The 115,343-nt window shown below is 72.5% G+C and carries 94 protein-coding genes (2 of these 94 only partly in view); 39 read left to right on the top strand and 55 right to left on the bottom strand.

Annotation, left to right across the window (positions count from 1 at the left end; genetic code table 11):
- Positions 1 to 83: the end of a S8 family peptidase gene (locus ACGFI9_RS03830; protein ID WP_393174551.1), read on the top strand. The gene continues 976 nt to the left of window position 1, outside the view; the window shows 83 of its 1,059 coding nt (coding positions 977–1,059); its start codon lies off the left edge, out of view; its stop codon occupies positions 81 to 83.
- A 113-nt stretch (positions 84 to 196) separates the two neighbouring features.
- On the opposite strand, the gene ACGFI9_RS03825 is transcribed toward ACGFI9_RS03830, so the two are convergent.
- Positions 197 to 1,291, bottom strand: coding sequence for a hypothetical protein (locus tag ACGFI9_RS03825; RefSeq protein WP_393174549.1), 1,095 nt, complete (start codon positions 1,289 to 1,291; stop codon positions 197 to 199).
- 179 nt (positions 1,292 to 1,470) lie between these two features.
- Positions 1,471 to 1,794 carry a hypothetical protein gene (locus ACGFI9_RS03820; RefSeq protein WP_393174547.1) on the bottom strand — a complete coding sequence of 108 codons (324 nt, stop codon included), beginning with the start codon at positions 1,792 to 1,794 and terminating at the stop codon, positions 1,471 to 1,473.
- A 282-nt stretch (positions 1,795 to 2,076) separates the two neighbouring features.
- Here ACGFI9_RS03820 and ACGFI9_RS03815 point away from each other — a divergent pair, with 282 nt between their 5' ends.
- Positions 2,077 to 2,397, top strand: a complete 321-nt coding sequence (locus ACGFI9_RS03815; RefSeq protein ID WP_393174545.1) for an STAS domain-containing protein — start codon at positions 2,077 to 2,079, stop codon at positions 2,395 to 2,397.
- Positions 2,398 to 2,530: 133 nt separating this feature from the next.
- Here the strand turns inward: ACGFI9_RS03815 and ACGFI9_RS03810 are convergent, their stop codons facing one another.
- On the bottom strand, positions 2,531 to 2,989 hold the full coding sequence (locus ACGFI9_RS03810; protein ID WP_393174543.1) for a hypothetical protein: 459 nt from the start codon (positions 2,987 to 2,989) through the stop codon (positions 2,531 to 2,533).
- Between the two features lie 376 nt (positions 2,990 to 3,365).
- Between ACGFI9_RS03810 and ACGFI9_RS03805 the strand changes: the two genes are divergently transcribed.
- Positions 3,366 to 3,812 carry an ATP-binding protein gene (locus ACGFI9_RS03805; protein ID WP_393174541.1) on the top strand — a complete coding sequence of 149 codons (447 nt, stop codon included), beginning with the start codon at positions 3,366 to 3,368 and terminating at the stop codon, positions 3,810 to 3,812.
- Positions 3,813 to 3,933: 121 nt separating this feature from the next.
- Here the strand turns inward: ACGFI9_RS03805 and ACGFI9_RS03800 are convergent, their stop codons facing one another.
- Positions 3,934 to 4,200, bottom strand: a complete 267-nt coding sequence (locus tag ACGFI9_RS03800) for a helix-turn-helix domain-containing protein (RefSeq protein ID WP_393174539.1) — start codon at positions 4,198 to 4,200, stop codon at positions 3,934 to 3,936.
- Between the two features lie 90 nt (positions 4,201 to 4,290).
- On the opposite strand from ACGFI9_RS03800, the gene map reads away from it, so the two are divergent.
- Positions 4,291 to 5,109: a type I methionyl aminopeptidase gene (gene map / locus ACGFI9_RS03795; protein WP_393174537.1), complete on the top strand. Its 819-nt coding sequence runs from the start codon at positions 4,291 to 4,293 to the stop codon at positions 5,107 to 5,109.
- Between the two features lie 186 nt (positions 5,110 to 5,295).
- Here map and ACGFI9_RS03790 read toward each other — a convergent pair whose 3' ends face one another.
- The 9 genes from ACGFI9_RS03790 to ACGFI9_RS03750 all read right to left on the bottom strand — a co-directional run bounded on the left by ACGFI9_RS03790 (position 5,296) and on the right by ACGFI9_RS03750 (position 11,791).
- Complete coding sequence (locus tag ACGFI9_RS03790; protein ID WP_393174535.1) at positions 5,296 to 5,616, bottom strand: STAS domain-containing protein; 321 nt, start codon at positions 5,614 to 5,616, stop codon at positions 5,296 to 5,298.
- 157 nt (positions 5,617 to 5,773) lie between these two features.
- Complete coding sequence (locus ACGFI9_RS03785) at positions 5,774 to 6,424, bottom strand: hypothetical protein (protein ID WP_393174533.1); 651 nt, start codon at positions 6,422 to 6,424, stop codon at positions 5,774 to 5,776.
- A 322-nt stretch (positions 6,425 to 6,746) separates the two neighbouring features.
- Positions 6,747 to 7,331: a hypothetical protein gene (locus tag ACGFI9_RS03780; protein ID WP_393174531.1), complete on the bottom strand. Its 585-nt coding sequence runs from the start codon at positions 7,329 to 7,331 to the stop codon at positions 6,747 to 6,749.
- A 591-nt stretch (positions 7,332 to 7,922) separates the two neighbouring features.
- The gene (locus ACGFI9_RS03775) at positions 7,923 to 8,120 is read right to left on the bottom strand and encodes a hypothetical protein (RefSeq protein ID WP_393174529.1); all 198 of its coding nucleotides are present in this window, start codon (positions 8,118 to 8,120) and stop codon (positions 7,923 to 7,925) included.
- Between the two features lie 114 nt (positions 8,121 to 8,234).
- A complete protein-coding gene (locus tag ACGFI9_RS03770; protein ID WP_393174527.1) occupies positions 8,235 to 8,921 on the bottom strand; it encodes a class I SAM-dependent methyltransferase in 687 nt (228 codons plus the stop codon).
- A 127-nt stretch (positions 8,922 to 9,048) separates the two neighbouring features.
- Complete coding sequence (locus ACGFI9_RS03765; protein ID WP_393174525.1) at positions 9,049 to 9,918, bottom strand: aldo/keto reductase family oxidoreductase; 870 nt, start codon at positions 9,916 to 9,918, stop codon at positions 9,049 to 9,051.
- A 71-nt stretch (positions 9,919 to 9,989) separates the two neighbouring features.
- A complete protein-coding gene (locus ACGFI9_RS03760; protein WP_393174523.1) occupies positions 9,990 to 10,283 on the bottom strand; it encodes a hypothetical protein in 294 nt (97 codons plus the stop codon).
- A 40-nt stretch (positions 10,284 to 10,323) separates the two neighbouring features.
- Positions 10,324 to 10,704 carry an MmcQ/YjbR family DNA-binding protein gene (locus ACGFI9_RS03755; protein WP_393175229.1) on the bottom strand — a complete coding sequence of 127 codons (381 nt, stop codon included), beginning with the start codon at positions 10,702 to 10,704 and terminating at the stop codon, positions 10,324 to 10,326.
- Between the two features lie 142 nt (positions 10,705 to 10,846).
- Positions 10,847 to 11,791 (bottom strand): FAD-dependent oxidoreductase, encoded by a 945-nt coding sequence (locus ACGFI9_RS03750; RefSeq protein ID WP_393174521.1) that lies wholly within the window; start codon positions 11,789 to 11,791, stop codon positions 10,847 to 10,849.
- A gap of 141 nt (positions 11,792 to 11,932) precedes the next feature.
- Between ACGFI9_RS03750 and ACGFI9_RS03745 the strand changes: the two genes are divergently transcribed.
- The 3 genes from ACGFI9_RS03745 (at position 11,933) to ACGFI9_RS03735 (ending at position 16,987) form a co-directional block, all read left to right on the top strand.
- Positions 11,933 to 12,871: an ABC transporter ATP-binding protein gene (locus tag ACGFI9_RS03745; RefSeq protein ID WP_393174519.1), complete on the top strand. Its 939-nt coding sequence runs from the start codon at positions 11,933 to 11,935 to the stop codon at positions 12,869 to 12,871.
- A complete protein-coding gene (locus ACGFI9_RS03740) occupies positions 12,868 to 14,223 on the top strand; it encodes an ABC transporter permease (RefSeq protein ID WP_393174517.1) in 1,356 nt (451 codons plus the stop codon). The genes ACGFI9_RS03745 and ACGFI9_RS03740 overlap by 4 nt, the downstream gene beginning before the upstream one ends.
- Before the next feature lie 88 nt (positions 14,224 to 14,311).
- On the top strand, positions 14,312 to 16,987 hold the full coding sequence (locus ACGFI9_RS03735; RefSeq protein WP_393174515.1) for a bifunctional YncE family protein/alkaline phosphatase family protein: 2,676 nt from the start codon (positions 14,312 to 14,314) through the stop codon (positions 16,985 to 16,987).
- Between the two features lie 132 nt (positions 16,988 to 17,119).
- Here the strand turns inward: ACGFI9_RS03735 and ACGFI9_RS03730 are convergent, their stop codons facing one another.
- Positions 17,120 to 17,821: a TetR/AcrR family transcriptional regulator gene (locus ACGFI9_RS03730; RefSeq protein WP_393174513.1), complete on the bottom strand. Its 702-nt coding sequence runs from the start codon at positions 17,819 to 17,821 to the stop codon at positions 17,120 to 17,122.
- 181 nt (positions 17,822 to 18,002) lie between these two features.
- On the opposite strand from ACGFI9_RS03730, the gene ACGFI9_RS03725 reads away from it, so the two are divergent.
- Both ACGFI9_RS03725 and ACGFI9_RS03720 read left to right on the top strand, forming a co-directional pair.
- On the top strand, positions 18,003 to 18,656 hold the full coding sequence (locus ACGFI9_RS03725; RefSeq protein ID WP_393175227.1) for a DUF2306 domain-containing protein: 654 nt from the start codon (positions 18,003 to 18,005) through the stop codon (positions 18,654 to 18,656).
- Between the two features lie 112 nt (positions 18,657 to 18,768).
- On the top strand, positions 18,769 to 19,794 hold the full coding sequence (locus tag ACGFI9_RS03720) for a DUF4331 family protein (protein ID WP_393174511.1): 1,026 nt from the start codon (positions 18,769 to 18,771) through the stop codon (positions 19,792 to 19,794).
- Between the two features lie 160 nt (positions 19,795 to 19,954).
- On the opposite strand, the gene tuf is transcribed toward ACGFI9_RS03720, so the two are convergent.
- The 3 genes from tuf to ACGFI9_RS03705 form a co-directional block, all read right to left on the bottom strand.
- On the bottom strand, positions 19,955 to 21,142 hold the full coding sequence (gene tuf / locus ACGFI9_RS03715) for an elongation factor Tu (RefSeq protein WP_393174509.1): 1,188 nt from the start codon (positions 21,140 to 21,142) through the stop codon (positions 19,955 to 19,957).
- A 306-nt stretch (positions 21,143 to 21,448) separates the two neighbouring features.
- Positions 21,449 to 22,219 (bottom strand): dimethylargininase, encoded by a 771-nt coding sequence (gene ddaH, locus ACGFI9_RS03710; RefSeq protein ID WP_393174508.1) that lies wholly within the window; start codon positions 22,217 to 22,219, stop codon positions 21,449 to 21,451.
- Between the two features lie 126 nt (positions 22,220 to 22,345).
- Positions 22,346 to 23,206 carry a TIGR03619 family F420-dependent LLM class oxidoreductase gene (locus tag ACGFI9_RS03705; RefSeq protein ID WP_393174506.1) on the bottom strand — a complete coding sequence of 287 codons (861 nt, stop codon included), beginning with the start codon at positions 23,204 to 23,206 and terminating at the stop codon, positions 22,346 to 22,348.
- A gap of 263 nt (positions 23,207 to 23,469) precedes the next feature.
- On the opposite strand from ACGFI9_RS03705, the gene ACGFI9_RS03700 reads away from it, so the two are divergent.
- Positions 23,470 to 24,657 (top strand): low temperature requirement protein A, encoded by a 1,188-nt coding sequence (locus ACGFI9_RS03700; RefSeq protein WP_393174504.1) that lies wholly within the window; start codon positions 23,470 to 23,472, stop codon positions 24,655 to 24,657.
- A gap of 193 nt (positions 24,658 to 24,850) precedes the next feature.
- Here ACGFI9_RS03700 and ACGFI9_RS03695 read toward each other — a convergent pair whose 3' ends face one another.
- Positions 24,851 to 25,906 (bottom strand): CapA family protein, encoded by a 1,056-nt coding sequence (locus tag ACGFI9_RS03695; protein WP_393174502.1) that lies wholly within the window; start codon positions 25,904 to 25,906, stop codon positions 24,851 to 24,853.
- Between the two features lie 215 nt (positions 25,907 to 26,121).
- Complete coding sequence (locus tag ACGFI9_RS03690) at positions 26,122 to 26,739, bottom strand: hypothetical protein (RefSeq protein ID WP_393174500.1); 618 nt, start codon at positions 26,737 to 26,739, stop codon at positions 26,122 to 26,124.
- A gap of 245 nt (positions 26,740 to 26,984) precedes the next feature.
- Between ACGFI9_RS03690 and ACGFI9_RS03685 the strand changes: the two genes are divergently transcribed.
- From ACGFI9_RS03685 to ACGFI9_RS03665, 5 genes are all read left to right on the top strand, one after another.
- A complete protein-coding gene (locus ACGFI9_RS03685; RefSeq protein ID WP_393174498.1) occupies positions 26,985 to 28,610 on the top strand; it encodes an FAD-dependent monooxygenase in 1,626 nt (541 codons plus the stop codon).
- Positions 28,611 to 28,654: 44 nt separating this feature from the next.
- Complete coding sequence (locus ACGFI9_RS03680) at positions 28,655 to 29,461, top strand: alpha/beta fold hydrolase (RefSeq protein WP_393174496.1); 807 nt, start codon at positions 28,655 to 28,657, stop codon at positions 29,459 to 29,461.
- Between the two features lie 173 nt (positions 29,462 to 29,634).
- Entirely contained in the window at positions 29,635 to 31,014 is a 1,380-nt protein-coding gene (locus tag ACGFI9_RS03675; protein ID WP_393174494.1) for an FAD-dependent oxidoreductase, read from the top strand.
- Positions 31,015 to 31,111: 97 nt separating this feature from the next.
- Positions 31,112 to 32,488, top strand: coding sequence for a transaminase (locus ACGFI9_RS03670; protein ID WP_393174492.1), 1,377 nt, complete (start codon positions 31,112 to 31,114; stop codon positions 32,486 to 32,488).
- A 222-nt stretch (positions 32,489 to 32,710) separates the two neighbouring features.
- On the top strand, positions 32,711 to 33,124 hold the full coding sequence (locus tag ACGFI9_RS03665; RefSeq protein WP_393174490.1) for a hypothetical protein: 414 nt from the start codon (positions 32,711 to 32,713) through the stop codon (positions 33,122 to 33,124).
- Between the two features lie 69 nt (positions 33,125 to 33,193).
- Here the strand turns inward: ACGFI9_RS03665 and ACGFI9_RS03660 are convergent, their stop codons facing one another.
- Positions 33,194 to 34,141 (bottom strand): DMT family transporter, encoded by a 948-nt coding sequence (locus tag ACGFI9_RS03660; protein ID WP_393174488.1) that lies wholly within the window; start codon positions 34,139 to 34,141, stop codon positions 33,194 to 33,196.
- 106 nt (positions 34,142 to 34,247) lie between these two features.
- On the opposite strand from ACGFI9_RS03660, the gene ACGFI9_RS03655 reads away from it, so the two are divergent.
- Complete coding sequence (locus ACGFI9_RS03655) at positions 34,248 to 35,147, top strand: LysR family transcriptional regulator (RefSeq protein WP_393174486.1); 900 nt, start codon at positions 34,248 to 34,250, stop codon at positions 35,145 to 35,147.
- Positions 35,148 to 35,372: 225 nt separating this feature from the next.
- On the opposite strand, the gene ACGFI9_RS03650 is transcribed toward ACGFI9_RS03655, so the two are convergent.
- A complete protein-coding gene (locus ACGFI9_RS03650; protein ID WP_393174484.1) occupies positions 35,373 to 36,278 on the bottom strand; it encodes a hypothetical protein in 906 nt (301 codons plus the stop codon).
- A 265-nt stretch (positions 36,279 to 36,543) separates the two neighbouring features.
- Here ACGFI9_RS03650 and ACGFI9_RS03645 point away from each other — a divergent pair, with 265 nt between their 5' ends.
- On the top strand, positions 36,544 to 37,260 hold the full coding sequence (locus ACGFI9_RS03645; RefSeq protein ID WP_393174482.1) for a hypothetical protein: 717 nt from the start codon (positions 36,544 to 36,546) through the stop codon (positions 37,258 to 37,260).
- A gap of 475 nt (positions 37,261 to 37,735) precedes the next feature.
- Here ACGFI9_RS03645 and ACGFI9_RS03640 read toward each other — a convergent pair whose 3' ends face one another.
- Both ACGFI9_RS03640 and ACGFI9_RS03635 read right to left on the bottom strand, forming a co-directional pair.
- Positions 37,736 to 38,650: an IS5 family transposase gene (locus tag ACGFI9_RS03640; RefSeq protein WP_393174480.1), complete on the bottom strand. Its 915-nt coding sequence runs from the start codon at positions 38,648 to 38,650 to the stop codon at positions 37,736 to 37,738.
- A gap of 286 nt (positions 38,651 to 38,936) precedes the next feature.
- Positions 38,937 to 39,404, bottom strand: a complete 468-nt coding sequence (locus tag ACGFI9_RS03635; protein ID WP_393174478.1) for a tyrosine-type recombinase/integrase — start codon at positions 39,402 to 39,404, stop codon at positions 38,937 to 38,939.
- A 151-nt stretch (positions 39,405 to 39,555) separates the two neighbouring features.
- On the opposite strand from ACGFI9_RS03635, the gene ACGFI9_RS03630 reads away from it, so the two are divergent.
- From ACGFI9_RS03630 to ACGFI9_RS03605, 6 genes are all read left to right on the top strand, one after another.
- Positions 39,556 to 40,224 (top strand): HAD family hydrolase, encoded by a 669-nt coding sequence (locus ACGFI9_RS03630; protein WP_313718972.1) that lies wholly within the window; start codon positions 39,556 to 39,558, stop codon positions 40,222 to 40,224.
- A 35-nt stretch (positions 40,225 to 40,259) separates the two neighbouring features.
- The gene (locus ACGFI9_RS03625; RefSeq protein ID WP_387121109.1) at positions 40,260 to 40,514 is read left to right on the top strand and encodes a VOC family protein; all 255 of its coding nucleotides are present in this window, start codon (positions 40,260 to 40,262) and stop codon (positions 40,512 to 40,514) included.
- Positions 40,515 to 41,012: 498 nt separating this feature from the next.
- The gene (locus ACGFI9_RS03620) at positions 41,013 to 42,224 is read left to right on the top strand and encodes a helix-turn-helix domain-containing protein (RefSeq protein ID WP_393174476.1); all 1,212 of its coding nucleotides are present in this window, start codon (positions 41,013 to 41,015) and stop codon (positions 42,222 to 42,224) included.
- A gap of 332 nt (positions 42,225 to 42,556) precedes the next feature.
- On the top strand, positions 42,557 to 42,736 hold the full coding sequence (locus ACGFI9_RS03615) for a hypothetical protein (RefSeq protein WP_393174474.1): 180 nt from the start codon (positions 42,557 to 42,559) through the stop codon (positions 42,734 to 42,736).
- Positions 42,733 to 43,041, top strand: a complete 309-nt coding sequence (locus ACGFI9_RS03610; RefSeq protein ID WP_393174472.1) for a hypothetical protein — start codon at positions 42,733 to 42,735, stop codon at positions 43,039 to 43,041. Before ACGFI9_RS03615 ends, ACGFI9_RS03610 begins: the two co-directional genes overlap by 4 nt.
- Before the next feature lie 134 nt (positions 43,042 to 43,175).
- Complete coding sequence (locus tag ACGFI9_RS03605) at positions 43,176 to 43,505, top strand: alpha/beta fold hydrolase (RefSeq protein WP_393174470.1); 330 nt, start codon at positions 43,176 to 43,178, stop codon at positions 43,503 to 43,505.
- Between the two features lie 104 nt (positions 43,506 to 43,609).
- Here the strand turns inward: ACGFI9_RS03605 and ACGFI9_RS03600 are convergent, their stop codons facing one another.
- On the bottom strand, positions 43,610 to 44,551 hold the full coding sequence (locus ACGFI9_RS03600) for an NAD-dependent epimerase/dehydratase family protein (RefSeq protein WP_393174468.1): 942 nt from the start codon (positions 44,549 to 44,551) through the stop codon (positions 43,610 to 43,612).
- An 88-nt stretch (positions 44,552 to 44,639) separates the two neighbouring features.
- On the opposite strand from ACGFI9_RS03600, the gene ACGFI9_RS03595 reads away from it, so the two are divergent.
- On the top strand, positions 44,640 to 45,050 hold the full coding sequence (locus tag ACGFI9_RS03595; RefSeq protein ID WP_393174466.1) for a MarR family winged helix-turn-helix transcriptional regulator: 411 nt from the start codon (positions 44,640 to 44,642) through the stop codon (positions 45,048 to 45,050).
- A gap of 35 nt (positions 45,051 to 45,085) precedes the next feature.
- Here the strand turns inward: ACGFI9_RS03595 and ACGFI9_RS03590 are convergent, their stop codons facing one another.
- The gene (locus ACGFI9_RS03590) at positions 45,086 to 45,499 is read right to left on the bottom strand and encodes a RidA family protein (protein ID WP_393174464.1); all 414 of its coding nucleotides are present in this window, start codon (positions 45,497 to 45,499) and stop codon (positions 45,086 to 45,088) included.
- Between the two features lie 408 nt (positions 45,500 to 45,907).
- Here ACGFI9_RS03590 and ACGFI9_RS03585 point away from each other — a divergent pair, with 408 nt between their 5' ends.
- Entirely contained in the window at positions 45,908 to 47,293 is a 1,386-nt protein-coding gene (locus tag ACGFI9_RS03585; protein WP_393174462.1) for an FAD-dependent oxidoreductase, read from the top strand.
- A 113-nt stretch (positions 47,294 to 47,406) separates the two neighbouring features.
- Here the strand turns inward: ACGFI9_RS03585 and ACGFI9_RS03580 are convergent, their stop codons facing one another.
- Genes ACGFI9_RS03580 through ACGFI9_RS03550 form a run of 7 tightly spaced genes read right to left on the bottom strand, consistent with a single transcriptional unit; the run spans position 47,407 to position 56,151 of the window.
- Positions 47,407 to 48,936: an FGGY-family carbohydrate kinase gene (locus ACGFI9_RS03580; RefSeq protein WP_393174460.1), complete on the bottom strand. Its 1,530-nt coding sequence runs from the start codon at positions 48,934 to 48,936 to the stop codon at positions 47,407 to 47,409.
- Positions 48,933 to 50,594, bottom strand: coding sequence for a glycerol-3-phosphate dehydrogenase/oxidase (locus tag ACGFI9_RS03575; RefSeq protein ID WP_393174458.1), 1,662 nt, complete (start codon positions 50,592 to 50,594; stop codon positions 48,933 to 48,935). Before ACGFI9_RS03575 ends, ACGFI9_RS03580 begins: the two co-directional genes overlap by 4 nt.
- A gap of 60 nt (positions 50,595 to 50,654) precedes the next feature.
- The gene (gene lsrF / locus ACGFI9_RS03570; protein ID WP_393174456.1) at positions 50,655 to 51,539 is read right to left on the bottom strand and encodes a 3-hydroxy-5-phosphonooxypentane-2,4-dione thiolase; all 885 of its coding nucleotides are present in this window, start codon (positions 51,537 to 51,539) and stop codon (positions 50,655 to 50,657) included.
- Positions 51,532 to 52,551: an ABC transporter permease gene (locus tag ACGFI9_RS03565; RefSeq protein ID WP_393174454.1), complete on the bottom strand. Its 1,020-nt coding sequence runs from the start codon at positions 52,549 to 52,551 to the stop codon at positions 51,532 to 51,534. The genes lsrF and ACGFI9_RS03565 overlap by 8 nt, the downstream gene beginning before the upstream one ends.
- Positions 52,548 to 53,507, bottom strand: coding sequence for an ABC transporter permease (locus tag ACGFI9_RS03560; protein WP_393174452.1), 960 nt, complete (start codon positions 53,505 to 53,507; stop codon positions 52,548 to 52,550). The genes ACGFI9_RS03565 and ACGFI9_RS03560 overlap by 4 nt, the downstream gene beginning before the upstream one ends.
- Positions 53,504 to 55,024 carry a sugar ABC transporter ATP-binding protein gene (locus tag ACGFI9_RS03555; protein WP_393174450.1) on the bottom strand — a complete coding sequence of 507 codons (1,521 nt, stop codon included), beginning with the start codon at positions 55,022 to 55,024 and terminating at the stop codon, positions 53,504 to 53,506. Before ACGFI9_RS03555 ends, ACGFI9_RS03560 begins: the two co-directional genes overlap by 4 nt.
- A 26-nt stretch (positions 55,025 to 55,050) precedes the next feature.
- On the bottom strand, positions 55,051 to 56,151 hold the full coding sequence (locus ACGFI9_RS03550) for an ABC transporter substrate-binding protein (RefSeq protein ID WP_393174448.1): 1,101 nt from the start codon (positions 56,149 to 56,151) through the stop codon (positions 55,051 to 55,053).
- A gap of 271 nt (positions 56,152 to 56,422) precedes the next feature.
- Between ACGFI9_RS03550 and ACGFI9_RS03545 the strand changes: the two genes are divergently transcribed.
- Complete coding sequence (locus ACGFI9_RS03545) at positions 56,423 to 57,166, top strand: GntR family transcriptional regulator (RefSeq protein WP_393174446.1); 744 nt, start codon at positions 56,423 to 56,425, stop codon at positions 57,164 to 57,166.
- A 48-nt stretch (positions 57,167 to 57,214) separates the two neighbouring features.
- Here the strand turns inward: ACGFI9_RS03545 and ACGFI9_RS03540 are convergent, their stop codons facing one another.
- From ACGFI9_RS03540 to ACGFI9_RS03525, 4 genes are all read right to left on the bottom strand, one after another.
- Positions 57,215 to 57,838, bottom strand: a complete 624-nt coding sequence (locus tag ACGFI9_RS03540) for a hypothetical protein (protein WP_393175225.1) — start codon at positions 57,836 to 57,838, stop codon at positions 57,215 to 57,217.
- 124 nt (positions 57,839 to 57,962) lie between these two features.
- Positions 57,963 to 58,505, bottom strand: a complete 543-nt coding sequence (locus ACGFI9_RS03535; RefSeq protein ID WP_393174444.1) for a DUF5565 family protein — start codon at positions 58,503 to 58,505, stop codon at positions 57,963 to 57,965.
- Between the two features lie 93 nt (positions 58,506 to 58,598).
- Positions 58,599 to 59,588 (bottom strand): SDR family oxidoreductase, encoded by a 990-nt coding sequence (locus ACGFI9_RS03530; protein ID WP_393174442.1) that lies wholly within the window; start codon positions 59,586 to 59,588, stop codon positions 58,599 to 58,601.
- A gap of 80 nt (positions 59,589 to 59,668) precedes the next feature.
- Complete coding sequence (locus tag ACGFI9_RS03525) at positions 59,669 to 60,628, bottom strand: helix-turn-helix transcriptional regulator (protein ID WP_393174440.1); 960 nt, start codon at positions 60,626 to 60,628, stop codon at positions 59,669 to 59,671.
- A gap of 167 nt (positions 60,629 to 60,795) precedes the next feature.
- On the opposite strand from ACGFI9_RS03525, the gene ACGFI9_RS03520 reads away from it, so the two are divergent.
- Complete coding sequence (locus ACGFI9_RS03520; RefSeq protein ID WP_393174438.1) at positions 60,796 to 61,233, top strand: VOC family protein; 438 nt, start codon at positions 60,796 to 60,798, stop codon at positions 61,231 to 61,233.
- A 50-nt stretch (positions 61,234 to 61,283) separates the two neighbouring features.
- Here ACGFI9_RS03520 and ACGFI9_RS03515 read toward each other — a convergent pair whose 3' ends face one another.
- A complete protein-coding gene (locus tag ACGFI9_RS03515; protein ID WP_393174436.1) occupies positions 61,284 to 61,832 on the bottom strand; it encodes a YciI family protein in 549 nt (182 codons plus the stop codon).
- An 84-nt stretch (positions 61,833 to 61,916) separates the two neighbouring features.
- On the opposite strand from ACGFI9_RS03515, the gene ACGFI9_RS03510 reads away from it, so the two are divergent.
- Complete coding sequence (locus ACGFI9_RS03510) at positions 61,917 to 62,129, top strand: hypothetical protein (protein WP_393174434.1); 213 nt, start codon at positions 61,917 to 61,919, stop codon at positions 62,127 to 62,129.
- A 21-nt stretch (positions 62,130 to 62,150) separates the two neighbouring features.
- Here the strand turns inward: ACGFI9_RS03510 and ACGFI9_RS03505 are convergent, their stop codons facing one another.
- The 3 genes from ACGFI9_RS03505 to ACGFI9_RS03495 form a co-directional block, all read right to left on the bottom strand.
- Positions 62,151 to 62,573 (bottom strand): hypothetical protein, encoded by a 423-nt coding sequence (locus ACGFI9_RS03505; protein ID WP_393174432.1) that lies wholly within the window; start codon positions 62,571 to 62,573, stop codon positions 62,151 to 62,153.
- Positions 62,574 to 62,650: 77 nt separating this feature from the next.
- Positions 62,651 to 63,937, bottom strand: a complete 1,287-nt coding sequence (locus ACGFI9_RS03500; RefSeq protein ID WP_393174430.1) for a D-alanyl-D-alanine carboxypeptidase family protein — start codon at positions 63,935 to 63,937, stop codon at positions 62,651 to 62,653.
- Positions 63,938 to 64,154: 217 nt separating this feature from the next.
- Positions 64,155 to 64,739 (bottom strand): dihydrofolate reductase family protein, encoded by a 585-nt coding sequence (locus ACGFI9_RS03495; RefSeq protein ID WP_393174428.1) that lies wholly within the window; start codon positions 64,737 to 64,739, stop codon positions 64,155 to 64,157.
- 95 nt (positions 64,740 to 64,834) lie between these two features.
- On the opposite strand from ACGFI9_RS03495, the gene ACGFI9_RS03490 reads away from it, so the two are divergent.
- Positions 64,835 to 65,317, top strand: coding sequence for a winged helix-turn-helix transcriptional regulator (locus ACGFI9_RS03490; RefSeq protein ID WP_393174426.1), 483 nt, complete (start codon positions 64,835 to 64,837; stop codon positions 65,315 to 65,317).
- 93 nt (positions 65,318 to 65,410) lie between these two features.
- Here the strand turns inward: ACGFI9_RS03490 and katG are convergent, their stop codons facing one another.
- Positions 65,411 to 67,645 carry a catalase/peroxidase HPI gene (katG, locus tag ACGFI9_RS03485; RefSeq protein ID WP_393175223.1) on the bottom strand — a complete coding sequence of 745 codons (2,235 nt, stop codon included), beginning with the start codon at positions 67,643 to 67,645 and terminating at the stop codon, positions 65,411 to 65,413.
- Positions 67,642 to 68,049, bottom strand: coding sequence for a Fur family transcriptional regulator (locus ACGFI9_RS03480; protein WP_393175221.1), 408 nt, complete (start codon positions 68,047 to 68,049; stop codon positions 67,642 to 67,644). The genes katG and ACGFI9_RS03480 overlap by 4 nt, the downstream gene beginning before the upstream one ends.
- A gap of 192 nt (positions 68,050 to 68,241) precedes the next feature.
- On the opposite strand from ACGFI9_RS03480, the gene ACGFI9_RS03475 reads away from it, so the two are divergent.
- Both ACGFI9_RS03475 and ACGFI9_RS03470 read left to right on the top strand, forming a co-directional pair.
- Entirely contained in the window at positions 68,242 to 70,227 is a 1,986-nt protein-coding gene (locus tag ACGFI9_RS03475; protein ID WP_393174424.1) for a potassium transporter Kup, read from the top strand.
- 224 nt (positions 70,228 to 70,451) lie between these two features.
- Entirely contained in the window at positions 70,452 to 72,530 is a 2,079-nt protein-coding gene (locus ACGFI9_RS03470; RefSeq protein ID WP_393174422.1) for an NACHT domain-containing protein, read from the top strand.
- 14 nt (positions 72,531 to 72,544) lie between these two features.
- Here ACGFI9_RS03470 and ACGFI9_RS03465 read toward each other — a convergent pair whose 3' ends face one another.
- From ACGFI9_RS03465 to ACGFI9_RS03450, 4 genes are all read right to left on the bottom strand, one after another.
- Complete coding sequence (locus tag ACGFI9_RS03465; protein WP_393174420.1) at positions 72,545 to 73,285, bottom strand: hypothetical protein; 741 nt, start codon at positions 73,283 to 73,285, stop codon at positions 72,545 to 72,547.
- Between the two features lie 155 nt (positions 73,286 to 73,440).
- Positions 73,441 to 74,454, bottom strand: coding sequence for a class 1 isoprenoid biosynthesis enzyme (locus ACGFI9_RS03460; protein WP_393174418.1), 1,014 nt, complete (start codon positions 74,452 to 74,454; stop codon positions 73,441 to 73,443).
- Between the two features lie 240 nt (positions 74,455 to 74,694).
- Positions 74,695 to 75,723, bottom strand: coding sequence for a glycosyltransferase family 2 protein (locus ACGFI9_RS03455; protein ID WP_393174416.1), 1,029 nt, complete (start codon positions 75,721 to 75,723; stop codon positions 74,695 to 74,697).
- Between the two features lie 60 nt (positions 75,724 to 75,783).
- Entirely contained in the window at positions 75,784 to 77,568 is a 1,785-nt protein-coding gene (locus ACGFI9_RS03450; RefSeq protein WP_393174414.1) for a hypothetical protein, read from the bottom strand.
- Between the two features lie 225 nt (positions 77,569 to 77,793).
- On the opposite strand from ACGFI9_RS03450, the gene ACGFI9_RS03445 reads away from it, so the two are divergent.
- The gene (locus tag ACGFI9_RS03445; protein ID WP_393174412.1) at positions 77,794 to 78,828 is read left to right on the top strand and encodes a cyclase family protein; all 1,035 of its coding nucleotides are present in this window, start codon (positions 77,794 to 77,796) and stop codon (positions 78,826 to 78,828) included.
- A 152-nt stretch (positions 78,829 to 78,980) separates the two neighbouring features.
- On the opposite strand, the gene ACGFI9_RS03440 is transcribed toward ACGFI9_RS03445, so the two are convergent.
- From ACGFI9_RS03440 to ACGFI9_RS03415, 6 genes are read right to left on the bottom strand one after another with little or no spacing between them, the layout of a single operon-like run.
- Entirely contained in the window at positions 78,981 to 80,159 is a 1,179-nt protein-coding gene (locus tag ACGFI9_RS03440) for a trans-sulfuration enzyme family protein (protein WP_393174410.1), read from the bottom strand.
- Positions 80,156 to 85,453 (bottom strand): amino acid adenylation domain-containing protein, encoded by a 5,298-nt coding sequence (locus ACGFI9_RS03435; protein ID WP_393174408.1) that lies wholly within the window; start codon positions 85,451 to 85,453, stop codon positions 80,156 to 80,158. Before ACGFI9_RS03435 ends, ACGFI9_RS03440 begins: the two co-directional genes overlap by 4 nt.
- Positions 85,450 to 86,529 carry a TauD/TfdA family dioxygenase gene (locus ACGFI9_RS03430; RefSeq protein WP_393174406.1) on the bottom strand — a complete coding sequence of 360 codons (1,080 nt, stop codon included), beginning with the start codon at positions 86,527 to 86,529 and terminating at the stop codon, positions 85,450 to 85,452. The genes ACGFI9_RS03435 and ACGFI9_RS03430 overlap by 4 nt, the downstream gene beginning before the upstream one ends.
- Positions 86,526 to 87,587 (bottom strand): TauD/TfdA family dioxygenase, encoded by a 1,062-nt coding sequence (locus ACGFI9_RS03425; protein WP_393174404.1) that lies wholly within the window; start codon positions 87,585 to 87,587, stop codon positions 86,526 to 86,528. Before ACGFI9_RS03425 ends, ACGFI9_RS03430 begins: the two co-directional genes overlap by 4 nt.
- Positions 87,580 to 90,720, bottom strand: coding sequence for an amino acid adenylation domain-containing protein (locus tag ACGFI9_RS03420; RefSeq protein WP_393174402.1), 3,141 nt, complete (start codon positions 90,718 to 90,720; stop codon positions 87,580 to 87,582). The genes ACGFI9_RS03425 and ACGFI9_RS03420 overlap by 8 nt, the downstream gene beginning before the upstream one ends.
- Positions 90,717 to 102,695: an amino acid adenylation domain-containing protein gene (locus ACGFI9_RS03415; protein ID WP_393174400.1), complete on the bottom strand. Its 11,979-nt coding sequence runs from the start codon at positions 102,693 to 102,695 to the stop codon at positions 90,717 to 90,719. The genes ACGFI9_RS03420 and ACGFI9_RS03415 overlap by 4 nt, the downstream gene beginning before the upstream one ends.
- Before the next feature lie 517 nt (positions 102,696 to 103,212).
- Here ACGFI9_RS03415 and ACGFI9_RS03410 point away from each other — a divergent pair.
- Positions 103,213 to 104,853, top strand: coding sequence for a family 10 glycosylhydrolase (locus ACGFI9_RS03410; protein ID WP_393174398.1), 1,641 nt, complete (start codon positions 103,213 to 103,215; stop codon positions 104,851 to 104,853).
- A 14-nt stretch (positions 104,854 to 104,867) separates the two neighbouring features.
- On the opposite strand, the gene glpK (ACGFI9_RS03405) is transcribed toward ACGFI9_RS03410, so the two are convergent.
- Together glpK (ACGFI9_RS03405) and ACGFI9_RS03400 are read right to left on the bottom strand one after the other, a co-directional pair.
- A complete protein-coding gene (gene glpK / locus ACGFI9_RS03405) occupies positions 104,868 to 106,391 on the bottom strand; it encodes a glycerol kinase GlpK (RefSeq protein WP_393174396.1) in 1,524 nt (507 codons plus the stop codon).
- A 46-nt stretch (positions 106,392 to 106,437) separates the two neighbouring features.
- Positions 106,438 to 107,205 (bottom strand): IclR family transcriptional regulator, encoded by a 768-nt coding sequence (locus ACGFI9_RS03400; protein WP_393174394.1) that lies wholly within the window; start codon positions 107,203 to 107,205, stop codon positions 106,438 to 106,440.
- A gap of 245 nt (positions 107,206 to 107,450) precedes the next feature.
- Here ACGFI9_RS03400 and ACGFI9_RS03395 point away from each other — a divergent pair, with 245 nt between their 5' ends.
- The 6 genes from ACGFI9_RS03395 to ACGFI9_RS03370 all read left to right on the top strand — a co-directional run bounded on the left by ACGFI9_RS03395 (position 107,451) and on the right by ACGFI9_RS03370 (position 115,202).
- The gene (locus tag ACGFI9_RS03395; protein WP_393174392.1) at positions 107,451 to 108,284 is read left to right on the top strand and encodes an MIP/aquaporin family protein; all 834 of its coding nucleotides are present in this window, start codon (positions 107,451 to 107,453) and stop codon (positions 108,282 to 108,284) included.
- A gap of 53 nt (positions 108,285 to 108,337) precedes the next feature.
- Positions 108,338 to 109,855, top strand: coding sequence for a glycerol kinase GlpK (glpK, locus tag ACGFI9_RS03390; RefSeq protein WP_393174390.1), 1,518 nt, complete (start codon positions 108,338 to 108,340; stop codon positions 109,853 to 109,855).
- Positions 109,856 to 109,943: 88 nt separating this feature from the next.
- Positions 109,944 to 111,668 carry an FAD-dependent oxidoreductase gene (locus ACGFI9_RS03385; protein ID WP_393174388.1) on the top strand — a complete coding sequence of 575 codons (1,725 nt, stop codon included), beginning with the start codon at positions 109,944 to 109,946 and terminating at the stop codon, positions 111,666 to 111,668.
- 98 nt (positions 111,669 to 111,766) lie between these two features.
- On the top strand, positions 111,767 to 112,291 hold the full coding sequence (locus ACGFI9_RS03380; protein WP_393174386.1) for a PadR family transcriptional regulator: 525 nt from the start codon (positions 111,767 to 111,769) through the stop codon (positions 112,289 to 112,291).
- Positions 112,288 to 112,959: an ABC transporter ATP-binding protein gene (locus ACGFI9_RS03375; protein WP_393174384.1), complete on the top strand. Its 672-nt coding sequence runs from the start codon at positions 112,288 to 112,290 to the stop codon at positions 112,957 to 112,959. The genes ACGFI9_RS03380 and ACGFI9_RS03375 overlap by 4 nt, the downstream gene beginning before the upstream one ends.
- Positions 112,956 to 115,202: an FtsX-like permease family protein gene (locus tag ACGFI9_RS03370; RefSeq protein ID WP_393174382.1), complete on the top strand. Its 2,247-nt coding sequence runs from the start codon at positions 112,956 to 112,958 to the stop codon at positions 115,200 to 115,202. Before ACGFI9_RS03375 ends, ACGFI9_RS03370 begins: the two co-directional genes overlap by 4 nt.
- 40 nt (positions 115,203 to 115,242) lie before the next feature.
- On the opposite strand, the gene ACGFI9_RS03365 is transcribed toward ACGFI9_RS03370, so the two are convergent.
- Positions 115,243 to 115,343: the end of an alpha/beta fold hydrolase gene (locus ACGFI9_RS03365; RefSeq protein ID WP_393174380.1), read on the bottom strand. 772 nt of this gene lie beyond the right edge of the window; 101 of the gene's 873 nt are visible here — the last part of the coding sequence; its start codon lies off the right edge, out of view — the gene reads right to left on this strand; the stop codon is at positions 115,243 to 115,245.

The following is a 115,343-nucleotide window of genomic DNA, read 5'->3' as shown; positions in this document are numbered from 1 at the left end:
CCGGCCTGCGCGGTGTCTACTCACCGCTGTACGGCTGGGGCATCGTCGACGCCCAGGCCGCCGTCGCCGCCCCCCGCGCCTGACCCGAACGGACCGCCGGTCCGCGACGACGTCCGAAGCCCCAGCTCAGGAACATCACCCTGAGCTGGGGCTTCGCGCTGTAGCGAGACGGCCGCCGCGCCGCCCGGTCGGGTGATCAGCGGTAGCACCGCCAGGCGTACGGATCGTCCGGGGTGGCGGTCCGCGCGTAGGCGCCCGAACCGTACGTGTCGCGGCAGGCGACGGTCATGTCGACGATGGACGCGGAGAGCAGGCTCGTGCACTGCCAACGGCCGTCGTTGCGGGGATCTGCCGAGCCACCGGTGTGCCGATCGCAGTACCGCTGGACCATGTTCGTCACCCCGCGGCTGGTCGACGGGCCGAGCAGCGCCGGGCTCGGGCTCGGCGTCGGCGTCGGCGTGGCCTTCTTGGTGGTCGGGGTCGGGGTCGGCGTGGCGGAAGGCGTGACCGACGGGCTTGCGCTGGGCGTGGCGGACGGTGTGACCGACGGGGTGGCGCTGGGCGTGGTGGACGGTGCCGCGGAAGCGGGCGGCGCCGAGGGCGCCTCCGGGAGGATGACCGGCTCCCCGGACGGGTCCGGCGGAGCGGTTGCCGCCGACACCGGCAGCCCGGCCGCCGGGGGCCGGCCCGACCACCAGCCGACCGCCAGCGCGCACAGCAGCGCCCCCAGCGCCAGCCCGCCCGCCGCGATCAGCCAGCGCCGCCGTCCGTCGGGCGGCCGTGGGTGGGCATCCCGCTCCCGGGTGTGCCTCCGCCGGGGCCGCCCGGGTGCGTCGGGCGCCGGACGGCGGTACTCGTCGCGGCCGGCGTGCGGGTAGTGCCCATCGTGGGCGTGCGCCGCCTCCGGCTGGGCGTACGGTTCCCGCGGCGCGGCGTACGCGTCCTCGTGCTGACCGTCGCGCTCGTCGTGGGCCGGCTCGGGATGGGCCGCCGAGTTCCACTGCCCGTACGCCCCGTCGTGCTGCCCGTACTCGTCGGCGTACCGCTGATGCCGGGGCCTCGCCCGCCGCCCTTCGTGCTCCTGGTAGGTGTGCGAGGGCTGGTACGACGCCTCGTACGGGTCCGACACGTCGTCGCGCCACTGCGGTGTGGCAGGCTCGGGCCGCTCACCGGGGCTGTCACCTGTTGCCAGCCGCGACCGCCGGGCGATCCAACTGTCCAGGCCGTGCGCCACGTCGTCGTGATCCTGGGCAGCCCCATCGGCGGAGCGAGCGGTCGATCTCTCGGCCACGGTCGCCGGCCTCCTCCGAGCGCACAGGTGCGGACAGCTAGCTGACCTTACTCACCATCGGCCAAATGTCCACTCGGCCATCCCGCGAACAGACGGCAGACCTGCCCTGCTGGAGGCGGGTGCCCGGCGGGGTCCGCTCGAAGATGCTGAAGACCCACCGCTGAGGGCGGTACGGGTGGTCAGAGCGCGAATCCCTGGACGGGATGTCGTGATCCGTCGGGCAGGATGATCTCCGCGGAGTTCGCAGCCCAGCCCACGGCGGCGGTCCAGGCTTGTCGCGCCGGGCCGTGGCCGCGGAGGTTGACCTGGGCGCCGTCACCGAACACGACCGTTCGCTCGAATGGGCGGCGGTGCGCCTGCTCACGCTGTCGTACTTCGATCTGCCAATCGGTGCAGTCGGCGTCGCTGTCATCGACGATCAGATGACGCACGCCGGTGACGTCGCTGGCGAAGTGATACGTCGGCAGGGGTGAGGACGAGTCCACTCGCTGAGTTTCGCGCATGCCCATGACTCCCGTGCCGCCGTGTCCCCACCGGTCCGAGCGCCGGGGCTCACCAGGCCCTTGACGGCCAGGCATGACGGCCGGGCGGGACCACGGAGGGGTGGGGGCCCGTGGTCCCGCCCGGCGCGGAATGGCCGCGGCACGTGCGACCACCCACGTGATGGGCGTCAGCGGGTGCTCCGCCGTTACGCCACTGGCGACGCCCCTTGGCTGTTGCGGTTCGGGACAGCGCGCAGATGAACATCAGTAGACGTGCCCAACAGAAGTGCGAGCGGAGGCGCGGTGAGTACTGGGACGAGTTGGCAGCACGACGTCGTCACGGAGGGCGGGTCGACGTGCATCCTGCTGTCCGGAGAGCTTGACCTGGAAGCTGTCGAGCAACTCCGTGACCTGCTCAGGACGTCGACCCAGGCCAGTACGGAGGTGCTGGCCGACCTCGCGGCGGTCAGCTTCATCGACTCGACCGTGATCGGCCTGTTCATCGAAACCCGCCACGCCACGGCGACGAGTGGCCGTAGCTTCGCAATCCAGAACCCGAGCCCACCGGTGCGCAGGGTCTTCGACGTGATGGGCATTTTCGAGTTCCTGGCTGAACGCGGCTGACCGCCACGCCGATCGGATCCCTGCGGAGTGGTCGAAGCGGTGCGCGGCGCCCATGCCTGGTCTGCGGCATCTCCCGCGCCAGGCTGGCCAGGGGAGGCGCCTGCGCGCCGGTGACGTCGGCGCTGTCGTGCCCCTAGACCACCAGGCGAGGAGACAGCGTACGGACGGTTGGCCCGTCCGGGTCGCTGTAGTCGACGACGAGGTCCGCGTCCCCGTCGTGGCGGCCGTCTCCTATGGACGCGCGGGAGGGAGCGCCAGGTTCGCTGTCCTCCGTGGTGCGGATGCTGATGCGGTAGACCTCGCTGTCGTTCGTCGCCTCCGCGCCGTCGACGATCATCACGAAAGCGTCGGTGCTGTGGCGGGTTGCGGTGGGGTCGCCGGGCGTGGGGACACTCGGCGTGGGTGCCAGGCAACGGCAGGCCCTGCCGCGGGCGTGTAGCGCCCGGGTGAGCTGCCCGGCGAAGGTCAGACGCGAGGCGGAGCAGGTCACCGAGACCTGTAGCCCTTTGCCGATTGCCGCGGAGACGATGCCGTCAGCAACCGCTGCCAGCACCTCCCGCTCGCGTGCCGATGACGAAAGGCCGGCGGTCATGACATCCTCCAATCCCCACTGACCGTCTCAACCCGTGAGGGCGTTGAGTTGGCAACGTGCGTCCCTGGTGTTGCGGTCCTGGCAGCCGAAGGCGGTCGCGAACGAGCGGAGAGGCTGTCGCTTCCGCCCAGGCATCGAAGGTCCAGCTTGAACCCTCCAGCCTGATCAAGCGCTGAGCTGCTGATCAGCGTCACATCAATGGACATCGCTGTGATGGCGCGCGTGGATGTCCCGGCCCAGCCGCATGGCGATGCCGCTCGCCCCGCGCCGTGGGCCAACCGCGGCAGGGATAGGGGTATCACAGTTTCCAGTTTGCGGCCGCTGGGTAAGGTCACCTCGCTAGCGGGGGATTCGCGTGAAGAACGGTCCATGGGTCATGAGTGAGCTGACGGCACACCTCGATGTGCCTCTCGGCGTCCACGCCCCGGGCGCTGCGCGCCGCGCCATCACCGCCGTACTGGAAGGGTGGGGCTTCCGCGACCAGGACTGGCTCGACGCGGCGGCGGTCATCGCCAGCGAGTTGGTCAGCAACGCCGTGCGGCACGGCGGCGGCTGCATCGAGTTCACCGCCAGGTGCCACGAGAGGCGGGTGGTGCTGTCCGTGGCCGACGGGTCATCGGTCGTGCCGCGCCGCCGGGATCCCGACTCGGCAGGGGGACGCGGCATCGCCGTGATCGAGGCGCTGTCCGACCGATGGGGGGTGCATGATCATGAAGGTGGAAAGAGGGTGTGGGTCGAGCTGCCACCCTGTCTTCCCGTGACCACCGGGCAGTTCGGCAGCGCCAGGGAGCCAGTCCTGAACGATCCGGCCCCTTGGGCCTAGTGCTCGGGCAGGAGATCCGACGTTGCGGGCGTCGGTGGACGAAGGGTCGTTCCGAGCCACGAAGACCAGTCTCGGTCTCGGCCAGCACGGATCTCTACCGGAGTGCCGAGGCGGCTGGTCTCTAGGACGCCTGGCGGACGGGCATGTCGGCCAGCCAGACGTCGGCCAGGTCGCCGAGGGGGACGTCGAGAGCCTGGCTGAGGCAGACCACAGTGCCGAACGCCGGTGCGGGAAGGCGACCCGCCTCGATCTTGCGCAGCGTCTCGGGGGAGATGCCGGCTGCCACGGCCACCTCGACGAGGCTGCGGCCGGCCCGCGCGGCCCGGAGGGCGGCTCCGAGGCGCTGGCCCGCGGCGATCTGTTCGGCGGTGAGTGGTTGGCGAACCATGCGAGCAGGATATCCCTCCGGAGTGCCCCCGACCGGGCGTGGTATAAAAATACTGGTATAAAAATACCGCATCCGGAGAGGGAGGCTGTCGTGATCGAGCTCAAGTCCGCCGAGGAGATCGGCCGGATGGCGGTGGCCGGCCAGTTCGTCGGCGAGCTGCTCGCCGAGCTGAGCGGTGTCGCCGCGGTCGGCGTCAACCTGATGGACCTCGAGCACCACGCCCGCCGCCGGATCAAGGAACGCGGCGCCGAATCCTGCTACTGGGACTACGCTCCTTCGTTCGGCCGCGGCCCGTTCCGCAACGTGCTGTGTCTGTCGGTCAACGACGCGGTGCTGCACGGCCTGCCGCACGACTATGTTCTGCGGGACGGTGACCTGCTCAGCATCGACATGGCGGCCGGCATCGACGGCTGGGTCGCCGACTCGGCCCTCTCCGTCATCGTCGGCACCCCCGACCCGGCCGACCTGAAGCTGATCGAGGCCACCGAGGTCGCGCTGGAGGCCGGCATCACCGCCGCCCAGCCCGGTGGCCGCCTCGGCGACATCTCCGCCGCGATCGGCGAGGTCGCCCACTCCTACGGCTACGGCGTCAACGCCGAGTTCGGCGGCCACGGCATCGGCCGCACCATGCACGAGGCCCCGCACGTCTCCAACAACGGCCGCGCCCGCCGCGGCATGAAGCTCGACCCCGGCCTCACCATCGCCATCGAGCCCTGGTTCTGCCGCTCCACCGACAAGATCACGTTCGACAACGACGGCTGGACGATCCGCTCCGCCGACGGCTCCCGCACCGCCCACTCCGAACACACAGTCGCCATCACGGCTTCCGGCCCCCAGGTCCTGACCCGCCGCCCCACTCACGGCGCCACCTCGGCCGACGCCACCAAAAAGCCCGCCACAGCCTCCTGACCCACGGCCCGCCTCGGGGCGTGACTCAGGGGCCGCCATCTCGGCCTCGGGGACGTCATTATGCGGCGCTATCGTCCGAAGCCTCGGCCTTTTCCGCCCGGGAATTCTCGACCTCTGCTTCGCCGTTCTTGAAGCGCCGGCAACGGTTTGCGGCGACCGATTGTCGGTCGAAGAATGTGGTAGTTGCTACTGGGATCCGGTAAGTATTTCGTAGATACCGGCTACCCGGAGTTGTCGCTGAACGAACTCGCTGAGTTCCCGCACCACCAACGCGGTGCCGTGTCGCTGGGCGGCCCGATGAGCGGCAAGAAGGGTGGTCAAGCCGGTCGAGTCGAGGAAGGTCACGTGCAGCATGTCCACCACCAACTTCGGCGGACGCCGGCGGCTGACCTCTTCCTCGACGGCGGCCAGCAGTTCGCCGGAGGTGGAGACGTCAATTTCCCCACGGACATGAAGCAGTGTCGTGCCGTCCACTGCTGATGATGTACTGATCGTGAGGTTACCCACGAGTCCGGTGTTCTTTCATGCTTGGGCGCCCCTCCCGTTGAGCATTCCGTAGCACCATAAGCGTTCGCCGACATTCAGAAAGACGCAGGGGGCTGAGCGAAGATCTCGCCATCGATGCCCGCCGGCTCGGGCCGCTCACCGCGTCGATGGATCGCTGCTAGGCCGATGCGGCCCAGTTCGGACAGGTGGCTGGGCTGATCGGCCTGCGGCCGAGCCGGCCTCGTCCCGGACTGCGCCACATCGGGTAGGCCTTGCTGCCGTCCGGGAGACCGAATGGTTCGTGCAGGACGTAGCCCTGCCGGGCGTACAGATCCCGCTCGGCGATCGTTGTCGCCTCCGCGTAGGCGGGAAGCCGGGCGTGCCCCATTCGAGCGTTGCTGGTGGCGAGCAGGGCCGTGGCACGCCTGAGGCGGTGGGGTGCCGCCGCGACGGCGAAGAACGCCAGGTGATTGTGGGGGCCCTCGGGTCGGTGACGCCGCAGGACATCGTCGAGATGGAGGAAACGGTCGACGTACTCGGCGCACGCGACGGCGAGTTTCTCGCCGTACCAGGTCGGCGGCGGGACGAGGCCGTACCGGTGCAGCCACACGGCGGCGGCAGAACGATCGTGGAGCAGATAGGCCTCGCCGCGCAGGAGGGCGTGTTCCGTCCAGACCTCGATGACGTCGCTGAGCACGTCGCGTCGGCGGTGTTCGTCGGGTACGAGCCAGGCGCCGACGGGGCCGGCGGCGAAGGGACCGACGACGAGATCGACGATGTCGGGGATGTCGTGCCAACTGGCGCGCCAGACGGGCAGGGTGCGATTCACGTGGTTCTCCTGAGGCAGGCGTGGTGTTCGGGTCCGGTGCCGGACGTGATGCGATCAGGGCGATCGGCCCGGCGGTTGGCGTGGTCCGCCCTGCGGCGGAACCCATTCCGCGGTGCCCGTGGCCGACGGGCGGTGGGGAAGCAGCCGGCGTCAGGCGTGGCCATGGTGGCGGGTGCCCGACGTCAGGCGCGCGCAGTGGCAACGGCGAGGCCCGTGACGTGACGTGGTCAGGACGGCCGCGATCAAGGTGGTGACGAGGGCTGCGGACCTGCCGCGGTAGGCATGACCCACCCGCTGTCCCGCCTGCTCGTCGGCGCGCCGGTCAGGCGGGTCTGGTGTCCGGTTGGCGCGATACGCCAACCAGGGTGCCGCACTCGCGAGCGCGGTGGCCGACAAGCCGCAGGTCCGGGGACCAGGAAGCGGACGAGGCGCCAGCGGCGATGCCGGCGCTGCCGCTCGCCGAGCCGCTGCCGGCCGTGCTGGTGGAGGCGGCAGGTGTGACGCTGGGGAACTGGCCGGGCTCCTGCTGCCGCGGCACCCTGATCCGCTCGCCGGTGCCGGCGGACGCGACATCGCCATGTGCCGTCCTGACCCGCGCCGTGGGCGACGCGGTCTTCGGATGGAGCGAGCCGGTCGGCGGCACCGGGCGGGCGATCGCGCCGGCCATGCCAGTCGTCGACGGGTCCGCGGCCGGTGCCGGCGTGACGACGGGATCATCGGGAGCCGCCGGAGGCGCGGTGGGTCCGCCGATGATCGGCTGGGTGAGGTCGAGCACCGGGGCCAGGAGGGGCGGCAGGACCTCGACGATTGGTTCGGTGACCGGCTGCAGGGCGCTGCCGACGGGCTTCACCAGCGTTGCGGAGGTGTCGACGACGTCCGCCGCCAGGCCCACGACCGCGCGGGTCACCGGCGTGATCGTCTCGACGGCCCTTCCCGCGCCCGGGTCTGCGGCTGGCGCGGTCGCCGCTCGGCGTTCTGGCGCCTTCGTCCTCGCCGGCCGCTCAGCCGAAGGCGCCCGTACCCGCAGCCGCACGCCCGCCCGGGGTCGGCTTCTGTCGACGACCGCGGCAGCACCGGTGGTGTCCGGTGCGCCCGGACCGAGCCAATCAGGTGGCGGGTAGGACGGGCAGATGAGGGAGTCGGCGAGCAGCGTCGTGTCAACCTGGAGGAGGTCGCCGACGAGGCAGGGCCGGGTTCGCTCGACAGCCTGAGCCGGATCGTCAGCGATGGCGTTGCACAGTCCCCATGCCGCGGTTACCCCTCCGAACAGCAGCGCCCCGCGCAGCGTCCACCGAGCCAGTCGGATTCGACACCGCGACAACCGGGCACCTCCGAAGGGAGCACTTTCTCCTTGCGCCAAGCTCTTCGATTGTGCAGGGTGCAACGGCTCCGACACGCTGCGGCATGCTCCGACACGCCGAAAGATTGACGATCCCCAAAGAAGCGGGACAACCAGGGGATATGCGGACGTTCAGCCTGCGTGAGCGGCCTTGACGGGTCATTCGCAGCGATCCTCCGACCCCCGGCCGTACGGCTCGCAGCAGTCCGGGCGGTGCCGGTACACGCGCAGGTCGCGCCCCTGCCGAAGACCGCGCTCGGAGGTGATCTCGTACAGGCACGCCTGCCACACGACGGTCTCCCCGCCGCCGGGCACCACCTGGCCGTCACCCGGCCCGCCGCGCAGCAGCACGTCCATTCCCTGACCGTACGTAATCGGCGACGACCGGACCCGGCGTACCGCTCGGGCCGCCGGCACGCAGGGCGAAGGTCAGCGCCGCGGGGCTTCGCCGGCGCCTCCCGGCGCTGCGGTCTACCGCGGGTGGGTACCCAGGCGGTTCGGCCGTCGGTCGGGCTGGGCGGAGCAGGCACGGACCGTGCGGAGCAGGAAGCCGGGCAGACGGAGCTCCCGGCCGCCCGTCTCCGCCGCCACGTCGATCTCGCTGACCTCCGCGTCGACCCACTCGGGTTCGGGGAAGCTCGCCCGCAGGAACTCCTCGGTCACGCCCCAGCTCTGGCCGGCCCTCAGCGAAACCGCCAGTACGAAGACGGTCGCGCCCGGCGCGGCGAGGCCCGGCAGCAGCGCGAGGTAGTCGGCCTCCTCGCCGGCGCCGCGCCGGCAGAGGCTGTGCAGCAGACCGGAGTCGAACACCGAGTCGAACGGCGCCGACGGCACCGACAGGTCCGTGGCGTCCTGCACCTCGAAGTGCACCGTCAGGCCCTCGTCGGCGGCCTTGGCGCGGGCCATGTCGATCGCCACCCGCGAGATGTCGATCGCCGTCACGTCGTAGCCGCGGCGGGCGAGGGCGAGCGCGAGGTCGCCGGTGCCGCAGCCGACGTCGAGCACCTTCGGGCCCTTCACCCCGTCGAGCACCTCCGCGAGAGCCGGCTGCGGACCACCGATGTCCCAGGGCGGCCCGCCGGAATCGGCGGTGTCGCGGTAGACCTCGTCGTAGTCGATGTCATAGGGCCCGTCGCCGTCGGCGTTGCGTGCGGTCACCGCCACACCCCCTGGACAGCCAGGTCGCCGGATCCGTACGACCGGCACGGTCACGCGGTCGGCAAGACGCGTGTCGGGGCCACCCTACGTCGCGGACGGTGGCGAGGTTCACCCACCTCGCCGGCGATCACGAGGCGATGCGGTTCAGTTCGGTCAGCGCGTCCTCGGGGAGCGGCAGCTCAGCGGCGGAGACGTTCTGGCGCAGATGGGTCACGGAGGAGGTGCCCGGGATGAGCAGGATGTTGGGGGAGCGCTGGAGCAGCCACGCCAGCGCGACAGCCATCGGTGTGGTGCCGAGGCGGGCAGCCACGGCGTTCAGTTCCTCGGACTGGAGTGGGGAGAAGCCGCCGAGCGGAAAGTACGGCACGTAGGCGATGCCCTGGGCGGCGAGGGAGTCGATCAGCGCGTCGTCGTCCCGGTTTGCGATGTTGTAGAAGTTCTGCACGCACACGATCGGCGCGATGGACTGTGCCTCGGCGATCTGCTCGGCGTTGACGGTGCTCAGACCGAGGTGCTTGATCAGTCCCTCCTGCTGCAGTTGCGCGAGCACGGTGAACGGTGCGGAGATCGGACCGGGGGTGGGCCGGTCGAACCCGCCGACGCGCAGGTTGACGATGTCGAGAGTGTCCACTCCGAGGTGGTCCAGGTTGTCGTGCACGGCCTGGCGCAGCTGGTCGGGAGCCAGCGCTGGCAGCCAGTTCCCCTCGGCGTCGCGCAGCGATCCGACCTTGGTCACCAGGTGCAGGTCCTCCGGATAGGGGTGCAGGGCCTCCCTGATGAGTTCGTTGACGATGACCGGCCCGTAGAAGTCGGCGGTGTCGATGTGGTTGACGCCCAGGCGCACGACCTCGCGCAGTACGGACACGGCAGCGTCGGGGTCGGCCGGTGGGCCGAACACGTGCGGGCCTGCCAACTGCATGGCGCCGTATCCCATGCGCGTGACCGTCAGATCCTCGGCCATGGTGAACGTCCCGCCGGGAACTCTGGTCGGTGTCACGACGATTCCTCTCGCTGTTGCCGCAGATTCCCCGTGCTTCCCGCCACAGCGGCCGCCAAACTGCCGGCCTCTCAGCCGAGACCGCGGTGGGCGGCCCACAGCACGGCGGCGCGGCTGGCGGCCTCACCGATCAGGGTCACCAGCTCGGGCCGGTCGGGGACCGGGAACGACACGTACGTGCCGCGGCCGCCGCGGGTCGGTCGGCCGTACGCCTTCGCCGCGAGGCGCCCGTCGGGGAGGAGCCGGACGTTGAGGGTGGTCAGCGTGAATTCCTCACCGCGTCGAGTGTCCGTCCAGCGGAGCCCTTCCGGGATCGTGACGTTGATCGCCAGGGCGCTCACCTCGAGGGCGGCATCGCTGCTCATGGCCGCATCTTCTCACCCGGGGCTCGGCTCGGCTCCGGGCTCACCGATCGGTGTCGTCGTCGCCGAGGTCACGGACGAGCGGGTCCGGGGCACGCATGCGCCACGCGTCGGTGACGAGCTCCGTGAGACGATCGACGCCCACCTCTGGCAACCGCAGCATGACCAGTGGCAACCCGTCGTACGCCGGCGTGGTGAAGAAGAGTTCGGGCTCGCCGAGCAGCAACGCCTGCTTCTCGGCCTCGTCGCCGACGTACAGCACGGCGATGTCCGTCCGGATTCGGCGTGGCTTCCCGGGTCTGCGCTCGGGATAGGACCAGACGAAACCCTTGTCGGCGACCCGGAAGTCGAAGCCGTCACTGTCGATCTCGACCACGTGTGGCAGCGCCAGCGCCAGCTGACGAACGTCGTCGGCGTCAGCCATCGAGATGGCCTCCGCACACCGCCCCGTCCATCCGGACAGCCTAACCACCGTGCCGCCGCACCGGCCCGCCGGATTCGACCGGTTCAAGTGGCCCGTCCGCCACTGGAACCGGCCGCCGGTCATGCGCCGATCACGCCGGCGGTCAGGACAGTCCGGACACGAGGTGGGCGACGTCCTCGGCGCAGCCGTAGGACAAGGTGACCCCGGCGCCACCATGGCCGTAGCAGTGCACGACCGGACCGCGGTCGGTGAACTCGGTTTCCAGCCGTACGGTCGGGCGCGCCGGACGTAGGCCCACGCGCTGGCGGAGGATGCGGGCCTGGTCGAGCGCGGGGACGAGGCGGCTGCACCGGTCCAGGATGGCCTCGGTCGTTGCCGGCCTGACGTTCACATCCTCGTCGCCCTCCTCGGCGGTGCCACCGAGCAGCACCGTGTCGCTCCGGGGTACGACGTAGACCAGTCGTTCGGGATCGGTCTGGTCGAGGAGCCACTCGGTCAGGCCGAACTGCGCGACGACGATCACCTGTCCACGTACCGGCGTGAGGCTCGCGTCGTGGACCAACTCCCGGGATCCCAGCCCGGTGCAGTTCACCACGGCGTCCACGTCCTCGAACGCCTCGGCCAGATCCTCCAGGTGCCGGATCCGGACGACGACTCCCGCCGTTGCCAACCGGCCGAGCAACCAGGGCAGATGCGTCGCCATGTCCACCACCGGAACGCTCAGCTCGTAGCCGTCGACGTAGCCGGCCGGTAGTCGCCCGGCGGCAACCCGACCCAGCTCGGGAACCGCGTCCCGCCACCACGGGTCGGCGGTGTGCTGGCGGAACAGCTCCTGCCCGAGGCGCATCCGAACGCCGGCGGACGGATCGGCGGTCAGGCCGCGCAGCACCTGATAGGTGGTCGCGGACCATCGGGTCACGTCCGCCTCCGGGTACGCCCGGTAGGGATACCAGAGTGCGGCGGCGACGGACGACGTGGTCCCGGTTCCCACCTCCGCGGCGACGACGTCGACCTGATGACCGGCCTCCGCCAGGCGGAGTGCGCTCGTCAAGCCCACCACACCGGCACCGACGACCCTGACCCTCATGGCTGGAGATCACACCACATCGGGGTGTCGTCCCAGCTCTGCGGTGCCCGTCGTTTCCCGTTCCTGGAACGTTCAACCAGCTGTCACTGCCTGCGTCGGGTGCCGCTCCTAGGTTGCTTGCGGCTACGAAAGAAGGGGCTCATGGCTGCACTCCTCGCAATCCGGGCTCGCGGGATCACCAAATGTTTCGGCGATGTCGTGGCGCTCGACGGCATCGATCTGGATGTCGCGCAGGGACAGATCCACGGCCTGGTCGGGCCGAACGGCGCCGGCAAGACCACATTGCTCGGTCTCCTGCTGGGCCTGGCCGTCGCCGACGGCGGCCGCCTCGAGATCCTGGGTACGCCGGTCGGGCGGGCGCTCGCCGCGCCCGACGGTGTCGCCGGATTCGTGGACGGGCCCGGCCTCTATCCCTCGCTCACCGCCAGGCAGAACCTCACCGCGCTGGCCGCCCTTCGCGGCCAGGACGCGTGCACGGTGGGGATCGACGACGTGCTCGACCAGGTCGGGCTCACCGATGTCGCCGACGACCGGGCCGGCGGCTTCTCCCTCGGTATGCGCCAACGGCTCGGGCTCGCCGCCGCCCTGCTCACGAAGCCCCGGCTGCTCGTGCTCGACGAACCTGCCAACGGCCTCGACCCGGCCGGCAAGAACCACGTACACGATGTCCTCACCCGGCTCGCGGCGGACGGAACCAGTGTGGTGCTGTCGAGCCACCGGATGGACGACCTCGAGGCACTGTGCTCCGAGGTCACCATCGTCGCCACCGGACGGGTCGTCTTCTCCGGCCCGCTCAGCAAGCTGGCCGCCGAGAACCGCGAACTCGACTACCGGCTGGTCACCTCGGACCCGCGGGCCGCTCGCCGCCTGGCGGTCGACACCGCCGGGGTCCGCGTCGTCGACGACGCCGGGGTACGGCACGACGCCGAGGTGCTCGTGCGCGCACCGGTGCCCGCCCTCGACGAACTGGTCGTGCGACTCGTGCAAGCGGGCGTCGCGGTGCGCGAACTCGCGCCCGTGGTGTCGCCGCTCGAAGCCGCGTTCCTCGCCCTCACCGAGCAGCAGGAGGCCCGCCGATGACCGCGACACTCGTCGACGACCGAACTGTCGACGTCCGCCGCGTGCGGGTGACGCGCGGCTACCGCTTCGAACTCGTCAAGCTGGTCTCGCAGTGGCGGATCCGCCTGCTGGTCCTCGCCTGCTGGATCGCCCCGGGGCTCTTCGTCGCCGCAGTGAGCCAGCAGAGTTCGCTCCCCGTCGACACCCTGTTCGGCCGGTGGATGCACGCCACGGGATGGGCCGCACCGCTGGTGCTGCTCGGTTTCGCGGGCACCTGGGCGCTCCCGCTGCTGACCTCGCTGGTCGCCGGCGACGTTTTCGCCGCCGAGGACCGGCTCGGCACCTGGCGCCACCTGCTCGTGGTGGTCCGGTCGACGCGACGGATCTTCGCCGCGAAGGCACTGGCCAGCCTCACCGTCATCCTGCTGCTCGTGGCCGGGCTGGCCGGTTCCAGCACGGCCGGCGGGCTCATCACGGTCGGCAACCAGCCGCTGGTCGGTCTCGACGGTCACCTGCTGGCGCCGGCGGACGCCGCCGGGAAGGTCCTGCTCGCCTGGGTCTGCGTAATCGCCCCGACCCTGGCCCTCGCCGCGATCGGACTACTCGGGTCCGTCGCGCTGGGGCGGTCCCCGATGGGACTGCTGCTGCCCGCGCTCGTCGCGCTCGCGATGCAGCTCGCCCAGATGCTGCCGCTCCCCGTCGCCGTACGCCTGGCCCTGCCCGGCTACGCCTTCATCGCCTGGAACGGCCTGTTCACCAGCCCGGCGCAGCTCGGCCCGCTCCTGATCGGCATCGTGGTCAGCCTGGTGTGGACCGTGACCGCGACGGCGCTGGCCTACCGGCTCTTCCTGCGGCGCGACTTCACCAACCCGACCTACGACGGGTCCGGGCGCCGAGCGGTCACCGCCGGAGTCCTGCCCCTCGTCGGGCTGATCGTCGCGACGGTCGCGGTCGTCGCGGCGGCGACCCCGGCCACGGGGTCCGGGATCGAGCAGGACAAGGTGCAGCGCTCGGTCGCCACGGCATTCGCCCACCTCTACCGCATGCAGGCCAGGCAGCTCAACCGCCCCGACGTCACCGAAGCGCAGCTGAGAGCCACGGCGGCGTGCAGCAAGGGCGGCGGCAAGGTCACCGCGCAGGGGCCGGGCAACGACTGGCGTTGCGTCGTCTCCTGGCATCTCCCTGACGTCGAGGCCACGGGTGCGGCCATCTACCAGCTCGACGTCACCGCAGACGGGCGGTTCGTGGCCGACGGCGACGGACCGAAGGAAGTGAACGGCTACTTCCTGGTGCGGACCCCGACCGGGGACGCGCCGAACCCGCTCTGGCAGTTCGACGGGAACGTCGAACTGCCCTCCACCACGAAGGGATAGCTCAATGCAGGTAACACGCCGCCGTCGGCGTGTCGAGAAGGACCGGTTCGGTCTTCTCGGTCGACGCATCGGCCGCAGGATCCCCCTCGTGACGGCAGGCACCACCGCTGTCGTCGTCGTCGCCGGCACCGGCATCGGATTCGCCCAGACGCACCAGTTCGGCACCGACCAGGTCGGCCAGCTCACCGACAAGGGCCTGGTCGTCTCCGACGACCAGTACATCAGCCCCATCGGCGAGCGTCTCGTCATCAACAACGGCAAGATCATGTCGTCCTCCGTCAGCCCGGACGGCAGCCACCTCGCGGCTTCGGTCACCGACGGTGGGATGGCGCTCGCCATCGTGGACCTGAAGAACTGGAAGGTGCAGCAGCTCGTCGGCAACAACGCGGCGGCGAATCTGCGCATCAGCGGCAACGACGTGGGCCAGGAAGGCCCGACGTACTCGCCCGACGGTTCGCAGCTGTGGCTCGGTCAGGCCGACGGCTACCGAAGGTTCACCGTGAATGCGGACGGCTCCCTCGCCAACCCGACGTTCATCCGGATCCCGCAGGACGGGCCGAAGCGGGCGCTGGTGGGTGAGGCCGTGTTCTCGGCCGACGGTGCCACGGTGTACTCCGCGGTCAACGGTCAGAACCGGGTGGTCGCCATCGACGCGGCGACCGGGGCGATCCAGCAGAGCTGGGCCGTGGGCAACGCTCCACGTGACCTTCTCAAGGTGGGGACCAAGCTCTACGTCAGCAACGAGGGCGGGCGTCCGGCATTGCCCGGCGAGCCCACGATCAACTCGTACCACACCCAGGTGCTGGCCGACCAGGTGACCGCCGCAACCCTCAGCGGCACGGTCAGCGTCATCGACCTGGCGAACCCGGCCGCCGTCCCCTCGAGCATCGACGTCGGTCTGCACCCGACCGCGCTGTACGCCAGGAACGGGGCGCTGTTCGTCACCAACACCGCCAGCAACGACGTATCGGTCATCGACACCGCGAGCAACAAGGTCGTCCAGACCATCGCCACCCAGCCGTGGCCGGAGGCCTCGGTCGGCTACCAGCCCAACGCGGTGACCCTCACCGACGACGGTCACCTGCTGGTGACGCTCGGCCGCGCCAACGCGGTCGCCGTCTACCGGTACACGACCCCGCTGGAGCCGGTCAGCTACGTGGGCCTGCTCCCGACCGACTACTTCCCCGCGGAGATCACCGCCGTCGGCAACGACGTCCTGATCTCCAACACCCGTGGTATCGACGCACGCCGCCCCAACAACCCCGCCGGCCACGGCACCCACGACACCACGTCGAGCCTGCAGCGGTTCACGCTGCCGAGCGACGAGGTCGTCAAGTCCGAGACCGGCAGGGTCTTCAGCCAGAACGGCTGGCACGGCGGCTCGGTCACGCTGACCGAGCGCACGGGCGACGCGAAGCCGGTACCGGTCCCGCTTCGGCTCGGCGACCCCTCGACGATCAAGCACGTCTTCCTGATCGTCAAGGAGAACCGGACCTACGACCAGGTCTTCGGGGACATCCCGGAGGGCAACGGCGGCCCGTCGCTGGCGCAGTTCGGTGAGAACGTGACGCCGAACCAGCACGCGTTGGCGAAGCAGTTCGGGCTCTACGACAACACGTACGACATCGGCACGAACTCGGCCGAGGGCCACAACTGGCTGATGCAGGCCGACAACCCGGAGTACACCGAGTCCTCGGCCGGTGAGTACATCCGCAGCTACGACACGGAGGACGACGCACTCGGCCACCAGCGGACCGGCTTCCTCTGGACCGGTGCGCAGGCCGCCGGGAAGACGGTGCGGAACTTCGGCGAGTTCCACCAGTTCCTGTCCAAGCCGGCCGGCGCGAGCTGGCAGAACCTGTACTGCGACACCAGGAACATGGCGGCGACCGGGCAGGACACCGCCTACCGCATGGTCTCGTCATCACCGATCCCGTCGCTCAACAACGTGTCGGTGCCCGGCTACCCGAAGTACGACCTCGGCGTCCCGGACATCTACCGGTACGAGATCTGGAAGCGTGACTTCGAGGAGAACGGGCCGGCGAACCTGAACATGTTCTGGCTCTCCAGCGACCACACGGGTGGCCCGCCGAACGCGGCCGCTCAGGTCGCGGACAACGACCTCGCGGTCGGCAAGATCGTCGACACGATCTCGCACAGCCCGTACTGGAAGGACTCCGCGATCTTCGTGGTCGAGGACGACTCGCAGGCTGGCCTGGACCACGTCGACGGCCACCGTGCCCCGATCCAGATCATCAGCCCATGGGCCCGGCGCGGCGTCGTCGACAGCCACTACTACACGCAGATCACCATGATCCGGACCATCGAGCAGATCCTCGGGATCCACCCGATGAACCAGAAGGACAGCGCGGCCAGCCCGATGCGTGGGGCGTTCACCCAGAACGCCGACCTCACCCCGTTCACCGTGCTGCCCAACCGGACCTCGCTGACCGCGGGTCTGAAGACCCCGCCTGCCTGCGGCCTGGACACCCCCGCGCCGCAGAACCCGAACGCCGCGGCCGCGCCGTCGGCGACGGTGCCGGCGGACAAGCAGCCGGTGGCGGCGCAGTGGGACGAGTGGAAGTCGCACCAGCGGCTGACCGGGCCCGACGCCAAGCCCGACTTCGCGAACCCCGCGCAGATGAACCACTTCACCTGGTATCAGGCGCACGACTGGAAGAAGCCGTACCCGGGCGAGGACAAGATCTTCGCGCCGGAGGACGTGCCGGGCGCCTACCTCCCGTCGCCGGAGTCCGACGGCTGACCCGGCCTGATCGCGTCAAGGGGCTCCGGACCGGCATCACCGCCGGCCCGGAGCCCCTTCTGCTTTCTGTGTGCCAGGTCGCGTACGAGCAACTGTGACGAGCGCCCGCGCCCGCAAGCCTCTGCCGCCGCCTCAGGCCCGGTCGCGGGACGTCCACCCCTGCCGGTGGAGTCTCTCGAACCCGTCGAGCAGCAGGTCGAGCGCGAACTCGAACTCGGACTGGTCGTCGCAGCCATGGCCTACGACCGAGCCCTCGTCGTGACCGGCGGACATCGCGATCTCCGCGATGTGGGGGTACCTGCTGAGCAGTTCGCGGAACATGGCCGCCTCCATCTCCGGGTCCGCCGGCGGCGGTGAGGCGGAGAACAGTTCCTGGGTGAACCCCCACACCCGGCTGCCGAGCGCGTGCATGACGTGGTGGGTGAGGTCGACGGAGAAACCTCCGGCCCGGAACATGCCGGCGATCGAGTTCAGGTAGTCCAGGACGACCAGGGTGGGCCTCGGGCGGGACTCGATGACGCGCGATGCCCACGGGTGGCGAAGCAGGGCACGTCGAGCCGAGAGGATTCGCTGCCGGACCGCCGGCTTCCAGTCGGCGCCGCCGACCGGCGGATCGATCTCGCCGACGACTACATCGACCATGCCGTCGAGGAGTTCCTCCTTGTTGGCCACGTGCTTGTAGAGCGCCATCGGTACGACACCCAGCTCCTGGGCGAGGTTGCGCATGCTCACCGAGTCGACGCCGGCCTGGTCGGCGAGCGCGACGGCGGCCCGCAGCACCCGGTCCCGGTTGAGGGGGACCCGGCGCGCCGCGTCCACCTGCTGCTGGGCCATACCCGCCGCCTTTCCTGTGACTCGGTCGCCAAACCGTATCGCCTCTTGACGGTGTACGCCGTACACCCTACTGTCGACGTCAGGTGTACGGCGTACACCTCCGCGCCTCGTAACGTGGCCCGGCTGGACGGTTGATCAGAAGGGATGTCCCATGACCTCCTCGGTCAAGCGAGAGTGGCTGGTGCCCGCCGGGCTGATCATGCTCAGCGTCGTACCGGTGGTCGCCGGCGCCGCCCGGGCCGCCGAGCTCACCGGTGGTGCGACGGTCACCCCGGACAACGCCCGGTTCTTCGCCTCGCCCGCACCCGTGCTGGTGCACATCGTCGGCGCGAGCCTGTACTGCCTGCTCGGGGCGTTCCAGTTCGCCCCCGGCCTGCGCCGCCGCCGACCCGGCTGGCACCGCCTCGCCGGACGAGTGCTGATCCCCTGTGGCCTCGCCGCCGCCCTGTCGGGCCTGTGGATGACGTTGTTCTATCCCCGCCCTCCGAGCGACGACGTGCTGGTGACCCCGATCCGGCTCGTCTTCGGCTCGGCCATGGCCGGTTGCCTCGTCCTCGGCTTCGCCGCCATCCGGCGTCGGGACATCGCCCGCCACCGCGCCTGGATGGCCCGCGGTTACGCGATCGGTCTCGGGGCCGGCACCCAGGTCCTGACCCACCTGCCCTGGATCCTGCTGGCCGGCCAGCCGCGCGGGCTCACCCGGGTGCTGCTGATCCTCGCGGGCTGGGTGATCAACCTGGCCGTCACCGAGTGGACGCTGCGCAGGCGGCCGACGCCAACCCGGAGCGCCAAGCGCCGCGCCGACGCTCCCGCCGGCCTTCTTGCCGGCCAGTGAAGGCGATTCGCCGCATCCTGATCGTCGTATTGTCGCTGAACCAACCTCTCGTGCTGTTTTGTCCGTCTAGCCTTGGCCCGTCCTGCGTCAGCGCAACCTCGGGAGCCAGCCAATGTCGCATCATCTCGACACCCCGCTCGCCGCCCAGACCGGCCAGCTCTTCCTCGACGACCTGTACGTCTTCGACGGTGAACGCGGCACCGTGTTCGTCATGGACGTCAACAGCTCGGTCACGAAGGCGGACATCAAGCCCGGCTTCCACCACGAGGCCCGCTACGAGTTCAAAGTCCACCTCAATGGCTCGGAGATGGAGGAGCTGACCTACCGCGTCACCTTCGGCGAGTTCGACAGCCAGGGCGGGCAGGACCTTACCCTGCACGCGCTCACCGGCGCCGGCGCCCACGACGACGCGGCGAGCGGCAAGCTGCTCGCCCACGGGCGGACCGGCGAGGAGGTGACCGGCGAGCACGTCCGGATCTGGGCCGGACGGATCACCGACCCCTTCTACATCGACCTTGACCAACTCGCCACCGTCAATGACGCCTTCAAAAACGGCGCCAAGCTGGACCGCAACGCCTGGAAGCCGGCGAACGCGAAGAACAGCTTCGCCGGCACCACCGTCGACTCGATCGTCCTCGAGGTCTCCGGCGAGCCGATGTTGGGAAACGGCACCCGCATCGGTGTATGGGCCGCCACCAAACTCGCGACCGACGCTGGCGGATGGCGGCAGATCAACCGCGCCGGGCACCCGATGATGTGGCCCATCTTCTGGCCCACCGACACCGACTTCAGCCACCCGGCCAACACCCGGCACCCCTGTGAGGACCTGCGGGCCGGCGGCGAGGAGATCGCCACGGCGGTGGGCCGGGTGGTGGCCGCGAACGGCACCGCGTCGGACCCCCAGGCGTACGGCTGGAGCGTCGCCCGCGCGCTCTACCCGGACGTGCTGTCATACGAGGTCGGGAGCCCGGCGAACTACGGCTTCGCCGCCCGCAACGGGCGCACCATGGCCGACAACGCGCCCGAGGTGATGTTCTCCCTGGTGCTCAACACCGGCCTGACCTCCGGCCTCACCCCGGACACCACGAAGGACGCCCGCGCCGACTCCTTCCCGTACGTGGTGCCGGTCGGGCGGTGAGGACGGCCCGACGTGAAGGCGTGCGGGGCAACCCCGCCCAAGGTGATGCCCAGCCCGGTGGAAACGACGTTCCTCCAGGCCGCGGACGTGTCGTCCCACTGTGCGCCGGCAGGCCACACGGAAAGGGGCCCCTGTTGGCAAGGGGCCCCTTCCACGCTCGTCAGTCGAGCAGCTCGGTCACCGTGCCGGCGGCGACGGTACGGCCGCCCTCCCGGACCGCGAAGCCGAGCCCGACATCCATCGCCACCGGCTTGCCCAGCTCCACCGCCAGGTCGACGGTGTCGCCCGGCAGCACCATGGTCACGTCACCGAGGTCCACCGACCCGACCACGTCCGTCGTGCGGAAGTAGAACTGCGGCCGGTAGTTCGCGAAGAACGGCGTGTGCCGCCCGCCCTCGGCGGTGGTCAGCGCGTAGAGCCTGGCCCGGAACCGCCGGTGCGGCGTGACGCTGCCCGGCAGCGCCACTACCTGACCCCGCTGCACCTGGTCGCGCTTGACCCCGCGCAGCAGGACGGCGGCGTTGTCCCCGGCCTCGGCGGTCGCCAGCGACTTGCCGAACGTCTCCAGCCCCGTCGCCACCGTGGACAGCGTCGGGCCGAGGCCGACCACCTCCACCGGGTCGCCGACCCGCAGGGTGCCCCGCTCGATCGCGCCGGTCACCACGGTCCCCCTTCCGGAGATCGTCAGCACGTTCTCGACGGGCATCAGGAACGGCTCGCCGAGCTCGCGGGGCGGCACCGGGACGTACCGGTCGACGGCGTCGAGCAGCTCCACGATGGACGACACCCAGCGCGGGTCGCCCTCGAGGGCCCGCAGCGCCGACACCCGTACGACGGGCACCTCGTCGCCGGGGAACCCGTACTCGGACACGAGCTCCCGGACCTCGAGCTCGACCAGGTCGAGCAGCTCCGGGTCCTCGACCGCGTCGGCCTTGTTCATCGCCACCACCAGGTAGGGCACGCCGACCCGCCGAGCGAGCAGCACGTGCTCGCGGGTCTGCGGCATCGCCCCGTCGAGCGCGGAGACGACCAGGATCGCGCCGTCGACCTGCGCCGCCCCCGTGATCATGTTCTTCACGAAGTCGGCGTGGCCGGGCATGTCCACGTGGGCGTAGTGCCGGGTCGCGGTCTCGTACTCGACATGCGCGATGTTGATGGTGATGCCCCGCGCCACCTCCTCCGGCGCCCGGTCGATGCCGTCGAACGACACGAACCGGTTGACGGCGGGGTCCCGGTCGGCGAGGACCTTGGTGATGGCGGCCGTCAGGGTCGTCTTGCCGTGGTCGACGTGACCCATCGTGCCGATGTTGAGGTGCGGCTTCGTGCGCACGAACTGGCTCTTGGCCATGAGGGAAACTCCACAGTGGAGATGAGCTGGCGGACGACGAACGCGGGCGGGTGCCACACCGCAGGGACCGCGCCAGAACCGCACGTCACGGCGCGCCCGGAAGGGCAGCGCCGGAGGACCGGGCCACCCTCCTCCGTGGTTCTGCCGAGCGGGAGGAGGGTCAGCCTCGGGTATCTGCCAGCCACGCGCACACGTCGACGGCGCCCGGCAGGTGGAGACCTGCGGGCCGCGCGAAGCCGACGGTGCCGAACATGGCGATCACGCTAGCCTCGAACGTCTGATGGGGCGACCGATATTCCCGTCCGGTCAGACCTGAGGGACCAGCACGCTCAGGCAGGTGACGCAGCCTTCGAGCTTCTCGTACTCGCTGATGTCGACGACGACCGGCGTGAAGCCGAGGTCCGCCACGAGCGCCGCGGTGCGCGGCGCCGACGCGGCCAGCAGCACGAGGTCGTCACCGAGCGGTACGACGTGGCAGCCGGCCTCCTCGTCGACGGTGCGTACCGGGTGACGGAGGGCGGTCGCGTCGAGCAGGTCGGGCAGCGCGAGGAGGGTGCCGTCGGGCAGCGCGGTCACCGCCGACTTGAGGTGCAGCACCTCGCGCAGCGGGACCGGGATCACCGTGCGGCCGCGGGTGGCCAGGTGGGCGCGCAGCTGGGCCGCCCCCGCGGGGTTGGTGCGGCCGCCCAGGCCCACGTACACGGTGGTGCCGACCTGGAGCACGTCGCCGCCGTCCAGCGTCCCGGGAGCCTCGATGTGCACGACCTCCAGCCCGGCCTCGCGGACCGCCTTCTCCGTGCCGGGGGTCTCCGGGCGGCGCTGTGGCGCGCCCGGCCGCGTGACCACCGCCAGGTCCGTGCAGACCACCACGGTGTCCTCGACGAACACCGAGTCGGGGCAGTGATCGGCGGGAGATACCTCGCGCACCTGCCAGCCGGCGTCGACCAGCGCCGCCCGGTACGCCTCGTGCTGGCGCCGGGCCCGTGCGACGTCCACGTCGCTGCGCTCGATGTGGGTGACCAGCCCTTCGGCCAGCCGGCCGCTGGGGCGCCGGACCAGGGCGATGCCGCGCGTCATGCCACCAGTCTGCCCGCGCCGGTCAGCCGAGCTCAAGCAGGGCGGGCCGCAGCTCGCGTGGCGAAGTCGAGGCAGCGCAAGCCTCCCACCCGCAGGCCCTGCTCAGGTCGGTTCTCGGCCGATGAATCACGGCGTCACCAGCCCGAACCGCTCGGCGAAGGCGGACATCTGGTCGCGCTGCTCGGCGGGGTCGGTCGAGGTGGCGCTCACCACGACCCGGGTCACGCCCTCCGCGGCGAGCGCCTCGACCCGTTCTGCCGTCATCTCGATCGAACCCCATCTCGTGTACTCGAGCCGGCCCGGGTCGCGGCCGGCCGCACTGGCCGTCGAACGGGCCAGGTCGAGCTGGGCGGCGCGCTCCTGCGGGCTGAGCATGCCGCCGGGAAAGTAGCCGTCGCCGCGGCGCCCGGCCCGGCGCGCGGCGGCCCGGCTGGATCCGCCGACGTGGATCGGCAGCGTGGGCACGCCGTACGGCTTCGGGAAACTGCACAGGTCGTCGAAGTCGAAGAACTCGCCGTGGAAGCTCACCCCGTCCTCGCCGCCGGCCCAGAGCAGCCGCAGCACGTCGATCGCCTCGTCGGCGCGCCGGCCACGGGACGTGAAGTCGACGCCCACGGCCCGCGCCTCGCCGGGTAGGCTGCCCAACCCCACGGTGAGCAGCCGCATCCGCCCGCGGGACAGCACGTCGACGGTGGCGAGGCGCTTCGCGAGAACGACCGGGTGGTGGTACGGCAGCAGCAGCACGCCGGTGCCCAGCAGGATCCGGCTCGTGGACGCCGCGACGAAGCCCAGCGCGTCGAGGGGATCGACGTACGGCAGCGACGGCGGCAGCTCCATCGAACCGACCGCCGCACCGGGGTAGAGCACGACGTGCTCCGGCATGTACAGCGCCTCGAAGCCGCACGCCTCGGCGTGCTGCGCGTAAGCGACCATGCGGTCGGGCTCGACGCCGAACGAGGGGGTGCCGTAGCTGATCGCGAACCTCATGCCGTGCCTCCGTTCCGTGGCGGCACCGGCCTGGCCGCGCCGAGTCGGCCGTGCCCGACCTCCCGCGCGCCACGCTAAACGTTCTCACCGGCGTCAAGGCAACGTGGCACGGCGACCCCGCCCGCCGGCCACGGCCGGTGCACCGTGGTCAGCCATGGGCGAGCGCGTTCCCTTGCCGGTTCCTTCCGGCTGACGTCGGGCGGCGTGCCGGCGTGATATGACTGCTTCAGCCCTGGCACAAATCCGGCAGAACTGGCGAGGTTATGACGAGCAGCAGGGCGAGCGGACTGTTGCGCAGGCCGGGCGATCCCCGGGCGACCTACCTGGAACTGTTCTTCGATCTGGCCTTTGTCTTCGCACTCGCACAGCTGTCGTACGCCCTGCTCCAGGATCTCGCGTGGAGCGGCGCCTTCCAGGCGTTGGTGCTGTTGCTGGCCGTCTGGTGGGTGTGGTTCACCACGGCCTGGATAACCGAGTTGTTCGACCCGCAGCGGCCGGCGATCCAGGTGCTGGCCATCGCGATCATGATCGGCGCCCTGGTCATGGCGGTCGCGTTGCCCGATGCGTTCGGCGAGCAAGGTCTGATCTTCGCGGGCGCGTACGTTGCCGTCCACGTCGGCCGCGACCTCTTCCTGGTGATCGCTCTGCGGGGCCACGAGCTCCGCCGCAGCAGCCTGCGGGGGCTGTTCTGGTTCGGGGTGTCCGCGCTGCCGTGGATCGCGGGGGCGTTCGCCCACGGTACGGCGCGGGGGACGTTGTGGGCGGTGGCTGTGGTGCTCGACTACGCCGCATACGTGTTCCGTCACCCCACCCCGGGGATAGGCCGTACGCCCACGGCGCAGCTACCGAGCGTGGCCGAGCATCTGGCCGAACGGTATCGACAGTTCTTCATCATCGCGCTCGGCGAGTTGATCCTGGTGACCGGACTGACGCTCCGCGACACCGGTTTCGCGGCGCATCGCGCCGCGGCCTTCATCACGTCGATCGCCATCACCGTGCTGCTGTGGCGGATCTACATCTACCGCGCGGGCGAGTTGCTCTCGCCTGCCATCGCGGCGGCCGCAGACCGTGCCCGCCTGGCCCGATCCGTGTCGTACACCCACCTGGCCATGGTGGCCGGCATCGTGTTCACCGCCGTCGGCGCCGAGCTCGTCATCGCCCATCCACTCGGGCACGGCACGCCGGCCTGGGTCGCGGTCATGCTCGGCGGCCCCGCGCTGTTCCTCGCCGGGCGGGCCGCTTTCGAGTACACGGTCTTCGCCCACGTGTCCCCGGGACGGCCGATCGGGCTGCTCGCGTTGGCCGCCCTGGCCCCCGTGATGCGCCACGTGCCGCCGCTGCTGTCCGGCGTCGCCGCCGCGGCCGTACTCGCCGGCGTCGCCCTCTCCGACACGGCCCGCGCCCGGCGGCGCCCGGCTGAGCCGCCGTCGCCGCCGGGCGTACCAGGGTGACCGGCGACGGCCAGGCGTGTCCGGCCCGGTGTCGCGCGGAGAGGGCCAACGGGACCGGCGGCGTCCGCGGTCAGGCCCGACCGGGGCGGCGGAGCTCCCCACTCACCGCTCCGCCGGTGGGCGCCCCGTGTATCCGCAGTTCCACCACGTCATCGGGCATTCCTGGCCCGCTCACCCGACGACACCCGCGCGACTACGGGGCGGGACTCGCGGCGAGTTCGGTGCAGGCGCGCAGGCCCGCGTACTCCTGGCGGATCCGGGCCGCGTTCTCCCGGTCGGCGGGTTCGGGTCGACCGGTGCGTCGGGAGATCGTCGCGGGTACGAATTCCGTCTTCGAGATCGCCGGGCCGTGGAGGGTCACCCGCAGTATCCCGGTGTCGTTGCTGTAGGCGTCGTCACGCCACCACACGAAGTTGCCGAGCCCGTACTGGACGAAGGTCTTGCCGAGCCACCCGTCGCCGAGCAACAGGTGGGCGTGGGTGCCGACCACCATGGTCGCACCCGCCTCGGCCATCTCGGTCGCGAACGCGCGAGCCTCGGCAGGCGGACAGGCCTCGCCCTCCGTGCCCCAGTGCACGTAGACCACGACCACGTCGGCCTGGCGCCGGGCGTCGCGCACCGCGGCGACGGCCCGCGGCAGGTCCCGGGTCATCGCGATGCCGGCCTGGCTGTCGGTGGCCCTCCATTCCGACCACAGCTCGGCGACCTGGCTGAAGCCGAGGACGGCGATCCTGGTACGGCGGATCTCGGTGATCCACGGCCGGTACGCCGCCGCCGCGTCGGCGCCCGCCCCGACGGCCGGCACCCCGGCCGCCCTGGCCGCCGCCACGGTGTCGGCCAGCCCCGTCCGCCCGTAGTCCAGCGCGTGGTTGTTGGCGATCGACACGACGTCGACGCCGGCGGCCTTCACCGCGTCGTACGCCCGTGCCGGCGCCCGGAAATGGAACTCCTTCGGCTCGGGAGCCCCGCCGGTGGTGACCGCCGTTTCCAGGTTGACCATCGCCAGGTCCGCCGCCGACAGGGTCGACGAGATCGCCCCGAACGCGGTCGCCGGGTCGTCCAGCAGATCCGCCGTACGGCCGGCGAAGTGCACGTCGCCCGCGAAGGCCAAGGTGATCTCGGCGGGCGGCGAAGGGGACGCGGCAGGGGCGGAGCGGGTGGGCGCACCGGCAGGCGCCGTCCGGGCGGCATCGCACGCCGTGACGGTCAGGGTCGCCGCCAGCGCGACGAAGGATCGGGCCCATTTCACTCAGCGCAGCGTACGGAAGCCCGCCCGACCCCGGGCCTGGTTGGCCAGGATTGCCCTCGGCCGGGCCCGGGTGACGTCGGGGCGAGCCGCCCGGACGACAGCCGTGGCCGGCACCCGAACCCTCGGGCGCCGGCCAGCGGCGGATCCAGTCCTGGATGACGGCCGACCCGGCCCGGCCGGGGCGGCGCCCCGGCGGACGGATGAACCGGCTCAGGTCAGGTGACGAAGCGACGACGCCGTTGCGCGAGCAGCAGGACGAGGCCGACCACGGTGAGACTGCCGCCCAGCGCCGCGAGCTTGCCGAGCGTCGGACCGGAGATTGCCGCGCCGGTCACCGGCAGGCTCGGGCTTGGTGTCGCGCCCGCCGACGCCGGGCAGGTCTGCGCCAGATCGAATGTGCCGTCGGTGCCCGTGATCACCGCCGTGGCGTTGGTGAGGGCGAACGGATTCACCAGCTCACCGGTCGCGGTCAGGCCGGCCGGCGTCCTGATCCACGCCTTGTCGCCGACGATCGCGCGGTCAGCGGCGGGCGTCGTCGTGATGGTCTCCGTGACGGGGCCACCCTCCGTGGCGAACTCGATGGTCAGTGAGGTGAAGGTGCCCTGCTGCTGGGCAGCCGGCAGGGCGAACACCCAGACGTCCTCGGCCTGGAAGGGCCCGCCACCGAGGTTCGGGTCGCACACGTGGGTGCCGAACCCGGCCGCCGTCGTGCCGGTGTCCGCCGGATCGATGTTGATCGTCGCGTCGGCCCACGCCGGTGCGGCAGAACCCAGGCCGATCACGGTGGCCAGCATGGCGGCCCCCGCTAGGCGGGTGAATGATGGTTTGGTCAACTTGTCCCCCAAATGGTGCATTTCCTGTTAATAGCTTGCGAAGTGGGGCGCGACCCGGAGCCAGGTAACCACGGACGGTGGATGCCGATTGGCGGAATCGAGTTCTTCCGCCGGAGGCCGGCAGGCTGTGGTAGACGACCTGCGGGGAACGACCACGTCCATCTGACGGCTCGCGACTCCGAGGTCGGGGCACAATCGTGCTGCACGCCCCGTCGAGGTACGGCCGACGAGCCGGGGGAGTCCACATGGTCGATGAGCGCGACGCCGCCTTTGCCCGCCCGTACGGGCCGGAGGTCCTGGTGGTCGGCGCGGGGCCGACCGGGCTGGCGCTGGCCGGACAGCTGGCCGCCTTTGGGGTGCGGGTTCGCCTGATCGACCGTGCCGCGGACCGCGTCCACGAATCGCGAGCGCTGGGGATCCAGCCCCGCACGCTGGAGGTGCTCGCGGGCAGCGGCGTCACGGGCGAGATGGTGGCCGCCGGCAACCCCGCGCTGCGGCTGTGCCTGCACGCACGCGGCCGGGCACGCTCGCTGCGGCTGTTCGACCTCGGGCTGCCGGACACCGCGTACCCGTACCTGCTGCTCCTGTCGCAGGCGGAGACCGAGCGGATCCTGGGGGAGCACCTGGCGGCGGGAGGGCTCGGCGTGGAGCGCGGCGTCACGCTGATCGGGCTGGACCGGGCCGATGACCGGGCGGTGGCCACCCTGCGGCACGCCGACGGCCGCGAGGAGTCCGTGCCGGCCCGGTACGTGGTGGGCTGCGACGGCGCACACAGCACCGTCCGCCGCCTGACCGGCATCGAGTTCGAGGGCGCCGCCTACCCGCAGACCTTCGTCCTGGCCGACCTGGAGGCCGACGGCGTCGAGGGTGGGTCCGCGCACGTCTTTCTGTCCGGCCAGGGCATGCTGCTCTTCTTTCCCCTCGGTCACCCGGCCAGCTGGCGGCTGCTGGCGATGCGGCCGCCCGCCGACCGGACACCACCCGACGCGCCGGTCAGCCTCGCCGAGGTGCAGGCGCTGGCCGACGCCTACACCGGTGCGACGGTACGGCTGCACCGGCCGGTGTGGATGACCAACTTCCGGCTGCACCACCGCGCGGCCACCCGCTACCGTCGCGGCCCGGTCTTCCTGGCCGGCGACGCCGCGCACATCCACAGCCCGGCGGGCGGGCAGGGCATGAACACCGGCATCCAGGACGCGGTGAACCTCGGATGGAAGCTCGCCCACGTACTGCACGGCCACACCGACCCCGATCTGCTGGACACCTACGAGACGGAACGGGCACCGGTGGGCCGCATGGTGCTGCGCTTCACCGACCGCGCGTTCACCGTCGCCACCTCCACCAACCCGCTCGTGCGGTTCGCCCGGACCCGGATCGCCCCGGCGGTGCTGCCCTTCGTGCTGGCACCCAGGTTCGTCCGCTCCGCCGCCTTCCGGACCGTGGCGCAACTGGCCATCGCCTACCCGCACAGCCCGCTGTCCGTCCAGGGCCCCGACGCGCCACGCCGCGGGCCTCGGGCCGGCGACCGGCTTCCCGACGTACCCCTGCAGAGCGGCGGCGACGGGCCCACGCTGCACCGGCTCACGGCCGCGCCGGGCTGGCACCTGCTGCTGTGCGGGCCACCCGGCGACTGGCCGACCGCCGCCACCGCCGCCCTGGACCGGTATCCCGTGACGGTGCACCGTCTGGCCGACCCCGGGTCCTCGTCGGAGGTCTCCCGCGCCGCCGTCCCGGCGCTGCGTCGACTTGGCCTGGCCCGCGGCGCCAGCGGGCAGTATCTGATCCGTCCCGACGGTCACGTCGGCTACCGGGCCGGCGGCACCGACCTGCGCGGCCTGCTGGGCTACCTCGGCCGGTGGTTCGACGGGTAGCCGGGCCGCGGCCGGCCGCTTCCCGCCGGGATCCAACAGGTCGAGTGCTGCGGGACCGCGCGGAAGGCCGGGAGACTGCCATGAGCCCTGCACGACCGGATCCGCTCTACTTCAGCGAGCGGGGATCGGGACCTCCCCTCCTGCTGGTGCACGGGCTGATGGTCACCGGCGAGATGTTCGAGCCGGTGGTGGAACAGCTCGCCACCCGGCGTCGAGTCATCGTTCCGGACCTGCGTGGCCACGGGCGGAGCCGCCGGCTTCCCCCGCCGTACGCGGCGACGCAGCTCGCCGCCGACCTGTCCGGGCTGCTCGACCGTCTGGGCATCGACTCCACCGCCGTGCTCGGCTATTCGCAGGGGGGTGCGATCGCGCAACAGTTGGCGCTCGACTTCCCCGACCGATGCGACCGCCTCGTGCTCGCCTGCACCTTCGAGTTCAACATGGCGACCAGGCGGGAACGGGTTGAGGGCCACCTGCTGCCACTGGTGCTCCGGCTCCTCGGCATGCGGTTGACGGCGAAGTTGATCGTCTCGCGGGCGACGCCGCAGCTCGGCAGGGAACGCGCCGACTGGCTCGCCCGGCTCATGGCGGACCAGGACCGGACGATGATGGTGTCCGCCTGGAAGGAGACGATGGCGTTCGACAGCAGAAGCCGGCTGGCGCAGATCTCATGTCCGACGCTCGTCATCGCCGCGTCGGACGATCGAGCGGTCCCGATCCACCACGCGAAGATGCTCCATGACGGTATCGCTGGTTCCGAACTCGTCGTCATCGACGGCGCCGACCACGCGCTCATCTGGACGCACCCCGACGAGTTCGCGCGGGTGACCGACGGCTTCCTCGGGACCTGACCGGGCCGGGTCCGTAGCCCGACCGGCGCGCTGACGCCCGGTGCGCAGGATCGCGATGCCGTTGTCCGCTTATGCAACGATCGTCGGGTACCGATCGCCGCCCGCCGGGCCGCCGGCGCCGTGGCCGGCAGCATGCGGGACGGCACCTCGCCCCGTACCCCTTGGAGAGCGCGATGTCCCCTTCTCCGGCCCGGGTCTTCGCCGCGCTGAACGCGGTGCGACCCCCCGACGAGGCATCCCCGGTCATCGGCAGGGCCATCGTGATCGGCGGCAGTGTCGCCGGGTTGCTCGCCGCCCGGGTGTTGTCGGACCACGCGGCGAGCGTCGTCATCATCGATCGGGACGATGTGCAGGTGTCCGGCGAGCGCCCCGGCGTGCCGCAGGGAACGCAACTGCACGCCCTGCTGCCCGGCGGCCTCCTGCACCTCGAGCACCTGTTCCCGGGATTCCGCGAGCAGGCCCTGGCCCAGGGCGCGATCGAGGCGCCACCGGCGGCCCGGCGGACCTACCTCGACGGTCGCCTGAAGGTCGTCGTACCCGACGACGCGGACAGCCTGGCGGGCAGCCGGCCGCTGCTGGAGGGGTTGATCCGTCAGCGGGTGCTCCGACTGCCGAACGTCAAGACGGTCACCGCCCGCGCCACCGGCCTCGTGTTCGACGGCGCCGCGACCGTCGGGGTCCGCTGCGACGTCGGTGGGGTGCACGGCGTCGAGAGCGGTGATTTCGTGGTGGACGCCATGGGCCGGTCGAGCAGGCTGTCCGACTGGCTGGAGCGGGCCGGCTGGGACCGGCCCGTCATGCGGCGGATGACGGTGCACCTGAACTACGCGACGGCCCTGTTCCGGCGCCGTGAGACGAACCCGGAGTTCCCCGTCGTGATGGCGCTGCACACCCCGGCGGCCTCGTCGGACGTGGCCGGCGCCGCGTACTTCGCCGTCGAGGGTGGCCGGTGGATGGCCATGATGGCCGGCTACGGGGAGAACCGTCCGGGAAGCACCGCCGAGGACTTCGTCCGACGGCTGCGGGACCAGTTCCCGCCGGAGTTCGGCGAGGTGGCCGGGAACGAGATGCTCGGCGAGGTCCAGACCTACCGCCATGCCGACAGCCGGCGGCGGGACTTTCACGCGTTGCCGCGGTTTCCGGCCGGGCTCGTCAGCGTCGGCGACGCGGTGGCGTCGTTCAACCCGGTGTACGGGCAGGGGATGACGTCGGCCGCCCTGCACGCGGCCTGCCTGTCGATGTACCTGCGATCGAAGCCGGATCTCGGCGTGCCCGCCCGCCGGTTCTTCGCCCTGCAGAAGGTCGTGGTCGACGCCGCCTGGTCGACGTCGACCTCCGCCGACCTGGCCCTGCCACACGTCCCGGGTCCCTACCCGCGCGGGTACCGGTTCTCCAGCTGGGTCAGCAGGCAGATCGTCACCGCGACCGTCACGGACGTGACCATCGCGCGGCGGTTCAACGAGGTGGTGTCCATGCGCGCGCATCCGAGGTCGTTGGCCACACCCGGCGTGATACTCGGTGCCCTGCGCGCCAATCGTGCGGTCCGTCGGTGACGCGGCCGGATCTCGAGTCAGCTGGGAAGCGGGGGGGGGGTAGGAATCAGTCGCCCAGCCACTGGTTCAACGGAGATTCCGTTGGTACTGTCGCGCAATGCCTGCGGATTTCGAAGGTAGCGGGGTCGACCGGACCCGCCTTGCCGGGCTGCTCGAACGGGAGCGGGCCGAGTTCGTCGACCGGCACCCCCGGTCGGCCGCCGCGTACGCCCGCGCGAACCACCTGTTCGGCAAGGTGCCGATGACCTGGATGAACAAGAACGCGGCGGGCTTTCCGGTGTACGTGGACCGGGCCCGCGGGGCCAGGCTCACCGACATCGACGGCAACGAGTACCTCGACTTCTGCCTCGGCGACACCGGGGCGATGGCGGGACATTCCCCGGCTCCGGTCGTCGCCGCGGTCACCCGCCGACTGGCCGAACTCGGCGGAGCGAGCACGATGCTGCCCACCGAGGAGGCGGCCACGGTCGGGGCCGAGCTCAGCCGCCGCTTCGGCCTCCCCGCCTGGAGCTTCACGCTGACCGCCACCGACGCCAACCGGTGGGCGATCCGCCTGCTGCGCGCCGTCACCGGCCGCCCCCGCATCCTGGTCAACAGCTACTGCTACCACGGCTCGGTGGACGAATCCCTGATCGTGGTCGGTCCGGACGGCCGCCCGCGCAGCCGCGAGGGCAACGTCGGCGCCCCCTGCGACGTGACCACGACCAGCCGCGTCGCCGAGTTCAACGACCTCGAGGGCCTGGCCCGCGAACTCGCCCACGGCGACGTCGCCGCGGTGCTGATGGAGCCGGCGCTGACCAACATCGGCATCGTGCTGCCCGAACCCGGCTACCTCGACGGGGTCCGCGCGCTCACCCGACAGCACGGGACCTACCTCATCAACGACGAGACGCACACGTTCTCCGCCGGCCCGGGCGGTGCGACAGCCGCCTGGGGCCTGAGCCCGGACGTGGTCACGATCGGCAAGGCCATCGGCGGCGGCGTCCCGGTCGGTGCGTACGGCCTCTCCGCCGACCTCGCCGCCGCGCTGACCGGCCGGGCGGACCTCGACCTGGTCGACATGGGCGGTGTCGGCGGCACCCTCGCCGGCAACCCGGTGTCGATCGCGGCCACCCGAGCCACCCTGCAGGAGGTGCTCACCGACGACGCGTTCGCCGGCATGATCGACGTGGCCACCGTCTTCGCCGAGGGCATCCGCAAGATCATCGACGAACACGGACTGCCCTGGTCGGTGAGCCAGCTCGGCGCGCGGGTGGAGTACCGCTTCGCCGCGCCCGCTCCCCGCACCGGGACCGAGTCCGCCGGCTGCGCCGACCCCGACCTGGAGGACTACCTGCACGTCTACCTGATCAACCGGGGCGTCCTGATGACCCCGTTCCACAACATGGCGTTGATGTGCCCGCAGACCACCGTCGAGGACGTCGCCCGGCATCACGAGATCTTCGCCGACGCGCTCGGCGAGCTGCTGCGCTGAGCGGCTCGCCGGGACAGGGGCAGGGCCCGGTCCGCCTGGACCACCGCCCGGAGGAGTGGCAGGCGAGGACCCTCGGGCGTCCGTATCCTGGCCAGGACGCTGCGCTGGTTGCTGTCTCCGATGTGGAATCATGGCGCCGGACAGGCGCGTGATCTTCGCGCCGGAGCTTTGGAGGACTGTGTGCGCGTCCTAGCGCGACGACTGGCGATCTCGACTCTCTCGGTGACTGTTGCGGTGGCGACCTTCGGGTCGCCGGCCCGCGCCGCGACGAACCCGTTCACCGCAGCGCAAGCCTGCAACAACGACTTCGGCGGCTCGTGGGCCCAGGCCTCCGACGGCCACCGGTCGATCTACTCCGGTAGCACCAAGGTGGGCGATGTCTACCTGATGTACAACAGCGCGACCGGCTACAACTGCGTGGCCACCCTCAAGGCGGTGGCCATCGGATCGGAGACCGGGGTTGCCGCCAGCCTGCGGGTGGAGGGTGCTTCCTGGGTCACCGACTCCGGCAACTACAAGTACTACGCCGCGAAGCAGCGCTACGCGGCGGACACCTGTGTCATGTACGAGGGCGAGGTCCTGTACGGCACGATGTGGGCGGCCGCCGGCAGGTACACCTGGGGCAACTGCGGCTGAGGGCCCCGAGCTGGGGGTACGTGGCTCCAGCCGCGTACCCCCGGCCAACCCCTGACGGGGCTCCATTACCTATTGCCGTCTCGGAACCGGCACCCGGCGCGGTGACCCTGCCGAGCCGGTCGGGGTCGTTGAGGCGACCCGTTTCGGTTGCCGGCGCGTCATGCCGACGGCCACCAGCACGACCACCATGCCGGCAGCCATCCGCACCGTGACCTGCTCGCCGAGCACGACTGCGCCGAGCGCGACCGAGATCACCGGAAGCAGGTAGCCGACGGTGGCGGCGTTCGTCGCGCCCTCCTGAGTGATGATCCTGTAGGTGAGGTGGAAGGTGATCGCCGTGCAGCAGACCGCCAGGACGACGAGGGCGATGACCGAGGCCGACGACACACGCGGCAGGTGCAGGCCACCGACCGGGAGGAACAGCGCGCTCCACCCGGTGGCGGCGAGCAGTTGGGCGCTGGACAGCACGATCGTCGGGACGCCGCGTCCCGCCAACGTGCGCCCCATGTAGGCGAAGGCGACGGCGTAGCTCGCTGCCGCGCCGAGGATGGCCAGGGCGTCGCCGCCGAACGGGCCGGCGTCGCGCCACGGCGCGAAGATCGTCGCAACTCCGGCAAAGCCGAGCAGGAGCCCGCCGAGGCGAGCCGGACGTACACCACGGTCGGTGCCGATCGCGAGGCCGAGCAGCAGCGACCACAAGGGCGTCGTGGCATTCAACACCCCGGCCGTCCCCGAGTCGACGGTCCGTTGGCCGAGGCTGAACAGGGCGAACGGCAGGGCATTGCAGAAGAAGGCCGCCACCACCAGGTGCGTCCAGGTCTTCCGGTCGCGCGGCAGGCGGTTGCCGGACAACCGGAGCGCCAGCAGCAGCGCCGCGGCGCCCAGGCCGCACCGGGCGAAGGTGACCTGGGCGGGCGAGAACCCGTCCAGGGCCACGGCGATCCAGAGAAAGGTCGAGCCCCAGAGCAGGGCCAGAACGGCCATCCTGAGCAGGTTCCGCGAGGCGCTGCTGATCATCGGTCTCTCGTCCAAGCGTGTTGTCGACGTGGGGACAGCTCGAGCGTGCCCGGCCGCACCCGACAGGAAAAGCAAAAGGTTCGACACTACTGTTAAGCTGAGCTACATGCTCGACGTGCGGCGCCTCCAGGTCCTCCGCGCGGTGGTCACCAGTGGCTCGGTCACCGCGGCGGCAGCCCACCTGGGCTACACCCCGTCCGCCGTCAGCCAGCAGGTCGCGGCGCTGGAGCGGCAGGCGGGTGTCGCGCTGCTGGAGCGGATCGGCCGTGGCGTACGCCCCACCGCCGCAGGCCGGCTCCTGACCGAGCATGCCGACATCATCGGCCGGAACCTCGCCGAGGCCGAGGCGGCGCTGGCCGAACTACGCGCGGGGCGCACCGGACGGCTGAGCGTGCGGTACTTCGCCACCGCGGGCGCCGCCCTGATCCCCCCGGCGCTGGCCCGGTTTCGCCGCGAGCATCCCGACGTCCGCGTCGACCTCAAGCTGCTCGATCCCGACGATCCGCTGCCGGAGGTCGAGCAGGGGCGCGCGGACCTGGCCATCCTCGTCGGTCCGAGCCTGCCGGTCCGGGACGGCCTCCACCTCGTGCACCTGCTCGACGATCCCTATCTGGCCGTCCTGCCCGACCGTCACCCGCTCGCCGCGAAGACGGTCGTCGACCTGGCCGACCTCGCCGAGGAGCCCTGGGTCAGCAGCGAGCCGGCCGGGCCCTGCCTGCAGGCCGTCCTGACCGCCTGCGGGGCCGCCGGCTTCAGTCCGAGGATCGCGGTGGAGTCGGACGACTACCCGACCGCCCAGGGGTTCGTCGCTGCCGGGCTCGGCGTCAGCGTGATCCCGCGGATCGCGCTGGACAGCCCTCACCCCGAGGTGGCCGTACGCGAGATCCGCAACCCGCGGCCGGTCCGGCAGATCCACGCGGTGGTCCGGGAAACCGGGCTGGAGCAGCCGGCGCTGCGTGGCCTGCTAGCCGCGCTGCGGGACGCGGCGGATCGGCGGCGCGACTGACGGTCCCCGCGGGTCGGCTGATCCCGAAGCGCCGCCTCGGATGGGGAACCCACAGCAGGTGGGCCGCGCCTCGTCAGGGCGCGGTCGGTTCGGCGCCGAGCAGGACGGCAGCCCGCAGCGTACGCAGGTGCAGCGCCCCCCGGCCGCGACGTGTCGTCGCGACCAGCCCGGCCTGGCGCAGCTCAAGCGCCAGCCCCTTCCTGAACCGTGTGTCGCAGGGGCAAGTCAGCCGAGACCGAGCCGGTGCAGTGCGAGGGCCACGAACCCGCGCACCGATCGGTCCCAGCCGGGTACGTCGGCATCGAAGTCCGAGCTGCGGGCGTCGGTGAGGACGTCAAGGGCCAGGTCGGGTAGCTGGTCGCCGAGCCGGTACGCCAGTCCCACCGCCGCGGTGACCGGGACGATCCCAGCGTTCGCGGACAGCAGCCTGCGGAGGCAGGCGTCAATCCGCTCCGAGCCGACCGGGCAGTGGCCGAGGGTCAGGTTGGCGCTGGCCCGGGTGGCGGTGTGGGCCTTGTCGTGTGGGACCGCGATGAGCCCGGCCAGCGCCGCCTCATCCGGTGCGAACCAGGCGAGTAACTCGGCGGCGTATCCGGCCAGCTGCGGGTCGGGATCGGTGAGCCAGTGGACGTACCGGTCGGTGTGCCGGGCTCCGGCCTGGTAGGCGTCGGCCTCCCAGCGGACCGCCACGCTGTCGGCCAGCCCCGCTGCTTCCTCGTGCTCGGACAGGTCTTCGGCCTCCAGATGCCGCTCTACCAGCGCCGCCTGCTCGTCGGTGACCCCGTCGGCGGCGGCGAAGGTCCGCTGCGGGTCGAACGGCAGATCATCGTCGCGCCGGTCGCCGACCACGACCGAACGGAGCAGGTCTGCCACCGCTGCTCTATCCGGGGTGTCCGGGTCGTCAGCGAGCGCCACCAGGAACGGCACCACGTGACAGCTCGCCCGCCACCGCGTGCCCTGGTGGTAGACGTTGCCGAACAGCTCGGACAACGCCCGGCGCCGGACCGGCGCCTCTGCCGAGCGCAACGCCCGCAACTGGTCCTGTACGTCGACGGCCGGCCCATACGCGTGGTGCAACGACTCCCACGGGACCTGGTCGAGCCCAGCCAACGGGTCGGTCTGTCGATCCATGCGGCGGTTCTACCACCAGCAGCACAGAGCCCAGTCGTCGACATCAACCATGGCGGCCGAAGCCGGATGAGTGCGAACGGGTGTCGCCTCCGGCCCGTACCCGGTGACGTCAGCGGACAGCGCCAGCTTTGCAGGAAGCGCCTTACAAGCGAGTGGTCCCGGCCGCCGGCTGACCGTAGGAGGGGCCTACGCCGCCGCAGGTCACGCGATCGCCCGTCTAAGTTCCGCTTCAACATATGACGCCTCCTTCCCCTACGCTGCGCCGATGGGGATCTTCGATCCGGCCGCGGAATCCGAGGCGTTGGGTGACCGTGACGGATGTTGGACGTTTATCCGGAGGTTCGCCGCGGCTTGGCGTGAGCCTCTAGCACCAGGCGACGGGGAGAGACGCGCTGCCATCGCCGCTGTCGAACAACGGTTGCTCGTCCCGCTGCCGGCTGCGGTGCACGCGGCGTACGCGTTGTTCGGGCGGCGAGACGACCTGACCCGTAACGAACACGGGATGCGCCGGCTGGACCAGCTGGACTTCTGGAGTCCTTACGGCCCGCACATGCTCGTCTTTCGAGTGGCAGGGCAGGGCACTTTCCACTGGGGTATCCGCTTGGCGGACCTGCACCTGGACGATCCGCCGGTGATGGTGCGAACGGACGAGCAGGGATGGATCCGCTACCTCGACCGGTTCTCTCTCGCTGCCGTCGAGCTGGTGCTGTACGAGACAGTGGTCGGTAAGGGCATGTACTTGGCGATGGGCGACTACGACGATGCCCTCGCGGCGCGGCTCACCGGGCAGTACGCCGCGTTGGAGCTACCGCCTGTGCCAGTCGACGAAGACGACCCGGCGGGCAGGGTGCACTGGTACGGGGGCCCGGATGTGCTCGTTTCCCTGCAAGGCCATGCCGCCGTGTGGGTCTGCGGACGTACCGAGCAGGACCTTGCCGAAGCCATCAGGCCCATGCCCGGCCAGTGGTACCACTTCTTCTGAGGCCACCCACCCGGTGGGCCGTCAAGCGCTGACGAAGGATGACCGGCGACGACCGGCATTACCCGAAGAAACGCCAGGCCAGCCGCCATGTGACACCAGCTGGCCTGGTGGGCGACGGACGAGTCGAACTGTACGCCGGATTCTGCGAGCATCGGATCATGTCTCGGCCGCGCTGCGCGCTGATCGCCGGCACCCTGATGCTTGTCTCAGCTGCCGTGGTCGGGTGCTGTGCTCCCGCGCTCCTGGAGCCCCAACCACCGTGGGGTGACCCGGTCGCCGACCGGGCAGAGTGGGACCGGGCCCTGCCGTGGCTGCTCGCTGCTAGCGGCGGCTTCCTCTTGGTCGCGTTTCCTCTCCTGGCCTACGGGTTCGTTGGGTGGCGAATGGAACGGCGTGCCCGGGTCGCGGCGAGAGGAGGCTGTCGACAGCAACGCTCTCATTAGCAACGGACCCAGACGAGGGCAGCCGTCGACGGCTAGGCAGTGTCTCGAAGTGCGTGTAGCCATTCGTTGATGGCGGTGACGTGGATGGTGGCTTCGTAGCGGACGGCGAGCTTGTCGTACCTGGTGGCCATGCTGCGGTGGCGTTTGAGTCGGTTGATGCCGCACTCGACGGAGTGGCGCTGCCGGTAGACCTCGGGGTCGAAGGCAGGTGGCCGGCCGCCGGCGGAGCCCTTGGCCCGCCGGTGGGCGTCCTGGTCGACCTTGCTCGGGATGCAGGCCTGTATCCCGCGGCGGCGCAGGTAGGTCCGGTTGCCGCGGGAGGTGTAGGCACGATCAGCGATCACGCGGTCGGGTCGCACGCGGGGACGACCAACGCCGAGGCGGGGCACGCGGATACCGGCCAGCACGGCGGGGAACTGTGGGCTGTCACCGCGGTGCCCGGCGGTCAGCAGCATCGACAGCGGTTTGCCGCCCTGCTCGCAGGCCAGGTGCAGTTTTGTGGTCCACCCGCCACGGGAGCGGCCGAGAGCGTGGTCGGCTGGCTCGGTGTGAACTCCGCCGGGCGGCTCGAGCTGCTGCTGCGAACACCGACGTGCGCCCGCGGAATGCTGATGGGCTCGAGCGATGGTCGAATCGACGCTGACATCCCACGTGATCAACCCGGCCGCGTCCGCGCGGGCCTGCAACGTGGTGACGATCTGCTGCCAGACCCCGGCCCGCTGCCAACGCCGGAACAGCGCGTAGATCGCTTGCCAGGAGCCGTAACACGGCGGCACGTCCCGCCACGGCGCACCGACACGCACCCGCCACCGGATGCCGTCAATGAGCTGCCGCTTGCTCCATTGCGACGGTCGGCCCGGCCGCTTACCCGCAGGCAGCAGCGACTCCAACACCCTCCACTGGGCGTCGGTCAGGTCGTGCCGCCTCGTCACCGCTATGGTGGCCACGAGGTCTCCGGTATCCAGGTTCTTCTTGGTCGATGAACCCTCTACCGGAGACCTCGCTATCTATCGATCACCGACACGCCGCACCCGACTTCGAGACACTGCCTAGGCCCAGACAGCCGCCCGAGGTCGCGGATGTGGATGGACCCCGCCGGACGAGGCGCCCAGAACTTACAAGCGAGGGGTCGCAGGTTCGAAACCTGCCGCGCCCACCACACACCACCAGCGAAAACCGCCCCGAGAAGATCACTCCCCGGGGCGGTGACAGCAACGGTGACAGCAGTAGCGGCTACGAGAGCCGTCCGTCGAGCTTCCCGAGCGCCTGCCGCATGACATCAAGGTTGGCGTGCGAGTAGATCTTGAGAGTGATCTTCACATCGGCGTGCCGGGCGATGGCCTGAACGACGTGCGGCGGGACGCCCAGCTCCATGAGCAGGGACACGACCGTGTGCCGTAGATCGTGCAGCCGGACATCGGGACAGCCGGCCGCTTCCCGAAGGGCGGCGAAGTGCCGGTTCAGGTTGCGCGGCTCCATGGGGGTGCCGACCTCGGAGGGGAAGACCAGGCCGTGGTCCTGCCACACCTCCGCCAGCCGCTCACACTCCACGCGCTGCCGTTCTTGATGATCGAGCAGCACGAGCCAGGTCCAGTCGGGCAGCGGAAGGACGCTGTCTGACTCCTCAGTCTTGGTGTCTTGCAGGCGAAGCTTCCCGCCGGCCCGCTGCACGGTCTGACCGATGGCGGTGTGACGAACCAAGAATCGGTTTCCACCTAGGGACTGCCGGTATCCAGCGGCCCCGGTCGGGTGACCAAGGCCGGCCCGGAGGGCAACTCGACCTGTTCTGCGTCGAGCGCAGTCAGGAGCATCATGGCCCATGTCAATCGTCCCGCTGATCTAGGGTGACCTGGTGCCTTCGAAACCCGTGACAACCGTCCTGTTCGATTTCGCTTGGACCCTGTTCGCCAGGGACCCCAACCGCTGGGTCGGCAGCGCGGCGGCCTTGATCGGCCGGGAGGTGGCCGCCGGTGAGGCGGAGCGCATCGCCTCGGATTTCGCTGAGTTGCTGCGGACGACGGCTACGGACCCTGCTCACATCGCCCGGGACTTGGACCCACAGGTGTGGGACCGGGCGATTCTGGCTGTCCTGCAGCAAATCCGTGGGGTGGACTTGCCGTTTGCGCGAGCCCTGCACGAAACGCGCGCCGAAGCGCTGGCGCCGTACGCGGACACGGCGTCCACTCTCGCCGCGCTGAGTGCCCGCGGTATTCGCCTTGGCGTGGTCAGCAACGTGGGCTGGGACATTCGCATCTGCTTTGCGAGGCACGGGCTTGACCGCTACATCGATGCATTCGTTCTTTCCTACGAGGTCGGCTTCGTCAAACCCGATGTACGGATCTGGCGCACCGCAGTCGAAGCCCTGGCGGCACAGCCAGATCGAACGTTGATGGTTGGCGACCATCCCGGATGCGACGGCGGTTCCGTGGCCGTCGGCATACCGGCCCTGGTGCTGCCGATGGTGAGTTCGCCAGCCCAGCTTCGCGGGTTCGATCAGGTGCTGGCGTTGGCCGGAATCTGAAGCCGGTTCGGTTCCTGGTTTGTCGAGGTTGCCCAATGCGCTTCGGGAAAGATCTCCGATTCTTCCAGCATGAAGTCGAGCCGAAGGCAGTCAAGAACCGGATGCACTTCGATATCCACGTCGGCGGCGGCCGGCACGAGCCGTTGGAGGTGCGCTGGCCGCGGGTCCAGGCGATCGTCGACAAACTGGTGGCAGCAGGCGGGACCGTACTCCGGGTCGACGCACCGGACGGTGCCCCTGACCATGTGACGATGGCCGACCCAGAGGGCAACGAGTTCGACGTCCTTTAGGCCCGTTCGGCCGGGCAGCTGGCCAAGCCGTAGCCGTCGACAGCGTCACGCAGGTCCTGATACCGATGTGTCACGCAGGTCCCGAGACCGGACAATCGAAGCAGGCCCGTTCAAGTTGAACAATCTATACCGCTACAGGGGATCCTGTAGGCGATCGAAGATCAATACGGCGAAGGCTGAGGCCAGCCACGACACCGGCTGGTGGAGGTCTGAGGAGGTCGGGCGAAGCTGTCGACAGCAGCGCTGACAGCAACTGACCCGGACTGAGGGGACCGTTGCCCGCCGGCCCCAGACGGTCGTCCGAGGTCGCGGACGAGGGCGGACCACGCCGGACGGAGCGCCCAGAACTTACAAGCGAGGGGTCTAGGGAACCTCCTGCCGCTCTCGATTTGGCCAAGCCTGTGCGTGGGGTTATGAGGGCGCGGGCTGCTCGGTAGCGTTGGTGGGACGACGGCCCCGGGTGCCGATGGTGCATCCCGCGCTACGAGGAGGTTCGGGATGGATTCCTTGCCGGAACTGACCTTCGGGCAGCGGTTGAAGGTCTACCGGGAGCGGTCCGGGAAGACTCGCGCGGTGCTTGGTGGGTTGGTGGGCCGGAGCGCCGAGTGGGTCAAGGCGGTGGAGACCGACCGAATCCTGCCGCCGCGCATTCACATGCTGGATCGCATCGCGCGGGCGCTCAAGGTCGACGTGTCTGCCTTGGCCGGGGAGCTGAGCGACCGGTCTGCCATGGTCAACGGACCGGAGCATCCGGCGCTTGCGTCGGTACGGGACGCCGTGAACCGCTTCGTACTCTCCGACGAGGCTTCCGCGGAGTCGTTGACGAGCTTGAGGGAGCGGCTTGCGGTGGCATGGCGGGCACGCCATCAGGCGTCCGATCACCGTACGGTGCTGGGCGGGTTGTTGCCGGGGCTGCTGCGCGACGTACAGCGCGCCGCGTTGGCGTACGAGGGTGACGAGCGCCGGCAGGCGCAGGCCCTGTTGGCGGAGACTCTCGGGCTGACGCAGATGTTCCTTGCTTACCAACCCGCCGCCGAGCTGTTGTGGCGCGTCGCGGACCGGGCGATGGTGGCGGCGCGGGAGTCCGGCGACCCGGAGGCCGTGGCGTGCGCGGGGTGGTTCCTGTGTCAGGTGCATCGGGACGCTGGGGACTGGGACACCGCGATGGCGGTGACCCTGGACGTCCTGTCCGCGCTGGAGTCGCGCGCGGCCGACGGGAGCACGAACCTGTTGGCGCTGTGGGGTGCGCTGAACTTCGAGGCGGCCTACACCGCCGCTCGTGCTGGTGAGGAAGGCCGGGCCTGGCGGTACTGGGATCGCGCGGACCGAGTGGCGCAGCGCCTGCCGCAGGGCTTCTATCAGCCGCAGACATCGTTCTCCCGGGTCATCATGGGCGCTCATGCGGTGACGGTGGCGGTGGAGTTGCAGAAGTCCGGTGAGGCGGTGCGGCAGGCACGTCGTCATGATTCGGCGGCGATCCCGTCGAGGCCGCGCCGGGCACGCCATCTCATCGAGGTCGCGCGGGCGCACTACGGCAAGGACGACAAGGAGGCGGCCGTGACGATCCTCCGCCAGGCTTACGAGTCGGCCCCGGAGACGATCCGCTTCAACGGGTACGCCCGCCAGATCACCTTGGACTTGCTCGATGGCCCGCGTTCCACCCGCGACGACGCCCGCGACCTCGCGGTGAAGGTCGGGCTCCTCTCCTGATCTAGGGGTACGAACCATACCCATTCCACTCTGCAACCGACCGTAGCTTCTTGCTCACGGGATGCGGCGGGCGGTGCGGGAATCGCCTGGTCGCCGCGTCCCTCTCAGCTTCGAGGGCAGGAGGCCGCCCTCGTGACCGACGAGGGAGGGTACGTGCGGCGCGTCTCGTATGACGAATCCCTCTCGGCCGTCGCGCTGACTCTCGTCCGCAGGCATCGGCCGGTGTGGTCGTGGCGGCTCTGGCGGCGCATCTGCCGCTGTGCAGACCTGCCATGCCGTGCCCGGCACCGGATTCCGATCAATCGTGGCCACTGGCCGCAGGAGGGTGAGCAGTGAGTAGCGGGCAGGAGCAGGCGATCCTCGCGGTGCACGTCCGAGGGATCGACGGCATGTGCGTCGGCTGCCGGGTGTGGTGGTCGCAGCTGACTCCGTATCCGTGCTGGCAGGTGGACTGGGCGACCAGCCGGCAGGCTCGGACGATCACCGCTCGGTTCCTGGGGGGTGTGTGGTGACCGCCCACGGCCCGGTCATGCCGATTTGGAGCTGCGGAGGCTGCGACCTGCCCTGGCCCTGCCCCACCCGCAAGCAGGAGTTGCGGGCGGAGTATGCCGACGCTCCGGTGTCGCTGGCCCTCTACCTCGGCTCCTATCTCGTCCAGGCGACCGAGGACATGCCGTGGACGCCGGCCGGCGTGTTGCACCGCCGCTTCTTCGGCTGGACCGGGGCGGCCGAGCAGCCCATGCCAGCAGTACAGCCGCGAAGTGCAGCAACCGTGCCAGCCGAACCGGGCCGAGAAGCGCGCCAGCAGGCCGTTTGACCTCGCATCGGGCCCGATCCGACCCGCTCGCCGAGAGTTCACACCGAAGAGGTCACTGGTTCGATCCCAGTATCGGACGCGCCACCACCACGTACGCCGAGGCGTAACGGCAGCGGCTCGCGTGTCAGCCGTTGATGTACGGCCGCTGGGACGACGCCGCCCGGGCGCACGCCGCCGCCGACACCGCCCAGCGGTCCTTGCCGGTGAGCCAGGCCTGCAACGCCGGCTACCAGCCGGACGTCGTCGCGCTGCACGCCCGACTGGCCCGGCTCGCCGCCCCGGTCCTGCTGCTCGCCGGCGAACGGGACCTGTGGCCGACGGCCGAGTTGGTCCGCCAGGCAGCCGGCCGGTTCGCCGACGTGACGGTGACCGTGCTGCCCGGCGCCGGCCACCACCCGTGGCTCGACGACCCGTCCGCCTTCCGCACGGCCGTCGACACGTTCCTCGCCTGCCCGCCGCGCTGACCCTCCTGCGCACCGGGCCCCGGTCGGGCCCGGTTGTTGTCGGCGGGCCTTGCCCTGATCAACCAGTCCGGGTCCTTCCTGCGGCGCGGTGGGGGAGTGGGTGGTCACCGGTCGTGCTCGCGCAACCAGGCCGCATAGTCGGCGACGGCGGCGTCGAGGTCGTACGCGGGCGCGAAGCCGGTGTCGGCGCGCAGCCGCTCGATGTCCAGCACCACGTCGCGAACCGGTGCGTGGTCGCTGCGGCCCGGGGCCAACGTCACCGGGGCGTCCGGCACGATACGGGAGATCGCCGCGGCGATCTCGCCGTTCGTGGTGAGCGTCCCGCTGCCGACGTTGTAGGTCCGGTGGCGCAGTGCGGTCGACGTCGCGAGCAGCGCCAGGGCGCGGCCGCAGTCCCGTGCGTACAGCATGTCGATCGCGTCGTCGGCGTGCGGGGCGGACGCGCCCGGCACCGGTGCTCCGCGGACCACGGCGTGCACGAGCTGCGGCGCGGCGAAGAACGGGGAAGCCGGCCGGCCGAGCGGTCCCCAGATCGCGCCGATGCGGGCGACGATCACGCCGAGCCCGTCGTACGCGGCGACGGCGTCCGCGACGACCTCGGCGACCTTCTTCGCGGCGGGAATGGCGTGCAGGCTGGCGATCGGCAGCGGGCTGTCCTCGCGCAGCACGCCGTCGGCGGGCGATACGCCGCCGTAGACGCCGATCGTGCTCGCGAGGACGACACGGTCCACGTTCCACTCCCGGGCTGCCCGCAGGATGGTGAAGCAGGAGCGGGCGTCGGCCCACAGCTTGTCGAGGGTCGAGCCGTCGCCGAGGCCGGCCGCGGCGAGGTGGACGATGCCGGTGATGTGGTGGCGCCTGCCCGCCGCCAGCACGCTGTCGAGGTCGGTGCAGTCGATCCGCGCGATCTTCGCGGCTGCGGGCGTATCGGCACCTGCGGCGCGGCGCTGCCCGAGCACGACGTCGTCGCCGAGGTCGAGCAGGCTGCGGGCGGTGTGCGAGCCGATGAAGCCGAGCCCGCCGGTGACCAGAATCATGTCGATCATCTTCCTGAGAGGGGGAACTCGCTAGCCGGCTAACGATTATCCTAACGCGGGCGATCGTTAGCCGGCAAACGAACCGTAGGATGAGGTGGTGACCGACCTGATCCGGCTGCTCACGCGAGCCCAGAAGCTGTTGCGCGCGGCCTCCGACGAGGCGATGCGGCAGCACGGGGTCCGCATCGGGCAGAACCTCGTCCTCGAGGTGCTGTGGGAGACGGACGGCCTGACGCCCGGCGAACTGGCCAGCCGGATGGGCGTGACGACACCGACCGTGGTGAACACGGCAACCCGGATGGAGGCGGCGGGGCTGCTGCGACGCCGCCCGGACCCGACCGACGGCCGGCTCGTCCGGCTCTACCTGACCGCGAAGGCACGCGCCGCGCAGCAGCCGATCCAGGAGGCGCGACGGCGGCTCGCCGAACGAGCCACCGCCACGCTCACCGAGGCCGAGCGCCGCCATCTCGCGAGCGCGCTCGAAAAGATCATCGAACAGATGAGCTGACACCCGATCACGACGGGTGGGCGGAGGTCGACTCGCTACCGCTCGGACCTGTCGACGGCGGCAACACCGTCGATCTCGACGCGTACGCCCTCGCGGACGAGTTGCGCGACGACCGTCGTCCGGGCCGGCAGCACCGGACTGTCCGCGAAGAACTCCTGGTACACGCGGTTGAAGGTGGCGAAGTCCCGCCGGTCACCGAGGTAGCAGGTGCACTTGACGATCAGGTCCTTCCGGCTGCCCGCCGCGACGAAGACCGCGACGAGGTTGTGCAGCACCTGCCGCGCCTGGGCGGCGAAGTCGTCCGGTATCGCGTTCGTGGCCGGGTCCAGTGGGCCCTGTCCGGACGTGAAGACGAGGCCGTCGACCCTGACGGCCTGGGACAACGGTGGCTCGGTGCCGTCCGGGAAGCGGGCGAACGGGGCGTTCTCGGTGTGGATGGCGTTGATCACGCCCGCGATTCTTCCGCACCGCCCCCGTACGGGATCGCGGCGCATCCTCGGTCCGGGAGCCGGCAGGTGTCGACCCGAGGTCGGTCCGCGCCACGGAGAAACGCGGCCAATCGCTTTCCCGAGGTGCCTGATCGGTCAGGTCGCCCCGTCATCCTTTCGGGGATACCACGGCCGGCGAAGATTGACCGCTAGCCGACTGAGACATCGGTCACTACACCGGTTGGTGAAGCCGTAGATGTGGCCTGACCAGCCACTTTGGTGGATGGAAGTGCGTCGGCCGGCGGCCGGGAAAGGGGCGTGACGCTGACGGGAAATTCACTGTCAGCTAGCCGTCCGCCATTCTGCTTTCCCTACCGGCCGGCCATGCCGCTCACTGTAGACATCCATTTGATGAAACGGGAGTGAGCCGTGTCCACCACCAATGAGACCGGGCAGGCCGTTGTCCTCGGCGGCAGCATCGGCGGGCTGCTCGCCGCGCGGGTGCTGAGCGAGTCGTACGCGAAGGTGACCGTCTTCGACCGGGACGAGTTGCCGGCGGAGGCCGCCGACCGCAAGGGTGTGCCGCAGAGCGAGCACTCGCACGGCCTGCTGGCCCGCGGCCGTCAGGTCCTGGAGGAACTCTTCCCCGGCCTGACCCTCGACCTCACCGCCCAGGGCGCCGTCCCCGTCGACATCCAGCGGGACTGCCTCTGGGTCAACGACGGCCACCGCATCCCCCGGGTCGCCTCCGGACTGGAGGGGCTCTGCGTCAGCCGGCGCGCCCTGGAGGCGTACGTCCGGGACCGGGTCCGTGCCCTGCCCAACGTGGAGATCCGGGACCGGTGCGAGGCGGTGGGGCTGCTCGCCGACCCCGACGGCGGCACGGTCACCGGCGCGCGGATCCTGCCCCGAGGAGGTCGCGAGGAGCGGCACGCCGCCGACCTGGTCGTGGACGCGACCGGCCGCGGCAACCGCGGCCCCACCTGGCTCGCCGAGCTGGGCTACCAGCCGCCCACCGAGGACCGGGTGGATCCCCGCACGGTGTACGTCTCCCGCGACTACCGCCGCGTCCCGGGCCAGGCCGACTTCGCCGCCTTCGTCTGCAGCCCGTCGCCGGCCGCCCCGTACGGCGGGGTGGCCATCGCGGCGGAGGGCGACCGGTGGATGGTCACCCTGCTCGGCGTCGGCCCGGACCAGGCCCCGCCGACCGACCCCGAGGGTTACCTCGCCTTCGCCGGGCGGCTGCCCGCCCCCGAGCTGCACGCGCTGCTGAGCCGGGCGGAGCCGCTCGGCCCGCCGAAGCGGATGCGGCTGCCCACCAGCGTGCGTCGCCGCTACGAGCACCTCGCCCGCCTGCCGGAGGGTTTCATCGCGGTGGCCGACGCGGTGTGCAGCTTCAACCCGGCGTACGGGCAGGGCATGACGGTGGCCGCGGCCGAGGCGATGGTGCTGCGCGACTGCCTCCGGCAGGGCCGGCGGGACCTGCCCCGCCGCTTCTTCGCGGCGGCGGCGAAGGTGGTGGACGTGCCATGGGACATGGCCGTCGGCGCCGACCTGCGCCACCCGACGATCGTCGGGCCGCGCAGCCGCCGGACCCGCTTCCTCAACGGGTACGTCACTCGGCTGCACGCCGCCGCCACCCGGCACCCCGTCGTCGGGCGGCGCTTCCTGAGCGTCGCAAACCTGATGACGCCGCCGCCGGCGCTCTTCGCGCCGGGGATCGTCGCCCGGGTGCTCTGGTCCGGCCGGCGCGCCACCCCTCAGCAGGTCCGTCCGGAGCTGGCGGCACCGGTCGAGGAACTGGTCAGCCGGTAGGCCGGGCCGCACGGGCGGACCGGGACGGCCGCCCACCCGGGTCGCATCCAGGAGGACGCGGCTCCCCGGTCACCCGACGGGAGCCGCGTCCTCGCGGTGCAGACCTGGTGCCGTCAGTGGCCCGGACCAGGGTTGCGGTAGCGCTCCACCTCCGACCAGACGGCGGACATCCGGGCGAGACAGCGGTCGAACACCTGGGCGTGCTCCAGGTAGGCGGCGCGGTCCGGCCCCGGGTGCACGCAGAGGTCGTCCGCGTCGTTGACGGTCCAGGGCGGCACGTCGTGGCCGAGGGCGCCGGGCAGCAGGGAGGCGACCCCCCGCGCGCCGAGCTCGCTGGTGAGCTGCCGCCGCACCGGGCGGCCGAGCACGTCGGCGAAGATCTGCGCCCACACGGCCGACCGCGCCCCGCCACCGGCCAGCCGCCAGGGCCGGTCGCCGACGTCGGCGCCGCTGGCCAGCACCCGGTCGAGCTGCATCCGGTGGTACTGCGCGACGCCTTCGATGACCGCGCGGGTGAGGTGGCCGCGGCGGTGGTTGCTGGAGATGCCGAGGAACGTGCCGGACGCCGACGGATGCTCGGGCGAGCCGTTGACGAAGGGCAGGAACAGCAGGCCGTCGGCGCCCGGCGGCACCGCGGCGGCCTCCTGCAGCAGTTCCGGTGCGGCGACGCCGCCGGTCTGCTGGTGGGGCACCCCGGCGCAGGCGAGCCATTCGAGGTTGGCCGCCGAGGTGGGGGCCACCTCCATGGCCAGCATCGTGGCCGGATCGGGCATGAACGCGCTGAGCGTGACCTCCGGGGCGGGGGTCCGCGCGGGCACCACCACCCCGTTGATCGCCCAGGTGCCGACGATGATCGTCCCGTCCCCGAGCTCCCGTCCGCCGGCGCCGAGCGTGGCGGCGACGCAGTCCATGCACCCGGCGATGACCGGCAGGCCCTCGGGCAGCCCCGTGCGGGCCGCGGTCGCCGCGCTCAGCCCGGCGACCACCTCGTCGGACCGGCGCAGCGGGGGGAACCGGTCCAGGTCGGCGGCGGGCAGCCCGACCAGTTCGAGCGCCGTCGGCGTGTACGCGCGGGTGTCGAGCCCGACCATGCCGAACGCGCTGGCGTCGCTGTAGTCCGCGCCGGCCACGCCGGTGAGCTGCGCGGTGACCCAGTCTTTGCAGGACAGCACCCACCGGGTGGCGGCGTACGTCGCCGGCTCGGCGTCCCGCAGCCAGCGCAGCAGGACGGCGGGCTGGGCGGCCCACGGGATCGACCCGGTCTCCCGGGCCAGCCGGCGGGCCCCCTCCGGCGGGATCGCCTGGACGATGTGCTGCGCCCGGCTGTCCGACGAGGCGATGGCCGGCCCGATCGGGCGCAGGGACCCGTCGACCGGGTAGATGCCGTTGCCGTGTGCGGCCACGCCGATGCCCGCCGGGGCGTACCCGTCGGCGGCCAGCTTGCCGCCGACCTCCGCCAGCAGCGACAGCACCGTGTCCGCCAGCGCGGTCATGTCGACGTCGTGGCGGTGGGCGGTGACGCTGGTGCGCGGAGTGCGGGCGTGCACCACGGCCAGCTCGTTCCCGACGACGTCGAACGCGGCCACCTTGGTGGCGGTGAGGCCGACGTCGACCCCGAGGTAGCAGGTGTGCGGAATCGTCACGACGTCCTCCTGTCGCTCGTTCCGGTCGCCGGGACGAGGTGCAGCCCGCGCGGGCGGAAGCGCCGCAGCTCCGCCCGGTAGGCGGCCACCTCGGCGTCGGCCCGTCCGGGGTCCCAGCCGAGCTGCCGTACGGCGACGTCCGCGCAGGTCACGGCCGTCGACACCGCCATGTCCGGGCCGAGGCCGACCAGCGTACGGCGAAGCAGCACGTCGGCCAAGGTCACCGCCCGCTCCTCCCGGAAGGCGAGCACCACCTCGGCGGCGACCGCCCCGGTCCGCTCGTCGACGACCTCGGCCAGTGCCGGGTCGGCCTCGGCGAGTTCCAGCACCCGGCGGGCTCGGACGCCGTAGATGTCCAGCAGCCGGGCCGACTGGGCGGGGGTGAACGGGGTGGCCGACCGCTGGAAGTCGGTGCGGAAGGCGTACCAGTCCGGGGTGTCGGCGCCGGGCAGCGGCCGGGTCCGGGTGGTGCACCGTTGCCGCGGCCGGCCGAGCACCTTCAGCGCCTCGTCGGTGGCGTCCTCGCCGAGGGCGCGGTGGGTGGTCAGCTTGCCGCCGATGATCGTGAGCAGCCCCTGGTACGCGGGCGCGTGGTTGAGCACGGTGTGCCCACGACTGATCTTGGCATTGTCCGACACGCCGGCCGTGTACGGCAGCGGGCGGATCCCGGCGACGCTGTACAGCACGTCGTCCGGGGTGAGTCCGGCCTGGGGGAACAGCCGGTTGGCCTCGGCCAGCAGGTAGTCGATCTCGGCGTCGCTGGCGACGACCTCGTCCAGGTCCCCCTCGTAGGTGAGGTCGGTGCTGCCGAGGACGTACCGGCCCGCCCAGGGGAAGATGAAGATCGGTCGCTGGTCGGCGGCGGCCTCGAAGAAGATGCAGGTGTCCGGGGCGCCCGGGAACGGGTCGACGATGATGTGGCTGCCCTTGGTGCCGCCGTTGAGTCGCGCGCTGTCGACCTGGCCGTCGAGGATCCGGTCGATCCACGGCCCGGCCGCGTTGATCGTGAGGCGGCCCCGGATCTCCGCCGCGCGCCCCGACTGGTTGTCCCGGGTCCGGACCCCGTGCACGCGTCCGTCGCTGACGAGCAGACCGGTCACCGTCGTGTACGTCAGCACCCGCGCGCCCAGCCGCTCGGCGTCGATCAGCAGCTCGACGCAGAGCCGCTCGGCCCACGGCACCTGGGCGTCGTGGAAGAGCACGCCGCCGCGTAGCCCGGTGCGGGACAGGTGGGGCCAGCGCCGGGCGATCGCCCGGGCGGACAGGCCGCGGCTGCGTCCACGCCCGCGGCCCGCCGCCAGGACGTCGAACGCGGCCAGGCCGAGGCGGATCAGCGGTCCCGGCCGGCTGTCGCCGGCGTAGAACGGGATCAGCATGGGGTAGTCGTGCACCAGGTGCGGCGCGGTGCGGAACAGCAGGTGCCGTTCCCGGATCGACTCGTGCACCAGGGTGAAGTCGTAGCGTTCGAGGTACTTCAGACCGCCGTGGATCAGCCGGCTGGAGGTGGCGGTGGTGCCGGCGCCGACGTCACCGCGGTCGACCACGACGACGCTCAGGCCCCGGCTGGCGGCGTCTCGGGCGATGGCGAGACCGTTGATGCCGGCGCCGACGATCACAAGGTCGACGAGGTCATCGGCGCCGGTCTGTGGGTGTGGCATGAGGAGCTCCCGGAGATGCGGGGTGCGGGCCGGGTGGGCGGCCCGCACCCCTGGCGATGATCAGGACGCGGAACCGGCCGACCGCTCCCGGAACAGCTCGTAGGCGTCCTCGGGCTTGGCGTCGTCGTGCACCACGGCGCGGACCGCGGCGAGCATCGCGGCCGGGTGCTCGCTCTGGAAGATGTTGCGGCCCATGTCGACGCCCGCGGCACCCTCCTGCATCGCCCGGTACGCCACGGTCAGCGCGTCGAGTTCGGGGAGCTTCTTGCCGCCGGCGACGATGATCGGCACCGGGCAGGCGGCGGTCACCGTCTCGAAGCCCTCGTTGACGTAGTACGTCTTGACGATGTGGGCGCCCATCTCGGCGCTGATCCGGGTGGCGAGCCGGAAGTAGCGGGCGTCGCGGACCATGTCCTTGCCCACGGCGGTCACGCCCAGCACGGCGATGCCGTGCCGCTGCCCGGCGTCCACCAGGGCGGCGAGGTTCGCCACCGACCGGGACTCGTGCTCGCCGCCGATGAACACCTGGATGGCCAGCGCCGCGGCGTTGAGCCGGACGGCGTCCTCGATGTCCAGGGCGATGTGCTCGTCGGAGAGGTCCTTGAGCACGCTCGGCCCGCCGCTGGCCCGCAGCACGATGCCGGCGCTGCTGTGCGACGGGATGCTGGTGCGCAGGGCGCCGCGGGTCATCATGATCGCGTCGGCGTCCGGCACCAGCGGGGCGATGTTGGTGTCGATCCGCTCCAGGCCGGCCATCGGCCCGAGGAAGTAGCCGTGGTCGAAGGCCAGCATCACCGTACGGCCGTTGTCGGGCCGGAAGATCCGGGACAGCCGGTTCTGCAGGCCCCAGTCCTGGGCGTGGGCTCCCTTGACGTGGAAGCCCGCGGCGGTGGGAGCGGCCCCGCCGAAATCACGGGCGTCGAGCAGACCGTCGGTGTCAGCCATTGTGGTTCTCTCCTGTGTCAGTTCCAGCGGTGGTCGCGGCCGCGGGTCGCGGCCGTCGACGGGGTCGGGTGGTGCCGGCGGCGGTGCGGAGCGTTCCGCCACCGGCGAGTAAGAGGACGAACAGCACCAGGCCGCCCTTGAGCAGGTTCTGCGCGGCCGTGCTCCAGCCCACGAGGTTGACGAGACCGTCGAGCAGGATGAAGAACAGCGCGCTGCCCCAGATGCCGACCGGCACGGCCCGGCCGCCCGAGATGAGCGTGCCGCCGATGACGACGACGGCGACCGAGTCGAGCAGGTAGCGCGTGCCCAGGTCGGGCGACGGCGCGATGTAGGCGGCGAGCAGCGCGCCCGCCAGTCCGGCGAGGGCGCCACTGGCCAGATAGGTGGCGGCGATGATCCGGCCGACCGGGATGCCGGCCCGTTCCGCGGCCGGGCGGCTCTGGCCGACCGCGAGCAGCGAGCGGCCGTACGTGGTGCGCCGCAGCAGCGCCACGACCAGCGCGGTCAGCGCGGCCACCGCGACGGCGAGCACGGGCACGCCGGCCGGGCGCAGGTTGAGCAGCGCGCGCAACCCGTCGTCCGGCACCGCGGTGAAGCCGTCGGCCAGCGACAGCGTCAGCGAGGAGGCGATCAGCCCGGCGGCCAGGGTGGCGATGATCGGCGGGACGGACAGCCCGAGGATCGCCACCACGCTGACCACCGCCACGGCCAGCCCGGTCCCGATGCCGGCCAGGAGGCCGACCGGCACCGACCCGGTGGACGCGGTCACCTGGACCGCGACGAACCCGGCCAGGGAGATGACCGGCGCCACCGACACGTCGATGTTGCCCGGCCCGGCGGTGATCACCAGCATCTGGCCCACGCCGACGATGACCAGGTACGGAGCCAGCGACAGCGCGAGCGAGACGGTCTGCCCGCCACCCTGGCTGGAGATGGCCAGGATGGTGGCCCAGACCAGCGCGGCGGCGACGAAGCCCCAGATCCAGGGGCGGGCGAGCGTACGGAGGGTCATCGGAGCACCTTTCCGACCACGACGCGGCCGGCGAGCACGGCCAGCACGATCGCGCCCTGCACGGCCGACTGCATGTTCGACGGCACGTCGAGCAGGCTGAGGACGACACTGACCAGGCCGAGGGTGATGCCGCCGATGGCGACCCCCCACGGCACGGCGGTGCCGCCGGCGAAGGACCCGCCGCCGAGGATCACCGCGGCGACCGTGATCAGCGTGTAGCTGGTGGCGGACGAGACGTCCCCGCCGCCGGTCTGCGAGGCGAGCACGAGCCCGGAGAGCACGCCGAGCGTGCCGGCCACGGCGTACGCGACGACCCGGGCGGCCAGCGGTCGCAGGCCGGCCCGTTGCAGCGCGACCGGGTTGCTGCCCAGCGCGCGGACCCGCACCCCGACGGAACTGCGGGCGGACAGCAGCCAGACCAGCGCCGCGACGACGAGGATCGGCAGCAGCGGGGCGGGGAAGCCGCCCGGCTGCCAGGAGCCGAAGGCCGCCAGCCACTCCGGCGTGCTGCCGCCCGGGGTGGGCAGGACGAACAGTCCCAGACCCAGCCAGACGAACGAGGCGCCGAGGGTGGCGATCAGCGACGGCACCCGGCGCAGGTGGATCAGCGCGCCGAGCACCGCGTACGCCGCCACGAGCCCGAGCAGCAGCAGCGCGCCGGTGCCGGGGGAGGAGACCAGCTTCGTGGCGGTGATGACGGTGACCAGGCCGACGAAGTTGCCGATGCCGAGGTCGATGTCGCCCACCGCCATCAGCACCATCTGGGCCTGTGCCGCGATGACCAGCGGCACGGTGGTCGAGAGGATCAACGCGAGGCCGGGCACGGTCAGCACGTCGGACTGCAACGACGAGCAGACCACCACCATGGCCACCATGGCGACCGTGCTGACGATGGCGGGTCCGGTGCGGCGCAGCACGGCCCGGGACGGCATCGCCGTCGCGACGAGATTCGTCATCGCGGTGCTCCTGTCGACTCGGATTCGGCGAAGGAGACGGCGATGATCCGTTCCTCGGAGATCTCCGCGCCGGTCAGCTCGGCGACGACCCGGCCGGCCCGCAGCACGTAGACCCGGTCGCAGTGCGCCATCTCGGCGTTCTCGCTCGAGTACCAGACCACGCTGCGGCCGCCTGCCGCCTCCTGCCGGATGAGCGCGTAGAGGTCGGTCTTGGTGTGCACGTCGACCCCGCGGAACGGGTCGTCGAGCAGGACCAGGTCGGCCGTGGAGGCGAACGCCCGGGCCACGATGACCTTCTGCTGGTTGCCCCCGCTGAGCTCGGTCATGGCCGCGTCGGCGCCACCACGGATCGCCAGCCGGTCCACCCAGTCGCGGACCGCCGCGTGCTCCGCCCCCGAGCGGCGTACGCCGTACCGGGCCAGGCCGCGCATGGCGGTGACGATGAGGTTCTCCGCTACGGACCACAGTGGCAGGACGCCGGAGCGCTGCCGGTCACCGGGGACGTAGGCGCGGCTGCCCTCGACCCGGGTGTCCCGGCGGGCCGGGCGCCAGAGCCGTTCGAGCACCTGCTGCTGACCCTGGCCGGCGAGCCCGGCCAGGCCGACGACCTCACCCCGGCCCACCGTGATCGACACGTCGTGCAGGCCGTGGCCGGTGGCGCCGCGCAGTTCGGCGACGACCGGCCCCGCACCGGCCGGCCGGGCGGGCGCGGGCGCCGCGGTGGGTTCGACCACCTCGGCACCCATCAGGGTGAGCACGTCCCGCTCGCTGAGACCGCCCGCGGGCCGCTCCGCGACGACCGCGCCGTCGCGCATCACCGCGACGCGGTCGGCCACCGAGAGCACCTCACGGATGCGGTGCGAGATGAGCAGGACGGCCGTGCCCCGGGCGGTGAGCCGGCGGACGTACGCGTAGAGCGAGCGGGCGGCGTCCGGGCCGAGCGACTCGGTCGGCTCGTCCAGGATCAGCAGGGCGAGCCGGTCGACCAGGCTGGCCCGGACGATCTCCACCATCTGCCGCTGGGCCAACGACAGGTCCTCGACCCGGTCCCGCGGCGACACCCCGTGGCCCGGGAACATCTCGTCCAGGCGCCGGGCGACGGCCGTGCTGGCCGCCCGCCGCCAGCCCAGCCGGGGCAGGCAGTGCCGGGAGGAGACCCAGATGTTCTCCGCGACCGTGAGATCCGGGCAGAGCGACGTCTCCTGGTAGGCCATCCGGACGGCCCGGAACGGGTCGGCACCCGGCGCCTCCTGCCCACCGACGACGACCGTGCCCTCGTCGCACGCTTCGAGGCCGGCGAGGACGCGCATCAGCGTGCTCTTGCCGGCGCCGTTGTGACCGACGAGGCCGAGCACCTCACCGGCGCGGACGTCGAGGTCCACGCCGGTGAGGGCCCGGGTACGCCCGTACGTCCTGGTCACCCGCCGCGCGGTGACGACCGGCGGTGCCGCGGACGGCGTCCGGCCGCCCTGCGGCGGGGCCGCGTGCGACCCCACCGGCAGGTTGTCGACGTGCATGATGCGCTCCTTGCGTTGCTGTCCGGTCAGCCGGCGGTCGTCGGGATGGGCGGCTGCACCGGGGTGGCACCGCTCTTGACGGCCTCGACCTGCTTGCGGAACAGCTCCTGGGTCCACGGCCACGCGGCGTACTCGTCGGGCTTCAGGACGCTGGCCCACGCGGCCAGGTCCTTCTGCTCCACCAGCACGATCGGGAAGGTCATCTCCTTCGGGACGTCCTTGCCGTCCAGCAGGTCGATCGCCTCCCACAGGGCGGCGACCGACTGGCCCGGGTCGGACATGACCGCGACCGAGCCGTTGTCGAGCTTGCTGTCCAGCCAGTACTTCAGCGCCCGGCCGTTGGTCTCGAAGGTGAGCGCCGGGAGCGGCTTGCCGGCCGTGTTGAAGGCCTGGGCGACGCCGTAACCGTCGCCGCAGCCGATGACCCCGTCGACCTTCGGCACGCTGGACAGCACACCCAGCACGGCCTTCTGCGCCTTGGCGCCGTCGCACATGCCGTTGACGGTCGCGGCGACCTTGACGTCCGGGTTCTTGGCCAGGATGTCCTGCGTCGTCTGGTACATCTCCGCCTCGGGCTGGGAGCCGACCACGCCGCGGCTGACGATGACCGTGCCCTTGCCACCGATGCCCTTCACCAGCGGCTCGGCCGCGGCCGTCGCCCAGTCCTTGAAGCTGTTGAGCAGCACGTGGGCGCAGGGGGCGTCGATCGCCGAGTCGAAGACCACGACCTTGATGCCGGCGTCGCAGGCCTGCTGGATGACCGGCTTGAGCGCGGTCGGCGAGGCCGGGTCGATCAGCAGGGCGTCCGGCTTCTGCAGCAGCAGGCTCTTGATCTGGGCGACCTGCTCGGTGGCCGAGTTCTCGCCGGGGGCGTTGACGACCTTGAACTTGCCGATCAGCCCGTCGTTCTGCGCCTTGGTGGCGGCCGCCTCGAACTTGGCGATCATCGTCTGCCGCCAGCCGTTGCCGATGAAGCCGTTGCTCAGCGCGATGAACGGCTTGTCGCCGCTCTTGGCGTCGCCGCCGCTCGCGCCGGAGCCGCAGCCGGTCGCGGTGAGCGCGACGGCCGCGACGAGCGCGGCCACGACCGCGGTGCGCCGCCGTCGGGATGAGAGATGGGTACGCATGGTGGGGGCCTCCAGAGAGAGCGAAAACCCGCGCAGCGGGAGTGGACGTGCTCAGTCGGCTGACCGCGGCTGGGGGCTGCGGTGAAGTGCAGTCATTACAGACCTGTAGTGACAGGTCCGCTAGAGCTGGATGACAAACGTGTTTCAAGTCACAGTGAGCCTGGTTACCTTCCCGTGTCGGCTCGGCACTGTGCCCGGTACGCCCGCACGGGCCTGTCATGACAGCCGGCCGGACATGGCATGCTGTACGTGGTCGATGGGAAGGAAGTCCATGACGATGACCTACCGGCGGCTCACCCGGGACGGGAGCGAGCCGCTGTGGATGCAGCTGATGCGGGAGCTGCGCGGCCAGATCGAGGCCGGCGACATCGCCCCGGACCAGCCGCTGCCGTCCGAGGCGGAGCTGACCGACCTCTACGGCGTGTCCCGCACCGTCGTCCGTGAGGCGCTGCGCGAGCTCGTCCAGCAACGGATGATCTACAAGGTCAAGGGGCGCGGCGCCTTCGTCGCCCCCCGCAAGACCGAGCTGCGCTTCGTCGGCTCCGTCTCCGGCTCCGCCGACGACCTGCGGGAGTCGGGACGCCGGGTCACCACCCACACGATCAGTCAGACCCTCGGCCCGGCGGACCAGCGCGAGGCCGAACTCCTGCAGATCCCGCCCGGCGAGCCGGTCGTGCGGATGCGCCGGCTCAGACGCGTCGACGGCCAGCCCTGGCTGCTCGTCGACACGGCCCTGCCGGCCCGGCTGGTCCCCGGCCTGGACCGCGCGGTGCTGGAGAACCAGTCGCTGTACGACGTGCTGCGCCGCCGGTACGGCCTGGAGCCGGTCGGGGCGGACCGCTGGATCGAGGCCGTCTTCCCCGAACCCGAGGACGCCGCCCTGCTGGAGATCACCACCTCAACGCCGCTGCTCGGCATCGAATCCGTCGCCTGGCTGCCGGACGGGACCCGTTTCGAGGCCTACCACGCCTTGCACCGCAGCGACCAGACCCGCTTCTTCGTCGGAATCCGCTGAGCCGGCGGTCAGGCCGTTCCGTCCGGCGCGGGTCGCCGGGCTCTCGCTTCAGGCGCGGGTCCCGGTGAGGAATGCCTCGTGCTCGGTCCACAGCCAGCGGAGGTATCGCCGTAGTTCCTCGACGCCGGCGACCCATCCCTCGTCCAGGTACGCGAGGATCCGTTCCGCCTCCCCGGGGAGCAGGTCGTAGGCGGTCGCCTGCGTCTCCGGAGCCGGGGTGTCGGGCGAGACCGGCACCGGATCCGGGATGAGCGGGACGCGGATGCCGACGCGGCTGAGTGCTCTGAGGACGGTGAGGTAGACGCGGGGCAGGTGGTAGGCGGAGACGGTGAGGGCGAGACTCGTGATGCCGAGGGCCTCGACCCGGCCGGCGATCCACGCGGCCTGCAGGCCGGTGTGGGGCGCCGGCTCCGCCTGCAGGTGGACCCCGTCGAGGCGGCGCAGGCCGAGCCCGCGCAGATAGGGGAGCGTGAGCGGCTGGTAGGTCTCCTCGGCCGGGTTGCCGTTCGCCACCAGCAGGTGGCTGATCTCCGGGTTGGTCTCCCAGCGTCGAATGCCGTGGGTGAGCCGCCACTCCTCGCCCTGGCCGACCGGTACGACGAGCGCGTCGACGCGCTCGGCGGCGGACTGCGGCAGGGCCAGGATCGCCACGACCGCCTGCAGCACGTCCATCAGTTGGGCGGCGGTCCGGCCGGCGAGGTCCGCTGGTCGCACCACGCGCGGAAGCGACGTGTTCCGATGCGCCGGACCCACCGCGCTCACCTCCTGAAATGATCCCGCTCGGCGGGGTGCCGGGTCAGGCGAAGTCGCGGTGCTTCAACTTGGCTCGCCGGCCGTCGGGATGGTGCCAGACGATGCCCTCGTACTGCGGGTGCGCGAGCAGCCAGTCGCGCAGGCCGTCCAGGTCGCGCGGTACGTCGAGCCGCTCCGCGTCAGCGTGCGGTACGAGCGCGTGAGCGGGCACGCCCTCCGGGTTTCCGTTGATCTTCGGCCCGATCAGCTCGTAGGTGCCGGGGCTCCGCCGCTGCGGCGAACCGGCGAGGGCCTCGGCGTGGTACCGCGCGTACGGCGACTGCTCGATCGGTTCCCAACCGACGGTCTTGCCGGTGACCTCGTCGGTCATCACCGGCCGGTAGCCGGGCGGTCGCGTCCGGCCCGGTCGCACCTCGCGGCGGGCCCACCATGTGCCGTCCTCGTCGAGCATCACGCAGGTGCCGTCGTACTTCCGCGTCGGCGTGCCCTCGCCGTCGAGAACCCACTGGCAGGCGGGATCGGCCTCGGGCAGGACGCGCCTGCGGTCGTCCGGGTCGCGGCGGAACAGCGTAGGGATCTTGTGCACGCCCGCATGGTCTCACCGCCCCCAAACGGATATCGGAGAAGGGCCGGCGCCGGGAGCGCGGCACGCGCCAGCAGCGTGACGCTGCCCGGAGCATCACGGTCGGTAGCGCTCGATCAGCCGGTCCATCACCGCGTCCAGCCGCGCGTCGACCCGCTGGCGCGCGGGATCCTCGTCGTACCAGGCGACGATCTCCCGGGCCCCCTGGAAGAACGGAATGGTGGCGACGTAGTCCGGTACGACGCTGCGCAGCTTGCCGTTGTCGAAGACCATCGAATGTGCCTTGTCGCCGAGCAGGCCGGCGCCCCACTCCGGGTCGGCCGCTGCGATCGCGTCCGACGGCACGTGGACGATGCGGGCCTCGACCCCGGCGGCGGCCGCGAGCGTCTCGGCGATCTGGTCCCACGTCAGGGCCTCGTCGGAGGTGATGTGGAAGACGTCGCCGAGCGTGCGTGGATGACCGAGCAGGGGTACGAAGCCGCGGGCGAAATCCGCGTGGTGGGTGAGCGTCCACAGTGAGGTGCCGTCGCCGTGCACCACGATCTCCCTGCCCTGCCGCATCCGGCCGAGCACGGTCCAGCCGCCGTCGAACGGGACCAACGTCTTGTCGTACGTGTGCGAGGGCCGCACGATCGTCGCCGGGAACTCCTCGTCGCGGTAGGCCGCGACGAGCAGGTCCTCGCATGCGATCTTGTCCCGCGAGTACTGCCAGAAGGGATTGCGCAGCGGCATCGACTCGATGATCGGCACCCGCGCCGGGGGAGTCTGATACGCCGACGCCGAGCTGATGAACACGTACTGTCCGGTGCGGCCACGGAACAGGTCGATGTCGGTCCGCACGTGCTCCGGCGTGAACGCGACCCAGTCCACGACCGCGTCGAACTCGCGGCCGCCGAGGGCGGCCCGCACCGATTCCGGGTCGCGGATGTCGGCGCACAGCACGGTCGCCTCGGGCGGGAAGGGCCGGAGGGTGGTACCGCCGCGGGTGAGCACCGTCAGCTCGATGCCCCGCTCGACCGCCAAGCGGGCGCAGGCCGAACTGATGATGCCGCTGCCGCCGACGAACAGGACCTTCAAGGCAGTCACCCCCGCACGCTATGCCATGGACCTGACCGTTGGTCCGGCCGGGTCGAGGCCCGGCGCTGGCGCAGGGACCCACCGGTCCGTCAGCCGGTCCCGGCCATCGCCGCGAGGCGGCGGGCGAGCCGGGCGGCCGCCTCCCGCAGCTCCGGCGGCTCCAGCACCTCCGCCTCGAAGCCCAGCCGCGCCACCTGCGCCGCGAGCCAGTCGAGGTGGTCCCCGCCGACGACGAGCACGCACCACCCGTCGCGGTCGTCCTCGACCCGCCCCACCTGGGGCGGCACCAGCTCCCGCACCCGCTCCGGCCGGGCGTGCAGCCGCACCCGGGCGAGATACCGGTACGGCGCCTCGGTCACGGACCGCTGCACGTGGGCGACCGGGTCCGGATGCTCCCTGGGCCGGAAGCGCCAGGTCGTCGCCACCACGTCGTGCATCCGGTCCAGCCGGAAGGTGCGCCAGTCGTCCCGGTCGACGTCGAGGGCCATCAGGTACCAGCGGCGGCCGGTGGTGACCATCCGCACCGGCTCGACCGTGCGCTCGCGCTCCCCGCCGTCGCGGCCGGCGTAGCGGAACCGCACCCGCACGGCGTCACGACAGGCCCGCGCGAGCGTCACCAGCACCTCCGCGTCGATCTCGACCCCGGGGCCGACCAGGGTCTCGGTGGCGCCGTGCACCGCCCGCACCTCGGCGCGCAGCCGGGACGGCATCACCTGGTCGAGCTTCGCGAGCGCCCGCAGCGCCGCCTCGCCCGCCCCGGCGACCGTGCCCCCCGACGCCAGCCGCAGGGACACCGCCGTCGCGATCGCCTCCTCGTCGTCCAGGAGCAGCGGCGGCAGTCGGGTCCCCGCGCCCAGCTGGTAGCCGCCGCCCACACCCGGCGTCGCGTGCACGGGGTAGCCGAGCGCGCGCAGCCGCTCCACGTCGCGGCGCACCGAGCGGTCGGTGACCCGCAGCTCGGCGGCGAGCTCGACGGCGGTCCAGGACGGCCGCCGCTGCAGCAGCGCCAGCAGCCGCAGCACCCGCTCGGTCGTCGCCTCGACGGTCACGCGCTCATCGTTTCACAGATCACGGAACGATCCTGTCCGCTATTCGTGCGAGCCTGCAACCATGACCGACCAGAACTGGAATCTCCCGCACCGCGACCGGCTCGCCGGGCACTGGACGAATCCGTGCCTGCTGACCCGGCGGCAGACCCAACGGGAGGCGAACTGAGATGGCCCGCGACGTTCAGATCACCTTTGACTGCGCGGACCCGGCCGCGTTGGCGGCGTTCTGGGCCGAGGCCCTCGGCTACCGGCTCCAGGACCCGCCCAGGGGCTTCGAGTCGTGGGAGCAGGCCCTGGAGGCGATGGGCGTGCCGCCCGAGAGGCGCAACGACGCCTCGGCGGTGGTCGACCCCGAGGGTTCCGGGCCGCGCCTGTTCTTCCAGCGGGTGCCCGAGCGCAAGCAGGCCAAGAACCCCGTGCACCTCGATGTGCGAGCCGCCCCCGGGCTGGCCGGCGACGCACGGATGGCGGCCCTGGAGGCGGAGGCCGAGCGGCTGGTCTCCCACGGCGCCACCCGGCTACGGCGCCACGAGCCCGCGCCGCCGCTCGGCGCCGGTCACCTCGTGATGGCCGACCCCGAGGGCAACGTGTTCTGCCTCGACTGATCAGCCACGGCGGCGCCGCCGGGCCGGCCCGCGATCCGGGCCCCCTCGGGTCATGCGGGCCGGCCGCCGAACGCCCAGTTGTGCACCTCGATGTCGGCGTACCGGTCCACGGTCAGGACGGCGCGCGCCGCGTGCGGGTCCGGCGCCCGGACCAGCGCCGCCGTGCCGAGCCAGGTGGCGCCGTCGTCGGACAGCAGCGGCCCGTACGCGATCAGCTCGTCCTGCTCGGCCGGTACGGCGAGGTCGGCCTGCCCCGCACCGAGGCCGAGCACCAGGTACCGGTTGCAGCCGGTCCGGCCGCCGGGGAAGTCCCACATGGTGCGCCCCAGCATGTTGCGCCACCGGCGCAGCAGCACGTCCCGGTACACACCGGCCTGGTAGTTGGGCTCGTCGAAGGCGAACGCCCGGGCGGCGGCGGAATCCGGCAGGTCGAGGATGTGCACGCTGCCGGTGGGCGTGTCACCGTCGTCGGCGAAGGTCGGGCCGCGGGCGATCATCTCCGCCGCGTACCGGTCCATGTAGGACCAGTGCGCTTCCCGCAGTCGGCCCCGTAGTGCCATCGAGCCGTGCCGGTCGCGGTGGTAGCAGAAGAACTCCATGCCCGAATCCTGGCCGGCACGCCGGACACCGACGCGGGCGGGTCCACCCGGACCTGCCCGGAGATGACCTTCGGCGGCGGTAGCGTGAGTCCCGACGGCTGGCTCGTCGGCAACCAGCAGCAGGGGCGGGCGCTGCTGGCCGGCGCCCAGGGCACGCTCGTCCTGCCGGACCTGGACAACCACCGGACGAGCATGGCCAATCTCGCCGTGGCGATCAGCCAGGACGGCCGCCTCGTCGCCGGGGGTGGATCGGCCGGTGGCGAGCTGCAGGTTCCGGTGGTCTGGTGCTGCCCGTGACCGCCAACGTCAAGGGCTCCGTCAACCGCTGTCGCCACCGACGAGGAGTGCGGAGAGCCTGTTCCGTTCGAGCCGCTGCTTCAGCAGTTCGAGCTCCACCCGGGTGCCTTCGATGCCGATGGTGGCGGCGCGCTGAGCCGCCTCCTTCGCCTCCGACAACGAGGCTCCGGCAGCACGGAACACCTTCAGCAACGCCACCCGGCCGGGGCCCGTCATGCCCTCGACTGTGAGACGGGCCAATCCGCAGCGGGCGATCAGGGCATCGCGAATCTCGGCGGGGGTGTCGTCCCACCCGCAGGTCGCGAAGGCCGAGCCGCAGCGCGAGCAATGGCACTCGGCGCTCCAGTGCAGTCGATCGTGGACGATGCGTTGGGCCAGATGACAGGTCAGCCGAGCTCCGCAATCGTCACACGAGCGGGAGATGTCCACGCCGTGGGAGATCACGAACTGGCCTCCAGTTCTGTCCGTTCAGTTTGTCGATCGTCCAGTCGGTGTCCACGCCGAGGGTGTCGTCCCTGGGCTCAGCGGTGCTGCCGGATGCGGTCCCAGATGCTCGGCGGCTCCAGCCGTACGCCGGTGCGCAGGGCGATGGTGGCGGGGGTGCCCTTGCCGGCGGCGGCGCTGACCCGGCCGTGTTCGGTGCCGCCTGGCAGCCGCGTCGGTACGGCCGGGATGTCGACGTCCAGGCGTACCGGCATGCCGGGCCAGCCCACCACGGTCAGGTCCTGGGCGGCGCTGAGCGTGGTGCCCGTGCCGGGGAGCCCCTGCACGCTGGCGACCTGGTCGCCGGCCCGGACGACCGGGTGCACCCCGATCGCGGCGGCGGCCGTACGGACCAACGGGCGGGTCGCCCGGAACACCCGGTCCAGCTGCACGGGCGTGTTGGCCCCGGGCTGCCCCAGGACGGCGCCCAGGATGGTGATTCGCCGGCCGCCCACGGTGACCACGGCGGCGAAGACGAGGCAGCCGCCGGCCTCGTCGGTGGACCCGGTCTTGATCCCCACGACGCCGTCCCGGCCGACCAGGGAGTTGTAGTTCTTCACCGTGCCCGCCACCGGGAGGGTGGCGGTCTTCTGCGCCACGATCTCCGCGAACGCCGGCAGTTGCATCGCCTTGCGGGCCAGGGTCACCTGGTCGACGGCGGTGCTCACGCTGCCCGGGTCGAACCCGGACGGATCGGTGTAGTGGGTGTTGGCCATGCCGAGCGTGGCCGCGGTGCGGTTCATCTTGGCGACGAACGCTTCGATGCTGCCGGCGTCCCACGCGGCCAGGATCCGCGCCATGTTGTTCGCCGACGGGAGCAGCACCGCCTGGAGCGCCTGCCGTTCGGTGAAGACCGCGCCCGCCACGACCGGCACGAGGGACTCGCCGCGCGCGAGCTCCCGCGGGTACGCGGCGGCCTGCTCCGCGCTGACGGTGAGCTCCGGTCCCTGCTCGCCCCGGTCGAGGGGGTGCTCGGTCAGGATGACGTACGCCGTCATCACCTTCGTCACGCTCGCGATCGGCACCGGGTCGCTCCCGCCCGACGTGCCGAGCGACCCCAGTCCTTCGACCGCGAGGGCGGCCTGCCCGGCCTTCGGCCACGGCATGGTCGGAGCCGTGCCGGGAAGGATCATCGACGCCGGCAGGGTACGGGTGACGGTCAGCGCGGGCGGCGGTCGGCGCAGCGGTTCGACGGCGACCAGCGCGGCGGCGAGGAGCAGGATCAACAGGCCACTGATCAGCAGCCGGTGGCCGCGGGCGCGGCGCCGGTGCGGCGATGGTCGCGGGACCCGTTCGAGGACCTGGGGCGTCGCGGAGTCGTACATCCTGATGTCTTTCGTTACCTCTCCGTGCGCTCCGTGAGCGGCTGCGTCCCGACGGGGAAGAGATGTCTCATCGTGGGATAGACGCGCGATCTTCCCCGGTTGGTTGCAGGAAACCGGGCACCGGAAACGCTGCGCGCACGGTGGCTGAGGACACTATCAGTCCCCGGCACGGCTCTCGGAGAGCCACGGCCGGCGGGTCAGCGTTCCTCGGTGCCGCTCAGCTGCCCGACACGCTCTCGCTCGGCATCTTCGCCGGCCGGTACCGCACGTTCACGGCCGAGCCGGGGTCGCCGCCGCCGACCCGGTGGAGACGGACCGGCGCGCCGCCGGGGTTGTCGTACAGGCGGATGCCCGCGCCGAGCAGGACCGGTGCGATGTGCAGGTCGATCTCGTCGATCAGCCCCAGTTCGAGGAGCTGACGGCCGATGGTCGGCGAGAACACCTCGAGGTTCTTGCCGCCGGCCGCCGCGAGCCCGATCCGCACCGCCTCGGCCGGATCGCAGTTCAGGAACGTGACTCCCTCGGCGGGCGTCGCGTCCTCCGGGTGGTGGGTGAGCACGAAGAGGGGGCCGTGCCAGTTGCCGCCGTAGATGGTGCCCGGGTCCGGGAAGGCGTCCCAACCGTCCCGGCCGCCCAGCACGGCGCCCGTGGTCTCGGCGTACTCCTGGACCAGGCCCGGCCGGAAGGACGTCCCGGTCATCCAGTCCATCTCGTGGTGCGGCCCCGCGACGAATCCGTCCAGCGACATCGTGAAGTGCCAGAGCACCTTTCCGCCCGCGGTCTGCGGCTCAGGGTCGCTCATTCCCCGCCTCCTGCACTCCGCTTGCAGTTTGCAACCGGTAGGGTCACGCTAGGCGACCCGGTGGTAGATTGCAACCAGTTCGGAGGTGGGAGTTGGTGGCGTCGGCGCGCTCGGGTTGCCCGATCAACGCCGCGGTCGAGGCGTTCGGTGACAGCTGGACCCTGCTCGTGCTGCGGGACGTGATGTTCGGCAACCGGCGCTACTTCAGGGAACTGCTCGCCGGCTCCGAGGAGGGGATCGCCTCCAACATCCTGGCCGACCGGCTGAAGCGACTGGTCAACTCCGGCCTGTTGACCCGCGAGGACGCCGGGCCGGGACGGCGCGCCGCCTACCGGCTGACCGAGGCGTCGATCCAGTTGGTGCCCGTCTTCGCCCTGCTCGGCGAGTGGGGCCTGCGGCACCGCCCGACCAGCCGGCGGCTGCGGGTGCGGGCGGAACTGCTCGTCGCCGGGGGACCGGAGCTGTGGCAGGAGTTCATGGCCGAGCTACGGACCATCCATCTCGGCGAACCGGCGCCGGAACGGGACGGTCCGGGTGTCATGGAACGTCTGGCCGAGGCGTACGCCGCCGCGCGCTGATCTCCGCCGCTGGCCGCGCCGGCGGGCGGTCAGCCGAGCCGCGGTGGGACGGCGAGGCCCCGGTCACGCCTGCGGTGACCGGGGCCCGTCGGATCAGGCGAGGTCGAACCGGTCCAGGTTCATGACCTTGACCCACGCCGCGACGAAGTCCTGCACGAACTTCTCCTGGGCGTCGCTGCTGGCGTACACCTCGGCGATGGCGCGGAGCTGGGAGTTCGAACCGAAGACGAGGTCGACCGCCGTGGCCGTCCACTTGACCTCGCCCGTGCCGCGATCCCGGCCCTCGTAGACGTTCTCGGTCGACGGCGACGTCTTCCACTCCGTTCCGCCGTCGAGCAGGTTCACGAAGAAGTCGTTTGTCAACGTCTCGGGGCGGTCGGTGAGGACGCCGTGCCGTACCTGCCCCGCGTTGGCGTTCAACGCCCGCATGCCGCCGATCAGGACCGTCATCTCGGGTGCGGTCAGCGTCAACAGGTTGGCCCGGTCCAGCAGCAGCGTCTCCGGCGACAGCTTCGCGCCGGGGCGCAGGTAGTTGCGGAATCCGTCCGCCTTCGGCTCGAGCACGGCGAACGACTCCACGTCGGTCTGCTCCTGGGCGGCGTCCGTCCGCCCCGGTGCGAACGGGACCGTGATCTCGTGCCCGGCGTCCCGGGCGGCCTGCTCGACCGCCGCACACCCGCCCAGGACGATCAGGTCGGCGAGCGAGACCTTCTTCCCGCCGGACTGCGAGCTGTTGAACTCCTGCTGGACCTGCTCCAGCGTCCGCAGCATCGTGGCGAGCCGGGCCGGCTCGTTGGCCTCCCAGTTCTTCTGCGGTTCTAGGCGGATCCGGGCCCCGTTGGCTCCACCACGCATGTCGGTGCCGCGGAAGCTCGCCGCCGAGGCCCACGCGGTCAGCACCAGTTGGGAGATGGACAGTCCCGTGGCGAGGAGCCTGGCCTTGAGGGCCCGCACGTCCTCGTCGCCGATCAGCTCGTGATCGACCGGCGGGACCGGGTCCTGCCACAGCTGCGGCTCCGGAACCCAGGGGCCGAGGTAGCGGGAGACGGGCCCCATGTCGCGGTGCAGCAGCTTGTACCACGCCCTGGCGAACGCCTCGGCGAACTGGTCCGGGTGCTCCAGGAACCGCCGCGAGATCGGCTCGTAGGTCGGGTCGACGCGGAGCGCGATGTCCGTCGTGGCCATCATCGGGGCGTACCGGACCGAGGGGTCGTGGGCGGCGGGCACGGCGTCCGCCCCGGCGCCGTCCTTTGGCCGCCACTGCTTCGCGCCGGCCGGGCTCTCGGTGACCTCCCACTCGTAGCCGAACAGCGTCTCGAAGAAGCTGTTGTCCCAGGTGGTGGGGGTGGGTGTCCAGGCGCCCTCGAGGCCGCTGGTGATCGTGTCCCCGCCCTTGCCGCTGCCGAAGCGGTTCCGCCAGCCCAGGCCCTGCTCCTCGAGCGGGGCGCCCTCGGGCTCGGGGCCGACGTACTCGGCCGGGGCGGCGCCGTGCGTCTTGCCGAACGTGTGGCCCCCGGCGATGAGCGCGACGGTCTCCTCGTCGTTCATCGCCATCCGGCGGAAGGTCTCGCGGATGTCCCGGGCGGCGGCCAGCGGATCCGGAGTGCCGTTGGGGCCCTCCGGGTTCACGTAGATCAGGCCCATCTGCACGGCGCCGAGCGGGCCGGCGAGCTCCCGGTCGCCGCTGTAGCGCTCGTCGCCGAGCCAGGTGTCCTCGGGCCCCCAGAAGATCTCCTCGGGTTCCCAGACGTCCGCCCGCCCGAAGCCGAAGCCGAACGTGGTGAACCCCATCGACTCCAGGGCGCAGTTGCCGGCGAAGACCAGCAGGTCGGCCCAGGAGATCTTCCGCCCGTACTTCTGCTTGACCGGCCAGAGCAGCCGGCGTGCCTTGTCGAGGTTGGCGTTGTCCGGCCAGCTGTTGAGGGGAGCGAAGCGCTGAGCCCCGTCACCACCACCGCCACGGCCGTCCTCGATCCGGTACGTCCCGGCGGAATGCCAGGTCATCCGGATGAAGAGCGGCCCGTAGTGGCCGTAGTCGGCCGGCCACCAGTCCTGCGACGTCGTCATCACCTCGAAGATGTCCCGCTTGAGCGCGTCGACGTCGAGCTTCTTGAACTCTTCCGCGTAGTCGAAGGACGCGCCCATCGGGTTGGCCCGGGGGGAGTGCTGGTGCAGAACCTGCAGGTTCAGCTGGTTCGGCCACCAGTCCTGGTTGGTCCTCGGTCGACTCGGCTTCGGAGTCGGGGAGGGGATTGCCGGGTTCTCGCTCTCGCTGCCGTGCTCAGGCACGTCGGTCGTTCCTCCTGTCGTGATGTCTCGTTCTGTCAACTGGTTGCCGATGCCGAGCGACACTCGGGACAGACACCCCAGTAGGTGACCTCGGCCTCGTCGATCGAGAAGCCCCGGCCGTCGGACGCGGTCAGGCACGGCGCCGCGCCGATGGCGCAGTCGACGTCGGCGATGACACCGCACGACCGGCACACGACGTGGTGGTGGTTGTCCCCGACCCGCGACTCGTAGCGGGCCACCGAGCCCGCCGGTTCGATGCGCCGCACCAGCCCCGCCATGGTCAGCGCCTGCAGCACGTCGTACACGGCCTGGTGGGACACGTCGGGAAGGTCCCTGCGCACCGCACCGAAGATCGATGCGGTGTCGGCGTGCGGGTGGGCGTGCACCGCGGCCAGCACCGCGACCCGGGGGCGGGTCACCCGCAGCGCGGCCGCGCGCAGCATGCGCTCGAAGTCCGAGATCGTGGCCACGCGCGCAGTATGCCCCACATTCTTCTTGAATGCATCAAATGGCTAATGACGCGCCAAAGATGGAAATAGGGGATTTTATGGCCGACTCGCTGAGCACGGAACCGGACCGGAGCGGATTCCGTCGTCCGGCGCAGGCGGTGGCGTGCGAGTTGGTATGCCTGGGGGGTGTCGGAGCGAGCGAACGACGAGCAGCCCGCGGCGGGCGGCACCGGGTCGCCGGCGGAGCGCGGACCAGGGCCCCAGGCGCGGCCCACGGGTAACTCGACCGTAGGGCGCGCGGCGAGGTGGGGGCTGCTGCTCGGCGCCCTGGGTGTGGTGTACGGCGACATCGGCACCAGCCCGCTGTACGCGCTGAAGACCGTCTTCACCCTCGACCGCAACCTGGTACCGGACGAGCCTGATGTGTTCGGCGTGATCTCGCTGGTCTTCTGGTCGATCACCCTGATCGTGTCGATCAAGTACGTGGTCTTCATCCTGCGGGCCGACAACGACGGCGAGGGCGGCGTGATGGCCCTGGCCGCGCTCGCCCGACGGGCGCTGCAGGCCGCCGACGGGAGGCGCGGGGCGGCCGTCCTGACGCTCGGGGCGCTCGGCGCGGCGCTGTTCTACGGCGACAGCGTGATCACCCCGGCGATCTCGGTGCTGTCCGCGGTGGAGGGGCTGGAGGTCACCTCCCCGGCGTGGGCGGTGGTGGTGCTCCCGGTGTCGGCGGTGATCCTCACCGTGCTCTTCGCCGGGCAGCGCTGGGGCACCGGACGGGTCGGGGCGGTGTTCGGGCCGATCATGCTGCTCTGGTTCGGCTGCCTGGGTGTGGCCGGCGCGGCCGAGGTGGTCCGTCACCCCGGCGTGCTCGCCGGGCTGTCGCCCACGTACGCGGTGCTGTTCGTCGTGGCCCACCCGGTCATCGCCTTCGTGGCGATGGGCGCGGTGGTGCTGGCGATCACGGGCGCCGAGGCGCTCTACGCCGACATGGGTCACTTCGGCCGCGCTCCGATCCGCTGGGCCTGGTTCGTGGTCGTGTTTCCCGCGTTGACGCTCAACTACCTCGGCCAGGGGGCGTTGATCCTGCGGAGCCCGGAGAGCCGGGCCAACCCGTTCTTCCTGCTGCTGCCGGAGTGGGCGCGGCTGCCGATGGTCGTGCTGGCCACCGTGGCCACCGTGATCGCGTCCCAGGCGGTGATCTCCGGGGCGTTCTCGGTGTCTCGGGAGGCCATGCGGCTGGGCTTCCTGCCGCACCTGCGGATCCGGCAGACCTCCCAACGCGAGTACGGGCAGATCTACGCGCCCGGGGTGAACTGGAGCCTGTTCGCGGCCGTCATGGTGGTGGTGTTCGCGTTCCGCTCGTCCACGAACCTCGCCGCCGCCTACGGGGTGGCGGTCACCGGTACCTTCCTGATCACCACGACCCTGTTCCTGGTGGTCGCGCGAGCGCTGTGGCACTGGTCGGTACGGCGCGTGGTGCTCTTCGGGGTCGTCTTCGGCGCCATCGAGCTGGTCTTCTTCGCCGCGAACCTGGCCAAGGTGAGCCACGGTGGCTGGCTGACCCTGCTCATCGCGATCGTCGTGTTCACCATCCTGGTGACCTGGCGGCGGGGAGCCGAGCTGGTCACCCCGCGCCGGGTCGAACGGGAAGGCCCGCTGGCCGCTTTCATCGGCGACCTGCACGCCCGGAACATCCCGTGGGTCCCGGGCACGGCGGTGTTCCCCCATCCGAACAAGGAGACGACGCCACTGGCGCTGCGCGCGAACGTCGCGCACAACCATGTCCGGCACGAGCGGATCGTGCTCATCACCGGTCGCACCGCGAACGTGCCACACATTCCCTGGGAGCGCCGGCTGACGATCGACGATCTCGGCGACCCGGACGACGGCATCATCCACATCACCGCCCTCTTCGGCTTCCAGGATCCGACCGACTTCCCCGAGGTCGTTCGCCGCGCCGCCGCCCACCCGCTCGCCAGCGGCATCGACCTCGACCAGGTCTCCTACTTCGTCTCCCGGATCACGCTGCGGTGCACCCGTCGTCCCGGCATGGCCATCTGGCGAAAACGCCTGTTCATCGGCCTGGCCCACAACGCGGCCAGTCAAGCGGAGTTTCTGCGCCTGCCGGAGGAACGCACCATCGTCCTCAGTGCCGAAGTGCCCGTCTGAGCCCGGACGCGGCCGTTTCCACGCGGGTGGCGTCCGTTGAGGATGGTCACTGCGCGCCGGACACGGCACCGTCCCGCTGGCCCCGATGTGAAGATCTTTTCACCCGCGCCGCGCGGCGGTGACGGCCTTTGCCGGGTTGGGCCCGACGTGGCACGCTTCGTAGTGCCCGCAGAATGCTCGCGGCGCGTCGGAGCGGTGCGAACGGTAGGACAACCGGGGAGCCGATGGCGAACATGTGGCGACGCAGGACGGCGTATCCGTTGCTGCTCTGGCTCGTGCTGACCGCCGTCATCGCGGCCGCGTGGATCAGGTTCGGCAGCTCCAACCTGACCACCGTGCTCACGATCGTGTCCACCCTGGTCGCGCTGCTGCCGGTGTTGAAGGTCGGCCCGCTGAGCTGGTCGGCGCCCGGCCGGCAGAGCACTCCGGCGCAGGTCGACCAGGCCGTGCAGGTGCTCGCCATCGAGGTGCGCAAACAGTGGGACGAGGAGGCCCGCCGGCGCCAGCTTCAGGAGGCGCGCCAGATGCCGGTCCGCTGGGAGGTGGCGGACCGACCGCACGATCGGCTGCCGTTGCCGCCCGCCGGGCAACTGCCGCGGCTGATCGACGAGTTCGTCGGGCAGCCCCGCCCGATGGTGGTCATCGGCGAACCGGGGTCGGGCAAGACCGGCCTGTGCGTGATCCTCACGTTGGATCTGTTGAAGGAGGCCTCCGGGCGGGTGCCGGTGCTGTTGCAGATCGCCGGCTGGAACCCGGACGAGAATCTCGACGACTGGCTGGTCCGCCGACTGGTGGAGGACTATCCGTTCCTGGGCAACGAGGCTCGGTTCGGCGCCGGCGCCACCCGGGAGATCGTCACCCAGCGCCTGGTGCTACCGATCCTGGACGGCCTGGACGAGATGCCGCCCGAGCTGCGGCCCGTCGCGCTGCGCGCGCTCGACGACGACTGGTCCGCCGACCGGCCGTTCGTGTTGACCTGCCGTACGGAGGAGTTTCTGGCGGCCAACGCGCAGAACCTGCTCGTGGGTGTGCTGGTCGTCCGCCTGCGTCCGCTGGAGCCGCAGGCGGCGGCGAACTTCCTGCTCGACGCCACCGCCGACACCCGGCTGGAGGAGTGGGAGCCGGTCCTGGCGGATCTGGTCGCCCACCCGTCGGACGACCTCGCGCAGACGCTGACGAATCCACTGATGCTCGCGCTGGCCCGCACCGTCTACGAGGCCGAGGACGCCTCGCCCCGGGAACTGCTCGACCGGCGCCGCTTCCCCGCGCAGCAGGACGTCGAGGAACATCTCCTCGACCGGTTCATCCCCACGGTGTTCCGCAGCCGCCCGCACCGGGCGGTGCCCAGTCCGACCCGGGTCTCCCGCCGGTGGGACCCGGCCGTCGCCGAGCGGGCCCTGACGTTCCTGGCCGGCCACCTGCAGACGCTGCGGACCCGCGACCTGGCCTGGTGGCAGCTGGCCCGAGCGGTGCCCCGCCCGGTCTCGCGGGCCGTGCGCGTCACGGTGGGCACGGTGAGCTGCGGCCTGCTGGGCTGGGTGATGTTCGGGCTGTTCGGCCGCCCCCAGCTCGGGGTGGCCTTCGGCCTGCTGGTCGGCCTCTTCGCCGCCCCTCCGATGGGTAGGTTGCGGGACAAGAGGCCACGCCGGTTCGTACCCCGGATCTTCCGCCGCGCGGAGCTGGCGCCGGAGTTCCTGGTGCGCGACATCGGCTTCGGTGTCGTCGGTGTGCTCGTCGGCGGGCTCATCGTCGGCCTGCTGTTCAGCGTCGGGTACGGCGTGCTGATCGGCCTGTTCTTCGGACTCGTCTTCGGCATGGTGCGCCGGTTCACCGAGCCGACCGAACCGAAGGAGCCGGCCAGCCCGAGCAACGTGTTGCGGGCCGACCGCAGCACCGTGCTGTACGGGACCGCGTTGGGCGGGGCGGCCGGCGCGATGGTCGGCGGGTTGCTGGGGGGCGTCGTCGGGGCCGAGCGGTACGGGTTGATCTTCCACCTCAGCCCGCTGGCGGAGGGGCTACTCGGCGCCGGTGTCGGGCTGCTGCTCGGGGCGGCCGGCCTCGGCATGATGGTCTACGCCACCAGCGCGTGGGCCCAGTTCGTGCTCGCCCGGCTCTGGCTGGCGTACCGCGGGTTGACCCCGTTGCGGCTGATGACGTTCCTCCAGGACGCGCACAAACTCGGCGTGCTCCGCCAGGTGGGATCGCAGTACCAGTTCCGGCACGCGTTGCTCCAGGAACGGCTGGCGCAGCCTCCGGCGGCACCGGTCGCGGCGCCGGAAGCGGAGACGGCGATCCAGGGCTGACCGGCCGGGATCGACTACGCGGCGCGGGCGGTGGTGAGCTGCACCGGCCCGACCAGGGACCAGTGCGCGACGCGGCCGGGCCAGCAGCCACCCGACCCGGCGCCGCCGTCGACCGTGACGTAGCGGGCCTGCGGGAACCGGATGCGCGCCCGGGTGATGGGCGCGTCCACGGGATGGACCTGAAGGTCCGCCAGGCGCCTCCGCACGCTGTCGCTGCTCCGGCCGGAGCCACCGGTCTCCCAGTAGCCGAACTCGATCCGGGCCTGGGAGGAGGCGCCGGCGCCGGCGGCCTGCTGATCGAGCAGCCAGGCGACGTCGGCCGGATCGGTCAGATCGACCGCGCGGACGGCGGACCGGACGTCGTCGCTGACCACCTGTACCCGGACCGCGACCACCTCGAAGGGCTGGCGCCGTAACCGGCGTGACTGGTCCTCGAGCCACCGCCACTCGAAGGCGTACTGCCGCCGCTCGACGAGCACCAGGGCGGCGGCGCGCGCGATCGTGTAGCCGACCAGGGTGACGGCGGCGACCGTCGCCAGCACGTGGTCGACCAGCAGACGATCGACGATCACGGCCAGCACGGCGGCCGCCAGCCAACCCAGCGTGACGTTGCGGGCCCGCTCGAAGGACGACCAGCCCGGGCCGACGGTGAGCCGCCGCGCCATCCGGGCGGGGCCGCGCAGGGGTGCCAGAGGTATCGGGACCTCCGGACGTATGCTGCCCGACTCGGCCAGCACCACCTCTGTCGCCCCCACCGCCTGCCGCCTCTCCCCGGCGTCCTGCCCACACCGTCGCCGCCGCGCTGCGGCCTGGCCGTGGCGGACTGGAAAGCCCTCCGGAGGGTCACTCTACCGGCCGCCACCGGGCGTCCACCGAACGTGAATCCAACAACCTGGCATGATGCGCACAATCAAGCCGTCTCGCTGGGCGGGGCGGGGCCGGCTGCCGGGTGGATGTTCCCGGCCGGCCGGAACAGCAACCGGTGCGGCCGACGATCATCCGGGTCGGGCTGCGACGACGCGGGTCCGCCCCGGAGCGGGGTGCCCGACCGGTGCCGGTCGACCAGGTGGTGGACCAGGGCACGCGCCAGCATCATGAACAACATGCCGAACAGCCGCTGCCGGTGGCACCTGGGGTACTGCCGGCGGAACTCCCGGTGCAGCCATCCGATCCGCCGGCTGGTCTCGACCAGCGTGACCGTGCCCAGGGTCACCTCGGTGACGACGCCGGCGCCGCGGTCCAGGGCGACGTCGTGGTAGTCGTCCAGCACCTGCAGGACGTCGCCGAGCTCCATGAGCAGTCGCTGCTCGTCCGCCGACAGCGCCGGGCGGAGCAGGCCGAACAGCGCCACGGTGCCGAGCCCACCCTTGCCGCGGGTGATCCGGCGCAGGTCGTGCCCCGAGACGGCGGCACTGCGCTGCTGCCGCGACTGGATCTGAAACCGGTGCATCCCGCGCAGGGCCCGGTAGACCGGCTCGGCGTCCTCGCCCCGCAGCGCCGTCTCGATCGTGTCGTACAGCGCCAGCAGCAGTGCCTCGGCGTCCGACCGCGGCTGGAAGGGCCCACCCTCGAACAGGACCGTCAGCCGCTCGTCCAGTCGCGGGCTGCGGAAGTTGTCGAACAGGTCGTCGTACACGCGGGTGAACGAGCTGCCCAGCACGGCGCGGTCGGCCCGGAACGCGATGCCGGTGGCCTGCGCGTACCCGGACATCGCGAGGCTCACCTTGACGCTGGTGCTCAGCAGGATCTGTGCGACCTCCCGCCGCCGCCGGCTGCCGTCGATGGTCCGGTCGACGAGCGGTCGCACCGTCTGGTCGAAGACGTCGGTGATGTCGTCGACCTCGCGCCGCACGAACCGGTACACGCTCGGCCACCCGACCGCCAGTGACGCGAGCCGCAGTACGGCGCCGACCTCAGTGGACACGGCCGGTGCGCTCGGCCCGGGCCGTCGCGGACCGCCCCGCTGTGGGTACCGCGCGCATCAGCGTCGCCCCCCGTGCACTGAGGACGGTCGGACCGAGCCGGTTGCCGGACCCGACCTGTGTCCCGTGGCTCGCTCATGATGTTGCCGCATGCGTCGACAGTATCGAAGATTATCACCACGAGTATCCGGCCGATGACGCGTCGGCCACCGGTGGGACTGTGACCTTTCGGCGCAGCCGGTTCAGCGTTCCTCGCGGGCCGGCATCCCTGGCCGGAGCCGCTCGGCCGACCGCACCGCCGGCGGGGCCGGCACGCGGGGGACCGGCCCGCTCCGCGTGGCCCGGTCCTCCGTCTCCTGGACCAGGTAGTGCGGCCGGCGCTTGGTCTCGTAGTAGATCCGGCCGATGTACTCCCCGATCACGCCGAGGATCGTCATCTGGATCCCGCCGAGACCGATCACGCTGACGATGATCGTGGTGTAGCCGGGAACGTCGATGCCCTTCTCGACGGCGTCGGCGACCACCCAGGCCATGTACCCCACGGCGATGAGGGTGAGGAAGAGGCCGCCGTAGATGGCCAGGCGCAGTGGCCGGTTGTTGAACGACAGGAGACCGTCGAACGCGTAGTTGAAGAGCTTGCCGAACGTCCACCTGCTCCGCCCCGCCTGGCGGCTCTCGTTGCGGTGCGCGACCACCACCGTCCGGAACCCGATCCAGGAGAACAGCCCCTTGGAGAACCGGTTGTATTCCGGCATCGCCAGCACCGCGTCCACCGCGAGCCGGGACAGCAGCCGGAAGTCACCCGCCCCGTCCAGCAGCCGCACGTCGATCCACCAGTTGACCAGCCGGTAGAAGGACCGCGAGGCGAGCATCCGCAGAAGCCGGTCGCCGTGCCGGTCGCGGCGGGCGATCACCTGGTCGAAGCCCTGCCGGTAGAGCGCCAGCATGTCCGGCAGCAACCGTGGCGGGTGCTGCAGGTCGGCGTCCATGATGACGACGGCGTCCCCGGTGGCGCGCTCCAGGCCGGCCAGCATCGCCGCCTCCTTGCCGAAGTTCCGGCTCAGCGACGTGTACCGCACGGCCGGATCGCGGGTGGCGAGCCGGCGCAGCGCCACGAGGGTGCCGTCCTGGCTGCCGTCGTCGACGTACACCACCTCGACGTCGACATCGGGCAGGTCCGCGAGCGCGTCGGTCACCGCCCGGTGCAACCGCTCCACCGACGCTTCCTCGTTGAAGCAGGGCACCACCACCGACAGCCGCACGGTCGTCATTCCGTCCGGCCCGTACCCGGGGATCCGCCGGCGTCGCCGGGGCGCTCCGCGCGCACATGCTCAGAGGTGGTAGACCAGCACGCCATCGAGCTCCTCCCGGGTGATGCCCAGCCCCTCCACCGGCCGGGTCGCGATGCCCTCCCACGGCGTCCCGGCGGCCTGGCCGGGCAGGGCCACCACCGACCGCACCCCGATGCCGCGCAGGTAGGCGACGCTGCCCGGATCGGGGAAGGACGCCACCGCGGCCCGGGTCTGCGCCTGGCTGGCGGGCTCGAACCCGGCCAGGCCGTTCGTCACCCGGGGGAATCCGTCGGTGGTCCACAACATGTAGACCAGGTCGCCCACGCCGCCGGCGGGCAGCACCAGGACCGGCTCCGCCGCGGTACGCAGCGCGGCCGGCGGCCGCGGCACCACCGGGTGCGGGGTCCGGTTGACGCCCTCCAGGGTGACCAGGGCCAGCGGCACCAGCAGGACCGCCGGCGCCACGATCCGGGCCCAGGCCCGGGCCGGCGACCGGCGCACCGACTCGGCGAACACCGTCACCAGTCCGGCCGCGAGCACCGCCAGCAGCAGGCTGGTCCAGTGCATCATCCGGCCCGGTGTCCGCAACGCGTCCCACCCGGGCAGGTGCCGGGACAGCGTCAGGTAGCCAGGGTCACCGTCGCCGCCGAGGGTGGCGCCGAGGCCCAGCAGCACGGTGCCGAGGACGCCGAGTCCCAACGCGATCCGGTGCCGGGCCGGGTAGACCGAGACGAACAGCCCCGCCCCGGCCAACCCCAGCAGGGCCATCCCGGGCAGCAACGCCATCTCGGGCGGCCAGGACAACTGCTGCCGGGCCGCGGCGTGCGCGTCGCCCCACAGCCACGAGTCGGCCGGCGCGGTGACGAACCCGATGAGTGGCGGCGAGAACATCACCGTCCAGTCCAGCGTCCGCTCGGCCTGCGGGTTGAGGTCCACGACCCGCAGATAGACCAGACCCAGCAGCAGCGTCACCGCGCCGAAGACGAGCCCACCGGCCAGGTCCGCGACCAGCAACCGCCGGCCGAACGGGGGCCGTTCCCCACGTCGCCACCAGGACCAGCCGTAGCCGCCGGCGGCCACCAGGACGGCGGCGAGCAGGAAGTACACCAGGGGCAGCCCGATGCCGAAGCCGAGGGTGACCTGCCAGGCGGCGACGAGCCACCCGGCCAGCGCCCAGCCCGGCCGGCGTCGCTCCGGCCGGTACCCGTGCCGCAGGGACCAGCCGTGACCGCGGGCCAGCATCGCCAGGGACAACGCGATGCCACCGCTGGAGAGGATGTTGAGGTGGCCGGCGTGCGCCAGCCGCCACGGCGCGAACGCCCACGCCACCCCCGCGACGGCGCCGCCCCACCGGCCCGCGCCGAGTTGCCGGACCAACGCGTACGCCCCGACGAACGCCAACGCGTGCGCCAGCACGTACAGCAGGTTGTACCGGACGAGGGCGGCCTCGAAGCCCGAGCCGAGCATCCCCGCCGGGGCGTACCCGAGCAGCGTGTCGCTGTAGGCGAACGTGTACTTCTCCGGGAAGAACGTGTTCGAGTGCCAGAGGCCGGACGGGTCGCTGAGCAACGCGTGCCCCGCCCAGGCCACCTGCCACGCCTGCAACGTCGGATCGCCGAGGTCGCCGGGGACCGTGCTCGCCGGGTGCCGCATCGTCGGCCAGGTCAGCACCATCGCCAGCAGCAGACCACCGAGCACGGCCAGGGTCCATTCGTGGCGCAGCCACCGCCACCGGTGCCACCTGCCGCGGTTGCGGGCGGCGGGGGAGTGGCGGTGCTCGGCGATTTCGGCGGTCGATCGAGCGTCGGTGGACCCGGTGGTCATAAGGATAGATGCTTCCCGATGTATTTCGCCTTGTCGATCAGACGTCCGAACCGTGGGCTCGGCCGGCCGGCTCCGATGCGTGGGTGCAGCGTTGTCGGCATCGACTCAGATTAATCGACAAAGTTGAGGATGTAAACTTACCGACGCGGCGTCGCGTCAACCTGCGACGGGGACAGCGAGTACCGCGGCCACGTCTACGGAGTCGTCTGATCGGATCGACCAGTCATGGCGGTCTTCGATCCGGCGGCGGGATACCCTGCCTGCGGTGCCTCGAACCGCGTGACCGGAGGAGTCGATGCTGGAATGACGGCAGGGCGACCGCTGCCCACACAGGACGACGTGCTCGGGTACTTCAACACGCTGTCGAACTGGGGACGATGGGGCGACGAAGACGAGCTCGGAACTCTGAACCACATCACCGACGACGTCCGGCTGGCGGCGGCGCGGGCCGTGCGCCACGGCAGGAGCGTGTCCTGCGCATGGGAGGTTGCCGTACCGGAAGACATGGAGCGGTCGACGACGACGTGCCCGTGCGCCGCCGACATGCCGGGTGCCGAGAACATGCCGGTGCCCGCCTTCCACGCCGACCGGCGCTGGGGCTTTTCGTCCGAGCGGCTCGGCATCACGTTCCACGGCAACACCCTCACCCACGTCGACTCGCCGTGCCACATCTTCTGGGACGGCACGATGTACAACGGGCGGTCGCACTCGTTGGTCGACCCCGCGACGGGATCGGCGTGGGCGGCCGTCACGGCGGCGGCGAACGGGATCATCACGCGTGGTGTCCTGCTGGACATTGCGAGGGTCCGCGATGTGCCGTGGTTGGAACCGGGGCAGGGTGTGTTTCCCGACGATCTCGAGGAGGCCGAGCGTCGCCAGGGTGTGCGGGTGCGATCCGGCGATGCGGTACTCCTGCGGACCGGGTATGGCCGCGTCCGGCACGAGGCCGGTGCGGCCAGCGGTTTCACGCAGGCCGGCTGGCACGCGTCCTGCCTGCCGTGGCTGCATGAACGCGAGGTCGCGCTGATCGGCGCTGACACCCCCCAGGACGTTCAGCCGTCGGGGTACGAAGACGTGTTGATGCCGGTTCACGCCGTGAGTCTCGTCGCGATGGGTCTGTGGCTGCTCGACAACTGCGACCTGGAGGCGTGCGCGGCAACGGCTGCCGAGCTCGGCCAGTGGGACTTCCACCTCGCAGTCGCGCCGGTCCGCTTCGCCGGTACGTCCGGCAGCCCGGTCAACCCGATCGCCACATTCTGACCGCGGTTCCACGCTTACCTCCCCAAGGCCGGACCGGACAGCCCGCCGTCGTCAACGGTGACCCGGGGAGCGCGCGCAAACCCTGCGGATTTCCTAACGTCAGCGCCACCTGGGTCTCCGGCTGCCGGGAGACCCAGGTGGCGCGCGTCCGGCTAGCCCAGATCGGCCGCCTTGTCCAACGCCGTCAGGAAGTCGTCCACCAGGTCGGCGGTGTCCTCGATCCCGGTGGAGACCCGGACCAGCCCGTCGCCGATCCCGGTGGCGGCCAGCTGCTCGGCGTCCACGATCCCCGCCCACATCGACCGCGGGTGCACCACCAGGGTGCTGACGCTGCCGAGGCTGGCCGCCCGCTTGCCCAGCGTCAGCCCGGCCAGCAGCGCCGCGGCCCCCGCCCGGCCCGCCGCCAGGTCGACGCTGAGCACCCCGCCGAAGCCGGTCATCTGCCGGCGGGCCAGCGCGTGCTGGGGATGCGACGGCAGGCCGGGGTAGCGGACCCGGGCCACCGCCGGATGCCCCTCCAGGGCCCGGGCCAGGGCCAGGGCGTTGGCGTTGTGCCGCTCCACCCGCAGCGGCAGCGTACGGATGCCGCGCAGCAGCAGCCAGGCGTCCACCGGGCCGAGTGTGCTGCCGGTGACGATAGAGGTCTGCCAGACCCGCTCGACCAGCTCGGCGGAGCCGACGACCACCCCCGCCGACACGTCGGAGTGGCCGCCGAGGAACTTCGTGCCGCTGTGCCAGACCAGGTCCGCCCCGGCGCGCATCGGCCGCTGGTTCACCGGGGTGGCGAAGGTGTTGTCGACCACCACCAGCGCGCCCGCCGCGTGCGCCAGCTCCACCACGGCCGTCAGGTCGGTCAGCTCCAGCAGCGGATTGCTCGGCGTCTCCACCAGCACCAGGCGGGTCCGTGGACGCAACGCCCGCTCGAACGCCCCGGGATCGGTCTGGTCGACCTGCGTGCAGGAGACCCCGAAGCGGGGCAGCAGGCCGGTGGCCAGCGAGGTGGTGCCGCCGTACGTGCTGCGCTGCACCACCACGTGGTCCCCGGCGGAGAGCAGGGCCAGCGCGATCGTGCTGATCGCGCCCATCCCCGAGGCGGTGACCAGACCCGTCTCCGCGCCCTCCAGCTCGGCGACCACGGCGGCCACCTGCTTGTGGTTCGGGTTGCCGTAGCGGGTGTAGAAGGCACTGCCCCGCGTCTCGGTGGCGATCGCGGTGAAGTCCTCGTCGGACTCGGCGCTGAAGGTCGCGCTCTGCACGATCGGCGGCGACACCGCCGTACCGGGGGTCAGTCCGTCGTCGCCGTGCACGGCGGTGGTGCCGAAGCCGGTCACGACCGGGCCACCCGGTCCACCAGCGCGCCGTAGCTGTCCAGCGCCACGAACTCGGGCAGCGTGAGGTCGCTGCCGTGACGCTGCCGCAGCACGGTGACCAGCCGCAGGGCGCGCAGCGAGTCCCCACCGGCGGCCAGGAAGTCGGTCGCCGGGTCGCGCGGCGCCGCGCCGAGCACCTCCTGCCAGGCCGCCGCCACCTTGGGCGCCCACCGGGCCCGCGCGTCGTCGTCGCCCGCCGGCCCGCCGGCGGCCACGGCCGGCAGCGGCGCGGTCGGGTCGGCCGCCAGCAGCCGGCGGAAGCCGTCGGCGAAGGCGTCCACCCGGTCGGCGCCGACGTGCCGGTGGTCGTACTGGACGGTGAGGGCGACGCGGCCGGTGTCGGCGTCCAGTTCGGCGTCGACGGCGAGGCTGAACGCCACGTCCACGGTGATGCCCCGGCTGTCCACGATCCGGCTGCCGCCCTCGGCCGGCCCGTTCGGGAAGTGCGTCCAGTTGAAGAAGTGGTCGAAGCGGGGGCCCGCCCCGCCCGCGCGGACGATCTCGGCGAGCGGGAAGCGGTGGTGCCCCATCAGCTCCCGCTCGGCCCGCCACACCTCGGCGGCCAGCTCGGCCAGGGACCGGGTGCCCAGCCGCACGCTCACCGGCAGGGTGTTGAGGAACAGCCCGAGGGTGGCGTCGCTGCCGTCCCCCTCCGGGCGGCCGCCGACCACCAGGCCGCTGACCACCTCGTCCCGGCCGGACAGCTCGCCGATCAGCCGCAGGTGGACGGCGAGCAGCCAGGACTTGACCGGCACTCCGGCGGTCCGGGCCGCCCCGGTGACCGCGTCGGTCGTGCCCGCCCGGAGCGGCACCCGCTGGGTGGTGGTGGTCCGCGGCGCGGGCCCGCCGAGCAGCAGCGGCGGCACCGCGCCGGGCCCGTCCAGCCAGAACCGGCGGGTGACCGGGTCCGCCAGGGCGCGCCGCTCGGCCGCCACGTACTCCCGGAACGGCAGGCCGGGACGGGCCGCCTGGGGCGTGCCGGTCCGCTCCCGGTCGTACGCGGCGAGCAGGTCGGTGAGGAACAGGTGCAGGCTCCAGCCGTCGAGGATGCCGTGGTACTCGGCGACGATCAGGGTGAACGCGTCCGCGTCCGCGTCCTCCCGGACGGCGTGCAGCCGTAGCAGCGGCGGGCGGGCCCAGTCGAAGGGGCGTACCCGCTCCTGGGCGACGAGCTCGTCGACCCGCCCCCGGCGGGCCTGCGGGTCGGCGCCGGCCAGGTCGGTCACCGGCAGCTCGACCGGCACGTCCGCGTGCACGAGCTGCAACGGCTCGGAGTAGTCGCCGAGCGCGAAACCGGTGCGCAGCACCGGGTGGGCGGCCACCAGGCCGGCCAGCGCGCGGCGCAGCGCCGCCGGGTCCAGCGGCGCGGCGATCCGGTGCGCGGTGACGTTGTGGTACATCGCCGGGTCGCCGGTCAGCTCACCGTGGTAGACCATGCCCTGCTGGAGGGTGGTCATCGGGTACGCGTCGGCGAGCCCGGCCGGCAGCAGCTCCCGGTCGGCGGGCGAGACCAGTGCGAAGCGCTCGTCCTGCGGGGCCGCCGCGACCGGCGCGGCGCCGTCGATCGTGATCTCCCCGTGCGTCACGAGGTCCCGGATGGTCTGGTAGGTGAAGATGTCGGCCAGCCGGAAGGACAACCCCCGCCGGTTCGCCGCGACCTGCATCTGGATGCTGCGGATGGAGTCGCCGCCGAGGGCGAAGAAGCTGTCCGTCACCCCGACGGTCGGCACCCCGAGGATCTCCCGCCACGCCTCGACCAGGATCTCCTCGGCCCGGTTGGCGGGCGCCACCGCCGCGCTGTCGCGGGGCCGGTCGAGGCGGGGCGCGGGCAGCGCCGCCCGGTCGAGCTTGCCGTTGCGGGTCAGCGGCAGCTCGTCGAGGAGCACCACCCCGGCCGGGACCAGGTGGGCCGGGAGCCGGTCGGCCAGCCAGCCGGTCAGGCGCTCCGGGAGGGGGCCGGCCGCCGGCCCGGCCGCGACGACCACCGCGGGGCGCGGGTCGGCGGCGTACTCGGGGCGCACGGCGTGCAGGGTGTGCCGGTCGGTGCCGGCGAGCAGGTCGTCCTGTCGGGTGACGACGTCGAAGCCGCGTTCGGTGAGGAACGCCGTCAGCTCGGCCAGCCGGCCCTCGGTGTCGGTGCCGGCCGCGTCGTGCACCTCCATGGCGACCTGCGCGACCAGCGGCCAGTGCCGGTCCGCCAGCCCGGCGAGCACGTCCGCCTCGGCGCGCTGCACGTCGATCTTCAGCAGGTCGATCCGCTCCGGGGCCAGCTCGTCGAGGACGGCCGACAGCGGCCGGACCGGCACGGTGAGCTCCCGGCCGGCGAAGCGTTCCGCGAGCAGTTCGTCGACCTTCCCGAGCAGGACGTCCCGCTCGTCCGCGCCGGCGTCCCGCTCGTTGGCGAGGTACCGCTTGATCACCGCCACCTCGGCGTCCGGATCGGCGTACGCGGCGTGGCCGGACATCATCGAGTAGCCCGGGTAGTAGGTGAAGGACACCTCCCCGGCCGCCCGGGACAGCCCGAACCCGTGCACGGTGGCCGGTACGCCGAACTCGGCGACGTTGCGCCGCAGCAGCTCGACCACCGACGGCACCGGCTCGAACGCGTGGATCGTCGCGTCCGGACAGACGGCGTGGACGAAGAGCGAGAACATGCCGATGTTCGCGCCCACGTCGAGCACCGTCGCCCCGGGCCGGAGCACGATGCCGTCGCGCAGGTAGACCTGCTGCGCGAAGATCTCGTCGTACAGGTAGCGGGTCTCGTGCGGGTTGACCCCGGCGATCCGCTCGACGTCGACGGCCGCGGTCGCCGCCGGGCGGCCCGGCCGGACGTAGGCGACGAGCCGCTCGCCGTGCCCGTCGTCGTCGCGGGCCACCACGGCGACGTCGGCGACCTCCGGGTGCCCGCGCAGGACCGCGGCGACCTCGCCCGGCTCCACCCGGAAGCCGTGGATCTTCACCTGGTCGTCCAGGCGGCCCAGGTAGCGCAGCCGCCGCTCGGCGTCGAAGCGGACCCGGTCGCCGGTGCGGTACACCCGCTCGGCGCGGCCGGACGGCAGGGCCACGGACACGAACCGCCGCGCGGTGGCTTCCGGGTCACCGAGGTACCCGTCGGCGAGCTGCGGCCCGCTGACGCAGAGTTCCCCGGCCACGCCCGGCGGCACCGGCCGCAGCTGCTCGTCGAGCACCCAGACCCCGACGCCGGGCAGCGGCCGGCCGATGGTCGGGGCGTCGCCGGCACGGATCTCCGCCGCGCTGGTGTCCACCGTGCACTCGGTCGGGCCGTACAGGTTGACCGCGCGGACGCCGGGCAGCGCCGTCACCGCCTCCCACAGGTCCGCCGGGACGGCCTCGCCACCGAGCAGCAGCAGGCCGGGCAGCCGGGTGTCCCCGGCCCCGGCGAGCAGGATGCGCAGCTGGGAGGGGGTCAGGTCGAGCACGTCCACGTCATGCTCGGCCAGCGCGGCGGCCAGGGCCGCCCCGTCCCGGCGCACCTCCTCGGGCACCAGGTAGAGGCTGCGGCCGTGACCGAGCTGCACGAGCTGCTTCACCGAGGCGTCGAAGGTGAGCGGCGCGTTCACCGCCACCCGCAGTCCGGGGCGGCTGCCCGCGTACACGGTCCGCTCCAGCGCGTCGGCCAGGTGCGCGGCGGCGCCGTGCGACACCTGCACCGGGCGCGGCGTGCCGGTGGAGCCGGACGTGAAGATCACGTACGCCGGGTCGCCCGGGGTGGGCACCGCGGCGGGCGGCTGTCCACCTTCCTGGACGAGGTCGTCGAGCGGCACGGTCGCCGGCCCGCCGACGCCCACGACGACCTGCGCGCCGACCGCGCGGACCTGCGCGGCGAGGCGCGGCGCCGGGGCGTCCGGGTCCAGCGGGACGAACACCGCCCCGGCCCGCAGCACGCCGAGGAACGCCACGACGGTGTCCCGGGACCGGGCGGCCAGCACCGCGACGGGGGCGCCGGACAGCCCGCGCCCGGCCAGCGCGCCGGCCACCCGCGCGGCCCGTTCCCGCAGCTCGCCGGCGGTGTACGCGCCGTCCGCCGCGACCACCGCCACGGCGGCCTCGTCCATCGCGGCCAGGCCCGCGTCGAGCAGGTCGGCGAGGGTACGCCCCGGCGCCTGTGACGGGGTCCCGGCCGCGTCGGCCAGCCAGCCGGCCTCCCCGTCGCCGAGCACCGCCGGCGGAGCGCCCTCGGTGAGCACGGCGGGCAGGGTGCGCAGGACCGCCAGCAGCGCGTCGAGCAGCCACTGCCCGCCGACCACCCGCAGGGTGACCCGGTCGCCGTCGGTCAGCGCGGTGAGCTGCGGACCGGTGGGCGGTGCCGGGACGGCGACCTCCACCGCGCTCCCACCCAGACCGGCCACCGTCGCGGCGGCCACGGTGGAGGCGAGCGCGAACCCGGCCACCGCGCCGGACTGCTCGTCCACCGGGTCGGCCAGGTGGAACGTGTCCTCGGCGGCCACCTCGGCGGCGCGGACGCCGGCCAGCAGTTCGGCCGGGTCGGCGGGCAGCGGCAGCGCCAGCCGGAGCGGGCCGTAGCCGCCCAGCGGGCCGACCACCTCGGCGGTGCCGGCGGCCTGCCGGCCGTCGCTCCACCGGGCCAGCACCAGATCCGCCTCGTCGGCCCCGTCCGGCGCCTCGGCCCGGCGGGACACCGCGAGGGTCCACGCGGCGAGCAGCACGGTGGCCGGTTCGACACCCGCGGACCGGGCCGCCTCGGCGAGGGCGGCGGCGGACACGGACGCGGTGACCACCGCGCTCGGGTCGTCCCCGTGCGGGGTGACCAGCCGCGCGGCCGGGGCGGTGGGGGCGGGGGCCGGCGCCTGCTCCCGCTCCTCGAGCTGCCACTCGGCGACGTCGAGGAACTGCAGCGCCTCCGGGTCCTCCGGCAGCGTGTCGCCGGCGTACGCCCGGGCCAGGTCGGCGAGGACCAGGCGCAGGCTGGCCGGGTCGGCGATCAGCGGGGTGGCGGTCAGCTCCAGGGCGCCGTCGGTGAGGGTGACCGACAGTTCGCCCTGCGCGCCGACCACCACGGCGCGGTTGTCGTCCACGTCCTGCAACGGCACCCGCAGGCCGGGGTGGTGCACCAGGGTCAGCCGCAGCGCCTCGTGCCGGGCCACCACCGTGTCGACGGCGGCCTGCAACCGCTCCCGGTCCAGCGGCCGGTCCAGCCGGACCCGCGCCCGGACCAGGTCCTGCTTCCCGGACCAGGCCAGGCGCTGGATCGGCGACAGACGATATCCGTTCACTGCAGCACACTCCGGTTGACGTAGAGATCGGACATGGCGACCAGGATCTGCCGGTCGCCGCTGAAGGGTTCCCGGCCGTGGGTGGCCAGGAAGTTGTCCACGACCAGCACGTCGCCGCGCTGCCAGGGCACCGAGACGGCGTGCTGCCGGTACAGCTCGCGGATGCCGGTGACCACCTCGTCGGGGATCGGCTCGCCGTCGCCGTAGTACGCGTTGCGGGGCAGCCCCTCCGGGCCGTACTCGCGCAGCAGCGCGCCGGACACCTCGGCCGGCATGTTGGAGACGTGGAACAGGTGGGCGTGGTTGAACCACACGGTCTCGCCGGTACGCGGGTGCGTGGCGACGGCCTGCCGGCGGGCGCGGGTCCGCAGGCCGTCGTCGCCCAGCCAGGCGTACTCGGTCGCGGACGCGGCGCAGTACGCCTCCACCTCCGCCCGGTCGGTGGTCTGGAACGCCTCCTGCCAGGGCAGGTCCAGGTGCGGGCCGTAGTTGCGTACGTAGCAGACGCCGGAGCGGAGGAATCGTTCCCGTACGTCGGCGGGGATCAGCGGGGTGATGACCCGCTCGCTGGCCAGCGGGGTGGCCCCGCCGCTGCCGGTGGCCGGTTGGGCGCACCAGAAGTAGAGGTAGGTGGGCCAGTTGTGCGAGTACGACATCTCGTGGTGCAGCGGGATCCACTGCTCCGCGTTGAACTCGGTGGAGGTGAACACCCGGTCGGCGACCTCGTGGCGGGGCGCGGCCCGCTCCAGGTAGCCGAGCAGGTCGGGGCTGACCGCCCGGGCCGCCTGGCTGAAGTCGTCGGCGGTGCCCACCTCGAAGCCGCGGAAGAACACCGCGCCGTGGCGGTCCAGGTCCCGCAGCAGCTCCTCGCGCCGGCCCGCGAGCCAGCCGGCCAGGTCGAGGTCGGGGACGCCGGCTTCGATGAGCAGCACGAACTCCTCGTCCACGAGCACCCGCCGGGACACCGGCGGGGTGACGGTCCCGGTGCCGCGCCGGCGCGGCGCCGGCCCGCTCACGGCGCCAGCTCTCGTTCGCGGCTGCGGGGCTCGCAGGCCCGGCTCATTGCTCGCGCTCACGACAGCTCTCCCTTCGCCTCGGTGCGCAGCGACTCGGTCAGCTCGGGCGCGGCGACCGGGTCGGACATCGCGGTGAGGATCCGCCGGGGCGGGGTGAACGGCTCCCGGGCGTGCGCGGCCAGCATGTTCTCCACCAGCAGCACGTCGCCGCGCCGCCAGTCGAAGGAGCGGGTCTCGGCGGCGTACGCGGCCCGCAGCTCGGCCAGCACCTCGTCGGGGATGGGCGTGCCGTCCCCGTACGCGGTCTGGTAGGGCAGGTCCTCCTCGTCGAGGGCGGCCCGCAGGCCGGCGCTGACGTCGTCGGGCAGGGAGGTGACGTGGAAGAACAGCGCGTGGTTGAACCAGGTCCGCTCCCCGGTGACCGGGTGCCGGCGCACCGCCGGGCGGACCTGCCGGGTGCGCAGCTGCCGGTCGCCGACCCACTCCACGTCGATCAGCGCCCGGGCGCAGTACGCCTCGACCTCCTCGCGCCGCTCGGTCTGGAACGCGGTCTGCCAGGGGAGGCTGATGCCGGGCAGGTAGTTGCGCCGGTAGAGCACCCCGCGCCGCTCGAACTCGGCGACGGTCTCGGGGCGCAGCCGGGCGAGCACCCGGCGGCTGTCGGCGAGGGGGGTGCGCCCGCCCGCGGCCGGCTCGACCTCGCAGTGGAACACGATGCGCAGCGGCCACCGGACCGTGTACGACTGCTCGTTGTGCAGCACGATCGGCTGGTCGGCGGGGTGCTCGGTGGAGGTGTACACCCCGTCGGTGACCTTGCTGCGCGGCGAGGAGCGCTCGCCGTAGGAGAGCACGTCGTCGGAGAGGGCGGCCATCACCGTACGGAAGTCGGCGGCGCCGGCCACGGCGAAGCCGCGGAACAGCACGGCGCCGGCGCGGCGGGCCAGCTCGTCGACCTCGTCCCGGTGGCCGGCCAGCCAGCCGGCCAGGTCGACGTCGGGCACGTTGGCCCGGACCAGCGCCGGCAGCGGGCCGCCGGGCCAGTCGGCGCGCACGTCCACGGGGTTCCGGTCACGGCCGCGACGGGGGATGGGCCGCGCGACCCGGGTCTGCTCAGTCATTCTCTCTCCCAGCGGTGTCGGCGCAGTCGGCGAGACTGCGCCGGGGGTCGGCGGCGGCGGTACGCAGCAGCGCGGTGAGGCGGCGATGCCACGCGACCACCCCGTCGTGGTCGAACAGGTCGGTGCGGTAGGTCCAGAGCGCCGCCAGCCCGTCCCGGCGTTCGTCGAGCCAGAGGGTCAGGTCGAGGCGGGCGGCGTCCGGGGTCAGTTCGACGCCGGTGAACTCGACGCCGGCCGTGTTGCGGTGCCGGGCCGGCGGGGCGTTCTGCACGCCGAAGGCGACCTGGACGAGGGGGTTGCGGTGCGGTCGGCGGGTGGGCCGGAGCCGTTCCACCAGCAGGTCGAAGGGGACGTCCTGGTGGGCGGCGGCGAACAGGGTGACCCGGCGGGCCTCGTCGAGCAGGTCGGCGAAGCTGCGGTCGGGGGCGGGGCGCAGCCGTAGCGGCAGGGTGTTGACGTAGCAGCCGACGCTCTGCTCGGCGGCGACGCTGGTCCGGCCCGCGAAGGCGACGCCGATTAGCAGGTCGTGCCGGCCGGTGGCGGCGCCGAGCAGGGTGGCGAAGGCGGCCAGCCCGACCATGTGCAGGCTGACCCGCTCGGTCCGGGCCAGCTCGCGTACGGCCTCCGCCGTGATGGGGTCCACGGTGGTGCGGAGCGCGGCACCGCGCGGCGGGTTGTCACCGGGTCGGGCGGCGGGCAGGTCGAGCAGGTCGGGCGCGCCGCGCAGCTCCTCCAGCACCTCGGCCACCGCCTGCCTGCCGGCCGGCCCGGCGAGCCAGTCCCGCTGCGTGAGGGCGAGCGACGCCGGGCCGACCACCGGGCCGCCCACGACCGTCCCGCCAGCGGCGTCGGTGTCGTACGCCCGGGCCAGGTCCCGCACGATCAGGCCGAACGACCAGTCGTCGCAGACGATGTGGTGGACGACCAGCAGCAGCGCCACCGCCCGGCCGGTGGCGTCCGGCACCAGGTGGGCGCGGAGCAGCGGGCCGCCGGCCAGGTCCATGGGTGCCCGGGTGGCCTCGGTGGCGAGCCGGGTGAGCCGCTCGTCGAGCGGGGTGTCGGGGTCGGGCGGGGCGACGACCGGCGCCGGGTCGGCGGCGGGGCGGACGTGCTGCACCGGCCCGTCCGGCCCGGCGGGGAACACGGTGCGCAGGGCCGGGTGCCGGCCGACCACCCGGCGCAGCGCCCGGGCCAGCCGGTCCGGGTCCAGCCCGGTGGTGAACCGCACCGCGAAGGCCAGCAGGTAGGAGGTGTCGGCCGGGTCGAGCTGATGCAGGAACCAGAGCCGGGTCTGCGCGGCCGACAGCGGGGCGGGTCCGGCCGGCGCCGGGCCGGCCGGGTCGCCGACCGGCGCCGGCGCGGTGGGCAGCCCGTCGAGGTGGGCGGCCAGCGCGGCGACGGTCGGGTGGGCGAAGAGGTCCCCGGGAACGACGCGCCGGCCGGTCGCGGCGGCGAGCCGGGTGGCGCAGCGGACCGCGAGCAGGGAATCCCCGCCGAGGGCGAGGAAGTCGCTGTCGAGGCCGGCCACCGGCACGCCGAGCAGCTCGCGCCAGACCGCCGCCACCGTGCCGGCCGTCCCGTCGAGCGCCCCGGCGTCGGGCCCGGCGTCGTCGCCGAGGGTGGGGGCCGGCAGGGCCGAGCGGTCCACCTTCCCGTTGGGCAGGGTGGGCAGCCGGTCCAGCCAGACCACGGTCGCGGGCACCAGCGGCGCGGGCAGCACCGCCGCCAGCCGGGCCCGTACGTCGTCGCGCCGCTCGCCGACCAGGTAGCCGACCAGCAGCGGGTCCCCGCTCGGGCCCTCCCGCACGGCGGCGGTCGCTTCGCGGACGCCGGGCAGGGCGGCGAGGCGGGCCGCGACCTCGCCCAACTCGATCCGGTAGCCCCGCAGCTTCACCTGGTCGTCCAGCCGACCGAGGTACGCCAGTTGCCCGTCCGGCCGCAGCCGGACCCGGTCGCCGGTGCGGTACATGCGCTCGCCGGGCCGGAACGGGTCGGGCAGGAACCGGGCCCGGGTCTCCGCGGGCCGGTCGAGATAGCCGCGGGCCAGGCCCGCCCCGGCCAGGTGCAGCTCGCCGGGCTCGCCGGGCGGCACCGGGTGCCCGTCGGGGCCGAGGACGTAGACCCGTGTCTGCGGCAGCGGGCGGCCGATCGGTGGGTCACCGCTGTCCGGCGGCACCTCTGACCAGGTGGAGTAGGTGGTGTCCTCGGACGGGCCGTACAGGTTGCAGAGCCGGCGTACGTGCGGGCGGGACCACACCCGCGCGGCGAGCGCGGCGGTGAGCGGCTCGCCGGCCAGGCAGACCGTGCGCACGCTCTCCGGCAGCGCGCCGGCGGTGAGCAGCTCACCCATCACGGAGGGCACGGTGTTGACCAGGGTGACGGGCAGCCGGTCCGCCCCGGGCGCGGCGAGGGCCAGGACGTCGTCGACGAGGAGCACCCGCCCGCCCCAGCAGAGCGGCCCGAAGATCTCGAAGATCGACAGGTCGAAGCAGACGGAGGTGGCGGCGAGCATGCCGCCCAGCTCGCCGTCGTCGAAGGTCTGCCGGGTCCAGTGCATGAGCACCGACGCCGACCGGTGCTCGATGGCCACCCCCTTGGGCCGCCCGGTGGAGCCGGAGGTGTAGATGACGTACGCCAGGTCCGTCGGGGTCGCCGCCACCGCCGGGTCGGTGCCGTCCCCGCCCGGGTCGAGCCGGTCGACCGGGACGGCCAGGTCGGGGAACCGGTCGGCGAGGTCGGCCCGGGTCAGCACCAGGCGTACGGCCGAGTCGGCGGTCATGAAGGCCACCCGGGCCGGCGGGTACGCCGGGTCCAGCGGGACGTAGCAGGCACCGGCCTTGAGCACGGCGAGCAGGGCGACCACCAGGTCCGGCGTACGCGGCAGGCAGACGCCGACCCGGTCCTCCCGGGTGATCCCCCGCGCGAGCAGGACCCGGGCCAGGCGGTTCGCCGCCGCGTCGAGCTCCCGGTAGGACAGCGTGCGGTCGGCGTGCCGGACCGCCTCCGCGTCGGGGGTCCGGGCGGCCTGCGCGGCCACCATCCGGTGCAGACAGTCGACGGCGGCGATGGTGCCGGCGGGGCGGCGGCCGGTGGACCGGCGCGTCGGGCCGGCGGGCCGGGTCGGGGCGCTCACCGGCGGCCACCTCCGCTCCGGTGCAGCGCGAGCTGGCGGTCCGCCGCCTCCTGGAGGCGGTCCTTGTCGGCGAGGATGACCGTGCCGGGATCGTTGTCCGGCAGTTCGTCCTCGACGTCGCGGATCGGCCGGTAGGCGATGCCGGTGGCGGCGAGGGCGAGCGCGCAGAGCCCGGCCACGATCGCCGCGAGGGCCATGCCCCGGCCGGATCCGCTGCCGACGACGTCGGCCAGCACCCCGTCGGGCGACACCAGCGGGGCGAAGACGTGCTCGGCGAGCGGGCCGGCGCTGAGGAAACCGGCCGGCACCATCAGCCAGGACAGCATCTGGCCCATGGACAGCACCCGGCCCTGGAGTTCCAGCCCCACCTTGGCCTGCACGATGGCCAGCCAGTGCGTGTTCACCAGGGCGGTGGCGAGGCCCATGCCGAACAGGCCGAGCGCCGGGAACAGCGGGCTGGGACGCAGGCCGACGGTGACCAGCGACGCGCCGAGGAGCACGACGCTGCCCAGGATGCCGGTGGTACGCCGGGCCGTGCCGCCCCACACGCCCATGAGGACCGAGCCGACGAGCATGCCGACGCCGCTGGCGGCGAGCACCCGGCCGAGGACCGCCGGATCGCCGAACGACAGGGTCAGCGGGGTGACCAGGACCTCGACCATGGCGAAGAAGTAGTTCAGCGACGCGGTCAGCACGACCAGCGCCACCAGGCCGTGCCGGCGGACGATGAACCGCCAGCCGCCCAGGACCTCCTGCCGGAACGGCTCCTCCCGCTTCACGAACAGGGTGTCCGGGAAGCGGACCGACAGGGTGACGGCGACCGCGACGGCGAAGGTGAGCAGGTCGATGAGGACGATCCCGCGCAGTCCCACCGCGATCACCAGCGCTCCGCCGACCAGCGGCGCCAGCACGGTGCTCGTCGCCGTGCCGAGGGAGACGATGCCGTTGGCCCGCCCGTAGTACCGCTTGGGCACCAGTTGGGTCACGGCGGCCAGGTAGGCGGGTTGCTGGAAGGCGGTGGCCACCGCGGTGACGGTGACGGCGGTGAACACGTGCCAGAGCTGGAGCTGGCCGAGCCAGAGCAGCAGCGCGAGGCTCACCGTGCCGGTGGCGGCCAGGCAGTCCGCGAGGATCATGATGAGTCTTCGGTTCCACCGGTCGGCCAGCGCGCCGGCGATGGGGGAGAGGACCACGGCGGGCAGCAGCGCCAGGACGGTGGCCGTGGCGAACAGCGACACCGACCCGGTGCGCTGGTAGACCCACAGGCTCATGCCGAAGCCGGTCAGGCCGCTGCCGATGAGCGAGACGAGCTGCCCGATCGCGACCAGGTAGAACACGGTCAGGCTGGGCATCGCCCGGCGCGCGGCGGCCGGCGTGGGCGTCCGCCGCTCCGGCTCCGGGCGCGCCGGGGTGGTCGCGACCGGGCCGGTCTCCGTGCGATCGTCCGGCGTGGACCCCGGTGTCGCCGGGTCGCAGTGCGCCAGGATGATGCGGGCCACCTCGTCGGGCTGGTGCTTGGCGAAGTAGTGGCCGGCGCCCTCGATGACCTCCAGCGACACCCGGTCGGCGAAGAACTCCCACTCCAGGTACCGCTCCTGGTACAGCTCCGTGGCGCGGTCCCCGCTGCCGACGACGCAGACCAGCGGCGCCGACAGCTTCCGGGGCAGGCCGGCGGCGTAGACGTCGGTGTAGTAGTCCTCGCCCTTCGCCGCGTCGGCCAGGACCACGCGCATCACGAAGTCCTTCTCGTTCTCGTCGAAGACCTCGGTGAAGAAGCCCATCGCGCGCAGCCCCTCCAGGGTCCGCCGCTTCGACATCCAGCGCTCCATCGGGAACCACCGCCGCAGCCAGCTGAACACCCGGCCGGGCAGCCGCGGGGCGGGGAAGTGGGCGCCGATGACCACGCCGGTCAGCTCGACGCCGGCCGCCTCGAGCCGGCGGGCCAGCTCCACCGCCTCGGCGCCGCCCACGCAGTGCCCGTACACGGCCACCGGGCCGGTGATGCCCTCGACCACCTCGGCCACGCAGCGGTCCACCAGCTCGTCGAAGCCGAGCAGGGGTTCGTCCGGGCGGTTCAGGTCGTGCCCGGGGCGTTCCAGGGCGTACAGGGACACGCCCGGTGGGAGGGCGTCGGCGAGGGGCTGGAAGGTGATCGCGGAGCCGCCGCCGAACGGTACGCAGAGCAGCGTCAGCGTCGTCGGTGTCGCCGGTCGTGCCGGGGTCAGCTCGTGCAGCAGCCGGCCGGCCGCCCCGCCGGTCGCGTCCAGGTGCTCGGTCAACGACCGGATGGTCGGGTAGCGGAACAGGTCCAGCACGCTGATCGCCGGATCGTTGCCGGCCAGCGCCTTGATGGCCTTGAACGAGTCGCCGCCGAGGTCGAAGAAGTCGTCGTCGATGCCGACGCTGTCGTAGCCCAGCACCGCGGCCCACCGCTCGGCCAGGGCCTTGCGCAGCGGGGTGTCCGGGGGAGCGGCTCCGGCGCCGGCGCCGCCGCGGCGGGGTGCGGGCAGGGCGGCCCGGTCGACCTTGCGGTTGGCGTTGAGCGGCATCCGGTCGAGCATCACGAAGGCGGACGGCACCATGTAGTCGGGCAGGTAGGTGCGGGCGAAGGCCCGCCACGGCGCCGGGTCGACGTCGAAGTCGGCCGTGACGCCCGACTCCTCGTCCGGGTCCGCGTCGGGCTCCGCCGTGCCGGTCAGCGTCAGGTAGGCCACGATCGTCTTCTCGCCGTCGTCCTCGCGGACCACCACGGCGGTGTCGCGTACCGACGGGTGGCGGCGCAGCACCGACTCGATCTCGCCCAGCTCGATGCGGAATCCGCGCACCTTCACCTGCGAGTCGGTGCGGCCGACGAACTCGATGCGGCCGTCGGGCAGCCACCGGCCGAGGTCGCCGGTGCGGTACAGCCGGCCTTGGCCGTTCGGGTCCGGCACGAACCGCTGCGCGGTGAGCACCGGGTCGCCGTGGTAGTCGCGGGCCAGTCCCGCCCCACCGAGGTACAGCTCACCCAGGACGCCCACCGGGGCGGGGGAGAGCTGCGGGTCGAGCACGTGGACGCGCATGTTGCCGATCGGGCGGCCGATGGTGAGGTGCGTGAAGCCGGTCTCGACGCGCTCCATCGTGGTCCAGACCGCGGCCTCGGTCGGGCCGTACAGGTTCCACAACGTGCCGACCCGCTCGGCCAGCTGGCGGGCCAGCGGCGCGGACACCGCCTCGCCGCCGCACACCGCGGTCAGGCCGGGCAGCCCGGTCCAGCCGGACTCGATCAGCAGCCGCCAGGTCGCCGGGGTGCCCTGGGCCAGGGTGACGCCTTCCGTGGCGAGCAGGTCGGCCAGCCGGGCCGCGTCGTAGGCGACGTCGCGACCCACCATCAGCATCCGGGCGCCGACCACCAGCGGCAGGAACAGCTCCGGTACGGACATGTCGAAGGCGAAGCTCGCCATCGCGAGCATGGTGCCGTCGCTGGTCAGGCCCGGCCGTTCGCGCATGGCGGCCAGGGTGTTGACGACGGCGCCGTGGGTCACCCGGACCCCCTTGGGGCGTCCCGTCGACCCGGACGTGTAGATCACGTACGCGAGGTCGTCCGGCCCGGCCAGGGGCGCGGGGTCCGTCTCCGGCTCCCCGTCCGCCGCCGCGCCGGCGTGCAGCACCTCGCCGGCGTACCCGGCGAACCGGTCGGCGAGGTCCGCCTCGGTGACCAGGACCGCGGCGTTGCTGTGCGTCAGCACGTACCGCTGCCGCTCGATCGGGTACTCGGGGTCCACCGGGACGTACGCCCCGCCCGCCTTGAGCACGCCGACCAGCGTGACCGGCAGGTCCGCCGACCGGTGCAGGCAGACCGCGACCGTGACGTCCGGGCCGACGCCGGCCCGGCGGAGCCGGTGGGCGAGCCGGTTGGCCCGGGAGTTGAGCTGGGCGTAGCTGAGCGTGGTCGCGCCGAACGTCACGGCGGGCCGGTCGGGGCCGGTCGCGACCTGGTGTTCGATCAGCTCGACGAGGGTCGGCTCCCGGCGGACCTGCGGCGCCCAACCGGGCTCGGTCGCGGTGTCGTTCCATTCGGCCACGCGGGCCAGTTCGGCGGGGGTGAGGACGGGCACGTCCGCGAGCCGGACGCCGGGGTCGGCGACGGCGGCGGCGAGCAGCGTCTCCAGGTGCCCCATCATCCGCTCGGCGGTCGCCGCGTCGAACAGGTCGGTGTTGTACTCCAACCGGAAGCGCAGCCCCTCGTCCACCTCGTACGCGTACAGGGCCAGGTCCTGCTGGGCGATGCCCGGCTCGACGGAGAACTGGACCATCCGCAGCCCGGTCGTCCGCAGGTCCTGCTCGGGGACGTTCAGCATGTTGAACATCACCTGGAACAGCGGGTTCCGGCTGAGGTCGCGGGGCGCGTCGACGAGGTCGACGAGCCGTTCGAACGGCACCTCCTGGTGGTCGTACGCCCCCAGCGCGGTGCGCCGGACCTGCCCGAGCAACTCCTCGAAGGTCCAGTCGCCGTCGAGCACGGTACGCAGCGGCAGCATGTTGACGAAGAAGCCGACCATCGGTTCGAGCTCGGCGCGGACCCGGCCGGCGACCGGCGTGCCGACGCAGATGTCGCGCTGCCCGGTGTAGCGCCAGAGCAGGGCCTGCCACGCGGCCAGCACCGTCATGGCCAGGGTGGCGCCGCGGGCCTGGCTGAAGCGGCGCAGCTCGTCGGCGGCCCGCGGGGACAGCACCCGGCTACGGGCCGCGCCGTGGAACGTCTGCACGGGCGGGCGGGGCCGGTCGGTGGGCACCTCCAGGACGCTGGCCACCCCGTCGAGCTGCCGGCGCCAGTACCGCATGTCCTCGCTGTCGGCGTCCGCCATCCGGCTGCGCTGCCAGCGCGCGTAGTCGCCGTACTGGACGGCCAGGTCGGGCAGCGGCGACGGGCGCCCGGCGAGGGCCGCGCCGTAGAGGGTGGCCACCTCGCCCGCGATGATGCCGAGCGACCAGCCGTCGGAGACGTTGTGATGCATGGTCAGCGACAGCACGTGCCGGTCCTCGGCGACGCGGAGCAGCACGGCCCGGAACAGCGGCCCGCGGGCCAGGTCGAACGGGCGTCGCACGTCGGCGGCCAGGGCCGCGTGCACCCACGGCGGCACCGCGTCGGCGACCGCCGGCTCCACGATGCTGCGCGGGGCCTCCGCGTCGGCGTCGGCCGGCGCCGACACGATCGGCAGGTCGACGGCGCCCGGCGGCCGCACCTCCTGCACCGGGTCGCCGTCGGGGCCGAGCGGGAAGACGGTACGCAGCGACTCGTGCCGCCGGACCAGCTCGGCGAGGGCCCGACGCAGCGCGTCGACGTCGAGGGCGCCGTCCAGCAGCAGGGCCGTGCTGACGGTGTAGGCGTCCTGCTCGTACGCCTGGTCGAGGAACCACAGCCGGTGCTGGCCGGAGGAGAGCGGCGCCGGGCCGGCGCCGGGCTCGGCGCGGGGGATCGCCGGCTCGACCGCCGGCGCGGCGACGGGTGGTGCCACGACGGCGGGTGCGGGAGCGGCCGCGGTCGGCGGCACGGCGGCGGGTGCGGGGGCGGCCGTGGTCGGCGGCAGCGCCGCCGCGATCCCGGCGACGGTCGGTTGCGCGAACACCGTCTCGAGCGCCAGCGCCACACCCAGCCGGGCCCGCAGCCGCACGACGAACTGGGTGGCGAGCAGCGAGTGGCCGCCCAGCTCGAAGAAGTTGTCGAGCGCCCCGATCGGCCGGATGCCGAGCAGCTCGCTCCAGATCTCCGCCACGCACTGCTGCGCCGGCGTGCCGGGCGCGACGTAGGCGGTGCTGACGGCCGGCCGGTTGCCCGCGTCGACGGGTTCGGGCGCGTCCTGGGTCGCCGGGGCAGCCGCCGGCGGGGCGGGCTCGGGGGAGGCCGGGACCGTCCGCGGCGTCGCGTCCACCCAGTACCGGTGCCGCTCGAACGGGTAGCCGGGCAGGGCCAGGCGGCGGCGCGGGCCGCCGTGGAACCGGGCCCAGTCGACCGGCACGCCGGACAGCCACAGCCGGCCCACCGCGTCGAGCATCGTGGTGAGGTCGTCGGCGTCGTGGCGCGGATGCCGCATCGCCGCCACCACCTGGCCGGGCCGCAGGCCGGCCAGCCGCACCAGGCCGCCGAGGGCGTGCCCGGGGCCCAGCTCGGCGAGGACCACGTCCTGCTCGGCGAGGAGCGCGGCCGACTCGACGAACCGCACCGGCTCCCGCATGTGCCGCACCCAGTACCCCGGATCCGTGACCTGGCCGGGGGAGACCGGGCCGCCGGTCAGGTTGCTCAGGTAGGGCCGCTCGGGTTCCCGGTAGGTGACCCGGCGGGCGTGCGCGGCGAACTCGTCGAGCACCGGGTCGAGCAGGGTCGAATGGTAGCCACGGCTGACCCGCAGCGACCGGCACTCCACCCCGTCGCCGGTCAGCCGCTGCCGGACCTCCTCGACCGCCTCGGGCGTGCCGGACAGCACGCACAGCTCCGGGGCGTTGACCGCCGCGAGCGAAAGCCCCGCGTCCAGCAGGCCGGCGACCGCCGTCTCGGGCAGGCTCACCGCGAGCATCGCCCCGGCGGGGGTCCGTTCGACCAGCTCGCCCCGGGCGCACACCAGGCGCAGCGCGTCGGCCAGGGAGAAGACGCCGGCGAGGCACGCGGCCACGTACTCGCCGAGGCTGTGCCCCACCATCAGGTCCGGGGTCACGCCCCGGGCGAGCAGCGACCGGGCGAGGGCGTACTCGGTGACGAACAGCGCGGGCTGGATCAGCGCGGGCCGTGCGAGCAGCCGCTCGGCCCGCTCATGTCCGTCGGGCGGCGGGCACAGCAGCGTACGCAGGTCGAGCCCCAGGTCGTCGCGGAGCAGTTCGGCGCACTCGTCCACCACGGCCCGGTAGGTCGGCTCCGCCCGGTACAGGCCGGCGCCCATCGCCACGTGCTGGGCGCCGTGCCCGGGGAAGGCGAACACCAGCGGTCGCCGGCCGCCGGGGTGGACGCCGGTGAACTGCCGCTGCGGCGAGTCGAGGGCGACCAGCGCGTCGGCCCGGTTCGTCGCGACGAGGAACCGCCGGTGGCTCATCGACTGGCGCCGGCCCAGGCTGGCCGCCACGTCCCCGAGGTCCACCTCGGGATGCGCAGCCAGGTGGTCGCGGAGCTGGCGCGTCTGCCGCTCCAGCGACTCGACGGTACGGGCCGACACGACCAGCAGCTGCGGCCCGGCGACCGGGGTGGCCGGCGGGGCGGCCGGCGTGGCCGGCGGCTCCTCCAGCACCACGTGGGCGTTGGTGCCGCCCATGCCGAACGAGCTGACCCCCGCCCGGCGCGGGCCGTCGCCGGGCCACGGCCGGGCGGTGTCGTTCAGGTAGAACGGGCTGCCTGCGAAGTCGATCGCCGGGTTGGGCCGGCTGACGTTGATCGTCGGCGGCAGCGTACGGCTGTGCAACGCCATGACCGTCTTGATCAGGCCGGCGACCCCGGCCGCGGCGTCGGTGTGCCCGATGTTGGCCTTGACCGAGCCCAGCGCGCAGAAGCCCCGGTCGTCGGTGCCCCGCCGGAACGCCTCGGTCAGCGCGGTGACCTCGATCGGGTCACCGAGGCTCGTGCCCGTCCCGTGGGCCTCCACGTAGCTCACCGAACGGGGGTCCACGCCGGCCGCCGCGAGGGCGCTGCTGACCACCTCGACCTGGCCGTCCACGCCCGGGGCGGTGTACCCGGTGCGGCGTGCCCCGTCGTTGTTGATCGCGGAGCCCCGGATCACCGCATAGATGGTGTCGCCGTCCGCGACGGCGTCCTCCAGCCGCTTGAGCGCGACGATGCCGACCCCGCTGGACTCGGTGCTGCCCCGCGCGTCCGCGCTGAACGGGCGGCAGTGCCCGTCGGGGGAGTAGATCCCGCCGTCGTGGTAGAGGTAGCCGCGCCGCTGCGCGGGGAAGACGCTGACCCCGCCGGCGAGCACCAGGTCGGACTCGCCGGCCAGCAGGCTCTGCCGGCCGAGGTGCACCGCCACCAGCGAGGTCGAGCAGGCGGTCGCGACGGTGACGGCGGGGCCGGTGAGGTCCAGCTTGTACGCGACCCGGCTGAGCAGGAAGTCCTTGTCGTTGCCCAGCGACAGCTGGTGCTCGCCGATGCTGCTCATCAGCTCCGGATGACTGCTCAGGTGGTCGAGCAGGTAGCTGTTGCGGCCCGACCCGGCGAACAGGCCGATCCGGCCGGGATGCCCGGACGGGTCGTAGCCGGCGTGCTCCAGCGCGTGCCAGGCGCACTCCAGCAGCATCCGGTGCTGCGGGTCGAGGGTCTGCGCCTCGCGGGGGGTGAAACCGAAGAAGGCGGCGTCGAACTCGTCGATCCCGGGCAGGTAGGTGCCGGCCCGGACGTACGCCGGGTCGTCGAGGCGGGCGGGATCGGCCCCGTCGGCCAGCATCTCCTCGACGCTGAACTCCCGCACCGACTCCACCCCGGTGCGGATGTTGTGCCAGTACTCGTCGACGGTCCGCGCGCCGGGGAAGCGGCACGCCATGCCGACGACGGCAACGAGGCCGCCGGGCTGGCCGGTGTCGTCGCGCGCGCCGGTGGACGGCCGGGCGGCGGCGGCCGGGGCGGGGCGCGCGGCGGCCGGGGCGGGCGCCGCGCCGGTGGTGGCGGTGGTCAGGAACGTCGCCAGGGATTCGACCGTGGGATGCCGGAACAGGTCGGTGACCGTGACGACGTCGCCGAGCCGCGCGCGCAGCCGTTCGAGGACGGCCAGCAGGCGCATCGAGTGGCCACCGAGGTCGAAGAAGTTGTCCCGCACCCCGGCCGGCGTGACGCCGAGCACGTCCCGCCACACCTCCGTGACCAGCCGCTCCAGGCGTATCCGGGCGGAGTCCCAGTGCGCCGGGCCGGCGTCGGCGGGCGGGGCCACCGGCGGTTCGGGCGTCGCCGGCTGATCCGGCGCGGGCCGCTGCCGCGGCACGTCCACGCGGCCGGGAGCGGGCAGCGCGGCGGTGTCCACCTTCCCGTTGCCGGTCAGCGGCAGCGCGTCGAGGAGGACGAACGCCGCGGGCACCATGTACGAGGGCAGCTCGGCGGTCAGGGCCGCCCGGAGGACCGCGACGTCGGCGTCGCCCCGCGCCCCACCTGCCAGGTACGCGACGAGCTGCGGGTCGTCGGGGTCGTCCCGGCGCAGCTGCACGGTCACGTCGTGGTCCGGCAGGCACCGCCGGACGGCCGCCTCGATCTCACCGCACTCCACGCGGTAGCCGCGCAGCTTGACCTGGCTGTCGGTGCGGCCCAGGTATTCGAGGTCGCCGTCCGGGCGCAGGCGCACCAGGTCGCCGGTGCGGTACAGGCGCGCGCCGGGGACGGACGAGAACGGGTCCGGGACGAACCGCTCGGCGGTCAGCCTGGGCTGGTGCAGGTACCCGCGTGCCACGCCGGCCCCGCCGACGTACAGCTCGCCGACCACCCCCGCGGGGACCGGGTTCAGCCATCCGTCGAGCACGTACAGCTCGGTGTTGGCGATCGGCCGGCCGATGGGGACGGAGCCGTCGGCCGGCGTCGACGGGTCCACCTCGTACGCGGCGCAGCCGACCACGGTCTCCGTCGGCCCGTACTCGTTGACCAGCGCGGTGTCCGGCGCGTGGGCCCGCCAGGGCGCCACCTGGTCGGCGCGCAGGTTCTCGCCGCCGATGACGAAGCACCGGGTGCGGTCGGCCAGCTCGGCGGGGCTGAGCTGGTGGGCGACGAGGTCGAGCTGACCCGGGGTGATCTTGACCAGTCCGAACGCCGGCTCCTGCCGGCGCAGCGCCTCGCCCAGGGCCTCCGGGCCGAGGTGCTCGCCGATCATCAGGACGGTGGCCCCGCTGGTCAGCGGGACCAGCAGGCTCGTGACGGTCAGGTCGAACCCGATCGACGAGTGCAGCGGGACGGTGTCCCCGGGCCGCAGCCGGTAGGCCTGAGCCGCCCAGCGCACGTAGTTGCACACGCCGCGATGGGTGACCATGACGCCCTTGGGGCGGCCCGTGGACCCGGAGGTGTAGATGACGTACGCCAGGTCCTCCGCCGCCGGCATCGGCCGGCGCCGCGGCCGACGTCTCGGCCCCGCGCTGCCGGCGTCCCGACCGGGACCGTCCGCCGCGACCGGGGTGTCCAGGTCCGGCACCAGCAGCGCCGTGTCGTCCGGCACCAGGTGCGCCAGCTCGGCGCAGGTGAGGACGACCGGGGCGGCCGTGTCGTCGAGCAGGTACCGCAGCCGGGCCGGCGGGTTGGCCGGATCCATCGGCACGTAGGCCGCGCCGGTCTTCAGCACGGCGAGGACCGCCACGGCGAACGGGACCGCGCGCGGCAGGAGCACCCCCACCAGGCCGCCCACGCCGATCCCGCGCCGGCGCAGCGTCTCCGCCAGCGCCTCGGCCCGCAGGTGCAGCTCGTGGTAGGTCAGCGCGCGGTCGCCGTCGGTCACCGCCACGCCCTCGGGGGTCCGGCGCGCCTGCCGCTCGATCAGCGTGTGGACCAGGTCGTCCGGTTCGGCGGGGGTGGCGGTGCGGTTCCAGTCCAGGACGACCTGCCGGTACTCGTCGGCGGTGAGCATCGCGGCCGAGCCGACCGGTGCGCCCGGGTCGGCCAGCAGCGACCCCAGCAGCGTCTGGAAGTGTCCGGCCAGCCGGACCATCGCCTCGTCGTCGAACAGGTCGGTGCGGTACTCCAGCTCGGTCCGCAGGCCGTCCGCGTTCTCCCGTACCGAGACGGTGAGGTCGAACTTGGCGGTGCGGCCGGGCACCTCGAGCGGGACGACCTCGAGGCCGTCCAGGCGCGGCGGCGTCGCCTCGCGGCCGTACACGAACATCACCTGGAACAGCGGGCTGAACCCGGGCTGGCGGGCCGGGCACAGCGACTCCACCACCGTCCCGAACGGAAGCTCCCCGTTGGCCACGCCCTCCAGGACGGCCGTGCGCACCCGCCCGAGCAGCGTCTCGAACGACGGGTCGTCGTCCAGCCGGGCCCGGATGGCGACGGTGTTCAGCAGCAGCCCGACGAGCTGCTGCGTCTCGGGCCGGTGCCGGTTGGCCACCGGCGTGCCCACCACGATGTCGCGCTGCCCCGTCCAGCGCGCCAGCAGCACCTGCACGGCGGCCAGCAGGACCATGTACGGGGAGACGCCCGCCCGTTGGCACAGCGCCATCAGCGCCTCGGTGGACACGTCCAGCGGGAACGCCAGGGTGGACCCCGCGCTGGACGGCACGGTGGGCCGCGGCCCGCGGGTGGGCAGCTCCAGCACGGCGGGCGCGTCCGCGAGCTGCCCGCGCCAGTACTCGCGCTGGGCCGCCGCCTGGGTGCCGTGCAGCCAGTCGTGCTGCCGGGCCGCGTGGTCGCGGTGGTCGACCCGGACCGGGTCCAGGTCCGCCGGCTGCCCCGTACGGTGTGCCGTGTAGAGCCGCGCCCACTCGCCGTGCAGGATGTCGAGCGACCACTCGTCGACGGCGACGTGGTGGATCGTCAGCAGGAGCACGTGCTCCTCGGGCGCGCAGCGCAGCAGGGTGGCGCGCAGCACCGGTCCGTGCTCCAGGTCGATCGGGGCGGTGCCCTCAGCGTGCATCCGGGCCTGCAGCTCCTGGTCGCGCTGCCAGGTGGGCAGCCCGCTCAGATCGTGCACCCGCAGCAGCCCCGGGCGCGGGTCGTGGACCACCTGGACCAGCGGCTGCGTCGCCGCGTCCACACCCGACGGCTCGCCCGGGCGGTCGGGCGCCGGCGCGAGCGTGGTGCGCAGGGCGGCGTGCCGGGCCACCAGCCCGTCGAGCGCCGCCGACAACGCCGCCACGTCCAGCGGCCCGACCAGCCGGTACGCCAGCGGCACCAGGTAGGTGGCCGGCTCGGGGTCGAGGCGGCTCAGGTACCACATCTGGCGTTGCTCGTACGAGGCCGCGACCGGGCCGACGGCAGGGGTGGCGCCGTCGGTGTCGACCCCGAGCGGGGCGACGGGTGTCGCCTGCCGGGATCTCAGGACGTCGGTCATCGCTTCCGCCTCCTATGCAGCAGCACCGGCCGGGACAGCGCCGAGGAGGCGCCGGCCCGTGCCGTCGGTTGCTCGTGGTCCAGCAGCCCTCACCGGTCGATGACGGCTGGTTCACCTGGGGTCAGATGGGCCTGGTGGAGCTCGGCCACTGGTACGGCCCGGGACGTGGTGACACGACCGGCCGGCGGGATGACCCCGCAGGTCGGAAGCTACCCGTGCCGGGCCCCCTGAACAGCCGTCCATACGACAGATGTAGATCACTCAATGAGAGGGGCTGGTCACATCTTGGCACTCATGATCTTCGGCGGGATCCCCGGATCGTGCCGGCCGTCGATGCGTTCGGCGGGAGGCATTGCACGTTCGTCTATTTCCGGCTCGACGGTGTCATATCCACGACGGGGATGGTGATCACCTCTTGCGCGGCGGGGCCGCCGGATGTCAGCGGCCGTCCTTAGCCCGCCGTTAAGTAACGGCCCGACCGGTTCACCCGGCGGGCGGCACTGGGCAGACTGGGGCGATGCCCGCCGCTGCCCCGCTCGCTCCCGCCACCCACCGACGTCGTACGCGTGCCCTCGCCGCGGTGGTCGCCCTGCTCGCGGTGGCGGTCGGGATCGGCGCCTGGTCGCTGCGGGACCGGGCCGTCGGCGAGCGCGGTGCGCCGGCGGCGGGCGAGGCCGCAGCCGCCGCCGGCTGCGCCGGCCGGCCGGCCCGGGCGCCCCACGAGTTGCGCGGCATGTGGATCACGACGGTGAACAACATCGACTGGCCGAGCCGGCCCGGGCTGCCGGCCGAGACCGTGCGGGCGGAGTTCCGGGGGTGGCTGGACCTCGCGGTGCGGCGCAACCACAACGCGGTCTTCGTGCACGTGCGGCCGAGCGGCGACGCGCTCTGGCCGTCGGCGTACGCGCCGTGGTCGCAGTGGCTGACCGGGCGGCGCGACGGCCGCGACCCGGGCTGGGACCCGATGGAGTTCATGGTCGCCGAGGCCCACGCCCGCAACCTGGAGTTCCACGCCTGGTTCAACCCGTACCGGGGCGGGCAACCGGCCACGGTGGGCGGGCCCGGCCCCCGGCTGGACCTGCTCGCGCCGACCCATCCGCTGCGCAGGCACCGTGACTGGGTGGTCACCTACCCCAGCGCCGACCGGCCCGGCAGCCGCCTCTACTTCAACCCGGGCATTCCCGAGGCGCGCCGGTTCGTCGAGGACTCCATGCTGGAGGCGGTCCAGCGGTACGACGTCGACGGGGTGCACTTCGACGACTTCTTCTACCCGTACCCGGAGGCCGGGCAGGACTTCCCGGACGACGCCGCGTTCGCCCGGTACGGCCGGGGGTTCGCGGACCGGCACGCCTGGCGCCGGGACAACGTGAACACCCTGGTCCGCGAGATGAGCGAGCGGATCAAGGCGATCAAGCCGTGGGTGAAGTTCGGCATCAGCCCGTTCGGCATCTGGCGCAACAAGCGCACCGACCCGGCCGGCTCGGCGACCGCCGGGCTGCAGAGCTACGACGACATCTACGCCGACACCCGACTCTGGGTACGCGAGCAGTGGCTGGACTACGTCGTGCCGCAGCTCTACTGGCACATCGGGTTCGGCAGGGCCGACTACGCCAAGCTGCTGCCCTGGTGGGCGGCGACGGTGAAGGGCACCCGGGTGCAGCTCTACATCGGTCAGGCCGACTACCGGGTGGGCGAGCGCGGCGCCTGGCGCGACCCGGCCGAGCTGGACCGCCAGCTCGCCCTCAACCGGCGGTACGGGGTGCGCGGGAGCGTGCACTTCAGCGCCCGGCAGGTGCGCGCGGACAAGCTCGGGGCGGTCACCCGGTACAGCGCGGCGCACTACGCCGGGCCGGCGCTGCTGCCCCCGATGGCGCAGCTGCCGGCGGCGCCGCCGGCCGCGCCGGTGGTCACCGGCGCGCGGCGTACGGGCCCCGGCGGGGTGGCGCTGACCTGGCGCGGGAACGGCGCCACGAGCTTCGCCGTGTACCGGGTGGACGGGGACGCCGCCCGGCTCGTCGGCACCGCCCGGGGCACCGACTGGCTCGACCGCACTGCCCCGGCCGGCCGCTCCCTGTCCTACTGCGTGTCCGGGCTGGATCGCAGCGGGAACGAGGGGCCACTCGGCGCACCGGTGTCGGTACCCGCCCACCAGACCTGAGGCAGGGCGCTCGGTCACTCGTTGGCGGCCCGGGCCTCCGGCCTGACCCAGCCGAAGGTGCGCTCCACGGCGCGCTGCCAGTTCTCCCGTTCCTCGGCGCGGACGGTCTCGTCCAGCTCCGGATCCCAGCGGGCGGCGAGGTGCCAGTTGCTGCGCAGCCCCTCCAGGTCGGCCCAGTAGCCGACCGCGAGCCCGGCCGCGTAGGCCGCGCCGAGGGAGACCGTCTCGGCGACCATGGGGCGGACCACCGGCACCGCGAGCACGTCGGCGACGAACTGCATCAGCAGGTTGTTGGCGGTCATCCCGCCGTCCACCCGGAGTGCCGTCAGCGCCAGGCCGGAGTCGGCGTTCATCGCGTCGACCACCTCGCGGGTCTGCCAGCCGGTGGCCTCCAGCACCGCGCGGGCCAGGTGCCCCTTGGTGATGTACGAGGTCAGCCCCACGATCACCCCGCGAGCCTCGCTGCGCCAGTGCGGCGCGAACAGCCCGGAGAAGGCCGGCACGATGTAGCAGCCGCCGTTGTCGTCGACGGTACGGGCGAGGGTCTCGATCTCCGGTGCGGTGCTGATCAGCTCCAGTTGGTCGCGGAACCACTGCACCAGGGAGCCGGTGATCGCGATGGAGCCCTCCAGGGCGTAGACGGCCGGCTCGCCGGCGATCTGGTAGCCGACGGTGGTGAGCAGCCCGTGACGGGAGTGCACCAGCTCCGCGCCGGTGTTGAGCAGCAGGAAACTGCCGGTGCCGTAGGTGCACTTGGCGTCGCCGGGGGCGAAGCAGGTCTGGCCGAACAGGGCCGCCTGCTGGTCGCCGAGGGCGGCGGCGATCCGCACGCCGGGCAGGACGGTGGTCGCGGTGCCGTACACCTCCGAGGAGGAGCGGATCTCGGGCAGCATGGCCGCCGGGATGCCGAAGAAGGCCAGCGAGTCGGGGTGCCAGCGGAGCGTGCGCAGGTCCATCAGCATGGTCCGGCTGGCGTTGGTCACGTCGGTCAGGTGCAGGCCGCCGTCCGGGCCGCCGGTCAGGTTCCAGATCAGCCAGCTCTCCATGGTGCCGAAGAGCACCTCGCCGCGCTCGGCCCGCTCGTACAGCCCGGGGGTGTGGTCCAGCAGCCAGCGCAGCTTGGGCGCGGAGAAGTACGTGGTGAGCGGCAGCCCGCAGCGTTCCCGCAGGTCCTCCGCGCCGGGCGCCTGGGCCAGCGTCTCCACCAGCGCGTCGGTGCGGGTGTCCTGCCAGATGATGGCCGGCGCCACCGGGACGCCGGTGCGCCGGTCCCACACCACGGTCGTCTCCCGCTGGTTGGCGATGCCGATCGCGGCGATCTGGTCGGCGCCGATGCCGGCCTCGGCGAGGGCCCGGGGCACCACCTTGCCGACGTTGCGCCAGATCTCCAGCGCGTCGTGTTCCACCCAGCCGGGCCGGGGGAAGTGCTGCTGGTGCTCTCGTTGCGCGACGGAGACGAGGTTGCCGCGTCGGTCGAACACGATGCAGCGGGTCGAGGTGGTGCCCTGGTCGATGGAGACGACGTAGCTGTCGGTCATGTCATCGTCCTCTCTGGCGCGGGGGTGGCGGAGCAGGGTGGACGGGTCACCAGCGGGCGGCGCCGAGATCGCGGGACACCGCGCGGGCGGCGTCGCGGACGTACGCGACGAGCGTGGGCCGGGGGTCGCCCTTGCCGTCGCAGACCCGGTCGACCGGGCCGGAGAGCCCGATCGCGCCCACGACGAGACCGCCGTAGCCGCGGATGGGCGCGGCGATACCGGCCTCGCCGAGGGTCATCTCCTCGATCTCGGCGCCCCAGCCGTTGTCCCGGATCTCGCTCAGCGCCCGGGCGAGCGTCCGGGCACTGACCAGGGTGCGGCGGGTGTACGGCTCGGGTTCGCCCCGCAGCACCGCGTTGGCGGCGCCGACGTCGTAGGCGAGCAGGACCTTCCCGAGCGCGGTGGCGTGCGGGGGGAGCAGGGACCCGACGTCGAGCGTCTGCAGGGTGTCGTCGGGCCGGAAGACGTGGTGGACCACCAGCACCTTGCCGTCCAGCAGGGTGCCGATCCGGACGGCCTCGCCGCTGCGGGCGGCCAGCGGGTCGGCCCAGTTGATGGACCGTGAGCGCAGTTCGTTGACGTCGAGGTAGCTGGTGCCCAGGTGCAGCAGGGCCGCCCCGAGCTGGTACTTGCCGGAGGTCTTGTCCTGCTCGACGAATCCGACGTCCTGCAGGGTGCGCACGATGCCGTGCGCGGTGCCCTTGGGCAGGTCGAGGGAGCGGGCGATCTCCCCGATGCCGAGCCGGCCGGAGCTGCTGGCCAGCAGGCGGAGGATCGCCGCGGCACGCGCGATGGACTGCACCTGACCCGGCATGGGGCGGAATGCTAGCGGTGTTCGGCCGGACGCAACAGTGTTCGACATTGTCGACCGGGGTTCGTTGACCCGATCTCCCGGGCTTCCTACGGTTCACCGCACGATGACGCCCGACACCGCCGCGTCATCGAGCGACGGCTTCGGGCCGCGGCGCGGCGCCGGCCGCACCGAGCTGAAGTCGCCGCGGGCCCGCCGCCCTCCCCCCGGGCGCGGGCCGCCACCCCCACCGCTTCCGGAGGCACCAGATGACGCAACGTGTGAAAGTCCCCGGGCTCGTCGGCGAGCTGGCCGCCGAGTTCGCCGGCACCGCGATCCTCATCCTGTTCGGCGTGGGCGTGGTCGCCCAGGTCGCCGCGGCGGGCACGGGCGAGTTCGACAGCATCGCCTGGGCCTGGGGCCTCGGCGTCACGCTCGGCGTGTACGTCGCGGGCCGGATCAGCGGAGCCCACCTCAACCCCGCGGTGACCGTCGCCCTGGCGGTCTTCAAGGGCTTCTCCTGGCGCAAGGTGCTGCCGTACTCGCTGGCCCAGACCGCCGGCGCGTTCGTCGCGGCGCTGCTCATCCGCTGGAACTACAGCGAGGCGCTGTCCCGGTTCGATCCGGGCCTGACCGTCAAGAGCCAGGGCGTCTTCTCCACCCTGCCGGGCGCCGGCGTGACCGAGTGGGGCGCGCTGCGCGACCAGATCATCGGCACCGCGATCCTGCTCTTCCTCGTCCTGGCGGTCACCGACGCCCGCAACTCGCTGCCCGGCGGCAACCTCGCCCCGTTCATCGTCGGGCTGATCGTGGTCGCGATCGGCATGGCCTTCGCCGCCAACGCCGGCTACGCCATCAATCCCGCCCGCGACTTCGGCCCCCGCCTCGCCTCGTTCCTGACCGGATACGAGACGGCCTTCCAGGACGGCAGCGGCTATCCGTACTTCTGGGTGCCCATCGTCGGGCCGCTCGTCGGCGGCGTCATCGGCGCCGGCCTGTACGAGCTGATCATCGGCCGCTTCCTGCCCGGCGAGGACCAGCCGGAGCCGGGCACACTGGCCACCGAGACGGCACCGGCCGAGGGTGAACTCGCCCGCGTGTGAACCCGGCGACCCGCGAAACCCCCCACGACGACCACGACAAGGAGACCCCCCGCATGGCTGACTTCGTCGGCGCGGTAGACCAGGGCACCACCAGCACCCGCTTCATGATCTTCGACCACGGCGGCAACGAGGTCGGCCGCCACCAGCTCGAACACCAGCAGATCCTGCCCCAGGCCGGCTGGGTGGAGCACAACCCGTTGGAGATCTGGGAACGGACCCAGACCGTGATCCAGACCGCGATGAACGAGCGCGGCCTGACCGGCGCCGACCTGGCCGCGCTCGGCATCACCAACCAGCGTGAGACCACCGTGGTGTGGAACCGCCGGACCGGCCGTCCCTACTACAACGCCATCGTCTGGCAGGACACCCGTACCGACCGGATCGCCTCGGCGCTGGAACGCGACGGCAGGGGCGACGTGATCCGGCGCAAGGCCGGGCTGCCGCCGGCGACGTACTTCTCCGGCGGCAAGATCCAGTGGATCCTGGAGAACGTCGACGGGGTCCGCGAGGCGGCGGAGCGCGGGGAGGCCGTCTTCGGCAACACCGACACCTGGTTGCTGTGGAACCTCACCGGCGGCACCGAGGGCGGCGTGCACGTCACCGACCCGACCAACGCCAGCCGCACCATGCTGATGAACCTGGAGACGCTGGACTGGGACGACGAGCTGCTGTCGTTCTTCGGCATCCCGCGCGCCATGCTGCCGGAGATCCGGCCCTCGTCCGACCCCCGCTCGTACGGCAGCACCGCGCCGCACGGCCCGTTCACCAGCCCGGTGCCGCTCACCGGCGATCTGGGCGACCAGCAGGCCGCCACCGTGGGCCAGGTGTGCTTCTCGCCGGGCGAGGCGAAGAACACCTACGGCACCGGCAACTTCATGCTGCTCAACACCGGCCGGGAGATCGTGCGGTCGAAGGCCGGGCTGCTCACCACGGTGTGCTACCAGTTCGGCGACGACGCGCCGGTGTACGCGCTCGAAGGCTCGATCGCGGTGACCGGCTCGGCCGTGCAGTGGCTGCGCGACCAGCTCAAGATCATCAGCACCGCGGCGCAGAGCGAGATCCTGGCCCGCCAGGTGGCCGACAACGGCGGGGTCTACTTCGTCCCGGCATTCTCCGGCCTGTTCGCCCCGTACTGGCGCTCCGACGCCCGCGGCGCGATCGTCGGCCTGTCCCGGTTCAACACCGACGCCCACATCGCCCGGGCCACCCTGGAGTCCATCTGCTACCAGAGCCGGGACGTGGCCGAGGCCATGGAGCAGGACTCCGGCGTGCACCTGGAGTGCCTGAAGGTCGACGGCGGCGTCACCGTCAACGACCTGTGCATGCAGTTGCAGGCGGACATCCTCGGCGTGCCGGTCAGCCGGCCGGTGGTCGCGGAGACCACCGCGCTCGGCGCGGCCTACGCCGCCGGCCTCGCCGTCGGCTTCTGGAAGAACACCGACGAGCTGCGCGAGAACTGGAACGAGAGCCGGCGCTGGCAGCCGGCCTGGTCCCCGGAGCAGCGCGAGAACGGCTACGCCCGGTGGAAGAAGGCGGTCCAGCGCACCCTCGACTGGGTCGACGTCGGCTGACGCCGCACGGCCGTCCCCACCCCACGATCCGGGCGGCCGGCGCCCCCTCGCCGGCCGCCCCCCACCCCTCCCGGAAGAGAGAAGACGGATGCACTCCGCGACACTGTCACCGGCCGCCCGCGAGCGGTCCCTGGCCGCGCTCGGGGGCGGCCAGGAACTGGACGTCCTGGTGATCGGCGGCGGCGTCACCGGCGCAGGTTGCGCTCTCGACGCCGTCACCCGCGGCCTGTCGGTCGGGCTCGTCGAGGCCCGCGACTGGGCCAGCGGTACGTCGAGCCGGTCCAGCAAACTGATCCACGGCGGCCTGCGCTACCTCGAGATGCTCGACTTCGGGCTGGTCCGCGAGGCGCTGCGCGAGCGGGGCCTGCTCCTGCAACGGCTCGCCCCGCACCTGGTCCGGCCGGTGCCGTTCCTCTACCCGCTGCGCCACCGGGGCTGGGAACGGCTGTACGCCGGGGCCGGCGTCCTGCTCTACGACACGATGAGCCTCTCCGGCAGCCACGCGCGCGGGGTGCCGGCCCACCGGCACCTGACCCGCCGCGGGGCGCTGCGCGCCTGCCCGTCGCTGCGGCCCGAGGCGCTGGTGGGCGCCCTGCAGTACTACGACGCCCAGGTCGACGACGCCCGGCTGGTCACCTGCCTGGTCCGCACCGCCGCCGCGCACGGCGCGCACCCGCTGTCGCGGGCCCGCGTGGTGGGCTTCCTGCGCGAGGGCGCCCGGGTCACCGGAGCGCGCGTGCACGACCTGGAGACCGACCGGGTGTTCGAGGTACGCGCCCGGCAGGTCATCAACGCCACGGGGGTGTGGAGCGACGACACCCAGGCGCTCGTGGGGGAGCGGGCCCAGGTCCAGGTGCGGGCCTCCAAGGGCATCCACCTGGTGGTGCCGCGCGACCGGATCCGGTCCCGCACCGGCCTGATCCTGCGTACCGAGACGAGCGTGCTGTTCGTGATCCCGTGGGGCCGGCACTGGCTGATCGGGACCACCGACACCGACTGGGACCTGGACAAGGCGCATCCGGCGGCCACCAGCCGGGACATCGACTATCTGCTGGAGCACGTCAACCAGGTGCTGGCCACCCCGTTGACCCGCGACGACGTCGAGGGCGTGTACGCCGGCCTGCGCCCGTTGCTGTCCGGGGAGTCGGACGCGACCGCCAAGCTGTCCCGCGAGCACACCGTGGTCAGCCCCGCCCCCGGACTCGTCATGGTCGCCGGCGGCAAGTACACGACGTACCGGGTGATGGCGCGCGACGCGGTCGACGAGGCGGTACGCGGCCTCGGCGGCGTGGTGCCCGCCTCGTGCACCGACCGGGTGCCCCTGCTCGGCGCGGAGGGCCACGTCGCCCGCTGGAACCAGCGGCGCCGGCTGGCACAGCGGTTCGGGCTGCACGTCGACCGCGTGGAGCACCTGTTGCGCCGCTACGGCGCCGCCGTCGACGAGGTGCTGGCGCTGCTGGGGGAGGACCCGACGCTCGGCGAGCCGCTCGACGGCGCGGAGGACTACCTGCGGGTCGAGGTCGTCTACGCGGCGTCCGCCGAGGGGGCGTTGCACCTGGAGGACGTGCTGACCCGGCGTACCCACATCTCGATCGAGAGCTTCGACCGGGGTCTGGCGGCGGCCCGGCCGGCGGCGGAGCTCATGGCCCCGGTCCTGGGTTGGGACGACCAGCGCGTCGACCTGGAGGTGGGCCACTACGTGGCGCGGGTCCGGGCCGAGCGGGCCGCGCACGAGCAGCCCGACGACGCGGCGGCCGACGCCGTCCGGCTGGGCGCCCCCGAGGTGGTGCGGGAGGCGGCCCTGGCGGCCTGAGCCGGTTCCGGCGGTGTGCGGGGCACACCGCCGGGCCGCGCGCCCGATGCACACCGGGGATATATACGCGAGGTATACGCGCGGTGTAGGGTGTCGGCATGAGTGTTCCGATGACCCTCCTGGGTCTGCTCGAGCGCGAGCCCAGCCACGGCTACGACCTGAAGCGCGACTACGACTCCTTCTTCAGCCGGGGCAAGCCGCTGCCGTTCGGCCAGGTCTACGCGACCCTCGCCCGGCTCGCCCGGGACGGCAAGATCGTGATCGGCGAGGTCGAGCCGGGAGTGGGCCCGGAGCGCAAGCGCTACGTCATCACCGAACGGGGCGCGACCGAGTTCGAGTCGTGGCTGACCGAGCCGGTGGCGGCCGAGCCCAACCTGCAGACGGTGCTCTTCACCAAGGTGGTGCTGGCGCTCATGCTCGACCGCCCCGCCGAGGAGTACCTCGACACGCAGCGCGCCACGCACCTGCGGCGGATGACGCAGCTGACCGAGATCAAGCGCAGCGGCAACCTGGTCGACGCCATGCTGGCCGACCACGGCCTGTTCCACCTGGAGGCCGACCTGCACTGGATCGACACCACGGTCGCCCGGCTGGACGCCCTCCGCAAGGTGGTACGCGGATGAAGGCGGTCGAGGCGCGCGACGTCCACCTGTCCTTCGGCGAGACTCCCGCGTTGCGGGGCGCCAGCGTCGCGGTCGCCCCTGGCGAGATCGTCGCCATCATGGGTCCGAGCGGCTCCGGGAAGTCCACCCTGCTGCACTGCCTGGCGGGGATCCTGGTGCCGGACGCGGGCGAGATCCACTTCGACGGCCGGCGGATCGACACCCTGACCGAGCACGAGCGCAGCATGCTGCGCCGGGACCAGTTCGGGTTCGTGTTCCAGTTCGGACAGCTGGTGCCGGAGCTGACCGCCGAGGAGAACGTCGCGCTGCCGCTGCTGCTCGGCGGCGTCAAGCGGGACGCCGCGCTGAAGGAGGCGCGGCCCTGGTTCGAGCGGCTCGGCCTGGCCGGGCTGGAGCGGCGCCGCTCCGGCGAGCTCTCCGGGGGCCAGGCGCAACGCGTCGCGCTGGCGCGTGGCCTGGTCGCCCGGCCCGGGGCGCTGTTCGCCGACGAGCCGACCGGGGCGCTCGACTCGCTGACCGGCGAGCAGGTCATGGACCTGCTGGTCGCCTCGGCCCGCGAGCAGGGCACCACGGTCGTCCTGGTCACCCACGAGGCCCGCGTCGCCGCGTACGCCGACCGGCAGGTCATCGTGCGCGACGGCAAGGTGAACGCGCTGGTGCTGTCATGATCCGGTTCGCGCTGCGGCTGGCCCTGGTCAGTGGCCGGGAGGCGGCCACCCGGCTCGTCATCATCGCCGCCGCCGTCGCACTCGGCGTCGGCATGCTGCTGTCCACGCTCGCCGGTATGAACGCGGTCGACGCGCAGAACCAGCGGTACGCCTGGCTGAACACCGCCGTCGCTTCGCCCGACCCCTCGGCCGACCCCCTGTGGTGGCTCATCCGTGAGGACTACCACCACGGCGAGTCGATCGGCCGGGTCGAGGTCGCGGCGACCGGTCCGGACGCGCCCGTCCCGCCGGGCATCCCGCGCCTGCCCGGCCCCGGCGAGTACTACGTCTCGCCCGCCCTCGGCGAGCTGCTGCGGACCACCCCGGCCGCGCAACTCGGCGACCGGTTCCCCGGCCATCAGGTCGGCACCATCGGCCGGGTGGCGCTGCCGTCCCCCGACTCGCTGCTGATCGTCATCGGCCGGACCCCGACCGACCTGGAGCACCTGGGGGCCCGGCAGGTCACCCGGATCATGGCCACCTCGCCGAGCGGCTGCCCCAGCGGCTGCTACGTCGGGATCAACCACGACGGCATGGCCCTGGTGCTCTCCGTCGTCGCGACCGCGCTGCTCTTCCCGGTGCTCATCTTCATCGGCACCGCCACCCGGCTGGCCGCGACCCGCCGGGAGCAGCGCTTCGCCGCGATGCGGCTGGTCGGCGCCACCCCACGGCAGGTCTCGCTCATCTCCGCCGTCGAGTCGACCCTCGCCGCCGCGGCCGGCACCGTCGTCGGGTTCGGGCTGTTCCTCGCGTTCCGGCCCGCACTCGCCGCGATCCCGTTCACCGGCGAGTCGTTCTTCACCGCCGACCTGTCGCTCACCCCCGTCGACGTCCTGGCGGTCGCGCTCGGCATCCCGCTCGGCGCCGTCGTGGCCTCCTGGCTGGCGCTGCGCCGGGTGCAGATCTCCCCGCTGGGCGTGGCCCGGCGGGTGACGCCGAAGCCGCCGCGCGCCTGGCGGCTCATCCCGCTGGTCGCCGGGCTCGCCGAGTTGACGTACTTCATCGGCCGGCGTCCGCCCACCACCAACGGCCAGCTCACCGCGTACCTGTCGGGGTTTCTCCTGATCCTGACCGGGCTGCTGCTGGCCGGGCCGTGGCTGACCATGCTCGGCGCCCGCCTGCTGGCCGGGCGGGCCAGCCGGCCCGCCACCCTCATCGCCGGGCGACGCCTCGCGGACAACCCCAAGGCGGCCTTCCGGTCGGTCAGCGGCCTGATCGTGGCGCTCTTCGTGACCAGCGTCGCCACCGGCACCATCACCACCTACGTCGCCAACCGCGGCGAGCCGCGCACCGACTCGGTGGCCGCCACCTCCCTGTCGAAGTGGTTCCCGCCCGAGGACGGCCCCGCGCCGACCGCCGATCAGATCCCCGCCCTCGCGACCATCCCCGGGGTACGCAGCGTGACCCTGGTCCGCGCCAATCCCGTCGACCAACCACCCCCGCTCGAGGTTCGGCAGCAGCCGACGGATTCCGCCGCCTTTCAGCCGTGGTGGTGGCCAGGCGTCATTACCTGCGCCGAGCTGGACCGGCTGGCGGTGTTCGGCAGCTGCCCCGCCGGCGCGCAGGTCGCGGCCGTGGCCGACGACCTCATCGGCGAGCGCGCGCGGGACCTGACCGCGGACAGCTACGTCTGGCCGGCCGCCGACGCCGACCCCGCGGAGGTCGACCGGCAGCCGATCCGGTCAGTGGTCGTCAACACCACCAGCCGCGCCGCCTTCGAGCAGGCCCGGACCATGCTGATCAACGCCTTCCCGACGGGGCGGTTCCCGAGCAGCACCGCCGAGTGGGAGGCGGACTCCGCGCGGCTGATGCGGCAGTTCCAGCAACTGGCCAACGTGATCATGCTGGCCAGCCTGCCGATCGCCGGTTGCAGCCTCGCGGTGAGCGTGGCCGGCGGGCTCAGCGACCGCAAACGCCCCTTCAGCATGCTCCGGCTCACCGGGGTGCAGCTGCGTACGCTGCGGCGGGTCGTGGCGCTGGAGACCGTCGTGCCGCTGCTGCTCGTCGCGGCGGTGGCGATCGGGATGGGGTTCCTGGCCGCGCACCTTTTCCTGCGGGCGCAGCTGCACTACACGCTGATCCCACCGGACCTGCCGTTCTACCTGATGGTCGCCGGCGGGCTGGCGGCGTCGCTGGGCATCGTGGCCGCCACGCTGCCGCTCCTGCGCCGGATCACCGGCCCGGAGGCGGCGCGGAACGAATGAGCCAGGCCCACGCCGGCCCGGGCCGGGCCGGCGTGGGCGGTCAGCCGAGGAACGACAGGAGGTGCCCGATCGTCTCGTCGGGCGCCTCCTCCGGGAAGAAGTGGCCGGCCGGTACCGGATGTCCCTCGACGTCGTCCGCCC

It is taken from the genome of Micromonospora sp. NPDC048930 (assembly GCF_043197935.1).
Classification (GTDB): domain Bacteria; phylum Actinomycetota; class Actinomycetes; order Mycobacteriales; family Micromonosporaceae; genus Micromonospora.
Note: the sequence above shows the minus strand (reverse complement) of the source record. Positions and strands in the feature narration are given on the sequence as shown.

Excerpts from the sequence above, each read along its gene's own strand:
- lsrF (WP_393174456.1), bottom strand. The coding sequence starts at position 51,539 with ATGGCTGACACCGACGGTCTGCTCGACGCCCGTGATTTCGGCGGGGCC.
- ACGFI9_RS03495 (WP_393174428.1), bottom strand. The coding sequence starts at position 64,739 with ATGAGCGACCCTGAGCCGCAGACCGCGGGCGGAAAGGTGCTCTGGCAC.
- ACGFI9_RS03410 (WP_393174398.1), top strand. The coding sequence starts at position 103,213 with ATGCCCGCCGCTGCCCCGCTCGCTCCCGCCACCCACCGACGTCGTACG.
- ACGFI9_RS03480 (WP_393175221.1), bottom strand. The coding sequence starts at position 68,049 with ATGCTGCGCGCGGCCGCGCTGCGGGTGACCCGCCCCCGGGTCGCGGTG.
- ACGFI9_RS03760 (WP_393174523.1), bottom strand. The coding sequence starts at position 10,283 with ATGAGCAGCGATGCCGCCCTCGAGGTGAGCGCCCTGGCGATCAACGTC.
- ACGFI9_RS03750 (WP_393174521.1), bottom strand. The coding sequence starts at position 11,791 with ATGAGGGTCAGGGTCGTCGGTGCCGGTGTGGTGGGCTTGACGAGCGCA.
- ACGFI9_RS03575 (WP_393174458.1), bottom strand. The coding sequence starts at position 50,594 with ATGCCACACCCACAGACCGGCGCCGATGACCTCGTCGACCTTGTGATC.
- ACGFI9_RS03820 (WP_393174547.1), bottom strand. The coding sequence starts at position 1,794 with ATGCGCGAAACTCAGCGAGTGGACTCGTCCTCACCCCTGCCGACGTAT.
- glpK (WP_393174390.1), top strand. The coding sequence starts at position 108,338 with ATGGCTGACTTCGTCGGCGCGGTAGACCAGGGCACCACCAGCACCCGC.
- ACGFI9_RS03550 (WP_393174448.1), bottom strand. The coding sequence starts at position 56,151 with ATGCGTACCCATCTCTCATCCCGACGGCGGCGCACCGCGGTCGTGGCC.
- ACGFI9_RS03500 (WP_393174430.1), bottom strand. The coding sequence starts at position 63,937 with ATGTACGACTCCGCGACGCCCCAGGTCCTCGAACGGGTCCCGCGACCA.
- ACGFI9_RS03385 (WP_393174388.1), top strand. The coding sequence starts at position 109,944 with ATGCACTCCGCGACACTGTCACCGGCCGCCCGCGAGCGGTCCCTGGCC.
- ACGFI9_RS03425 (WP_393174404.1), bottom strand. The coding sequence starts at position 87,587 with ATGACTGAGCAGACCCGGGTCGCGCGGCCCATCCCCCGTCGCGGCCGT.
- ACGFI9_RS03740 (WP_393174517.1), top strand. The coding sequence starts at position 12,868 with ATGACCGCGACACTCGTCGACGACCGAACTGTCGACGTCCGCCGCGTG.
- ACGFI9_RS03655 (WP_393174486.1), top strand. The coding sequence starts at position 34,248 with ATGCTCGACGTGCGGCGCCTCCAGGTCCTCCGCGCGGTGGTCACCAGT.
- ACGFI9_RS03625 (WP_387121109.1), top strand. The coding sequence starts at position 40,260 with ATGCGCTTCGGGAAAGATCTCCGATTCTTCCAGCATGAAGTCGAGCCG.
- ACGFI9_RS03415 (WP_393174400.1), bottom strand. The coding sequence starts at position 102,695 with ATGACCGACGTCCTGAGATCCCGGCAGGCGACACCCGTCGCCCCGCTC.
- ACGFI9_RS03645 (WP_393174482.1), top strand. The coding sequence starts at position 36,544 with ATGGGGATCTTCGATCCGGCCGCGGAATCCGAGGCGTTGGGTGACCGT.
- ACGFI9_RS03600 (WP_393174468.1), bottom strand. The coding sequence starts at position 44,551 with ATGATCGACATGATTCTGGTCACCGGCGGGCTCGGCTTCATCGGCTCG.
- ACGFI9_RS03685 (WP_393174498.1), top strand. The coding sequence starts at position 26,985 with ATGGTCGATGAGCGCGACGCCGCCTTTGCCCGCCCGTACGGGCCGGAG.
- ACGFI9_RS03560 (WP_393174452.1), bottom strand. The coding sequence starts at position 53,507 with ATGACGAATCTCGTCGCGACGGCGATGCCGTCCCGGGCCGTGCTGCGC.
- ACGFI9_RS03545 (WP_393174446.1), top strand. The coding sequence starts at position 56,423 with ATGACGATGACCTACCGGCGGCTCACCCGGGACGGGAGCGAGCCGCTG.
- ACGFI9_RS03380 (WP_393174386.1), top strand. The coding sequence starts at position 111,767 with ATGAGTGTTCCGATGACCCTCCTGGGTCTGCTCGAGCGCGAGCCCAGC.
- ACGFI9_RS03730 (WP_393174513.1), bottom strand. The coding sequence starts at position 17,821 with ATGGCCCAGCAGCAGGTGGACGCGGCGCGCCGGGTCCCCCTCAACCGG.
- ACGFI9_RS03370 (WP_393174382.1), top strand. The coding sequence starts at position 112,956 with ATGATCCGGTTCGCGCTGCGGCTGGCCCTGGTCAGTGGCCGGGAGGCG.
- tuf (WP_393174509.1), bottom strand. The coding sequence starts at position 21,142 with ATGGCCAAGAGCCAGTTCGTGCGCACGAAGCCGCACCTCAACATCGGC.
- ACGFI9_RS03810 (WP_393174543.1), bottom strand. The coding sequence starts at position 2,989 with ATGACCGCCGGCCTTTCGTCATCGGCACGCGAGCGGGAGGTGCTGGCA.
- ACGFI9_RS03660 (WP_393174488.1), bottom strand. The coding sequence starts at position 34,141 with ATGATCAGCAGCGCCTCGCGGAACCTGCTCAGGATGGCCGTTCTGGCC.
- ACGFI9_RS03455 (WP_393174416.1), bottom strand. The coding sequence starts at position 75,723 with ATGACGACCGTGCGGCTGTCGGTGGTGGTGCCCTGCTTCAACGAGGAA.
- ACGFI9_RS03520 (WP_393174438.1), top strand. The coding sequence starts at position 60,796 with ATGGCCCGCGACGTTCAGATCACCTTTGACTGCGCGGACCCGGCCGCG.
- ACGFI9_RS03745 (WP_393174519.1), top strand. The coding sequence starts at position 11,933 with ATGGCTGCACTCCTCGCAATCCGGGCTCGCGGGATCACCAAATGTTTC.
- glpK (WP_393174396.1), bottom strand. The coding sequence starts at position 106,391 with ATGACCGACAGCTACGTCGTCTCCATCGACCAGGGCACCACCTCGACC.
- ACGFI9_RS03395 (WP_393174392.1), top strand. The coding sequence starts at position 107,451 with ATGACGCAACGTGTGAAAGTCCCCGGGCTCGTCGGCGAGCTGGCCGCC.
- ACGFI9_RS03755 (WP_393175229.1), bottom strand. The coding sequence starts at position 10,704 with ATGGCTGACGCCGACGACGTTCGTCAGCTGGCGCTGGCGCTGCCACAC.
- ACGFI9_RS03720 (WP_393174511.1), top strand. The coding sequence starts at position 18,769 with ATGTCGCATCATCTCGACACCCCGCTCGCCGCCCAGACCGGCCAGCTC.
- ACGFI9_RS03805 (WP_393174541.1), top strand. The coding sequence starts at position 3,366 with ATGAGTGAGCTGACGGCACACCTCGATGTGCCTCTCGGCGTCCACGCC.
- ACGFI9_RS03775 (WP_393174529.1), bottom strand. The coding sequence starts at position 8,120 with ATGGACGTGCTGCTGCGCGGCGGGCCGGGTGACGGCCAGGTGGTGCCC.
- ddaH (WP_393174508.1), bottom strand. The coding sequence starts at position 22,219 with ATGACGCGCGGCATCGCCCTGGTCCGGCGCCCCAGCGGCCGGCTGGCC.
- ACGFI9_RS03675 (WP_393174494.1), top strand. The coding sequence starts at position 29,635 with ATGTCCCCTTCTCCGGCCCGGGTCTTCGCCGCGCTGAACGCGGTGCGA.
- ACGFI9_RS03400 (WP_393174394.1), bottom strand. The coding sequence starts at position 107,205 with ATGCCGGGTCAGGTGCAGTCCATCGCGCGTGCCGCGGCGATCCTCCGC.
- ACGFI9_RS03445 (WP_393174412.1), top strand. The coding sequence starts at position 77,794 with ATGGCGGTCTTCGATCCGGCGGCGGGATACCCTGCCTGCGGTGCCTCG.
- ACGFI9_RS03800 (WP_393174539.1), bottom strand. The coding sequence starts at position 4,200 with ATGGTTCGCCAACCACTCACCGCCGAACAGATCGCCGCGGGCCAGCGC.
- ACGFI9_RS03450 (WP_393174414.1), bottom strand. The coding sequence starts at position 77,568 with ATGACCACCGGGTCCACCGACGCTCGATCGACCGCCGAAATCGCCGAG.
- ACGFI9_RS03620 (WP_393174476.1), top strand. The coding sequence starts at position 41,013 with ATGGATTCCTTGCCGGAACTGACCTTCGGGCAGCGGTTGAAGGTCTAC.
- ACGFI9_RS03470 (WP_393174422.1), top strand. The coding sequence starts at position 70,452 with ATGGCGAACATGTGGCGACGCAGGACGGCGTATCCGTTGCTGCTCTGG.
- ACGFI9_RS03375 (WP_393174384.1), top strand. The coding sequence starts at position 112,288 with ATGAAGGCGGTCGAGGCGCGCGACGTCCACCTGTCCTTCGGCGAGACT.
- ACGFI9_RS03565 (WP_393174454.1), bottom strand. The coding sequence starts at position 52,551 with ATGACCCTCCGTACGCTCGCCCGCCCCTGGATCTGGGGCTTCGTCGCC.
- ACGFI9_RS03700 (WP_393174504.1), top strand. The coding sequence starts at position 23,470 with ATGACGAGCAGCAGGGCGAGCGGACTGTTGCGCAGGCCGGGCGATCCC.
- ACGFI9_RS03670 (WP_393174492.1), top strand. The coding sequence starts at position 31,112 with ATGCCTGCGGATTTCGAAGGTAGCGGGGTCGACCGGACCCGCCTTGCC.
- ACGFI9_RS03650 (WP_393174484.1), bottom strand. The coding sequence starts at position 36,278 with ATGGATCGACAGACCGACCCGTTGGCTGGGCTCGACCAGGTCCCGTGG.
- ACGFI9_RS03555 (WP_393174450.1), bottom strand. The coding sequence starts at position 55,024 with ATGCACGTCGACAACCTGCCGGTGGGGTCGCACGCGGCCCCGCCGCAG.
- ACGFI9_RS03515 (WP_393174436.1), bottom strand. The coding sequence starts at position 61,832 with ATGGAGTTCTTCTGCTACCACCGCGACCGGCACGGCTCGATGGCACTA.
- ACGFI9_RS03705 (WP_393174506.1), bottom strand. The coding sequence starts at position 23,206 with ATGAGGTTCGCGATCAGCTACGGCACCCCCTCGTTCGGCGTCGAGCCC.
- ACGFI9_RS03540 (WP_393175225.1), bottom strand. The coding sequence starts at position 57,838 with ATGGACGTGCTGCAGGCGGTCGTGGCGATCCTGGCCCTGCCGCAGTCC.
- ACGFI9_RS03605 (WP_393174470.1), top strand. The coding sequence starts at position 43,176 with ATGTACGGCCGCTGGGACGACGCCGCCCGGGCGCACGCCGCCGCCGAC.